Annotated in this window: 110 protein-coding genes and 1 tRNA gene (2 of these 111 running past the window's edge); 56 read left to right on the top strand and 55 right to left on the bottom strand. The window is 68.8% G+C overall.

Annotated features, from left to right (window positions below; translation table 11 throughout):
• The 13 genes from puhE to bchF all read right to left on the bottom strand — a co-directional run.
• A protein-coding gene (gene puhE, locus FG154_RS01040) for a putative photosynthetic complex assembly protein PuhE (protein ID WP_145103495.1) crosses the window boundary here: on the bottom strand, positions 1–71 show its beginning. The gene continues 820 nt to the left of window position 1, outside the view; the window shows 71 of its 891 coding nt (coding positions 1–71); its start codon is at positions 69–71; the stop codon falls past the left edge of the window.
• A gap of 61 nt (positions 72–132) precedes the next feature.
• Positions 133–1,224 carry a magnesium-protoporphyrin IX monomethyl ester (oxidative) cyclase gene (acsF, locus tag FG154_RS01035; protein ID WP_145103493.1) on the bottom strand — a complete coding sequence of 364 codons (1,092 nt, stop codon included), beginning with the start codon at positions 1,222–1,224 and terminating at the stop codon, positions 133–135.
• Positions 1,221–1,517 carry a hypothetical protein gene (locus FG154_RS01030; RefSeq protein WP_011908040.1) on the bottom strand — a complete coding sequence of 99 codons (297 nt, stop codon included), beginning with the start codon at positions 1,515–1,517 and terminating at the stop codon, positions 1,221–1,223. Before FG154_RS01030 ends, acsF begins: the two co-directional genes overlap by 4 nt.
• A gap of 21 nt (positions 1,518–1,538) precedes the next feature.
• On the bottom strand, positions 1,539–2,000 hold the full coding sequence (gene puhC, locus FG154_RS01025) for a photosynthetic complex assembly protein PuhC (RefSeq protein WP_246100100.1): 462 nt from the start codon (positions 1,998–2,000) through the stop codon (positions 1,539–1,541).
• A 67-nt stretch (positions 2,001–2,067) separates the two neighbouring features.
• The gene (gene puhB / locus FG154_RS01020) at positions 2,068–2,706 is read right to left on the bottom strand and encodes a photosynthetic complex putative assembly protein PuhB (RefSeq protein WP_145103487.1); all 639 of its coding nucleotides are present in this window, start codon (positions 2,704–2,706) and stop codon (positions 2,068–2,070) included.
• Between the two features lie 118 nt (positions 2,707–2,824).
• Positions 2,825–3,607 carry a photosynthetic reaction center subunit H gene (puhA, locus tag FG154_RS01015; RefSeq protein ID WP_145103484.1) on the bottom strand — a complete coding sequence of 261 codons (783 nt, stop codon included), beginning with the start codon at positions 3,605–3,607 and terminating at the stop codon, positions 2,825–2,827.
• Between the two features lie 18 nt (positions 3,608–3,625).
• Entirely contained in the window at positions 3,626–5,065 is a 1,440-nt protein-coding gene (locus FG154_RS01010) for a PucC family protein (RefSeq protein WP_145103482.1), read from the bottom strand.
• Complete coding sequence (gene bchM / locus FG154_RS01005) at positions 5,062–5,730, bottom strand: magnesium protoporphyrin IX methyltransferase (protein WP_145103479.1); 669 nt, start codon at positions 5,728–5,730, stop codon at positions 5,062–5,064. Before bchM ends, FG154_RS01010 begins: the two co-directional genes overlap by 4 nt.
• Before the next feature lie 43 nt (positions 5,731–5,773).
• A complete protein-coding gene (gene bchL, locus FG154_RS01000) occupies positions 5,774–6,667 on the bottom strand; it encodes a ferredoxin:protochlorophyllide reductase (ATP-dependent) iron-sulfur ATP-binding protein (RefSeq protein WP_145103477.1) in 894 nt (297 codons plus the stop codon).
• A gap of 64 nt (positions 6,668–6,731) precedes the next feature.
• Entirely contained in the window at positions 6,732–10,313 is a 3,582-nt protein-coding gene (locus FG154_RS00995) for a magnesium chelatase subunit H (RefSeq protein WP_145103475.1), read from the bottom strand.
• Positions 10,303–11,871: a ferredoxin:protochlorophyllide reductase (ATP-dependent) subunit B gene (bchB, locus tag FG154_RS00990; protein WP_145103472.1), complete on the bottom strand. Its 1,569-nt coding sequence runs from the start codon at positions 11,869–11,871 to the stop codon at positions 10,303–10,305. The genes FG154_RS00995 and bchB overlap by 11 nt, the downstream gene beginning before the upstream one ends.
• Before the next feature lie 70 nt (positions 11,872–11,941).
• On the bottom strand, positions 11,942–13,228 hold the full coding sequence (locus FG154_RS00985) for a ferredoxin:protochlorophyllide reductase (ATP-dependent) subunit N (RefSeq protein WP_145103469.1): 1,287 nt from the start codon (positions 13,226–13,228) through the stop codon (positions 11,942–11,944).
• Entirely contained in the window at positions 13,225–13,707 is a 483-nt protein-coding gene (gene bchF / locus FG154_RS00980) for a 2-vinyl bacteriochlorophyllide hydratase (protein WP_145103466.1), read from the bottom strand. The genes FG154_RS00985 and bchF overlap by 4 nt, the downstream gene beginning before the upstream one ends.
• A 425-nt stretch (positions 13,708–14,132) precedes the next feature.
• On the opposite strand from bchF, the gene FG154_RS00975 reads away from it, so the two are divergent.
• From FG154_RS00975 to idi, 8 genes are all read left to right on the top strand, one after another.
• Positions 14,133–14,876 carry a cobalamin B12-binding domain-containing protein gene (locus FG154_RS00975; RefSeq protein ID WP_281282018.1) on the top strand — a complete coding sequence of 248 codons (744 nt, stop codon included), beginning with the start codon at positions 14,133–14,135 and terminating at the stop codon, positions 14,874–14,876.
• Positions 14,877–14,933: 57 nt separating this feature from the next.
• Positions 14,934–16,328, top strand: coding sequence for a transcriptional regulator PpsR (gene ppsR / locus FG154_RS00970; RefSeq protein WP_145103459.1), 1,395 nt, complete (start codon positions 14,934–14,936; stop codon positions 16,326–16,328).
• Positions 16,329–16,474: 146 nt separating this feature from the next.
• Entirely contained in the window at positions 16,475–18,277 is a 1,803-nt protein-coding gene (gene bchE, locus FG154_RS00965; RefSeq protein WP_108221399.1) for a magnesium-protoporphyrin IX monomethyl ester anaerobic oxidative cyclase, read from the top strand.
• A gap of 6 nt (positions 18,278–18,283) precedes the next feature.
• Complete coding sequence (gene bchJ, locus FG154_RS00960) at positions 18,284–18,904, top strand: bacteriochlorophyll 4-vinyl reductase (RefSeq protein WP_145103457.1); 621 nt, start codon at positions 18,284–18,286, stop codon at positions 18,902–18,904.
• Between the two features lie 73 nt (positions 18,905–18,977).
• A complete protein-coding gene (chlG, locus tag FG154_RS00955) occupies positions 18,978–19,886 on the top strand; it encodes a chlorophyll synthase ChlG (protein ID WP_145103454.1) in 909 nt (302 codons plus the stop codon).
• Positions 19,883–21,166: a BCD family MFS transporter gene (locus tag FG154_RS00950; RefSeq protein WP_145103451.1), complete on the top strand. Its 1,284-nt coding sequence runs from the start codon at positions 19,883–19,885 to the stop codon at positions 21,164–21,166. The genes chlG and FG154_RS00950 overlap by 4 nt, the downstream gene beginning before the upstream one ends.
• Positions 21,167–21,168: 2 nt before the next feature.
• Entirely contained in the window at positions 21,169–22,353 is a 1,185-nt protein-coding gene (locus FG154_RS00945; RefSeq protein ID WP_145103448.1) for a geranylgeranyl diphosphate reductase, read from the top strand.
• Between the two features lie 2 nt (positions 22,354–22,355).
• Complete coding sequence (gene idi / locus FG154_RS00940) at positions 22,356–22,889, top strand: isopentenyl-diphosphate Delta-isomerase (protein ID WP_145103445.1); 534 nt, start codon at positions 22,356–22,358, stop codon at positions 22,887–22,889.
• 78 nt (positions 22,890–22,967) lie between these two features.
• Here idi and bchO read toward each other — a convergent pair whose 3' ends face one another.
• From bchO to crtA, 4 genes are read right to left on the bottom strand one after another with little or no spacing between them, the layout of a single operon-like run.
• Positions 22,968–23,840: an alpha/beta fold hydrolase BchO gene (gene bchO, locus FG154_RS00935; protein ID WP_145103441.1), complete on the bottom strand. Its 873-nt coding sequence runs from the start codon at positions 23,838–23,840 to the stop codon at positions 22,968–22,970.
• 2 nt (positions 23,841–23,842) lie between these two features.
• Positions 23,843–25,546 carry a magnesium chelatase subunit D gene (locus FG154_RS00930; protein ID WP_145103641.1) on the bottom strand — a complete coding sequence of 568 codons (1,704 nt, stop codon included), beginning with the start codon at positions 25,544–25,546 and terminating at the stop codon, positions 23,843–23,845.
• Entirely contained in the window at positions 25,543–26,547 is a 1,005-nt protein-coding gene (gene bchI, locus FG154_RS00925; protein ID WP_145103437.1) for a magnesium chelatase ATPase subunit I, read from the bottom strand. Before bchI ends, FG154_RS00930 begins: the two co-directional genes overlap by 4 nt.
• Positions 26,548–26,551: 4 nt before the next feature.
• Positions 26,552–27,556, bottom strand: coding sequence for a spheroidene monooxygenase (gene crtA / locus FG154_RS00920; protein WP_145103434.1), 1,005 nt, complete (start codon positions 27,554–27,556; stop codon positions 26,552–26,554).
• A gap of 157 nt (positions 27,557–27,713) precedes the next feature.
• Here crtA and FG154_RS00915 point away from each other — a divergent pair, with 157 nt between their 5' ends.
• The 3 genes from FG154_RS00915 to tspO are packed head-to-tail and all read left to right on the top strand — an operon-like array spanning position 27,714 to position 30,840.
• The gene (locus FG154_RS00915; RefSeq protein WP_145103431.1) at positions 27,714–29,270 is read left to right on the top strand and encodes a phytoene desaturase; all 1,557 of its coding nucleotides are present in this window, start codon (positions 27,714–27,716) and stop codon (positions 29,268–29,270) included.
• Positions 29,267–30,331 carry a 15-cis-phytoene synthase gene (gene crtB, locus FG154_RS00910; RefSeq protein ID WP_145103428.1) on the top strand — a complete coding sequence of 355 codons (1,065 nt, stop codon included), beginning with the start codon at positions 29,267–29,269 and terminating at the stop codon, positions 30,329–30,331. Before FG154_RS00915 ends, crtB begins: the two co-directional genes overlap by 4 nt.
• Positions 30,332–30,360: 29 nt before the next feature.
• Complete coding sequence (gene tspO, locus FG154_RS00905; protein ID WP_145103425.1) at positions 30,361–30,840, top strand: tryptophan-rich sensory protein TspO; 480 nt, start codon at positions 30,361–30,363, stop codon at positions 30,838–30,840.
• 54 nt (positions 30,841–30,894) lie between these two features.
• On the opposite strand, the gene FG154_RS00900 is transcribed toward tspO, so the two are convergent.
• The 4 genes from FG154_RS00900 to FG154_RS00885 all read right to left on the bottom strand — a co-directional run bounded on the left by FG154_RS00900 (position 30,895) and on the right by FG154_RS00885 (position 35,248).
• On the bottom strand, positions 30,895–32,916 hold the full coding sequence (locus FG154_RS00900) for an ASKHA domain-containing protein (RefSeq protein ID WP_145103422.1): 2,022 nt from the start codon (positions 32,914–32,916) through the stop codon (positions 30,895–30,897).
• 109 nt (positions 32,917–33,025) lie between these two features.
• The gene (locus FG154_RS00895) at positions 33,026–34,000 is read right to left on the bottom strand and encodes a methyltetrahydrofolate cobalamin methyltransferase (protein WP_145103420.1); all 975 of its coding nucleotides are present in this window, start codon (positions 33,998–34,000) and stop codon (positions 33,026–33,028) included.
• Positions 33,997–34,926 (bottom strand): methylenetetrahydrofolate reductase, encoded by a 930-nt coding sequence (locus FG154_RS00890; RefSeq protein WP_145103417.1) that lies wholly within the window; start codon positions 34,924–34,926, stop codon positions 33,997–33,999. The genes FG154_RS00895 and FG154_RS00890 overlap by 4 nt, the downstream gene beginning before the upstream one ends.
• 28 nt (positions 34,927–34,954) lie before the next feature.
• Positions 34,955–35,248 (bottom strand): virulence factor, encoded by a 294-nt coding sequence (locus FG154_RS00885; RefSeq protein WP_145103414.1) that lies wholly within the window; start codon positions 35,246–35,248, stop codon positions 34,955–34,957.
• Positions 35,249–35,519: 271 nt separating this feature from the next.
• On the opposite strand from FG154_RS00885, the gene FG154_RS00880 reads away from it, so the two are divergent.
• Both FG154_RS00880 and FG154_RS00875 read left to right on the top strand, forming a co-directional pair.
• Positions 35,520–36,656 (top strand): Ppx/GppA phosphatase family protein, encoded by a 1,137-nt coding sequence (locus FG154_RS00880; RefSeq protein WP_145103411.1) that lies wholly within the window; start codon positions 35,520–35,522, stop codon positions 36,654–36,656.
• Positions 36,653–37,384, top strand: a complete 732-nt coding sequence (locus FG154_RS00875) for an RlmE family RNA methyltransferase (RefSeq protein WP_145103408.1) — start codon at positions 36,653–36,655, stop codon at positions 37,382–37,384. The genes FG154_RS00880 and FG154_RS00875 overlap by 4 nt, the downstream gene beginning before the upstream one ends.
• A gap of 131 nt (positions 37,385–37,515) precedes the next feature.
• On the opposite strand, the gene mepK is transcribed toward FG154_RS00875, so the two are convergent.
• Positions 37,516–38,082: a peptidoglycan L,D-endopeptidase MepK gene (gene mepK, locus FG154_RS00870; protein ID WP_145103405.1), complete on the bottom strand. Its 567-nt coding sequence runs from the start codon at positions 38,080–38,082 to the stop codon at positions 37,516–37,518.
• Between the two features lie 317 nt (positions 38,083–38,399).
• Between mepK and FG154_RS00865 the strand changes: the two genes are divergently transcribed.
• The 4 genes from FG154_RS00865 to FG154_RS00850 are packed head-to-tail and all read left to right on the top strand — an operon-like array spanning position 38,400 to position 42,676.
• Positions 38,400–40,010, top strand: coding sequence for a L,D-transpeptidase family protein (locus tag FG154_RS00865; RefSeq protein ID WP_145103402.1), 1,611 nt, complete (start codon positions 38,400–38,402; stop codon positions 40,008–40,010).
• Positions 40,011–40,058: 48 nt separating this feature from the next.
• Entirely contained in the window at positions 40,059–41,150 is a 1,092-nt protein-coding gene (locus FG154_RS00860; RefSeq protein WP_145103399.1) for a UDP-3-O-(3-hydroxymyristoyl)glucosamine N-acyltransferase, read from the top strand.
• A 33-nt stretch (positions 41,151–41,183) separates the two neighbouring features.
• Positions 41,184–41,450: an acyl carrier protein gene (locus tag FG154_RS00855; protein ID WP_145103395.1), complete on the top strand. Its 267-nt coding sequence runs from the start codon at positions 41,184–41,186 to the stop codon at positions 41,448–41,450.
• A gap of 17 nt (positions 41,451–41,467) precedes the next feature.
• Positions 41,468–42,676: a beta-ketoacyl-[acyl-carrier-protein] synthase family protein gene (locus FG154_RS00850; RefSeq protein ID WP_145103392.1), complete on the top strand. Its 1,209-nt coding sequence runs from the start codon at positions 41,468–41,470 to the stop codon at positions 42,674–42,676.
• Positions 42,677–42,764: 88 nt separating this feature from the next.
• On the opposite strand, the gene FG154_RS00845 is transcribed toward FG154_RS00850, so the two are convergent.
• Both FG154_RS00845 and FG154_RS00840 read right to left on the bottom strand, forming a co-directional pair.
• On the bottom strand, positions 42,765–43,433 hold the full coding sequence (locus FG154_RS00845; RefSeq protein ID WP_145103389.1) for an invasion associated locus B family protein: 669 nt from the start codon (positions 43,431–43,433) through the stop codon (positions 42,765–42,767).
• Between the two features lie 595 nt (positions 43,434–44,028).
• A complete protein-coding gene (locus tag FG154_RS00840; RefSeq protein ID WP_145103386.1) occupies positions 44,029–44,760 on the bottom strand; it encodes an MIP family channel protein in 732 nt (243 codons plus the stop codon).
• Positions 44,761–44,922: 162 nt separating this feature from the next.
• Here FG154_RS00840 and lipA point away from each other — a divergent pair, with 162 nt between their 5' ends.
• A complete protein-coding gene (gene lipA / locus FG154_RS00835) occupies positions 44,923–45,885 on the top strand; it encodes a lipoyl synthase (RefSeq protein WP_145103383.1) in 963 nt (320 codons plus the stop codon).
• 34 nt (positions 45,886–45,919) lie between these two features.
• Here lipA and FG154_RS00830 read toward each other — a convergent pair whose 3' ends face one another.
• The 4 genes from FG154_RS00830 to hpt all read right to left on the bottom strand — a co-directional run bounded on the left by FG154_RS00830 (position 45,920) and on the right by hpt (position 48,151).
• Positions 45,920–46,810, bottom strand: coding sequence for a cytochrome c (locus FG154_RS00830; RefSeq protein WP_145103380.1), 891 nt, complete (start codon positions 46,808–46,810; stop codon positions 45,920–45,922).
• 3 nt (positions 46,811–46,813) lie between these two features.
• Entirely contained in the window at positions 46,814–47,275 is a 462-nt protein-coding gene (locus FG154_RS00825; RefSeq protein ID WP_145103377.1) for a c-type cytochrome, read from the bottom strand.
• Positions 47,276–47,429: 154 nt separating this feature from the next.
• Positions 47,430–47,609 carry a hypothetical protein gene (locus FG154_RS00820; protein ID WP_145103375.1) on the bottom strand — a complete coding sequence of 60 codons (180 nt, stop codon included), beginning with the start codon at positions 47,607–47,609 and terminating at the stop codon, positions 47,430–47,432.
• Positions 47,606–48,151: a hypoxanthine phosphoribosyltransferase gene (gene hpt / locus FG154_RS00815; RefSeq protein WP_145103372.1), complete on the bottom strand. Its 546-nt coding sequence runs from the start codon at positions 48,149–48,151 to the stop codon at positions 47,606–47,608. The genes FG154_RS00820 and hpt overlap by 4 nt, the downstream gene beginning before the upstream one ends.
• Positions 48,152–48,242: 91 nt before the next feature.
• Here hpt and FG154_RS00810 point away from each other — a divergent pair, with 91 nt between their 5' ends.
• Together FG154_RS00810 and FG154_RS00805 are read left to right on the top strand one after the other, a co-directional pair.
• Positions 48,243–48,695 (top strand): type II toxin-antitoxin system RatA family toxin, encoded by a 453-nt coding sequence (locus FG154_RS00810; protein WP_145103369.1) that lies wholly within the window; start codon positions 48,243–48,245, stop codon positions 48,693–48,695.
• Positions 48,696–49,383: 688 nt separating this feature from the next.
• Entirely contained in the window at positions 49,384–51,039 is a 1,656-nt protein-coding gene (locus tag FG154_RS00805) for a methyl-accepting chemotaxis protein (protein WP_145103366.1), read from the top strand.
• A 99-nt stretch (positions 51,040–51,138) separates the two neighbouring features.
• Here FG154_RS00805 and rimO read toward each other — a convergent pair whose 3' ends face one another.
• From rimO to fabI, 5 genes are all read right to left on the bottom strand, one after another.
• Positions 51,139–52,512 (bottom strand): 30S ribosomal protein S12 methylthiotransferase RimO, encoded by a 1,374-nt coding sequence (rimO, locus tag FG154_RS00800; protein ID WP_145103363.1) that lies wholly within the window; start codon positions 52,510–52,512, stop codon positions 51,139–51,141.
• Between the two features lie 103 nt (positions 52,513–52,615).
• Positions 52,616–53,794 (bottom strand): aminotransferase, encoded by a 1,179-nt coding sequence (locus FG154_RS00795; protein ID WP_145103360.1) that lies wholly within the window; start codon positions 53,792–53,794, stop codon positions 52,616–52,618.
• 27 nt (positions 53,795–53,821) lie between these two features.
• Positions 53,822–54,325: a xanthine phosphoribosyltransferase gene (gene gpt / locus FG154_RS00790; RefSeq protein WP_145103357.1), complete on the bottom strand. Its 504-nt coding sequence runs from the start codon at positions 54,323–54,325 to the stop codon at positions 53,822–53,824.
• A 9-nt stretch (positions 54,326–54,334) separates the two neighbouring features.
• Entirely contained in the window at positions 54,335–54,949 is a 615-nt protein-coding gene (locus FG154_RS00785) for a LysE family translocator (RefSeq protein WP_145103354.1), read from the bottom strand.
• A gap of 1 nt (position 54,950) precedes the next feature.
• Entirely contained in the window at positions 54,951–55,775 is an 825-nt protein-coding gene (gene fabI / locus FG154_RS00780; protein ID WP_011908090.1) for an enoyl-ACP reductase FabI, read from the bottom strand.
• Between the two features lie 141 nt (positions 55,776–55,916).
• Here fabI and pdxH point away from each other — a divergent pair, with 141 nt between their 5' ends.
• From pdxH to FG154_RS00765, 3 genes are all read left to right on the top strand, one after another.
• Positions 55,917–56,519 carry a pyridoxamine 5'-phosphate oxidase gene (gene pdxH / locus FG154_RS00775; protein WP_145103351.1) on the top strand — a complete coding sequence of 201 codons (603 nt, stop codon included), beginning with the start codon at positions 55,917–55,919 and terminating at the stop codon, positions 56,517–56,519.
• 115 nt (positions 56,520–56,634) lie between these two features.
• Positions 56,635–57,177 carry a cold-shock protein gene (locus tag FG154_RS00770; RefSeq protein WP_145103348.1) on the top strand — a complete coding sequence of 181 codons (543 nt, stop codon included), beginning with the start codon at positions 56,635–56,637 and terminating at the stop codon, positions 57,175–57,177.
• On the top strand, positions 57,138–57,635 hold the full coding sequence (locus FG154_RS00765) for a DUF192 domain-containing protein (RefSeq protein ID WP_425456815.1): 498 nt from the start codon (positions 57,138–57,140) through the stop codon (positions 57,633–57,635). The genes FG154_RS00770 and FG154_RS00765 overlap by 40 nt, the downstream gene beginning before the upstream one ends.
• Before the next feature lie 25 nt (positions 57,636–57,660).
• Here FG154_RS00765 and cobS read toward each other — a convergent pair whose 3' ends face one another.
• Entirely contained in the window at positions 57,661–58,410 is a 750-nt protein-coding gene (gene cobS / locus FG154_RS00760) for an adenosylcobinamide-GDP ribazoletransferase (RefSeq protein WP_145103346.1), read from the bottom strand.
• An 81-nt stretch (positions 58,411–58,491) separates the two neighbouring features.
• Between cobS and cobT the strand changes: the two genes are divergently transcribed.
• Positions 58,492–59,508: a nicotinate-nucleotide--dimethylbenzimidazole phosphoribosyltransferase gene (gene cobT / locus FG154_RS00755; protein WP_145103343.1), complete on the top strand. Its 1,017-nt coding sequence runs from the start codon at positions 58,492–58,494 to the stop codon at positions 59,506–59,508.
• 9 nt (positions 59,509–59,517) lie between these two features.
• Here cobT and FG154_RS00750 read toward each other — a convergent pair whose 3' ends face one another.
• On the bottom strand, positions 59,518–61,383 hold the full coding sequence (locus tag FG154_RS00750; protein WP_145103340.1) for a cation:proton antiporter domain-containing protein: 1,866 nt from the start codon (positions 61,381–61,383) through the stop codon (positions 59,518–59,520).
• 123 nt (positions 61,384–61,506) lie between these two features.
• Positions 61,507–64,380, bottom strand: a complete 2,874-nt coding sequence (locus FG154_RS00745) for a translation initiation factor 2 (protein ID WP_246100096.1) — start codon at positions 64,378–64,380, stop codon at positions 61,507–61,509.
• A 219-nt stretch (positions 64,381–64,599) separates the two neighbouring features.
• Between FG154_RS00745 and FG154_RS00740 the strand changes: the two genes are divergently transcribed.
• Entirely contained in the window at positions 64,600–65,304 is a 705-nt protein-coding gene (locus tag FG154_RS00740; RefSeq protein ID WP_145103334.1) for an SIMPL domain-containing protein, read from the top strand.
• Positions 65,305–65,352: 48 nt separating this feature from the next.
• Here the strand turns inward: FG154_RS00740 and FG154_RS00735 are convergent, their stop codons facing one another.
• Entirely contained in the window at positions 65,353–66,645 is a 1,293-nt protein-coding gene (locus FG154_RS00735; RefSeq protein ID WP_145103332.1) for an O-acetylhomoserine aminocarboxypropyltransferase/cysteine synthase family protein, read from the bottom strand.
• 273 nt (positions 66,646–66,918) lie between these two features.
• On the opposite strand from FG154_RS00735, the gene FG154_RS00730 reads away from it, so the two are divergent.
• Positions 66,919–66,993: transfer RNA gene (locus FG154_RS00730), tRNA-Val, on the top strand.
• A gap of 130 nt (positions 66,994–67,123) precedes the next feature.
• Here the strand turns inward: FG154_RS00730 and FG154_RS00725 are convergent.
• From FG154_RS00725 to alr, 8 genes are all read right to left on the bottom strand, one after another.
• Entirely contained in the window at positions 67,124–67,789 is a 666-nt protein-coding gene (locus tag FG154_RS00725; protein WP_145103330.1) for an SDR family oxidoreductase, read from the bottom strand.
• A 132-nt stretch (positions 67,790–67,921) separates the two neighbouring features.
• Positions 67,922–69,382 carry an amidophosphoribosyltransferase gene (gene purF / locus FG154_RS00720; protein WP_145103327.1) on the bottom strand — a complete coding sequence of 487 codons (1,461 nt, stop codon included), beginning with the start codon at positions 69,380–69,382 and terminating at the stop codon, positions 67,922–67,924.
• Positions 69,383–69,466: 84 nt separating this feature from the next.
• Positions 69,467–70,057, bottom strand: coding sequence for a CvpA family protein (locus FG154_RS00715; RefSeq protein ID WP_145103324.1), 591 nt, complete (start codon positions 70,055–70,057; stop codon positions 69,467–69,469).
• 18 nt (positions 70,058–70,075) lie between these two features.
• Positions 70,076–71,434: a DNA repair protein RadA gene (gene radA / locus FG154_RS00710; protein ID WP_145103321.1), complete on the bottom strand. Its 1,359-nt coding sequence runs from the start codon at positions 71,432–71,434 to the stop codon at positions 70,076–70,078.
• Positions 71,435–71,500: 66 nt separating this feature from the next.
• Entirely contained in the window at positions 71,501–71,926 is a 426-nt protein-coding gene (locus FG154_RS00705) for a paraquat-inducible protein A (RefSeq protein WP_145103318.1), read from the bottom strand.
• A gap of 1 nt (position 71,927) precedes the next feature.
• Positions 71,928–72,674 carry an ABC transporter ATP-binding protein gene (locus FG154_RS00700; protein ID WP_101340366.1) on the bottom strand — a complete coding sequence of 249 codons (747 nt, stop codon included), beginning with the start codon at positions 72,672–72,674 and terminating at the stop codon, positions 71,928–71,930.
• Entirely contained in the window at positions 72,671–73,453 is a 783-nt protein-coding gene (locus tag FG154_RS00695) for an MlaE family ABC transporter permease (protein ID WP_145103315.1), read from the bottom strand. Before FG154_RS00695 ends, FG154_RS00700 begins: the two co-directional genes overlap by 4 nt.
• A complete protein-coding gene (gene alr / locus FG154_RS00690) occupies positions 73,450–74,499 on the bottom strand; it encodes an alanine racemase (RefSeq protein ID WP_145103312.1) in 1,050 nt (349 codons plus the stop codon). The genes FG154_RS00695 and alr overlap by 4 nt, the downstream gene beginning before the upstream one ends.
• 260 nt (positions 74,500–74,759) lie before the next feature.
• Here alr and fabG point away from each other — a divergent pair, with 260 nt between their 5' ends.
• The 23 genes from fabG (at position 74,760) to cysE (ending at position 94,023) form a co-directional block, all read left to right on the top strand.
• Complete coding sequence (gene fabG / locus FG154_RS00685) at positions 74,760–75,497, top strand: 3-oxoacyl-[acyl-carrier-protein] reductase (RefSeq protein WP_145103309.1); 738 nt, start codon at positions 74,760–74,762, stop codon at positions 75,495–75,497.
• A 177-nt stretch (positions 75,498–75,674) separates the two neighbouring features.
• Positions 75,675–75,908: an acyl carrier protein gene (locus FG154_RS00680; protein ID WP_002719616.1), complete on the top strand. Its 234-nt coding sequence runs from the start codon at positions 75,675–75,677 to the stop codon at positions 75,906–75,908.
• Between the two features lie 442 nt (positions 75,909–76,350).
• The gene (gene fabF / locus FG154_RS00675) at positions 76,351–77,613 is read left to right on the top strand and encodes a beta-ketoacyl-ACP synthase II (protein WP_145103306.1); all 1,263 of its coding nucleotides are present in this window, start codon (positions 76,351–76,353) and stop codon (positions 77,611–77,613) included.
• The gene (gene mltG / locus FG154_RS00670) at positions 77,613–78,791 is read left to right on the top strand and encodes an endolytic transglycosylase MltG (protein WP_145103303.1); all 1,179 of its coding nucleotides are present in this window, start codon (positions 77,613–77,615) and stop codon (positions 78,789–78,791) included. The genes fabF and mltG overlap by 1 nt, the downstream gene beginning before the upstream one ends.
• 200 nt (positions 78,792–78,991) lie before the next feature.
• Positions 78,992–79,309 (top strand): hypothetical protein, encoded by a 318-nt coding sequence (locus FG154_RS00665; protein ID WP_235841392.1) that lies wholly within the window; start codon positions 78,992–78,994, stop codon positions 79,307–79,309.
• Positions 79,230–80,600: a DNA-packaging protein gene (locus tag FG154_RS00660; RefSeq protein ID WP_484051826.1), complete on the top strand. Its 1,371-nt coding sequence runs from the start codon at positions 79,230–79,232 to the stop codon at positions 80,598–80,600. Before FG154_RS00665 ends, FG154_RS00660 begins: the two co-directional genes overlap by 80 nt.
• 88 nt (positions 80,601–80,688) lie before the next feature.
• Positions 80,689–81,855, top strand: coding sequence for a phage portal protein (locus FG154_RS00655; protein ID WP_145103300.1), 1,167 nt, complete (start codon positions 80,689–80,691; stop codon positions 81,853–81,855).
• A gap of 1 nt (position 81,856) precedes the next feature.
• A complete protein-coding gene (locus FG154_RS00650) occupies positions 81,857–82,090 on the top strand; it encodes a GTA head formation protein, RCAP_rcc01685 family (RefSeq protein ID WP_011908114.1) in 234 nt (77 codons plus the stop codon).
• A 4-nt stretch (positions 82,091–82,094) separates the two neighbouring features.
• Positions 82,095–82,658 (top strand): HK97 family phage prohead protease, encoded by a 564-nt coding sequence (locus FG154_RS00645; protein WP_145103298.1) that lies wholly within the window; start codon positions 82,095–82,097, stop codon positions 82,656–82,658.
• A gap of 32 nt (positions 82,659–82,690) precedes the next feature.
• On the top strand, positions 82,691–83,887 hold the full coding sequence (locus FG154_RS00640; RefSeq protein ID WP_145103296.1) for a phage major capsid protein: 1,197 nt from the start codon (positions 82,691–82,693) through the stop codon (positions 83,885–83,887).
• An 89-nt stretch (positions 83,888–83,976) separates the two neighbouring features.
• Positions 83,977–84,576 (top strand): head-tail connector protein, encoded by a 600-nt coding sequence (locus FG154_RS00635; RefSeq protein WP_145103293.1) that lies wholly within the window; start codon positions 83,977–83,979, stop codon positions 84,574–84,576.
• The gene (locus FG154_RS00630) at positions 84,576–84,911 is read left to right on the top strand and encodes a head-tail adaptor protein (protein WP_145103290.1); all 336 of its coding nucleotides are present in this window, start codon (positions 84,576–84,578) and stop codon (positions 84,909–84,911) included. The genes FG154_RS00635 and FG154_RS00630 overlap by 1 nt, the downstream gene beginning before the upstream one ends.
• The gene (locus FG154_RS00625) at positions 84,908–85,306 is read left to right on the top strand and encodes a DUF3168 domain-containing protein (RefSeq protein ID WP_145103287.1); all 399 of its coding nucleotides are present in this window, start codon (positions 84,908–84,910) and stop codon (positions 85,304–85,306) included. Before FG154_RS00630 ends, FG154_RS00625 begins: the two co-directional genes overlap by 4 nt.
• Before the next feature lie 33 nt (positions 85,307–85,339).
• Complete coding sequence (locus FG154_RS00620; protein ID WP_145103284.1) at positions 85,340–85,753, top strand: phage major tail protein, TP901-1 family; 414 nt, start codon at positions 85,340–85,342, stop codon at positions 85,751–85,753.
• Complete coding sequence (locus FG154_RS00615; protein ID WP_145103281.1) at positions 85,753–86,070, top strand: gene transfer agent family protein; 318 nt, start codon at positions 85,753–85,755, stop codon at positions 86,068–86,070. Before FG154_RS00620 ends, FG154_RS00615 begins: the two co-directional genes overlap by 1 nt.
• Position 86,071: 1 nt before the next feature.
• Positions 86,072–86,272, top strand: a complete 201-nt coding sequence (locus tag FG154_RS00610; RefSeq protein ID WP_011908122.1) for a rcc01693 family protein — start codon at positions 86,072–86,074, stop codon at positions 86,270–86,272.
• Positions 86,265–86,915 (top strand): phage tail tape measure protein, encoded by a 651-nt coding sequence (locus FG154_RS00605; protein WP_145103277.1) that lies wholly within the window; start codon positions 86,265–86,267, stop codon positions 86,913–86,915. The genes FG154_RS00610 and FG154_RS00605 overlap by 8 nt, the downstream gene beginning before the upstream one ends.
• 9 nt (positions 86,916–86,924) lie before the next feature.
• Positions 86,925–87,557, top strand: coding sequence for a DUF2460 domain-containing protein (locus tag FG154_RS00600; RefSeq protein WP_145103274.1), 633 nt, complete (start codon positions 86,925–86,927; stop codon positions 87,555–87,557).
• Entirely contained in the window at positions 87,557–88,441 is an 885-nt protein-coding gene (locus FG154_RS00595; protein ID WP_145103271.1) for a DUF2163 domain-containing protein, read from the top strand. Before FG154_RS00600 ends, FG154_RS00595 begins: the two co-directional genes overlap by 1 nt.
• Positions 88,438–88,878, top strand: coding sequence for a C40 family peptidase (locus FG154_RS00590; RefSeq protein ID WP_145103268.1), 441 nt, complete (start codon positions 88,438–88,440; stop codon positions 88,876–88,878). Before FG154_RS00595 ends, FG154_RS00590 begins: the two co-directional genes overlap by 4 nt.
• Positions 88,878–92,771: a baseplate multidomain protein megatron gene (locus tag FG154_RS00585; RefSeq protein ID WP_145103265.1), complete on the top strand. Its 3,894-nt coding sequence runs from the start codon at positions 88,878–88,880 to the stop codon at positions 92,769–92,771. Before FG154_RS00590 ends, FG154_RS00585 begins: the two co-directional genes overlap by 1 nt.
• 3 nt (positions 92,772–92,774) lie before the next feature.
• Complete coding sequence (locus FG154_RS22085; protein WP_145103262.1) at positions 92,775–93,224, top strand: DUF7742 family protein; 450 nt, start codon at positions 92,775–92,777, stop codon at positions 93,222–93,224.
• Complete coding sequence (gene cysE, locus FG154_RS00575; protein ID WP_145103259.1) at positions 93,217–94,023, top strand: serine O-acetyltransferase; 807 nt, start codon at positions 93,217–93,219, stop codon at positions 94,021–94,023. Before FG154_RS22085 ends, cysE begins: the two co-directional genes overlap by 8 nt.
• A gap of 82 nt (positions 94,024–94,105) precedes the next feature.
• Here the strand turns inward: cysE and FG154_RS00570 are convergent, their stop codons facing one another.
• The 6 genes from FG154_RS00570 to FG154_RS00545 all read right to left on the bottom strand — a co-directional run bounded on the left by FG154_RS00570 (position 94,106) and on the right by FG154_RS00545 (position 100,715).
• Positions 94,106–95,413 carry a pyruvate dehydrogenase complex dihydrolipoamide acetyltransferase gene (locus tag FG154_RS00570; RefSeq protein ID WP_145103256.1) on the bottom strand — a complete coding sequence of 436 codons (1,308 nt, stop codon included), beginning with the start codon at positions 95,411–95,413 and terminating at the stop codon, positions 94,106–94,108.
• A gap of 10 nt (positions 95,414–95,423) precedes the next feature.
• A complete protein-coding gene (locus tag FG154_RS00565) occupies positions 95,424–96,815 on the bottom strand; it encodes a pyruvate dehydrogenase complex E1 component subunit beta (RefSeq protein WP_145103253.1) in 1,392 nt (463 codons plus the stop codon).
• A gap of 12 nt (positions 96,816–96,827) precedes the next feature.
• Positions 96,828–97,817 (bottom strand): pyruvate dehydrogenase (acetyl-transferring) E1 component subunit alpha, encoded by a 990-nt coding sequence (pdhA, locus tag FG154_RS00560; protein ID WP_145103250.1) that lies wholly within the window; start codon positions 97,815–97,817, stop codon positions 96,828–96,830.
• A gap of 210 nt (positions 97,818–98,027) precedes the next feature.
• A complete protein-coding gene (locus tag FG154_RS00555) occupies positions 98,028–98,330 on the bottom strand; it encodes an FtsB family cell division protein (protein ID WP_145103247.1) in 303 nt (100 codons plus the stop codon).
• 160 nt (positions 98,331–98,490) lie between these two features.
• Complete coding sequence (locus FG154_RS00550; protein WP_011908134.1) at positions 98,491–99,420, bottom strand: class I fructose-bisphosphate aldolase; 930 nt, start codon at positions 99,418–99,420, stop codon at positions 98,491–98,493.
• Positions 99,421–99,521: 101 nt separating this feature from the next.
• Positions 99,522–100,715 carry a phosphoglycerate kinase gene (locus FG154_RS00545; protein ID WP_145103244.1) on the bottom strand — a complete coding sequence of 398 codons (1,194 nt, stop codon included), beginning with the start codon at positions 100,713–100,715 and terminating at the stop codon, positions 99,522–99,524.
• A gap of 148 nt (positions 100,716–100,863) precedes the next feature.
• Between FG154_RS00545 and FG154_RS00540 the strand changes: the two genes are divergently transcribed.
• Positions 100,864–101,373: a peptidylprolyl isomerase gene (locus tag FG154_RS00540; RefSeq protein WP_011908136.1), complete on the top strand. Its 510-nt coding sequence runs from the start codon at positions 100,864–100,866 to the stop codon at positions 101,371–101,373.
• Positions 101,363–101,956, top strand: a complete 594-nt coding sequence (locus FG154_RS00535; RefSeq protein ID WP_145103242.1) for a peptidylprolyl isomerase — start codon at positions 101,363–101,365, stop codon at positions 101,954–101,956. Before FG154_RS00540 ends, FG154_RS00535 begins: the two co-directional genes overlap by 11 nt.
• A gap of 52 nt (positions 101,957–102,008) precedes the next feature.
• Here the strand turns inward: FG154_RS00535 and FG154_RS00530 are convergent, their stop codons facing one another.
• Positions 102,009–103,013, bottom strand: a complete 1,005-nt coding sequence (locus FG154_RS00530) for a GlxA family transcriptional regulator (RefSeq protein ID WP_145103239.1) — start codon at positions 103,011–103,013, stop codon at positions 102,009–102,011.
• 142 nt (positions 103,014–103,155) lie between these two features.
• Here FG154_RS00530 and FG154_RS00525 point away from each other — a divergent pair, with 142 nt between their 5' ends.
• Positions 103,156–104,526, top strand: coding sequence for a class II 3-deoxy-7-phosphoheptulonate synthase (locus FG154_RS00525; protein ID WP_145103236.1), 1,371 nt, complete (start codon positions 103,156–103,158; stop codon positions 104,524–104,526).
• A 57-nt stretch (positions 104,527–104,583) separates the two neighbouring features.
• Here FG154_RS00525 and FG154_RS00520 read toward each other — a convergent pair whose 3' ends face one another.
• Positions 104,584–105,261 (bottom strand): PAS domain-containing protein, encoded by a 678-nt coding sequence (locus tag FG154_RS00520; protein ID WP_145103233.1) that lies wholly within the window; start codon positions 105,259–105,261, stop codon positions 104,584–104,586.
• A gap of 190 nt (positions 105,262–105,451) precedes the next feature.
• Between FG154_RS00520 and FG154_RS00515 the strand changes: the two genes are divergently transcribed.
• The 4 genes from FG154_RS00515 to FG154_RS00500 all read left to right on the top strand — a co-directional run bounded on the left by FG154_RS00515 (position 105,452) and on the right by FG154_RS00500 (position 108,693).
• Positions 105,452–106,342 (top strand): YicC/YloC family endoribonuclease, encoded by an 891-nt coding sequence (locus tag FG154_RS00515; protein ID WP_145103231.1) that lies wholly within the window; start codon positions 105,452–105,454, stop codon positions 106,340–106,342.
• 2 nt (positions 106,343–106,344) lie between these two features.
• Positions 106,345–106,980: a guanylate kinase gene (gmk, locus tag FG154_RS00510; RefSeq protein WP_145103228.1), complete on the top strand. Its 636-nt coding sequence runs from the start codon at positions 106,345–106,347 to the stop codon at positions 106,978–106,980.
• Positions 106,977–107,495, top strand: a complete 519-nt coding sequence (locus tag FG154_RS00505; RefSeq protein ID WP_145103225.1) for a gamma carbonic anhydrase family protein — start codon at positions 106,977–106,979, stop codon at positions 107,493–107,495. The genes gmk and FG154_RS00505 overlap by 4 nt, the downstream gene beginning before the upstream one ends.
• 157 nt (positions 107,496–107,652) lie before the next feature.
• A complete protein-coding gene (locus FG154_RS00500; protein WP_145103222.1) occupies positions 107,653–108,693 on the top strand; it encodes a sensor histidine kinase in 1,041 nt (346 codons plus the stop codon).
• 36 nt (positions 108,694–108,729) lie between these two features.
• On the opposite strand, the gene FG154_RS00495 is transcribed toward FG154_RS00500, so the two are convergent.
• Both FG154_RS00495 and FG154_RS00490 read right to left on the bottom strand, forming a co-directional pair.
• Entirely contained in the window at positions 108,730–109,671 is a 942-nt protein-coding gene (locus FG154_RS00495; protein ID WP_145103219.1) for a nucleoside hydrolase, read from the bottom strand.
• A gap of 92 nt (positions 109,672–109,763) precedes the next feature.
• Positions 109,764–110,218: the final stretch of a Fe(3+) ABC transporter substrate-binding protein gene (locus tag FG154_RS00490; protein WP_145103216.1), read on the bottom strand. 556 nt of this gene lie beyond the right edge of the window; only the last 455 of its 1,011 coding nucleotides appear in the window; its start codon lies off the right edge, out of view; the stop codon is at positions 109,764–109,766.

Here is a 110,218-nt window from a genome sequence, read left to right as displayed (position 1 = left end):
AGCAGGATGCCGGTGGAGAACCACCAGACGAAGATGGCCGACAGGGCAACGACCCAGGGACTCGTAAGCATCAGCGGCCACCCAGCCGGCAGGAGGAAGCGGGCAGGGCCCGCTCCCGGAGATCGTCAACAGTCAATAGCTCGGCTCCAGTCGCACATTCTCGGGCAGGGCGTTGGTCCTGACCGGAATCGTGTAGAGGGCGGTGAAGGCGGCCAGCGCCTGCGCGCCGCCCAGCACCTTGTCGATCCGCCCCGCAAGGCCGCCCCTGCGGGTGCCGCGGTCCATCCGAAGGAAGGCGGCGTTCATGCGGTTCAGCGCCGGCTTCCAGCGCGGATGGTCGATGTCCAGCTCGACCGGGAAGATTTGCCGCGCGATCTCGGATGTCTTGCGGAACACCTCCTGGTCATACCAGTCGATGTCCACCCCCAGCGCCTTGTGGAACTCGGGCCGGGCATGGTCGCGCACCCACATGGTCGAATAGACCGCCGTCAGGAAGAAGCGGATCCAGAGCCGGTTGACCGTCGAGTCGGTCAGCTTCGGATCGGTCTTCATCAAGAGCGCGAAGGCCTCGCCGTGGCGGAACTCGTCGTTGCACCACTCCTTGAACCATTTGAAGATCGGGTGGAACCGATGCTCGGGGTTGGCCTCGAGGTGGCGGTAGATCGTGATGTAGCGTGCGTAGCCGATCTTTTCCGACAGGTAGGTGGCGTAGTAGATGAACTTGGGCCGGAAGTAGGTGTATTTCTTGGCCTTGGTCAGGAAGCCGAGGTTGACCGCCACGCCCGCCTCGCGCAGCGCGTCGTTGATGAAGCCCGCGTGCCGCGCCTCGTCGCGCGCCATGTAGCTGAACAGCTCGCAGATGTCTGGGTTCGAGCCCCGGCGCTTCATCTCCTTGTAGAGCACGCAGCCCGAAAACTCGGCCGTGCAGGAGGACACGAGGAAGTCGATGAACTCGACCCGCAGGGCCGGGTCCATCGCCTCCCAGTCGATCCGGTCCCACGCGTCGGTCTTCTTGAAGTGGCCCTTGTTCGGGTCCGCCTTCATCTCGGCGATCAGCTCGTCCCACTGGGCGCGGACGGGGGTCACGTCCACGCGGTCAAGTTCGTCGAAATCGGTCGTGTAGAAGCGCGGATTGAGGATGTGGGTCTCCGTCGCCATGGCGGTCGTGTCGGCGACGGCTTCGGGATCGAGGGCGGGGGACAGGTCTCCGGGCGACGCGTTCACAGCGTCACCTGCTCGGAGAAGGAGAACTCGCACAGTTCCATCGCGCCGAGGTCGCCCGTCAGCCGCGTCCACAGCCGCTCGAGCGCCGAGGCGCGGGTGATCGTGGCGGTGCGTTCCTCGACCACCACCTCGCCGAAGGCGGCCGTGACCGGCCCGCCGTGAACCAGAACCTCATCGCCCGGATGGACGATGGCACCATTGTCAAAGCGCACATGCGCGTGGAGAGACTCGAACCTGTGACTCACTTCAACGGTGCAGGGCACCTCTTCCGCTTGTTTCGTGAACAGACCCATGGGGGTTCCCTTCTCTTGGCGTCATTCGGACAGCATCCGCGCGAAGACCGCTTGGTTGTCGGGTCCGAAGGCCTGGAGCTCGGCGCTCCAGCCGGTTGCGTCATCCTGCAGGGAAAGTCTGCCGTTCTCGTACTTCACCAACCGCACGGGGGGATTGTCCTCAACCCGATGCACGGTGCGGGCGCGCCTCAGGCCGATCTGGATCACGGTGACGAAGCCGCCGTTGTCGGCTTCGAACAGGGTCTCGCCCTCGGGGGTGCGGACCGCGACGGCCTGTTCGCCCAGCCCCACCAGCACGAGCTGCCGCTCGGCCACTACGGGGGCGGCGGGCGGCTGGCCGGTCGGCTCGCGGCCGGTCCAGACGGCCCAGGCCACCATCAGGACCGAGCCGAGGGCGAGCGCGAACATCGCCTTGAGCAGGAAGGGCGGGATCAGCTCCTTCTCCTTGTCGCTCTGGGGACGGCGGGAGTTCGGTGCGGTCATCATGGTCTTCCTGCGGGCTGTTGCCGGAGGCATCCTCCGGCCGTGGATCTTGCCGTTCGGGGCGGTCTCAGGCGGCGGGCACGGCCTGCGCCGGCATGGCCGCGTCGGCCCGGGCGATGGAGGGAACCGACAGCCGCGCCTCGGCCGCCTCGGTCAGGAGGCGCGCCACCCGCTCGGCCTCGGGGATGCAGCGCATGGCCGGCTCGCCCCGCCACTTCCACGGGCGGATGTGCGGCCAGCAGACCAGCTTCGAAATCCGGTTGGGCTGCTTCATCTTCAGCGCGATGGTGCCCGAGCCGGACTTGCGCAGGTCAAGCGCCGCGCTTTCCAGCTGCTTGAAGGGCAGGTTGAGCGTGACCGACAGGGCCGCGCCGATCCGCAGGATCACGCGGGCGGTGGTGATCGTATAGATCGTGGCGCGCGCCTGCCAGAAGGCCCCGAGCAGCAGCAGCAGATAGGTCAGCACGCCCATCCCCACATAGGGCAGGCCGTAGGCGAGGGCCATCGGCAGGCCGCCATCGGCCCAGCCCATCGAGCCGCGCCAGAGCACGATCAGCGCAAAGTAGCCGGCAATCCAGTTGACCTTGTAGGCCTCGCGCGCCAGCGCGAAGGCCGCGGGGCGGCCCTGCCACAGCAGCGTCTCGCCCTGCGGCGGACGCTCGGGGAGGCCAGGGATCGGTTCGAACTTGAAATCGTCATGGTCCATGGTCGTCTCCTCGGGTTCGTCGGCGGCGGATCGGATGCGGATCGGGCCTCGGGGGCCCCATTCGGATCGGGTCCGGCAGGTGCGGCGCGGCCCCGGAGAGGGCCGCGCCGTGGTCGGATCAGGCGTATTCGGCCAGCATCGCGCTGATGACCGACTTGCGCTTCGGCGCGGCGTACATCAGGCCGCCCGCGACATAGGCGCAGATCTTGTCCTCTTCGAGGAGCGTGACCTCGGAGGGGTTCTTGATCGTCGGGATGCCGGCGAAGAGGTCCGACGAGAGCGCGTTCACATGGACGCGGTTCGCCTGCACCTTCACCATCTGCATCGGCACGAGGCGGGTGGAGCCGTCCTTGAGCTCGACCTCGAGGAAGCGGGCCATCTGCTCGGGGATGTCCACCCAGATGTCCACGACCTTGCCCGCGATCTCGAGATCGCAGCCGCGGACGGGCAGGCCGATCGGGTTCTTGCCGGCCGAGACGTAGAAGCCGGCAGCGGCCTTCATCGGCTTGATCTTGTTGTGGCCGTGGCCGTCGAGTTCGGGCAGGTCACGGCGGGCAACCCACGAGGCCGGGCCAACGCCGTCCTTCATCGGATCGCCCGTGGGCGCATGCGGGAAGCCTTCCGACACGGCCGTACGGGCCAGCGGGATCGGACGGTCTTCGCTTTCCGGGCCGGGAACGGTCAGGGTGCCGCGGCCGTGGGGCAGGATGAAGGTCTTCGGCTTCGGCAGCGGGAACGGGCCCTGGTTCGCGGCCGGGGTGCCGTCCTCGTTCTCCAGCGGATAGCCCTCGCGCATGTTCTCGGTCTGGAGGTAGTAGATCAGGCCCGCGAGGAAGATCCAGAAGCTATAGATCGCCAGCGACGCCAGATCGAAGTTTCCAAAAGCAGTCACACCAACCATTTAAGGGGTCCTCCGGTGTCAGGTGGGGAAGTCGGCGAGTCCCACGCGGGTCCCGCCGGCCGGTCGTTCGGATGAGAGGATCGTGGTCCGGACCAGAGGCCCCAGCACGATCAGTGTGGCGAACAGCAGCCCGATCTCGAGGAGATACACGGAGCTGTAGCCGATGGCCGCGTCCTGCAGCGCGGCACCGAGATGCCCCGCCTCGGCCCAGTGGCCGATCAGGTCGCGCAGGGCGCCACCCATGAAGATGGCGGTGCCCGCCGCCGTGGCCTGCGCAGCCCCCCACGCGCCGAGCGCGAGCCCGCGGCCGGCCAGGCCAGAGACGGGCATCGCCATGGCCATCGTGAGGGTGGCGACGGAGAACAGCCCGCCGCCCATCCCGATCAATGCCGCGCCGGCGAAGAACATCGCCCGCGACTCCGCCGGCCAGGCGAAGAGCACGAGCAGGAAGGCCGCCAGCCCGATCAGGATACCGCGCCCCGCCATGCGGGCCGGGTCGAGACCGCGCGCAAGCCAGCGCGCAGCCAGTCCGAAGCCGATGAGCGCGCCCAGCGACCACATGGCGGTCAGAAGGGTGGTCGCCGCCACCGGCAGATTGAGGATCTCGCCGCCATAGGGCTCGAGCAGCACGTCCTGCATGTTGAAGGCGAGCGTGCCGCAGGCCACCGCCGCCAGCAGGCGGAAGGCGGTGCCGTCCACGTTCAGTTCGGCCCAGGCGTCGCGCAGGCGCGGCCGCGGGGCGGCGCGCTCTTCCTTCGACATCGGGCGGACATGCTCCTGCTTCCACAGCGCGATCAGGTTCAGCACCATCGTCAGGAAGGCGCAGCCCTGCACCACGCGGATCAGCCGGATCTCGGAGAAATCGGCCAGAAGCCAGCCCACGATCAGCGACGAGATGCCCATGCCCACGAGGAACATCACATAGAGCAGCGCCACCACACGCGGCCGGGTTTCGTCGCTCGCCCGGTCCGACGCGAGGGCGAGGCCCGCGGTCTGGGTCATGTGCATGCCCAGCCCCGCCATCAGGAAGGCCAGCGCCGCCAGCGCCTCGCCCGCCCAGGTGGGCCCGTGGATCTGGTCGCCCGACAGAACGATCAGCGCAAACGGCATGATCGCAAGCCCGCCCATCTGCCAGAGCGAGCCGAACCAGAGATAGGGGATCCGCTTCCAGCCGAGCGACGAGCGGTAATTGTCGCTCCGGTGGCCGAGCAGCGCCCGGAACGGCGCCGACAGGACCGGCAGCGCGATCATCAGCGCGACAACCGTCGCCGGCACCGCCAGTTCGACGATCATCACCCGGTTCAGCGTGCCCAGCAGCAGCACCGAACACATGCCGACCGAGACCTGGAACAGCGACAGCCTCAGCAATTGCCCCAGCGGCAGCCCTTCAGAGGCCGCATCCGCGAAGGGAAGCGCGCCGATCGTCAGTCTCTTCAGCTGTTTCCGCCCCAGGATCACGGCCGGAACTCCAGACACTCGGAGATGTAGAAGCCGCGCGATACGCGCCCGATCTTCACCAGCCGACCCCCCGTGGCCTCGTTCAGAGGCTTGAACGGATGCGGGATCATCACAGGTGAGCGGTCGGAACGCGGGAACAGCTTTCCCATCCACCAGAACGCCATCAGGAAAGGCGTTCGCGGCGCCACGGTAAAGACGACCGAATGCCGCGTTCTCGCCCCCAGCTTGTCCAGCGCCTTCGCGATGTCCTCGTCGGTGTAGTAGATCAGGCTGTCCATCGCGACGACATAGTCGAACGGACCCAGATCATCGGACAGCATGTCGCCGCTGGCGAAGGTCACGCGGTCGAGATGCTCGGGCGGCAGGCGCTTCCTCGCGATCTCGACCAGCTGCGGCGAGATGTCCACCGCCGTCACCTGCGCCCCGCGGGCCGCAAGCTCGGCCGTCATCTGGCCCGCGCCGCAGCCGGCATCCAGCACGCGCAGGCCGGTCAGATCCTTCGGCAGCCGCCAGAGCATCTTCGCCCGCATCGTGTCGCGGCCCTCGCGGACCGTCTGGCGGACCCGGCTCACCGGCGCGGACGAGGTCAGCCGCTCCCAGGTATGGGTGGCGGTGCGGTCGAAGTAATGTTCGACACGGTCGCGGGTGGTCGAATAGTCGGTCATGGGGTCTTCCTTGAACGCCGGATCGACTCCGGCAGGGGGCGGCTCAATCGAAACCCAGCAACTCGAAAATCTCGCGGTCCGGCAGCGAATGCGGATCGAGCGGCGGCAGCCCGTCCCAGAGGCTCTGGGCCAGCCGCAGGTATTCGGCCCGCGCGACCATCACATCCGGGTCCTCGTCCATCGCGAAGAGGGTCTTCTTCTTCAGGCGCGAGCGGCGGATCGCATCGAGATCCGGCATGTGGGCGAGGCGGCGGAAGTCCGAGGCCTCGCAGAAGCGGTCCACCTCGTCCGTCGCGCGCGAGCGGTTGGCCACGCAGCCGGCAAGCCGGACCTTGTAGTTCTTCGACTTGGCCTGCACCGCGGCAATGATGCGGTTCATGGCGTAGATCGAGTCGAAGTCGTTCGCCGTCACCACCACCGCCTGGTCGGCATGTTGCAGCGGCGCCGCAAAGCCGCCGCAGACCACGTCGCCCAGCACGTCGAAGATCACCACGTCGGTGTCATCGAGCAGGTGGTGCTGCTTCAGCAGTTTCACCGTCTGGCCCACGACATAGCCGCCGCAGCCGGTCCCGGCCGGCGGACCGCCCGCCTCGACGCACATCACGCCGTTGAAGCCCTCGAAGACGAAATCCTCGGGGCGCAGCTCCTCGGGGTGGAAGTCCACGTCCTTCAGCACGTCGATCACGGTGGGCACGAGGCTACCCGTGAGCGTGAAGGTCGAGTCATGCTTCGGATCGCAGCCGATCTGCAGCACGCGCTTGCCAAGGATCGAGAAGGCGGCCGACAGGTTCGACGAGGTCGTCGACTTGCCGATCCCGCCCTTGCCGTAGACGGCAAAGACCTTGGCGCCGGTGATCTTGTCGCTCTCGTCGAGATGGACCTGAACGGAGCCTTCTCCATCCTCTCCGTTCGGGATCGTCAAGTCTTTCGGGCTCATCGGAGGCCCCCCATTTGTTAAAGCCATCCCCGCAGCCTGCGGGGCTCGCCGTCCCGGGACCGCCTTACTCGGCGGCGATCCCCTCGAGCCGGTCTTCCAACTCATCCGCAGCCCCCTGAAGCGCGGCAAGCGTTTCCGCGTCGGGCTGCCAATAGTTACGGGCACTCGCTTCCAGAAGACGCTCGGCCATGCGGACGCTCGCCTCGGGGTTCAGTTCGGCCAGACGGCGGCGCATCGCCTCGTCCAGAACGAAGGTCTCGGACAGGCGCTGGTAGACCCAGGGCTCCACCTGCTGGGTCGTGGCCGACCAGCCGAGCGTGTTGGTCACCTGCGCCTCGATCTGCCGGACGCCTTCCGCGCCGTGGCGCAGCAGACCCTCGTAGTACTTCGGGTTCAGGCTGCGGGCGCGGGTTTCCAGCGCGATCTGGTCCTTCAGCGTGCGGACGGTGCCGCCGCCGCGGGTCTGGTCGCCGATATAGACCGCCGCCTCCTCGCCCTTGGCGCGCTTCACCGCGCGGGCGATGCCGCCCAGCGTGTCGAAGTAGTGGTCAACGGTGGTGACGCCCAGTTCCACGGATTCGAGGTTCTGGTAGGCGACATCCACGGTTTTCAGCGACTTCTGCAGCAACGCCGCGTTCTGCACCGGCTTGCCCGAACGGCCATAGGCAAAGGACTTGCGCGCCTCATAGGCGTCGGCCAGTTCGTCCTCTTCCCCGAAGGCCGACGACCCCACCAGCACGTTCACGTTCGAGCCATAGGCGCCTTCCGCGTTCGAGAAGACGCGGAGCGAGGCGGTCTCCATGTCCACGCCCATCTCCTGCGCATAGGCCAGCGCATGGGCACGGATGAAGTTCTGCGCCAGCGGCTCACCTTCCGCATTGGCGCATTTCCACGCGGCCTCGGCCAGCATCCGGGTCTGAAGTGGCAGCAGGTCGCGGAAGATGCCCGAGAGGGTCATGATCACGTCGATCCGCGGACGGCCCAGCTCCGACAGCGGGATGAGATCGGCGCCCGCAAGGCGGCCGTAATGGTCGAAGCGCGGCCGCGCACCCATCAGCGCCAGCGCCTGCGCAATCGGCCCGCCGTCCGACTTGATGTTGTCCGAGCCCCAGAGCACCAGCGCCACCGTCTCGGGCAGCTTCGGATGGGCGTCGAGCAGCCGCTGCGCCTGCGCCGCGCCGTCCTGCAGCGCATAGGCGGTGGGCATGCGGAACGGGTCGAAGGCATGGATGTTGCGGCCCGTGGGCAGGATCTCGGGCGCGCGGATCAGGTCGCCGCCCGGCACCGGCTCCATGAAGTGACCGCCGAGCGCACGCAGCACGCCGGGGATCTCGGTTTCCTGCCGCAGCAGGGTCTCGATCTCGGCACGGCGTTCGGCGTCCATCTCGGGCATCAGCGCGATGTTGGCCGCGATCTGCTCCTCGGTCATGGGCGTGCCCACGACATGCAGGCCGTCGGTGATCAGCGAGCCCTCGGTTTCCAGAAGCTTCAGCCACATCGTCTCGACCGGGTGCATGTCGAGGTTGACGGCCTTGGCCTGCTCCTGGATCAGCAGAGAAAGCTCTTCACGTTCAGGGGCTTCCGGGGCAAGCTGACGATAGCGCGTCAGGCTGTCCTTCAGATCCTGCAACCCGCGATAAAGGCCCGCCTGGGTCAGCGGCGGCGTCAGGTGCGAGACGGTGATCGCGTTGGTCCGGCGCTTGGCGAGCGAGGCCTCGGACGGGTTGTTCGCGGCGTAGAGATAGACGTTCGGCAGCGCGCCGATCAGCCGGTCCGGCCAGCAGGCGCCCGACATGCCGGCCTGCTTGCCGGGCATGAATTCCAGCGCGCCGTGCATCCCGAAATGCAGCAGAACGTCGGCGTGGAAATCCTCGCGCAGCCAGCGGTAGAAGACGCTGAAGGCGTGGGTGGGCGCGAAGCCCTTCTCGAAGAGCAACCGCATCGGGTCGCCCTCGTAGCCGAAGACCGGCTGGATGCCGACGAAGACATTGCCGAAGTTCTGGCCGAGGATGTAGACGCCGCGGCCGTCCGACTGGATGCGGCCGGGGGCGGCGCCCCAGGCCTTCTCGATGTCGGCAAGCCAGGGGGTGCCCGAGACGATCTTCTCGGCCGGGACATGGGCTGCGATGTTCGCCGGCTGGCCATACTGGCTCGAGGTGCCGCCAAGGACCGCGTCGCGCAGCGCCTGCACGCTTTCGGGCACCTCGAGCTGGTAGCCCTCGCGCTTCATCGCGTTCAGCACGTTGAAAAGGCTCTCGAACACGCCGAGATAGGCGGCCGTGCCGACCGCGCCCGCGTTCGGCGGGAAGCCGTAGAGGACGACGCCCACCCGGCGCTCGGCCACCTTCGAGCGGCGGAGAAGGGCGAGGCGCAGGGTCTTTTCCGCGAGCGTCTGGATACGCTCGTGGCAGGGGGCCATGGCGCGGGTCTCGGCGCCCTGCGCGGTGGCGCGGCAGCCGCCGGGGCAGCCGTCGCAGCCGGCAAGGTCATGGCGGCCGGCAAAGACGGTGGGGTTGGTCGCGCCGTCGATCTCGGGCAGCGCCACGAGCATCGTGGTCTCGACCGGGCCGAGGCCGCCGCCGGCCTGAGCCCATTGGCCGAGCGTCTGGAACTCCAGCGGGTGGGCGGCGACATACGGCACGTCGAGCGCCTTCAGCGACTCGATCGCGGCGTGGCTGTCGTTGTAGGCCGGGCCGCCGACGAGGCTGAAGCCGGTCAGCGACACCATCGCATCGATGGTGGGGCCAAGCTTGTCGTGGAAATAGGCGTCGATCGCCGGGCGTCCGTCGAGCCCGCCCGCGAAGGCCGGCAGGACCGCGATGCCCTTCTGCTCGAAGGCCTCGATCACCGCGTCATAATGGGCGGTGTCGGAGGCCAGGATGTAGGAGCGCAGCATCAGCAGGCCGACCGTGACCTTCGCGCCCGCGGGGCGGGGCAGGTCGTTCGGGTCGGTGGTGATGCGGTCGGGCAGGCGGGGGTGGTAAAGGCCGACCTCGGGATATTCGATCGGAGCCTTGGCGCTGACCTTGTGCCATTCGCGCACGCGCGAATAGCGCGAGACGAGGTAGCGCATCATCTGCTCGAGGTTGTCGTCCGAGCCACCGAGCCAGTATTGCATGGCCAGGAACCAGGCCCGCAGGTCCTGCGCCTTCCCGGGGATGAACTTCAGCATCTTCGGGATGGTGCGGAGCATCCGCATCTGGCTTTCGCCGGTGTTGCCCGACTCCTTGCTGGAACCGCGCAGCTTCTTCAGAAGCGCCATCGGCCCCGAGGCCGGCTTCTGCATGTCGAGATCGCCCATCTTCGTGAGCTTCACGATGGCCGGATCGGCGATCATGCCGACGAAGGCATCGACGCGCTCGCGCGCGGCCTGAAGCTCGGGCAGGACGGCGTTGATATGTTCCTCGATGAAGAGGAGGTTGGCGATCACCAGATCGGCGCTGTTGATCGCCTCTTTCGCGCGCACCAGCGTCTCGGGCTTTTCGGCCCATTCCGCGGCGGCATGGATCGAGACCGTGAGGCCCGGAAAGTCCTGCCGCAGCCGCGGCGCGATCCGCGCGGCTGGCCCCGCCGCATGGGCGTCGAGGGTGACGATGACGATGTTGTAGCCGGTCACGCCGGCCGAACCTGAGACTTCACCGCGCATAATGAGCCTTCGCCTCGTAAAGGGTCTCGATGCTGATACGGGTCAGGCCCTTTTCAGCCGCGAATTTCTCGGTGTTCCGCCGTGCCTTGCCGCGAACGAAGAACGGGATCTTCTTCAGTTCCTTTTCAGCGTCCGACAGCCAGACGATCTCGCCCGGAGTCGCCTCGGCGGCGACGGGGGGGACGGCTTCCTCGGGGATTGACCCCTCGTCGGCCGTGGCCTCGGCGCGGGGCGCCGATGCCGGCACCGCCTTTCCGCCGTGGTGCGAGGGGCCGGCCTCGTCGTGGAACTCGAAATCCTCGCGGAACATGGTGAGGAGATGTTCCTCCAGCCCCATGGTCAGCGGGTGGATCCAGGTGTCGAAGATGACGTTCGCGCCCTCGTAGCCCATCTGCGGCGAGTAGCGGGCGGGGAAGTCCTGCACATGGACCGGGGCCGAGATCACCGCGCAGGGGATGCCGAGGCGCTTCGCGATGTGGCGTTCCATCTGCGTGCCGAGGATCAGTTCGGGCGCGAGGTTCTGGATCGCCTCCTCGACCTCGAGGTAATCGTCGGTGATCAGCGCCTCGAGGCCATACTCCTTCGCGGCGGCACGCAGGGGCCGTGCGTATTCGCGGTTGTAGCAGCCCATGCCGACGACCTCGAAGCCGACCTCGTCGCGGGCGATACGGGCCGCGGCGATCACATGGGTCGCGTCGCCGAACAGGAACACCCGCTTGCCGGTGAGGTAGGTCGAGTCGACCGAGGCCGACCACCAGGGCTGGCGCAGGCGGCTCTCGTCGGCCTTCGGCTCCACGCCCGCCAGTTTCGCCACCTCGGCGATGAAGTCGCGGGTGGCGCCGACGCCGATGGGGACGACCTTGGTGTAGGGCTGCTTCAGTGTCTTCTCGGCCCAGCGGGCGGCGGATTCGGCCGTCTCGGGGTAGAGGAGGACGTTGAAATGCGCAGCCCCCAGCCGGGCGATGTCGGCGGGGCTCGACCCCATCGGCGCCACCACGTTCACCGCGATCCCCATGCCTTCCAGAAGCCGGGTGATCTCGGTCACGTCGTCGCGGTGGCGGAAGCCGAGCGCGGTGGGGCCGAGGATGTTGCACGAGACCTGCGCGGTGCGGTCAATCGGCTTCGCGAGCTTGCGGCAGATTTGCAGGAAGCTCTCGTCGGCGCCGAAGTTTTCCTTGCGCTGGTAGGAGGGCAGTTCCAGATGCACGACCGGCACCGGCAGGCTCAGCGCATCCGCCAGGCCGCCGGTGTCGTCCTGGATCAGCTCGGCCGTGCAGGAGGAACCCACCATGATCGCCTGCGGCTGGAACCGCTCATAGGCGTCGCGGCAGGCCTGCTGGAACACCTCGGCGGTGTCCGAGCCGAGGTCGCGGGCCTGGAAGGTGGTGTAGCTGACCGGCGGGCGCTTGCCGCGCCGCTCGATCATGGTGAAGAGCAGGTCCGCATAGGTGTCCCCCTGCGGAGCGTGCAGCACGTAATGCAGGCCGGTCATGCCGGTTGCCACGCGCATCGCGCCCACATGGGGCGGGCCTTCATATGTCCAGAGCGTCAGTTTCATGTCCGGTTCCCGGGGCCGTGAGCCGCCCCTTGGGCTTGGGATAGCCGAGAATTGGGGTTCTGGGGATGCGTCATTCCGCGGCCTCGCGCCGCAGGATCGCCCGCCTGCGCAGCGGGCGGGCGAAAAGCCCCGCCAGATCGCCGGCTTGCTCGTAGAAATGGACCGGCGTGAAGACGAGTTCGATCGCCCATTTCGTGGTGAAGCCCTCAGCCTCGAGCGGGTTGGCAAGGCCAAGGCCGCAGACCGTCAGGTCGGGATTCGTCGCGCGCACGCGCTCGATCTGGCGCTCGACGTCCTGGCCTTCCGAGATCACCGGCCCCTCGGCCAGCAGGTCGAGATCGGGGCCGAGGATGCCGCGGTGCAGGAAGGGCGTGCCGACCTCGATCGCGCTCATCCCGCATTCGCGGGTCAGGAAACGGGCGAGCGAGGGTTCCAGCTGGCTGTCGGGGAAGAAGAAGAGCGACTTGCCCTTCAGCGTCTCGGCCGCGGCGGCCACGGCCTTGCGGGCGCGGGCGCGGGGGGCGGCGGTCACTTCCTCGAACTTCGCGGCGCTCACGCCGAACTCGTCGGCGATGGCCTTCAGCCATAGTGTCGTGCCCTCCTCGCCGAAGGGGAAGGGGGCCGGGATGTGGCGCGCGCCGCGGCGGGTCAGCGCGCCGTGGGTCTCGCCGAGGAAGGGCTGGACGAGAGCGAAGACGGTGTTCGGCCCGACGCCGGGGGCTTCCGCCGCGTGATGGGCGGGCAGGACGCGGATCGGCCCGATGCCGAGCGCCGTCAGCAGCGAGATGGCCTGATCCTCGACCACGTCGGGCAGGGCGCCGACCAGCAGCAGCTCGCGCGCGGTCGTCGCGGGCAGGGTGGGGACGATCGAGGCAAGGCAGGCGTCCTCGCCCTGCGTGAAGGTGGTCTCGATCCCCGAGCCGGTGAAGTTGTAGACCCGGACGCTGGGCCCATGCTGCGCCGAGAGCCGCTCGGCCGCGCGGTGCAGGTCGAGCTTGATGACCTCGGACGGGCAGGAGCCGACAAGGAACAGCTGCTTGATGTCGGGCCGGCGCGAGAGCAGCCGGTCGACCTCGCGGTCCAGCTCGGCATTGGCGTCGGCGAGGCCCGCCAGATCCTTTTCCTCGAGGATCGCGGTGCCGAAGCGCGGCTCGGCGAAGATCATCACCCCGGCCGCCGATTGCAGCAGGTGCGCGCAGGTGCGCGAGCCGACGACGAGGAAGAAGGCGTCCTGCATCTTGCGGTGCAGCCAGATGATCCCGGTCAGGCCGCAGAAGACCTCGCGCTGGCCGCGCTCCTTCAGGACGTCGCTGTTGCGGCAGCCGCGGGCGGGCGGGGGCGGAAGATCGAGGCTCATTGCGCGGCCTTCATGTCGAGGCGGGCCATCCGCAGCTTCCACAGGAACTGGCCGGCGTTGATGACGTAGGTGGCGTAGGCCGCAAGCGCGATGAACATCTGCGTCTCGTGCGGCTGGCCGGTGAAGAGCGCCCAGAGATAGGCGGTGTGCAGCGCGATCACCGCCATCGAGAAGACGTCTTCCCAGAAGAAGGCGGGCGCGAAGAGATACTTGCCGAAGACCACCTTCTCCCAGATCGCGCCGGTGACCATGATCGTGTAGAGAAGCAGCGTCTTGACCAGGATCGAGATGGTCGCGGCCAGGTAGCCCTCGCCGGTGGCGAGATACCACAGCACCAGACCCAGCGAGACGGCAAAGACCGCGAACTGCAACGGCGCGAGGATCGCCTGCACCAGCGTCCAGCGCGTGGCGTCGCGGCGGGCGCGCTGTTCCTCGGTGTAGAGCCGCCGACGCGGCGTTGCGGGGGAGTTGGGCTGCATCTTGAGGTTCGCCTTCCGAGGAGGGCCCGCAAAAGGGGCTGCCTTTAGGGGGAGATTATCGTTCCGATTCCGAAAGTGTCAATTCTGACTTACATCTTTTGCGGCGACGAAACAGTGCGGCAAAGGTGCAGATCGTCGCGCCCGCCTGCGACAATCCGCCGTAATAGTCGCCGAAAATCAATCTTGTAGGCGAAGCTGCGCCATATGCCTCCTCCCAAGGTGTCAATTTGCTTTGACATGCACTCCTCCTTGGGGAACAGTCGCTTCACGAGCGTCCGGCCCTTGCGCCCGCGCCCGTCCGGGCTCCGTTTTCCCTTTTTCGGAGGCCCGCCCGGCGCCGCGCAGGATGGCCGGCCCGCCCGGCGGAGCTGGCGATGCATGATGGGTTGGAAAGAGAAGGGCGCAGCCCGGCCGGGGATGGCCCGGTGGCCGTGTCGCGTTTCGCGGCCGAGATCGTCGCGCGCCTGTCGGCCCGCGACGGCGCGACCCTCGCCCCGATCCGCGAGGATCTGGTGCGCCGCCTTCTGCTGGCGGTACGCTCGGTGGATCGCGCGCCGTTCGAGGCCCTCAAGCCCGACCTGCGCCGCGCGCGGGTGAGCCGCGTGGCGCTGGCCGAACTCTACATTCCCGAGGTCGCCCGCAGGCTGGGCCAGGGCTGGCACGAGGACAGCTGCACCTTTGCCGAGGTCACGATCGGCACGGCGCGGCTGCAGGCGATCCTGCGCGACATCGCCATGTCCTGGTCGGCCGACGAGCACGGGCTGCGCGACGGCCCCACCGTCCTCGTGCTGCTTCCGCCGGGCGAGCAGCACACGCTCGGCGGCATGGTCGCGGTGGCGAAACTTCGCAGAATGGGAGTTTCCGTCTGCCTCCGCATTGGCTCGGGCCCCGCCGAACTGAGGGAACTGTTTGTAAAAAGGGCATTCGATGCGATAATGATCTCTATTGCCCATGCGGAGATGCTTGAAGTCTGTCGCAAGTTGGTAAAGACGCTGAAGGACATGACCGGCGGCAGGGTGCCGGTCGCCGTCGGCGGGGCGCTGTTCCTCGAGGGTGTGGTTGCGGCGGCGGTGCCGGAGGCGGATATAGTGACGAACGACATAGAGACGGCGCTGCAGGCCTTCGGGCTGGGTGGAAGCCGGCTGCGGGCTCAGCCGGGGCGCGCGTGAGGCGGGCGGCCGGAAGGCCGGGAGATCGGTGAGACATTGACTTCAGAAGGCAGAGATATGCTGGCCGGCGGGAGCCTCCCGCCTCTCGCTCCCGACATGGTGCGCGACGTGGTGGCCACGGCGGCCGACATTTCGCTCCTGATCTCGCCGGAGGGGCTGATCCGGTCGGTGATGGTCAATCCGCACCATCCGAGTTTCGGGCAGCTGTCGGCCTGGGAAGGCCAGCGTCTCGACGAGGTGCTCACGCCCGAGAGCGTCCGCAAGTTCCGCCTGCGCAGCGAGGGGCTGGAGCCGGGCCGCGGCTCGATCGCGGTCGAGCTGAACCACGCCGATCCGCGCAGCTTCGAGTTTCCCGTCCGCTACATCCTGCATCGCCTGCCGGAGGATCGCTCGATCCTGATGCTCGGGCGCGACCTGCGCCCCATCGCCGAGGTGCAGCAGCAGCTGGTCGCCGCCCAGCTTGCGATGGAACGGGACTACGAGACCCAGCGCGAGATGGAGACGCGCTACCGCGTGATCCTCGATGTCTCGCGCGATCCGATGGTGCTGGTCTCGATGTCCACCGGGCGGATCGTGGATCTGAACGGGGCGGCCGGGATGCTGCTCGGCGGCGTGCGGCAGGATCTGCTCGGCGCCGCCATCGCGCAGGAGTTCGAGGGCCGGCGCCGCGGCGAGTTCATGGAGGCGATGGCGAATCTCGCCGCCACCGAAAGCGCGGCCCCGCTGGAGCTGGTGGCCCGCCGGTCGCAGAAGCGGCTTATGGTGGTGCCAAGGGTCTTCCGCGCGGCGGGCGAGCGGCTTCTGCTCTGCCAGCTCGATCCGGCCGAGGTGGCGCAGCCCGTCAGCGACGAGCTGCTGAACAATCTGGCGCGCCTCTATCACGAAGGGGTGGACGGCATCGTCTTTACCGACGCCGACGGCACGATCCGCGGCGCGAACGAGGCGTTCCTCAATCTGACCGACTCGTCGAGCCTGGCGGCGATCCGCGGCCGCTCTCTGGCCGATTTCCTCGCGCGGGGGACCGTGGACCTGCGCGTGCTGATCGACAGTGTCAGGCGCACTGGACAGCTGCGGCTCTATGCCACCCGACTCACGACCGACTTCGCGGGGCAGATTGCCGCAGAGCTGTCGGCCACCTGGCTCGACGACCGCGAGCATCCGCTGCTCGTGCTGGTGGTGCGCGACACGAGCCGGGCCGACACGCTGCGACGTCCCATTCCGGCGACCGGCGTCGTGGACGAGCCCTTGCGCAACGTCATGGAGCTTGTGGGCAACTCCACCCTCAAGGATATCGTGGCGGAAACCACGGATGTCGTTGAGAAAATGTGCATCGAGACGGCGCTGGAGCTAACGCGGAACAACCGCGTCGCGGCGGCCGAGATGCTGTCGCTCTCGCGCCAGTCCCTCTATGTCAAGCTGCGCAAGTTCGGGCTGCTCAACAAGGACGAGTAGCCCCTGCGCCCTGCTGCCGCAGGGCATTTCCCTCGCCTTTGCGAAAGTGTGTGCCCATCCGCGCGGGGCGAATGGTCGCTTTGACATGCATCAATTTACCCGCGACAGAACTATGTCAACTGAAATGGACACAGCGGGAGTCCACCATGCGTATCGTATTCGTTCACCCGAACTACCACTCCGGGGGCGCCGAGATCGCCGGCAGCTGGCCGCCGGCGTGGGTCGCCTATCTTTGCGGCGCGCTGAAGAAGGCCGGCTACACCGATTACCATTTCATTGACGCGATGACGGACTACGTCTCGCACGAGAAGCTTGCCGAGCAGCTGAAGGAGCTTCAGCCCGACATCGTCGCCACGACCGCGATCACCCCCTCGATCTATGTTGCCGAAGAGACGCTGAAGATCGCGATGGAGGTGGTTCCGAACGCCCTGCGCGTGCTCGGCGGCATCCACGCCACCTTCATGTTCCGTCAGGTGCTGGAAGAAGCGCCCTGGATCGACGTGATCGTCCGCGGCGAGGGCGAGGAGGTTCTGGTGAACCTCGTGAAGGCCTACGAGGAGGGCAACTTCGGCGAGACCCGCCGTCAGGTGAAGGGCCTCGCCTTCCTCGACGGGGACGAGATCGTCTCGACTCCCGCGGCGCCGACCATCCGGGACGTCGATTCGATCGATCCCGACTGGGGCATCATCAACTGGAAGAACTACATCTACGAGCCGCTGGGCGTGCGTGTGGCCATCCCGAACATGGCGCGCGGCTGCCCCTTCACCTGCTCGTTCTGCTCACAGTGGAAGTTCTGGCGCGACTACCGCGTGCGCGACCCCAAGAAGGTCGTGGACGAGATCGAAAAGCTCGTGAACGAGCACAATGTGGGCTTCTTCATCCTCGCCGACGAGGAGCCGACGATCAACCGCAAGAAATTCATCGAATTCTGCGAGGAGATGATCGCCCGCGGCCTGCCCGACAAGGTCAAGTGGGGCATCAACACCCGCGTGACCGACATCAAGCGCGACAAGGAACTGCTCAAGTTCTACCGCAAGGCCGGCCTTGTGCACATCTCGCTCGGCACCGAGGCCGCGGCGCAGCTGAAGCTGGACGTCTTCAACAAGGAAACCACCGTCGCCGAGAACAAGGAGGCCATCCGTCTCCTGCGCGAGGCCGACATCTTCACCGAGGCCCAGTTCATCGTCGGCCTCGAGAACGAGACCAAGGAGACGCTGGAAGAGACCTTCCAGATGGTCTGGGACTGGCAGCCCGACCTTGCCAACTGGGCGATGTACACGCCCTGGCCCTTCACGCCGCTCTTCCAGGAGCTGCGCGACCAGGTCGAGGTCTTTGACTATTCGAAATACAACTTCGTGACGCCGATCATGAAGCCCAAGGCGCTGACCCGCGGCGAGCTGCTCGACGGCGTGATGCACAACTACCGCCGCTTCTACATGCGCAAGGCGCTGTTCCACTATCCGTGGCGCGGCACCGGCTTCCGCCGTCGCTACCTCCTCGGCTGCCTCAAGGCCTTCCTCAAGGCCGGGGTGGGGCGAACCTTCTACGACCTCGGCAAGGCCGGCTACTGGGGCCCGCAGTCCAAGGACAAGGTGGACTTCCACTTCGACGAGACCCGCAAGATCGGCAACGCCCAGCTCGCGGACTGGGAGGCTTCGGCCGACCGCGCCGCCAAGGCCGCCGAACGGCGCGAGGCGCTGCGTGCGCAGGGCAAGGCCCGCGCCGAAGAGCGCAGCGCCGCCAAGGCCGAGGGCGTGCCGATGCTGAACCCGGTGGGCGGCTGCGGCGGCGCCGCGCAGGCGATGGTGGACGAGTTCCATGTGCCCATGGCCTGTGGCGGCGGCCAGCAGCAGATGCCGCAGGACGAGTTCGCGATGCCGATGGCCTGCGGTGGCGGCAAGCAGCAGATGGAAGAGACCGAGGAGCGTCTCGTCCGTCCGGCGGAGTGACCGCCGATGAGCGCGCATGACCAGCGGCTGACGGCGGCTTCGGAGGTGGTCCCCCGGATCGGCCCGAACGCGATCCTCCAGCTCATCCCGGTGCTGGAGGGCGCCTTCGGACCGGGGGCGGCCGACCGGGCGCTCGCCGCGGCGGGCGTGCCGCGGCCGGGGCCGGACTCGGGCATGTTGCCCGAGACCCAGGTCTCGACGCTGCACCGCTGGCTGCGCGACACCCATCCGCAGGAGGCCCCGCGCCTCCTGCGGGAGGCGGGGCTGGCGACGGGGGACTACATCCTCGCGAACCGGATCCCGCCGCTGGCGCAACGGCTCATCCGCGCATTGCCCGCCTTTCTGGGCGCGCGTGTGCTGGCCACGGCCATCGCCAAACATTCCTGGACCTTCGCCGGCTCCGGCAAGTTCCGCGTCGTCTCGGGACGCCCGCTGTCATTCGAGATTGCCCGGAACCCCGTGGTCGCCGGAGAAAGCTCGAACACCCCGTTGTGCCACTGGCACGCGGCGGTGTTCGAGCGCCTCTTCTCACGCCTCGTCTGGCCGCATGTGGCCGTGCGCGAGACCGCCTGCTGCGCCACGGGCGCACCCGCCTGCCGGTTCGAGCTCCTGCCCAAGGGGCGCTGATGTTCAATCTGTCACTGGGACCCGCGGGCTATTTCCTTGCCCGACTCCCCGTCGTCATGTTTAGGTGACACACATGAGTGTCAATCTATCCTTACACCCCCGCTCCACGCCCGAGCCGCGCGCGCTGCTCGAGCTGATCCAGCCCATCACCTGGTTCCCGCCGATCTGGGCCTATCTCTGCGGCACGATCTCGGTCGGCATCTGGCCGGGCGAGAAGTGGCCGCTGGTCCTGCTGGGCATGGTCCTCGCGGGCCCGCTCGTCTGCGGCATGAGCCAGGCGGCGAACAACTGGTGCGACCGCCATGTCGACGCGGTGAACGAGCCTGACCGGCCGATCCCCTCGGGGCGCATCCCCGGCCGCTGGGGCCTTTACATCGCCATCATCATGTCGCTGGCCTCGCTCGCCGTGGGCTGGATGCTGGGCCCCTGGGGCTTTGGCGCCACGGTCTTCGGCGTGCTGGCGGCCTGGGCATATTCGGTCGAGCCGATCCGCCTCAAGCGGTCGGGCTGGTGGGGGCCGGGGCTGGTCGCCCTCTGCTACGAGGGGCTGCCCTGGTTCACGGGCGCGGCCGTTCTCTCGGCCGGGGCGCCCAACTTCTTCATCGTCTCGGTGGCGCTGCTCTATGCGTTCGGCGCGCACGGGATCATGACCCTCAACGATTTCAAGGCGCTCGAGGGTGACCGTCAGCATGGCGTCCGCTCGCTGCCGGTGATGCTCGGGCCCGAGGTCGCCGCCAAGCTGGCCTGCACCGTCATGGCGCTGGCGCAGATGCTGGTGATCGCGCTGCTCTTCATCTGGGGCAAGCCGATCCATGCGGGCATCATCAGCGCGCTGCTGATCGCCCAGTTCTTCGCGATGCGCGTGCTGTTGCGCGACCCGGCCGGCAAGTGCCCGTGGTACAACGGCACCGGCGTCACGCTCTATGTCTCGGGCATGATGGTGGCGGCCTTCGCCATCCGCGGGCTGGAGGTGCTGCCGTGACGCTGGGCTGGCTCGGCATCGTCCGGCTCGGCCTCGTGCAGATGAGCCTGGGCGGCATGGTGGTGCTGACCACCTCGACGCTCAACCGGCTGATGGTGGTCGAGCTGGCCCTGCCGGCGGTGCTGTCGGGGCTGCTGGTGGCGCTGCATTACGCGGTGCAGGTGACGCGGCCCTCCTGGGGCTACCGCTCGGACACCTGCGGCAACCGCACCCGCTGGATCGTGGGGGGCATGGCGACGCTGGCCCTCGGCGCCTTCTCGGCCGCGCTTGGCGTGGTCTGGATGCACACCGCCTTCTGGCCGGGGCTGGCCCTCTCGGTTCTCGCCTATCTGATGATCGGCCTCGGCGCGGGCATGGGCGGCACCTCGCTTCTGGCGCTGATGGCCACCTGCACCCGGCCCGAGCGGCGCGCGGCGGCGGCCACGATCACCTGGCTGATGATGATCTTCGGCATCGCCGCCACCGCGGGCATCGTGGGCGCGCTGCTCGATCCCTACACGCCCGAGCGGCTGCTGCGGCTGGTGGGCGCGGTCTGTGCGGGCGGCTTCGTTGTCACCGTCCTCGCCACCTGGCGGATCGAGCGCGGCCTGATCTCCGAGCCCGAGCCCGAACCCGCGCCGCTTCTGGTGGGGCTGCGCGAGGTCTGGGCCGAGCCGCGGGCGCGCATCTTCACCTTCTTCGTCCTGCTGTCCATGACCGCCTACTTCATGCAGGAGCTGATCCTCGAACCTTACGCGGGCCTCGTCTTCGGCCTGACGCCGGGGCAGACCACCTCGCTCTCGGGGGCGCAGAATGCGGGCGTCTTCGTCGGGATGCTGGCGGTCGGCATCGGGCAGACCGGCCTCAGGATCGGCTCGCTCCGCTCCTGGGTGGTGGCGGGCTGCCTCGGCTCGGCGCTGGCGCTGACGGGGATCGCCCTGATCGGGCAGATGCACCTGCCGCTGATCGTGCCCGCCGTCGTGCTGATGGGCCTCTTCAACGGCATGTTCGCCGTGGCGGCCATCGGCTCGATGATGCAGCTTGCCGGAGAGGGCCGTCACGCGCGCGAGGGCACCCGGATGGGGCTCTGGGGCGCGGCCCAGGCGGTCGCCGCCGGCTTTGGCGGGCTGGTGGGCGCGGCCGCGGCCGACACGCTCACGCAGTTCGCGAGCAATTCCACCGCCTATGGTCTCGTCTTCCTGTTCGAGGCCGTCCTGTTCGTCATATCGGCGCTGATGGCGCTGCGTATCCTGGAAGGCGGGCGCACTGCGCCGGCCGGCCGGCTTGTGCCTGGAGAGTGATCATGGCCTATGATGTCTTCGTAGTGGGTGGCGGCCCGTCGGGCGCCACGGCAGCCGATGAGCTGGCCCGTGCCGGCAAGCGCGTGGCGCTTCTGGACCGCGCCGGGCGGATCAAGCCCTGCGGCGGGGCCATCCCGCCCCGGCTGATCGAGGATTTCGACATCCCCGACAGCCAGATCGTGGCGCGCATCCGCACCGCGCGGATGATCTCGCCCACCGGCCGCAAGGTCGACATCCCGATCGAGGGCGGGTTCGTCGGCATGGTGGACCGTGAGCATTTCGACGAATGGCTCCGCTGCCGGGCCGCCAAGGCCGGGGCCGAGCGGCTGACCGGCACCTTCGTGCGGATCGAGCGGGACAGCTTCCACACCTGGGTCGTCTGGCGCGAGAAGGCGACGGGTGAGGAAAAGCGGTCCGAGGCCAGGTTCGTGATCGGCGCCGACGGCGCGAAGTCCGACGTGGCCCGCGCCGAGGTGCCCGGCGGCGACAAGATCCCGATGGTGATCGCCTACCATGAGATCATCAAGCCGCCGAGCAGCCCGGCCATCGACTACGACCCGACACGCTGCGACGTGATCTACGACGGCCGCGTCAGCCCCGATTTCTACGGCTGGATCTTCCCGCATGGTCAGACCGCCTCCGTCGGGATGGGGACGGGCATCCACGGGTTCGACCTCAAGGAGGCGACCGCGCTGCTGCGCAGGCAGGCCGGGCTCGACCAGTGCGAGACGATCCGCAAGGAGGGCGCGCCGATCCCGCTGCAGCCGCTCGACAAGTGGGACAATGGCAAGGACGTGGTGCTGGCGGGCGATGCGGCCGGGGTCGTCGCGCCCTCGTCGGGCGAGGGGATCTACTACGCCTTCGTCGGCGGCCAGGTTGCGGCCAAGGCCTGCCTCGCCGCGCTGAAATCGGGCCGGGCGACCGACCTGCAACTGGCGCGCAAGCTGTTCATGGCCGACCACAAGACCGTGTTCAAGGTTCTCCGCTCGATGCAGGATGCCTATTATCGCGATGACGAGCGGCGCGAGCGGTTCGTCTCGCTCTGCCACGATGTCGATGTCCAGCGCCTGACCTTCGAGTCCTACATGAACAAGAAGCTGACCAGCAAACAGCCCTGGGCCCATATCAAGATCGGGTTCAAGAACGTGATGCACCTGACGCGACTGGTGTCGCCGCAATGGACGTGAGCATGCAGGAGATGGTTCCCGCCTGGGTCGATGGCCGGCTGATGCCGGTCGAGAAGCTCGAGGCGCATCAGCGTGGCCTGCGCCACAAGGCGATCTCGGTCTTTGTCATGGCGGGCGAGTCGGTGCTGATCCAGCGCCGGGCCGCCGGCAAGTATCACACGCCGGGCCTGTGGGCGAACACCTGTTGCACCCATCCCCGCTGGGGCGAGGAGGCGGCCGATTGCGCCGTCCGCCGCCTGCGCGAAGAGCTGGGGATCACCGGCCTCGTCACGGTCTTCGCCGATCAGGTGGAATATCGCGCCGACGTCGGCTCGGGCCTGATCGAGCATGAGGTGGTGGACATCTTCGTGGCCGAGGCGCCGCAGGATCTGCCGGTGGCGCCGGACCCCGAGGAAGTGTGGGAAACCCGCTGGGTGGACCTGCACGATCTTGCCCGCGAGGTCGAGGAGCATCCCGAGCGGTTCACGCCCTGGCTGCGCATCTACCTTGCCGACCATATGGAGCGGATCTTCGGCAAGCTGCGCGTGGTGCAGTAGGCCGTTCGTGACAGGAGAGGGCGGCCGCCGCAGGGCTGGCCGCCTTTTCCATGCGCGCTTCGTGACGTGAGTGCGGCCTCAGCCCGGCGGATGCAGCCGCTCGGCGATCCAGGGCAGAAGAATCGCGGCCACGGCCGCCGCATCCTCTTCATGCGCGAGATGGCCGAGGCGCGGGATCTCGACATAGCGGCCGAAGGGCATCCGGCCGGCCGCCTCGCGCGAGATGCGGGCAGGCACCGTGCCATCCCCGGCCGCCGCGATCAGCAGTGTCGGCACGTCAATCGCCGGCAGGTGGCGCTGCAACTTGTCCAGCCGCCACTGCGCCATCATCGACAGCGTGCCGTCCACATGCACATGGTCGCCGATCAGCGTCACATACTGGCGCAGGCCCGCCTCATCGAGATCCGAGCCTGTCGCGCCGATCAGCTTGCGCACCCGGTCCTCGACCCCGAACAGCCGGGCGGCGATCGGCGGGATGAAGGGATTGAGCGCGAGGATCTTGGCGATCAACGGAAAGAGCCAGCCCGCCGTCCCCTCGAAATTGCCAAGCGCCGCGTTGATCCCCACCACGGCACGGGGCGGCGTGGGCAGGATCTCGGCCAGCCGCAGCGCGAGCGCCGCCCCGGCGGAATGGCCGATGATGACGGCGGGCCACCATTCCTCGGCCGCCGAGAGCCGCGCCATGTCCTCGGCCATCGCGTCGAGCGAGAAGCGCCGCTGTCCGGCCCTGGTGAACCCTTGGCCCGGCAGGTCCGGCGCGACGATCCGGTAGTGCGGCACCATGAGCGGCACGAGGTTGCGCCAGGAGTGGCTTGCCCCGCCCGCGCCGTGCAAGAGCAGCACGGTCGGGCCGGCGCCCTTGTCCAGCACGCACCACTGGTGCGGCGGGCAGTCGATGCGCCGCATGGACTCTCGGCCGGGCCAGTCGAGGGGCATCCGGTCGAGATCCATGATCAGTCTCCCATCGCCGCACCGATCACCGACGAGAGCCGGTGGGCGTCGGCCCTCGGCAGCGCGATGTAAGGCGCGTCGAGGGCACGGGCGAGGTTGGCCAGCGCGAGCTGCGGCCGGTTGGCCGTGTCGATCACGATGGCCGGCAGGCCTGAGGCGCGCAGCGACGCGGCGAGCTTCAGCGCATCCTCTTCGGCCTGCGCCCGGTTGGCCGAGCCGTCGAGCGCGATGTTCCCGCGCCCGTCGGTCAGAAGCGCCACCGTGGGGGTCATCCCCCGCGCGCGGGCCTGCATCCCCACCGCCAGCGCCAGCCGCAGCCCGTGCGCGAGTGGCGTGCCGCCCCCGCCGGGCAGCCCCGCCAGCCGGCGCTTGGTCTGCACGAGGCTGCGGGTCGGCGGCAGGATCAGCTCGGCGTCGCGGCCGCGGAAGGCCAGCAGCGAGACATGGTCGCGCCGCGCATAGGCCTGGCCCAGCAGCAGTTCGACCGCGCCCTTGGCCTCCGACAGGCGCGCCATTGCCGACGAGCCCGAGGCGTCCACGGCAAAGATCAGGACCCGGTCCGAGGTCTCGCGGAACCGCTTGATGCGGATATCCGAGGGGCGCACCAGAAGGATGGCATCCGATTGCTGCTGGCGGCGGCGCAGCGGCTGCCAGGGGGCTGCGGCCCGCAGCGTGCCGACCAGATCGATCCGCGCGCCGGTGCCGAGGCGGCCCATGCGCGAGGGCAGGGGGCGACCGCGGCGGTTGCCCGACTTGGCCGAGCCGGTCCCAGTGGCGCCGCGCGCCACGCGGGCCGCGCGGCCGGCGGCCAACTGCTCGAGCAGGTCCGAGGGCAGGGCGGCGCGCACCGCCTCGACCAGCATCTCCTCGGGGAAAAGCTCCTCCCCCTGCTGCTGCTCCTGCTCGGGCGGCGGCGGGGTGTCGTCGGGTTCATCCTCGGGCGGTTCCGGCTCGGGCTCGGGCGGGGCCTCTTCCGAGGCGGGCAGCGCGCGATGGGCCAGCACCAGATCGGCGGCGCGGCGCAGGTCGTCCTCTGTGATCGCCTCATGGCCTTCCCAGGCGGCCTGTGCGCGGGCCGCGGCCAGCGCCAGCGTCGGGGCCCGAAGGCTCGCGATGCCGCATTGCGCGGCGACACGGGCCAGCGTCTCGCCCGCGCGGGCCGGGGTCTTCACGCTTGCCAGACGGGCGCGGGCCGCGGCCAGACGGTCGGGGTCGATCGCGATGTCGCGCGTGTCGCCCCACTGCAGGCCGTCGATGTCGATGAACAGCCCCAGCCGGTCCACGAGGCCCAGGGGCAGAAGCTCGTCCCGCTCGGCGCCCTCGTCGAGCGCGATCAGGCAATGGCGCGGCTCGTCGAGCGCGGTGCCGATCCGGGCCGCAAGACCCGGCGTTGCGCGTTCCGCCATCGCCAGAACCAGCGCCGCGGGCTCGTCGAGGATGCCCTTTTGAACCACCGGCGCGCCGGTCGAAAGCGTCGCGGCCAGATCGAGCCCGCCGAACAGGGCATCGTCGCCGATGGTGGGATGGATGCGGCGGAGGGGCAGCGGCAGCGCGGACAGCGCCGCCGTCACCCGGTCCCGCAGCGGACAGGCCCGCGCGCGAAGCCAGAGGCCCTTGAGGCCGACCGGATCGACCGCGAGCAACGTCAGAGCCGCCTCGGCCCGTTCCCAAGGCGAAAGCGGCTCGGGGGCGGCGGGATGTGTCAGGGCAGAACCTCCGCCACGCAGCGCTCGACGCGGGTCACCGACCCTGCCTCGTCCAGCGGATCGCGCCGCAGCCGGTGCGACAGCGCCATCGTCGCGACCGAGCGCAGATGGCTGCGGCCGACCGCTTCGGCGCCTTCGAAGGCCGCCTGCGCCCGTGCCGCGCGCAGAAGCGTCAGTTCGCCCCGCAGACCGTCCGATCCCAGCGCAATGCAGAGCGCCGCGCAGTCGTGCAGCACGGTGTTCGGCGTCTTGAGCGTGGGCAGGGCCGCCCGCGCGCCAAGGATGCGGCCGCGCAGCTGCATGTCCTCGGCGCCCCATTTCGCCATGAAATTCTCATGGTCGGCGTCATAGGCGTCGCGGCGGGTGATGACCTCGACGCGGGTCTCCACGTCGCGGGGGCTGCGGACCTCGACCGACAGGCCGAAGCGGTCCAGAAGCTGCGGACGCAGCTCGCCTTCTTCGGGGTTGCCCGAGCCCACCAGCACGAAGCGGGCGGGGTGGCGGATCGAGAGTCCCTCGCGCTCGACCACGTTCTCGCCGGACTGCGCCACGTCAAGCAGCAGGTCCACGATGTGGTCCTCGAGCAGGTTGACCTCGTCGATATAGAGATAGCCGCGGTTGGCGCGGGCGAGCAGGCCGGGTTCAAAGGCCTTTTCGCCGCGGGTGAGGGCGCGCTCGATGTCCAGCGCGCCCACCACACGGTCTTCCGTCACCCCGAGCGGCAGGTCGACGACGGGCGTCGGCCGCTCGATCAGCGTGGTGGAGGAGACTTGCGCCCATCCCGGGCAATCTTCGGGCCGGGCAGAGTTCACGGGGCAGCCTTCGACCGCCTTGATCAGCGGCAGAAGCGCCGCGAGAGCACGGACGGCGGTGGACTTGCCGGTGCCGCGATCGCCGAACACCAGCACGCCGCCGATGCCCGGGTCGATCGCAGTGAGCACCATGGCCTGCTTCATCTGCTCCTGACCGACGATGGCCGAGAAGGGGAAGGGATTTTTCATTGCGTCAGGCGTTCTCTTTGCGGCCGCCCTTGCCGGGCTTGCCCTTGAAGTTCGGCTTGCCGCCCTGCGGTCTGGAAGCCACCGGGGCGGGCGCGGGTTTCGGGGCCTCGACAACCGGCGCGGGCTTGGGCGCCGCGGCGGCAGGGGCGGGTTTCGGCATCTCGACGGCGAGGGCGGTCTTTTCCGCAACCGGCGCCGGGGCAGGTTTCGGCGCTTCGACGGCCGGAGCGGGCTTTTCCACAACCGGTGCCGGAGCGGGTTTCGGGGCCTCGACGGCCGGCTTCGGAGCCACGGCCGGACGCGCGTTCAGCGCCTCGCCCACCGGGTCCTTGCCTTCCCACTTACCAATCGATCCGAGAATCTGGAAGCGGGCATAGAGCTCTTCCTTGAACCAGTTCTCGGCGCGCACCGCCTTGATGGCCTCGCCATGCGGACCGCCGGCGCCGCGGGCGAACTCTTCCATCGACGTCGAGTCGGGCCAGACCGAGAAGGTCACCTGCTGGAGGAACGGCACCTCGCCCACGCCGATCTTGAAGACCACGTCCTTGTTCTTGCCGATCATGTGCGAGATGGCGGGCTCGCGCGCCCAGAACCGCTCGGCCTTCCAGAACTTGACGGTCGCACGGGTGAGAGCGGCGATAGGCCGCACGTCCGACGAGGGCCTGACCGGCGCGAAGGGCTCCTGGCCGTCCCACTTGCCCCAGGCGCTGGTGGGCGACAGGAGCACCGTGTAGCTCTCGTCCGCCATCTTGCCCCACCGCTGGTAGAGCGGCGATTCGGCCACTTGCGCCCGCGCGGTCTCCTCGTCGGGCCAGACGGCCAGGATGCTCCAGACGTGCCAGTTCGGCTTCGGCGTGAAGCCCTGACCCGTCCCCGAGCCGAACATCTTCCAGAAACTGGCCTTCGGCAGGTAGTGCATGCCCAGTTTGTTCGCGGTCATCTGACCGAGCACCCAGAGCCGCTTTTCGAACTCGTTGAACCGGAAGATACTGAGAGTGACGGTCTGCATGTCATTCCTCCTGCAGATGGGGTGGGCGCGATCAAACACCGTTCCTTAGCGGCCCGACATTAGTCGCGAAGTCGCACCGCCCTCAAGCCGCATTGTAAACCTGACTAGACAGTCTATTGTAGGCGGCATGTTGACAGGCCCTGCAGGAGACAGACCCATGCCCTCGACCACGCATGTATCCGATGCCGACCATGCCATTGTGATCGGCTCGGGGCTCGGGGGATTGTCCGCGGCCATGCGGCTCGGGGCCAAGGGCTGGCGCGTCACCGTGGTCGACAAGCTGGACGTGCCCGGCGGGCGCGGCTCCTCGATCACGCAGGAGGGGCACCGCTTCGACCTCGGTCCGACCATCGTCACCGTCCCCCAGTCGCTGCGCGACCTGTGGGCCACCTGCGGGCGCGACTTCGATGCCGATGTCGCTCTCAAGCCGATAGATCCCTTCTACGAGGTGCGCTGGCCCGACGGGTCGAACTTCACCGTCCGGCAATCGACCGAGGCGATGAAGGCCGAGATCGCGCGCCTGTCGCCCGGCGATGTCGCGGGCTACGAGAAATTCCTCAAGGACAGCGAGAAACGCTACTGGTTCGGCTACGAGAACCTTGGCCGCCGCCCGATGCATGAGCTGTGGGAACTGATCAAGGTGTTGCCGACCTTCGCCTGGCTCAGGGCCGACAAGTCTGTCTACCAGCACGCCGCCAAGCGCGTGCAGGACGAGCGGCTGCGCATGGCGCTGTCGTTCCACCCGCTGTTCATCGGCGGCGACCCCTTCAACGTCACCTCGATGTACATCCTCGTCAGCCAGCTCGAGAAGGAATATGGCGTGCATTACGCCATCGGCGGGGTGGCCGCGATCGCGCAGGCGATGGCCAATGTGATCGAGGGGCAGGGCGGCGCCTTCCGCATGAACACCGAGGTCGATGAGATCGTCGTCGAGAACGGCGAGGCGAAGGGCGTGCGGCTCGCCTCGGGCGAGGTGCTGCGCGCGGGCCTCGTGGTCTCGAACGCCGACGCCGGGCACACCTACATGCGGCTCCTGCGCAACCACAAGCGCAAGCGGTGGACCGACGCCCATGTGAAAAGCCGCCGCTGGTCCATGGGTCTCTTCGTCTGGTATTTCGGCACCAAGGGCACGAAGGGCATGTGGTCCGACGTCGGCCACCACACGATCATCAACGCGCCGCGCTACAAGGGGCTGGTCGAGGACATCTTCATCAAGGGCAAGCTGGCCAAGGACATGAGCCTTTACATCCACCGGCCCTCGATCACCGACCCGACCGTGGCGCCCGAGGGCGACGACACCTTCTACGCCCTCTCGCCGGTGCCGCACCTGAAGCACGCCAACCCGGTGGACTGGCAGGCGATGGAAGAGCCCTACCGGCAAAGCGTGCTCGAGGTGCTGGAACAGTCGATGCCCGGCATCGGGGAACGGATCGGGCCGTCGCTGGTCTTTACGCCCGAAACCTTCCGCGACCGCTACCTCAGCCCCTGGGGCGCCGGCTTCTCGATCGAGCCGCGCATCCTGCAGTCGGCCTGGTTCCGGCCGCACAACATCTCGGAGGAGGTCAGGAACCTCTTCCTCGTCGGCGCCGGCACCCATCCAGGCGCGGGCGTGCCCGGTGTGATCGGTTCGGCCGAAGTGATGGCCAAGCTCGCCCCCGACGCGCCGCGCCTGCGTCGTGAGGCCGAACCCGCTGAAAGGCTTGCCGCAGAATGATCGCCCCCGCCGACCTCGAAGCCTGCCGCGAACTGATCCGCACCGGCTCCTACTCCTTCCACGCGGCCTCGCGCCTCTTGCCCGAGAAGGTGCGGGCGCCGTCGCTGGCCCTCTATGCCTTCTGCCGCGTCGCGGACGATGCGGTGGACGAGGCGGTGAACGAGGGCCAGCAGGAGGATGCCGAGGCCAAGCGCCGCGCCGTCCTCAGCCTGCGCGACCGGCTGGACCTGGTCTATGCCGGTCGGCCGCGCAACGCGCCGGCCGACCGTGCCTTCGCCGCCGTGGTCGAAGAGTTCGAGATGCCGCGCACCCTGCCCGAGGCGCTGCTCGAGGGGCTGGCCTGGGATGCGGTGGGCAAGTCCTACGACACCTTCTCGGGCGTGCTGGACTATTCGGCGCGGGTCGCGGCGGCGGTGGGGGCCATGATGTGCGTCCTCATGCGCGTGCGCGATCCCGATGTGCTGGCGCGGGCCTGCGATCTCGGGCTGGCGATGCAGCTGACGAACATCGCGCGCGACGTCGGCACCGACGCGCGCTCGGGGCGGATCTACCTGCCGCGCGACTGGATGGAGGAGGCGGGCCTTCCGGTCGAGGAGTTCCTCGCCAACCCCGTCGCCTGCGACCGCATCCGCGCCGTGACGCGCCGCCTGCTGCGGGCGGCGGACCGGCTCTACTACCGGTCGGAGTCGGGTGTCTGCGGCCTGCCGCTGGCCTGCCGCCCCGGCATCTACGCCGCCCGCCACATCTATGCGGCGATCGGGCGCGAGGTCGCGCGCAACGGCTATGACAGCGTGACCCGCCGCGCCTTTACCAACAAGCGGCAGAAACTGGTGTGGCTGGCCGTCTCGGCCACGCGCGCCGCTCTTACCCCGATCGGGCCCGGCTGCGCGACGCTTCATGCGGCGCCGGAGCCGGAGGTTGCCTTCCTCGTCAACGCCGCCGCCCGGGCGAAGCCGCAGCGCGGCCGGTCCGAGGCGCTGATCGCGGTCCTCGCCCAGCTCGAGGCGCAGGACAGGCAGATTGCCCGGCAGAGGATGGGGAACCGGGTCAACCCGATCTAGGTTCTCGTGCAGGTAGATCCGGAGTAACGATGATGAACATGGACTGGGCTCTTTTCCTCACCTTCCTCGCCGCCTGCGGGGCGCCCGCGACGACGGGGGCGCTGATGAAGCCCGACGAATGGTACGACAATCTGAACAAGCCCTGGTGGAACCCGCCGCGATGGGTGTTCCCGCTGGCCTGGACCTCGCTCTATTTCCTCATGAGCCTTGCGGCGATGCGGGTGGCGCAGATTGACGGCTCGGGCCAGGCGCTGGCCTTCTACGCCGCCCAGCTTGCCTTCAACACGCTCTGGACGCCGGTCTTCTTCGGGCTGAAGCGCATGTCGTCGGCGCTTGGCGTCGTGGTGGTGATGTGGTTCTTCGTGGCCGCAACCATGTGGAGCTTCTTCCAGCTCGACACCTGGGCGGGCGTGCTGTTCGTGCCCTACCTGATCTGGGCCACGGCCGCGACCGGCCTGAACCTCGAGGCGGTGCGCCTGAACTGGAGCCGCCCCGAAGCCCGGGCCTGAGGCCCGCCAGCCATCCCTTATGGGCGGCGCCTTCGGGCGCCGCCTTTTCCGTGTCTATCCCCTGCGGCGCCGGCGGTCGGCGCCCCCGCCGGTGTTGAAGATGACCTCGGGCAGCGTCACCAGCCCGCGCAGGCAGGGGAAGGGATCGACCGCATGGGGGATCGCATTCGCGTTGACGAAATGCTCCTGAAACCGCGGCTCGATCGCGGTTTCGACCTTGTGGATGCCGTGGACGAGGTCTTCGATGGCAGCCCGCGCCGCGACCGAGGCGAGCGCGATCCGTGCGCCGGTGCCCGCCGCATTGCCGGCCGAGACGACCTTGTCCAGCGGCACGTCCGGGATCATGCCCAGCACCATCGCATGTTTGGGGCTGATATGGGCGCCGAAGGCCCCGGCCAGCACCACGCGGTCCACCCGCTCGATGCCCAGCTCATCCATCAGAAGCCGCGCGCCCGCGTAAAGCGCCGACTTCGCCAGCTGGATCGCCCGGATGTCGCCCTGTGTGACCAGGATGCGGGGGCCACCCGCGGCGCTGGCGTCGTGCAGCAGCCAGGAATGGGTGCGCCCGTCGGGTTCGCAGCGCGGGCTGCCGGTCTGCTCGGCCGAGCCGATCAGGCCGCGCGCGTCCAGAAGCCCCGCCATCCGCATCTCGGCCACCGCCTCGATGATGCCCGAGCCGCAGATGCCGGTGATCGGCCCGGCCGCCTCGGCAAAGCCCGGCTCGTCCGACCAGAGGTCGCAGCCGATCACCCGGAAGCGCGGCTCCTTGGTGGCCGGGTCGATCTCGACCCGCTCGATGGCGCCCGGCGCCGCGCGCTGGCCCGAGGAAATCTGCGCCCCCTCGAAGGCGGGGCCGGTGGGCGAGGAGCAGGCCAACACGCGCGCCTCGCTGCCCAGCAGGATCTCGGCGTTGGTGCCGACATCGACGATCAGGACCATGTCGCGCGATTTCTGCGGCTCTTCCGACAGGGCGACGGCGGCGCAGTCGGCGCCGACATGGCCCGCGATGCAGGGCAGCACATAAACTCGCGCCGCGCGGTTGACAGATGACAACTCCAGATCGCGCGCATCCAGCGACAGGCTGCCGCCGGTCGCCAGCGCAAAGGGCGCCTGTCCCAGCTCCACCGGGTCGATCCCCAGCAGCAGGTGGTGCATCACCGGGTTGCAGACGAAGACCAGTTCGTAGATCGAGGCGGGCTCCACCCCCGCCTCGGCCGCGATCTCGACCGCGAGGCGGTCGATGGCCTGACGCACGGCGGCCGTCATCTCGATGTCGCCGCCGGGGTTCATCATCGCATAGCTGACGCGGCTCATCAGATCCTCGCCGAAGCGGATCTGCGGGTTCATCACCCCGGCCGAGGCCAGCACCCGCCCGTCGCCCAGATCGCACAGATGCGCGGCGATCGTGGTCGAGCCGAGGTCGATGGCCAGTCCGTAAAGCCCGCCCTCGTGGAAGCCGGGCCAGAGGTCGAGGATGCGGGGGCGCGCGTCGTGGTTGCCCTTGTGCAGCGCCACCGTCACCTTCCAGCCGCCCTTGCGCAGCGCGGGCTGCAGCCGGCGCAGGATCGCAAGGTCGGCCTCGACGCCCTCGACCCCCCACTGTTCACGAAGCGCGGATTGCAGGCGCTCGAAATCGCCCGAAGGCTCGTGCATGTCGGGCTCGGCCACCTCGACGTAGAGGGCGCGGGTGGCCGGGTCCATCGCGATCACGCGCTCGGTTGCGGACTTGCGGATGACCTGCTTGTGCACCTGGCTTTCGGGCGGCACGTCGATCACCACGTCGCCCAGGATCTGCGCCTGACAGCCGAGGCGGCGGCCGTCGATCATGCCGCGCTTGGAGCGATAGCGTTCCTCGACCGCATTCCAGGGCGAGAGCGCATCCGCCGCCACCGTCACGCCATGCTTGGCGAACTCGCCCGTGCCCGGCTGCACCTGGCATTTCGAGCAGATGCCGCGGCCGCCGCAGACCGAATCGAGGTCCACGCCCAGTTGGCGCGCCGCGGTGAGGACGGGCGTGCCGACCGGGAAGCGGCCGCGCTTGCCGGACGGCGTGAAGATGACCAGCGGATCGGACATGGAACGGGCTCCGGCGTCAGGGCGGAAGGATGGATGGGATATGGCACCGGCACGGGAACATGCGAAGGGAGCCGCGCGCACGCGGCCCCCGTTTTCGGTGGCGTAGGCCTCAGGCGCGGGCGCGCCGGCGGCCGCGACCGCCGGCGGCGGCCTGCGCGGCGCAGGCCTCGGGGAAGCTCGCCCCTTCCTTCACCGCGTCGAGGATGCGCGAGAAGCGGATCCATTCGCCGCCGTTCGCGTCGTGGTTCATCAAGAGGTTGGCGGCGCGGATCGCCTCCATCTCGACCGAGCGCACCGGGTTCATGATCGCCGAGGTCATGCCGGCGCCGATCGCCATCGGCAGGAAGGCCGCGTTCACGCCATGCCGGTTCGGCAGGCCGAACGAGACGTTCGAGGCGCCGCAGGTCGTGTTCACGCCGAGCTCATCCCGCAGGCGCCGCACCAGCGCGAAGACCTGCTGGCCCGCCGTCGCCATCGCACCCACCGGCATCACCAGCGGATCGACCACGATGTCATGGGCCGGGATCCCGAAATCGGCCGCGCGCTCGACGATCTTCTTCGCCACCGCGAAGCGCACGTCGGGATCGGGCGAGATGCCGGTATCGTCGTTCGAGATCGCCACCACCGGCACATTGTATTTTTTCACCAGCGGCAGGACCAGTTCCAGCCGCTCCTCCTCGCCGGTGACCGAGTTCAAGAGCGGGCGGCCCTCGCAGGTGGAAAGCCCCGCCTCGAGCGCGCCGGGGACCGAGCTGTCGATGCAGAGCGGCACGTCGGTGATCGCCTGGATGCGGGCCACCAGCTCCTTCATCAGCGGCGGCTCGACGAAGTTGTTGTCGGCATAGCGCGGATCCTCGGCCATCTTGTTGGTGAAGACCGCACCCGAGTTCACGTCCAGCACCATCGCCCCGCAGGCCACCTGCTCCAGCGCGTCCTTCTCGACGGTCGAGAAATCGCCGGCCTCAAGCTCGGCCGCCAGCTTCTTGCGGCCCGTGGGGTTGATCCGCTCGCCGATCACGCAGAAGGGTTCGTCGAAGCCGATGACGACGGTTTTCGTTTTGGATTCAAGAACGGTACGGGTCATGCTTCAACCTTTTCCATGTTGGCCGGGATGCCGGAGCGGCCGCCGTTCGCGGTCACCCACTCGGCGTTGGTCTTTATCCCCCCAAGCGGGAAGAAATGCACGGACTCGATGCCGAACAGGTGGTTCTTCGCCTTGTGCGCGGCGATGCCGTTCACGAAATCGGTGGGCTCGTAGGGCAGCAGGAGCTTGGTCACATCCATCGCGCGCTTCTGCAGCACCTTCATCGAGGGGCCGACGCCGCAGGCGACCGCAAACTTGATCATGGTCTGAAGCTTGGCGGGGCCGGCGATGCCGATATGGATGGGCAGGGCGATGCCTTCGGCCGCGAGGCGCTCGGCCCAGGCAATCACCGGGTCGGGCTCGAAGCAGAACTGGGTGGCGATGGCCATCTTCGCGTCGGTGCGCTCTGAAAACGCCTGCTTCCAGCGCAGCGCCTCCATCACCATCCGGTCCGAGCCGTCGGGGTCGATGTCCTTCGAGCCCTCGGGGTGGCCGGCGACATTCAGACGCTCGAACCCGTCGAAGAGGCCGGTTTCGAGGAGTTGCATCGAGGAGTGGAAGTCGCCCTGCGGCGCGCGCAGGCCACCCGCCAGGATCAGCCCCTGCGCCACGCCGGCCTCGCCGCGGTAGCGGGCGATCCAGTCCGCGAGCGTCGCGCGGTCCTTGATGATGCGCGCGGGGAAATGCGGCATCACCGGGAAGCCCTCGGCGGTCAGGCGCTTCGCCGTCGCCACCATGTCCTCGATCGGCGTGCCGTCGATATGGGCGATGTAGACGCGGGTGCCGCGGGGCAGCAGGTCGCGGAAGTCCGAGATCTTCTCGGCGGTGCGCGGCATCACCTCGATCGAATAGCCCTTGAGCAGCGCCTCGACCGGCGCGGGGGCGGAAGGGGCGGTCGCCTCGCGGCGGAGTTTGAATAGCGCCATGGCGGCCTCCTTCAGGCGGCGGGGCAGGTCAGGCCCGGCCATCGTTGTCGATCAGCGCCCGGAGGCGCGCGGAGTCGTAATCGGCTTCGAGACGTTCGGCCGTTGCGCGGGCGAGGGCCTCGGGTTCCCCCTCGGCTACGTGCGAGGCCTTGCGCCATTCGGCCATGTAGGCGTCGCTGTCCCGTGCGCCGATCTTCATGGCGCAGCGGTCGATCGCCTGCTCGAAACGCTCGGGAAGGGGCATCTTGGTACCCTTGCGGCCCCGGCCCACGATCACCTGGGCCGGAATGTCTCGCCAATAGACGATGGTCACTTCGGGCATCGACGATTCCTCTTCCTCAGCCCCGTCATACGGGGCGGAACGCCGCACCCGGCGTCGGATTTCGACATGGTGCGAGCGCGGAGCGACGCGGCCCCCTGCGCAGGCGCAGGCCGTTTCCCCAACGTCGCATTCGCGGGCGCTGGTCGCGGCGGAATGCCGTTTCCCGGACAGTCTGCGGATGTGGCCCCGCGGGGTGCCCCTGCGACGATCCGACCTTGCGGCGAGGCCCCGGCGCGCATACTCTTGACGTAACCATGAATGGAGGGCGACGATGACGCCCGAGCGTCCCAGGGGTGCGGACGCGATCCCGGCGCGCGGCGATCTGGCCGTCGGCGCAGCGGTGGAACCTTCCGTCACCCCGCCAAGCGACCGGGGGCAGCTCTATGCGGCGCTGGACCTCGGCACGAACAGTTGCCGCATGCTGATTGCCCAGCCGAAGGGCAGTCAGTTTCAGGTCGTGGATTCCTTTTCCAAGACCGTGCAGCTCGGCGTTGGGCTGGAAGCCTCCGGCCGGCTTTCGCGTGCCTCGATGGGCCGCACGATCCAGGCGCTGAGGATCTGCCAGAAGAAGATCGAGAAGCACCAGGTGCGCCGGATGCGGCTGGTGGCGACCGAGGCCTGCCGTCGGGCGCGGAACGCGCGCGACTTCATCCGCCAGATCCGGCGCGAGACGGGCCTCGCGCTCGAGATCATCGCCCCCGAGGAGGAGGCGCGCTTGGCCGTCATCTCCTGCGCGCCGCTGGTGTCGCGGCGCACCGAGCAGTTGCTGGTGGTCGATATCGGCGGCGGCTCGACCGAGCTTGTCTGGATCGACCTTTCGGCCGTCCCGCGCGAGGAGCGGCCGCGGGCGATCATGCGGCTTCATTCCAGCTTCACGCCCAAGGGCATCGGCCCCGAGGCGCGGGTGGTGGACTGGATCTCGGTGCCGCTGGGGGTGGCGACACTCAAGGACCAGTTCGGGGATGTCGAGGACGATGCCGCGCGCTTTGCCCTGATGAGCTGGTATTTCGAGGAGAATCTCGCGAGCTTCTCGCCCTACAATGCCGAGAATCCGCGCGAGGGGTTCCAGATCATCGGCACCTCCGGCACGATCACGACCGTGGCGGCCTCGTTCCTCGGACTGCGCCGCTACGACCGGACCAAGGTGGACGGGCTGCACATGACCTCGGACCAGATCGACACGGTGATCCGGGACTATCTCACCCTCGGCCCCGAGGGGCGGCGCACGGATCCCCGCATCGGGCGCGAGCGGCATTCGCTGATCATGTCGGGCGCGGCGATCCTGCAGGCCCTGATGCGGATCTGGCCCACGGACCGGCTGTCCGTGGCCGACCGCGGCCTGCGCGAGGGCCTTTTGTATGCACAGATGAGCGCCGACGGCGTTCTGGAAGACGGACCCTACAAATGACAACCAAGAACACATCGGGCCGGGGACAGCGCGAGCTGCGCGTGCGGGTGAAGACGGCGAAGGGGCGCAAGCTGTCCTCGACGCTCTGGCTCGAACGACAGCTGAACGATCCCTATGTCGTGCGCGCCAGGAAGGAGGGGTTCCGGGGGCGGGCGGCCTACAAGATCCTCGAGCTGGACGACAAGTTCGGCTTCCTCAAGCCCGGCTGCCGCGTGGTGGACCTTGGCTGCGCGCCGGGCGGCTGGTGCCAGGTTGCCGTCGAGCGGGTGAACGCGCTGGGCCAGAAGAAGAGCAAGGCGCAGGGCACGGTTCTGGGCGTCGATCTTCAGGAGGTGGAGCCGATCGCCGGGGCCGAGATCCACCAGCTCGATTTCCTGTCCGACGATGCGGACGAGAAGGTGAAGGGCTGGCTCGGCGGCCGGGCCGATGTGGTGATGAGCGACATGGCTGCGGCCGCCTCGGGCCACAAGGGCACGGACCACCTGCGCATCATCGCGCTCTGCGAGGCGGCGGCGGCCTTTGCCTTCGATGTGCTGGAAGAGGGCGGCACCTTTGTGGCCAAGGTGCTGGCCGGCGGGGCCGAGAACGAGTTGCAGGCCTTGCTGAAGAAAAATTTTACCAAGGTGGCGAACGTGAAGCCTCCGGCCAGCCGCGCGGACAGTTCGGAAAAGTTTGTCGTGGCGATGGGCTTCCGTGGCCGGTCGCGCGACGGCGCGGAGGAGGGTTGAGGCGCAGGGCACGGGACCGGGCGGCGCTGTCGGAATCTTGACGCCTGCAACGCCGGCCCCTGTTCGGGCAGTTTCAGAACGAAGAAGGGCGCCGCAAGAGGGCGCCCGGCTTCAAGGGTGGTCCGGTTGTCTCAGCGGCCCCAGTGACGCACCGGGCCACAATCCATGTGAACGAAATCCGACCGCGAGTAGCGGCCGACACCGCCCGAGGCGCAGGCCTCCGCCGCCTTGGCCATCTGGCCCACCGAGCGCGACTTGAGCCGCAGATCGGCCGCCTGTCCGCGCAGGTGCAGCGAGTTGCGGGCCACGCCGCTCGACTGCGAGCGGAGCATCGCGTTGGTCTTGGGCGAACGGTAGCCCGAGAGCAGCATGTAAGGCTCGGACACATCCATCAGCCGGTGCGAGGCGGCCATGATATCCACCGCCCGCGGATCGATGCGCGTGACGTCATTCGTCCGCCAGTCGCGCATGAAGTGGTTGATTTCCTTGAGAGCCTCGGGGATGTACTCCCCCTCGATCCAGTAGATCGTATCCATCGACTCGCCGGTGCGTCCCGAATACATGCGGATCCGCCGCACGTCGCCCGCACCGCGCAGGAAGCCGAAGGCATGCGAATAGGTGGGGGCTGCAACCACAGCAGAGGCGGCAAACGCACCAAGAAGGCCTCGCCGCGTGATGAGCGTGTTCGTCAGTGTCATGTGAGCGCCTGTCCCGTCGCCTGGTCTTTTGACCGCCTGTTCCGGCAGCTTTGTTTGCTACTCGTCCCCAAGTGCTTACCTCCTATGCCATATGGTTCCCTGCAACAGAAGTGCCGGATTGGCCGCACCGGCGCAGTTGACCGCCAATAGGCAAAAAATTGCTGAACGGAAGCGCGCCCATCGGCGGGTTGGGGAAAGTTCGGCGGCGTGACGAAAAAGCGACAATGTCGCAGGGGTGCGCGGCCGTGGATTTACGAAGGCCCGCAAATAGCCGAAGTTGGTAGGAAATGCGCCGACCTTCCCCGCTCGAGGTGTCCATGTCGTCTCCCTATCGTCAAAAGGCCGGATTCGGGCTTGCCCTCTGCCTCGCCGCGTTCCTCGGGACGGGCGTGCTGGCGAATCCATCCGGGGCGGCGCCGGGGCTGAGCCCCTTCACCCGGTCGGTGGCCGAGGCCGCGGGGCGGAGCGACGTGATCTCGGCCTTCTACGTCGGGCGGTCCTATCGCCCGCTCTGGACCGGGCCCGAGGATGCGGAGCGCCGTCAGGCGTTCCTGTCGGCCATGGCGCAGGCCTCGGCCCACGGCCTGCCAGTGCAGCGATACGATGCGGCGGAGCTGGCCGCCCGCTTCCGCGCCGCCCGGACCGAGGCAGACCGGGGCCGCATCGAGGTGGCGATGACGCGGGCGCTTCTGGCCTGGGCCCACGACCTGCGCGGCGGCGCGCTCGCGCCCGGCAAGGTCGATCCGGGCATCAAGCGCGAGGTGCAGCGCCTCGATCCGCGTTCGGTGCTGACGGCCTTCGAGGCGGACCCCCGGCAGTTCCTGAACGGCCTTGCGCCGCGCACGCCCGAGTATGCGCGTCTGATGCGGGCCCGCATGGAGCTGGAGGCCAGGATCGCGGCGGGCGGATGGGGGCCGCAGGTGCCGGCCGAAAAGCTGCGCCCGGGCGCCACGGGTGAGGGCGTTCTGGCGCTGCGCAACCGGCTGATGGCCATGGGCTACCTCGGCCGCAGCACGGTGGCGAGCTATGACGCCTCGATCGAGGCGGCGGTGCGGGCCTTCCAGATCGACCACGGGCTCACGCCCGACGGGGTCGCGGGTGAGGGCACGCTGGCCGCGCTGAACGTGTCGCCCGAAACGCGGCTGCAATCGGTCCTCGTGGCGCTGGAGCGTGAACGCTGGCTGAACATCGACCGGGGCGAGCGGCACATCTGGGTGAACCTCACCGACTTCAGCGCCCGCATCGTCGAGGGCGGCAAGGTGACGTTCGAGACCCGCTCGGTCATCGGCAAGGACAGCCCCGACCAGCGCAGCCCCGAGTTTTCGGACGAGATGGAATATATGGTGATCAACCCCTCGTGGCATGTGCCGCGTTCGATCACCACCAAGGAATATCTGCCGCTGCTGCAGCGCAATCCGAACGCCGCCGCCCATCTGAAGCTGATCGACAGTCGCGGGCAGGTGGTCAACCGCGGCTCGGTCAACTTCAACGCCTACAACGCGCGCAACTTTCCCTATTCGATGCGGCAGCCGCCCTCGGACGGGAACGCGCTGGGGCTGGTCAAGTTCATGTTCCCGAACCCGTGGAACATCTACCTGCACGACACGCCCTCGAAGTCGCTGTTCGACCGCGAGGTGCGGGCCTTTTCGCACGGCTGCATCCGCCTCGCCCGACCCTTCGATTTCGCCTATGCGCTGCTGGCCCCGCAATCCGACGATCCCGAGGGGCTGTTCCAGTCCCATCTGAAGACCGGCAAGGAGACGGTGGTGCGGCTGGAAGAGCCGGTGCCGGTGCATCTGGTCTATTTCACCGCCTGGGCAGGGCCGACCGGACGGATGAGCTATCGGCAGGACATCTACGGTCGCGATGGCGTGATCTTCGAGGCGCTGCGCGCCGCCGGGGTGGTGCCGGGCGCGGTTCAGGGCTAGATCTGGACCGGGGCGGCAGGGGGCCGCCGAAGCCTTCGGAGCCGCGACATGGGCCACACAATCCGCGAGATCGCCGCGGCGCTCGGCGCCGAGGCCGATGGCAACCTCGAGCTTGTCGTGACGCACGCGGCCGAGCCCGCGGCGGCCGGTGGCGATGCGCTCGCGCTGGCGATGGAACCGCGCTACGCCGAGGGTCTGGCGCGGGGCGGGGCGCGGGCGGCGATGCTCTGGCCGGGGGCGGACTGGCGCGAGCTGGGACTGGAGGCGGCCATCTTCGTGCCGCGCGGGCGGCTGGCAATGGCGGGCCTTTCGCGGATCTTCGATCCGGGGCCGCAGATCGCGCCCGGCGTGCATCCGATGGCGCTGGTCGATCCCTCGGCCGAGCTGGGCGAGGGCGCGGCGGTGGGCCCCTTCGTCACCATCGGTGCGGGCGTGCGCATCGGGCCCGGGGCGCGGATCGCAAGCCACGTCTCGATTGCCGAAGGGGCCGAGATCGGGGCGGATGCGCTGATCCTGCAGGGCGCGCGGATCGGCGCGCGCGTGCGGATCGGCGACCGGTTCATCTGCCAGCCGGGCGCGGTGATCGGCGCGGACGGCTTTTCCTTCGTCACGCCCGAGAAATCCGGCGTCGAGGAGATCCGCGAGACGCTGGGCGAGCGCGAGGAGATCCGGCAGCAATCCTGGGTCCGCATCCACTCGCTCGGCTCGGTGCGGATCGGGGACGATGTCGAGGTGGGGGCGAATTCGACCATCGACCGGGGCACGATCCGCGACACGGTGGTGGGCAACGGCACCAAGATCGACAATCTCGTGCAGGTGGGCCACAATGTTCAGGTGGGGCAGGACTGCCTGCTCTGCGGGCAGGTGGGGATCGCGGGCTCGTCCCGGATCGGCAACCGCGTCGTGCTGGGTGGACAGGTCGGCGTCTCGGACAACATCTTCGTGGGTGACGACGTGATCGCCGGCGGCTCGACCAAGATCCGCACCAACGCGCCGGCGGGGCGGGTGATCCTCGGGGATCCGGCCGTGAAGATGGAGACGCAGATCGAGATCCAGAAGGCGATGCGTCGTCTGCCGCGGCTGGCGGCGACGGTGGCAGAGCTTCAGAAAGCTGTTTCAAAGACGGGGCAGAGTGGCTAGATCGCCGTCAGCAGACGGTGCAGGGGGAAGACCATGGCACAGAGCGTTCAGGAAAAGGTCATTGCGATCATCGCGGAGCAGGCGGTTCTCGAACCGTCGGATGTGAAGATGGATGCGACGCTCGAAGAGCTTGGCATCGACAGCCTGGGCCTCGTGGAATCGATCTTCGCCATCGAGGAAGCCTTCGACATCTCGGTGCCCTTCAACGCCAACGACCCGCAGGCCAGCAGCTTCGACATCTCGTCGGTGGCGGCCATCGTGGCGGCGGTCGAAGGGCTGGTGGCCCAGCAGGCCGCCTGACGGACGACGGACGCCGCATGAAACGAGTGGTCATTACGGGCGCCGGCACGATCAACGCGCTGGCGCACGATGTTGCAGGCACGATCGCAGCCTTCCGCGAGGGCCGGTGCGGGATCACCGATCTCGACATCCGCGACAAGGAGCGGCTCTCGATCCAGATCGGCGGGCAGGTCCACAACTGGGACCCCGAGACGCATTTCAACCGCCAGCAGATCGTCCTCTACGACAAGTTCACCCAGTTCACGCTGCTGGCGGCCCGCGAGGCGGTGGCGCAGTCGGGGCTGACCTTTGCCGGCAGCCTGGGGCTCGAGGCCGGGGTGATCCTGGGGACCGCGGGCGGCGGGGTGAACACCTGGGACGAGAATTACCGCGTGGTCTATGAAGAGGGGAAGAACCGCGTCCATCCGTTCGTCGTGCCCAAGCTGATGAACAACGCGGCCGCCTCGCATGTCTCTATGGAGTTTCAGCTCCGCGGGCCGTCCTTCACCGTGGCAACCGCCTGCGCCAGTTCGAACCACGCGATGGGGCAGGCCTTCAACATGGTGCGCTCGGGCATGAGCCGGGTGATGCTGACCGGCGGATCCGAGGCCATGCTCTGCTTCGGCGGGATCAAGGCGTGGGAGGGGCTGCGCGTCATGTCGAAGGACGCCTGCCGGCCCTTCTCGCTGAACCGCAACGGGATGGTGCAGGGCGAGGGCGCGGCGATCTTCGTCTTCGAGGAATACGAGCATGCGCGTGCGCGCGGCGCGGATATCCTGGCCGAGGTGATCGGCTTCGCCATGACCTCGGACGCGTCCGACATCGTGATGCCCTCGAAGCTGGGGGCGGCGCGCGCCATCGAGGGGGCGCTGCGCGATGCGAAGCTCAATCCCGAGGCGGTGGGCTACATCAACGCCCACGGCACCGGCACCGCGGCCAACGACAAGACCGAATGCGCGGCGGTGGCGGATGTGTTCGGCCATCACGCCGACCGGCTGATGATCTCCTCCACCAAGTCGATGCACGGCCATCTGATCGGCGGAACGGGCGCGGTGGAACTGCTGGCCTGCATCCTTGCGCTGCGCGAGGGGGTGATCGCGCCGACGATCGGCTATGAGGAGCCCGACCCGGAATGTGCGCTGGATGTCGTGCCGAACGTGGCGCGCGAGGCGCGGGTGGAAGTGGTGCTCTCGAACGCCTTTGCCTTTGGCGGGCTGAACGCGGTCCTCGCGCTGCGCCGCGTCTGACCTCGGGCCGGGGGCTCGGCAGAGGCGTCGCCCGATGCAAGGCGCCGCTCCCTTGCGGAAGCGGCGCCGGCCGTCAGTCTTGACCGGATCAGTTGCCCGCGGGCGTCTGCGTCGCGTCGGCCTTTTCGTTCGCGCTCTTCACCGCCTCATAGGCGGCGGTGAAGCCCTTGAGCGAGATGCTCAGCGCGACCTTCTGGTCGGGGGCGACGGCTGGGACGATGGTCACCACGCCCTTGTTGCCCTTCTTGAAGGCCTCCACCTCGGCCTGGGTGAAGCCCACGCGCGCAAAGCAGCCCACGCGGTTGCACCAGGAGAAGGGATAGACCTTGGGCTTGGCCGCATCGACGCCCAGGGCCAGGTTCGCCGTGAGCAGCGTCTCGAGCGGCGCCACGATGGTCGCGCCAGCCGCGGCCTGCTGGCCCGCCGGCAGGGCGAACATGCTGACCTCGGCGACCGAGTTGCCCTCGGCATCCTTCAGAAGCTGATACATCTGGCAGGGATCGGCCCCGTCCTCGGTGCGGACGCAGCGCTGCTGCCAGTCGCCGTGCGTTTCGGCGACATAGGTGGAGCCGATCCCGTCGGACGGCTCTTCCTCTCCCATCGACAGAGCCTGCGGAGCGGCGGCCCCCTCGGCCGGAGCTTGCGCGGCCGGGGCTTCGGCGGCCGGAGCCGCGGGCGTCTCCTGCGCCCAGGCCGCCGGGGCGAGGGCGAGGCCGAGGGCCATGACGCAAAGGGTTTTCAGTTGATTGCTCGACATGCGCGATCCTGTCCTCACATGATGTCGGGCGGGCTGTAGCATGCCGACCCGCCGAAGTCAGGTGCCAAATGCGCGATCCGCCGCAGGCGGCGGCCGGTCGCACATGGCCGGGGATGGGTCCGTGACGCCCGACGCGCCGGATGGCCGATCGGGCTGCGGCGCAAGGAGCGAAAGCGAAAAGGGCCGGCAGTCCGGCCCTTCCCTACGTCAATTTTGCTCCCTGTCGGACTGGCCGACTTCAACTGAAGGGGACGCTAAGGGCTAAATCAAGGCCCGTCAACAGCGAATCGCCCGCGCCCCGGCTGCCGAAAAGTCAGGAAAAACCGCGCCTTCGGATGAAGGCGCGGCCAGTCCAGTTCCGGGAGGAAGGCACACCGGCGGCGAGGATCACCCCCGGCACCACCCAGACTCGCACGGATGGTTTAAGGATGTATTGTCTCGGCGGGCGCCTCCGGCGGATCCGGGGGCGGGCGCGGCGCGGTTCCCGCACCCGTCCGCCGACGCTCATCGCCCGGGCTGCGGCGAAGATCCCGGCGCACCGTGGTCAGGGCCGGGACCGGCAGGCGGCACGGCGGTAGGGGGCCGTGCCAAGGGTCTAGAGGACGGGCGCTCCGGTGGCGGGTGCGGGTTGCAGGCCGCCGGGCCGGAAGAAGCCCGAGGCATGGGCCAGGCCCGCCGCAGCACCTCCGGCAAGCGGGGCCGCGATGAAGACCCAGAGGTCGGCGAGTGCCTTGCCGCCCACGAAGACTGCCGGCCCGATCGAGCGGGCGGGGTTGACCGAGACGCCGGTGACGTTGATCCCGACCAGATGGATCCCGGCCAGGGTCAGGCCGATAGCCAGGCCCGCAAGCGCCGTGGAGGCCGCCGAGACATGCGAGGCCGTGGCCGCCAGGATCACGCAGACGAAGATGAAGGTGGCCACCAGCTCGAAGATCAGGGCAGCCCCCAGCGAATATTCCCCCAGGTAGCCCGCCCCGTAGCCGTTCTGGCCGAGCCCGTTCGTGGCCAGCGAATAATCCGCCTTGCCGGAGGCCACGAGGAAGACGACGAGCGCGCCGAGGGTGGCGCCCGCCACCTGCGCCACGACATAGCCGCCGAACTCGGCCATCGGCATCCGGCCGGCCATCAGGAAGCCGAGCGAGACGGCGGGGTTGAGATGGGCGCCCGAGATCGCGCCGAGCGAATAGGCGGCCGCCACGATGGCGAGACCGAAGGCGAACGAAATGCCGAGCATTCCGATCTGATCTCCCATCAGCACGGCCGCTCCGCAGCCGAAGAAGACAAGAATGAATGTGCCGAGCATCTCAGCGAGGAGTTTCTTGGTCATGGATCATCCCTGTATCTGTGAATGAATGGGCAGTGTCGGGTCTTGGATTGAAAAGGCAGTGTCGGGTCTACGACCCGGAATGACGGCGCGGGCGTTCCTGGGGGCCGTATGGGCTGGCTCCGCCGCTCGCGACGGCCTATATGAACATGGAACGTCGCTTTCATGATCGGAAAACTTGTGCGCGACCTGAAGATTCCCGACCAGCGCCACCCGGAAAAGGCGCACCGCCCGGACAATGACCAGCCCAGGAAGCCCTCCTGGATCCGCGTCAAGGCTCCGACGTCCGAGGGCTACAAGGAAACGCGGGACATCATCCGCGGCCAGAAGCTCGCGACCGTCTGCGAAGAGGCGGGCTGCCCCAATGTCGGCGAATGCTGGGGGCAGGGTCACGCGACCATGATGATCATGGGCGAGATCTGCACGCGCGGCTGCACCTTCTGCAACGTGGCCACCGGCAAGCCGCAGGCGCTCGACGCGTTCGAGCCGGGCCGCGTCGCCCATGCCGTCAGCCAGCTCGGCCTCAAGCATGTCGTGGTCACGAGCGTGGATCGCGACGATCTGGAGGACGGCGGGGCCGAGCATTTCGCCCAGACGATCCGCGCGATCCGTCACCGGGCGCAGGGCACCACGATCGAGGTGCTGGTGCCGGATTTCCTGAAATGCGGGCCCGAGGCGCTCGAGACCGTGGTGGCGGCGCGTCCCGACGTGTTCAACCACAATCTCGAGACGGTGCCGGGCCTCTATCCCGAGGTGCGGCCGGGCGCGCGCTACTTCCACTCGCTGCGGCTGCTTCAGCGGGCCAAGGAGCTGGATCCGCAGATCTTCACCAAGTCGGGGATCATGGTGGGCCTTGGCGAGGATCGGCAGGGCGTGATGCAGGTGATGGACGACATGCGCGCCGCCGGCGTCGATTTCCTGACCATCGGCCAGTATCTGCAGCCCACGCCCAAGCACCACCGGGTTGACCGCTTCGTGACGCCCGAGGAATTCGCGAGCTACGAAAAGGCCGCCTACGGCAAGGGCTTCCTGATGGTGTCGGCCACGCCGCTCACCCGGTCGTCCTACCATGCCGGCGAGGATTTCGCCCGCTTGCGCGCCGCAAGGCTGGAGCGTCTGGGCGCCTGACCGCGATCGGGAGGCGGCGTCGGCCGCCTCCTTCTCACTCGATCCCCGGCACCTTCTTCAGATAGGCCGCGATGGCGCGGCGGTCCTCGTCGGGCAGCTGGCCCGTGTTGCGCACCACATCCGCCATCTGCCCACCCGCGGAATCATACTCCGGGGTGAAGCCCGAACTCAGATACTCCGCGATGTCGCCCTCGGACCAGTCGAGCTTGGCGGGGGTGATGTTCGGGATCGTCCCGCGCCCCTCGGGGTTCGGCCCGCCCGCCAGCCAGCGGCCGGTGTCGCGCAGGCCGAGCGCGTTGCGCGCCGTATGACACTCGCCGCAGTGGCCGAGACCCTCGACCAGATACCGCCCGCGCTCTTCCGCCGGCGAGAGATCGCCCTCGACGATCCATGACGGGCCGCCCGCCAGCAGCTTCCAGCCGCCGAGGAGCATGCGCTGGTTGTAGGGAAAGCCCAGCTCGTGCGGCTCGTTCGGGCGATCCGATGGGGGCAGGGTGTCGAGAAAGGCCTTGAGGTCGGCCACGTCCTGGGGAGCCGCATGGGCGTAGGAGGTGTAGGGGAAGGAGGGGTAGTAGTGCTGCCCCTCGGGCGAGGTGCCGTGGCGCAGGGCCGAGTCCAGATCCTCGACCGACCAGGCGCCGATCCCGTGGGTGGGATCGGGAGAGATGTTGGGCGCGACGAAGGTGCCGAAGTCCGTGGTCAGCCGCAGGCCGCCCGACAGCACGAGGCGCGCCTCGCCGCGGGCGTCGCGCGCGGCATGGCACGAGGCGCATCCCCCGGCCCAGAAGACCCGCTCGCCCCGGTCGGCATCGCCGATCAGGCCCGCAAGCGTCCGGGGGTCGCTCTTGACCGGCCGGGTGAACCACAGGCCGGCCGCCCCCGCGATCAGGACGAGCGCGAGGCCGACCGTCAGGATGCGCCGCATGCCTCAGTCCTTCTGGCGGTAGGTCTCGTGGCAGCTTCCGCAGCCCGCGCCCACATCCCGCATGGCGGCCTGAAGCGCCGCAAGATCGGTGCCCGCTGCGGCCTGCATCGTGGCGGCGGCCTCCTGCATCCCGTTGAGCTTGGTCACGAAGTCGTCCGGCTGTTCCCAGATGGCCGGAAGGGCCTCGCTGCCCTCCGCCTCGCCCGCGCCGGAGCCCTGCGGGAAAAGCTCGGGCGAGATCACCGAGGCCAGCGCGGCAAGGTTCGCCGCGGCCTTGCCCGCAACCGCCTCGTCATAGGGCACCTCTTCCTTGGCCATGCCGCCCAGCTTTCCAAGCTCGTGGGCCATCAGCGTCATGAGCCCTTGCCGCCCTTCCATCATCCGCTCGATCTGGCGGGCATCCTGGGCGACGGCGGGAAAGGCTGCGAGAGAGAAGGTCAGGGCGAAAGCTGGCATGGGTCGCATCGAACGGCCTCCTGGCTATGTACTGAGGAAGAAGAGGCTAGCTCGCGTCCGCGGATTGGCCTACGGGGATTTTCAACTTTTCCGTGAGGTGGCGGGTTTTTCGCCGGCGGATCGGGCCGGTCGGCATGACGTGGAGCCAGCGCCAGTGCCCGGATCAGGGCCGGCCGGCGCGGCCGAAGCCGTCCACCGTCAGCGCCTCGGGCCATCCCGCCACGCGCTCGACCGCCACCAGCGCAAGCGAGGCGCCAACCACCGCAAGCACCAGCAGCACCCGCCGCCGCGACGGCGGATGCCGGGCCCACCGCGCCATCCGCAGCAGCCAGAGCGGACTCATGCCTCTTCCAGAAACCGGACCTTGCCGATGAAGGGCAGGTTGCGGTTGCGCTGGGCGTAGTCGATCCCGTAGCCCACCACGAACTCGTCGGGGATCTCGAACCCGGTCCAGGTGGCGCGGATGTCCACCTCGCGCCGCGAGGGCTTGTCGAGCAGGGCGCAGACCTCGAGCCGCTTGGGCTCGCGCGAGCGCAGCAGCCGCACCACATGGCTGAGGGTAAAGCCCGTGTCCACGATGTCCTCGACCACCAGAACGTCCCGTCCCGCGATCTCGCCGCGCAGATCCTTGAGGATGCGCACCTCGCGGCTCGAGGTCATCGCGTCGCCGTAGGAGGAGGCCTCGAGGAAATCCACTTCGACCGGCAGATGGATCTCGCGCACCAGATCGGCGATGAAGACGAACGACCCGCGCAGAAGGCCCACGACCACGAGCTTCTCGGTATCGGCAAAATGCTCGGTGATCTGGCGCGCCAGAACCTCGACCCGTGCCGCGATCTGTTTGGGAGAGATCATCTGGTCTATGACATAAGGTCTCGTCGGCATGGCGCCCTCTTGCATCCTGCCGCCCCTTTATCCAGAAACGACGCCCAAGTCACGCCCGACCGGGGCCGTTGCCCGAGGACCGAACGCCGCGATGCCGACCCACTCCGAGAGCCGCCCGCTTCCCTGGACCGCCGGGGAAATGTATGACCTCGTCGCGGACGTGGAGCGTTATCCGCAGTTCCTGCCGTGGAATTCCGCGGCCCGCATCCGCTCGCGCAAGCCCATCCAGGGCGGTGAGCTGATGGAGGCGGATCTGGTGATCTCGTTCAAGGTGTTCCGCGAACGGTTCGGCAGCCGCGTGAAGCTGTTCCCCGAGGCCAGGCGCATCGAGACCGAGTATCTCGATGGGCCCTTCAAGTACATGCGCTCCTCCTGGAACTTCCGCGACCGCCCCGAAGGCGGCTGCGAGGTCGATTTCTTCGTCGATTTCGAGTTCCGCAACGCGATCCTTCAGGGGATCATCGGCGTCGTCTTCAACGAGGCGATGCACCGCATCGTCCGGGCCTTCGAAAAGCGCGCCCAGACGCTCTACGGCCCGCGCTGACCCTGCGGGCCGGTGACGATGGGCACGGGTGGGGTCCGCGCCCGCAAGATCGGTCGAGTTTGCCGCAAATCCGCGAGTGCGGCCGTCAGGCGGGCCCACGTCCCGCGGTGCCCGGATGGTGCGGGATCACCGGCCCCTGACCTTCGGAATGTCGTGACTCGGCAGCGGGTTGATGCCTTGGACCTGTCGCCGGCCGGACCGCCACCCCCGGATGTCCCGCGCGCCACCGCCTGCCCCTTGCGCGTGTATCGGCGGTGGCGGGCCCCCTCCGAATGCTTCTTCAGGAACAAACCTGAGGAGCGTTAGCTCCACGCTAAGGTTTGTGCGGCATTCCAAGGGACAGGTTCCGATGGCTGGGCACATCCGGCAAGACGGACCTGCTCGCCGTACGCCGCCGGTTCATGCCACTCCGACGAAACAGGCGCGAGCGTCGGATAGAATGCACTGCCGTGGCGCACCCGATGCCTCGCTCATGCAGGCATCTTATTCGATTGGCTGATGTCATGAAAGCATGGTTGCCAGAACCAGACGCCGCCGGGGCCGGGCGGAAGGTTCTGACGTGGGTGGCGCCCGAGCCGTCGGGCCGCACGCAGGCGCCCACACCCTGCTTCTTCGCTGTCAGCCCCACCGTCTTTCGGCGCAGATGCCGAAACCGGCGCCGCGGCCTGAACAGACAGGACCCTTTTCGATGAGATTCACTATCAAACTCAGGCTCATCATTGCCTTCAGCCTCGTCCTCACCCTGAGCGGCGTGGCGACGGGCATTGCCATCACGAGCCTCGACAAGCTGAACGATCGGCTGACCTCGCTGATCGACATCGACGTGAACAAGGTGCTGCTGGCCCAGCAGCTGAACGAGGAGCAACTGGCCGTCAAGGGCTACAACAGTGACCTCATCCTCGCTGGTTCCGCGGCCGAGCGAAAGGATTTCGTCGAGAGGATGGAAGCAGCCCGTCAGGATCAGCAACGCGCGTTCGAGGCTCTTTCGGCTCTCGTTCAGTCAAGCGAACGCGGATCCATCCTGACCGAGTACCGGACCCTCTGGGACGAGGTGAATGTCGTGAACGCCAGGGTCGTGGAGCTGGCCTTGGCCGGCGACACGCAAGGCGCGCAGCGGCTCATTTCGGACAAGGAGCAGATGGCCCGCCAGCAGCGGCGCATCGATCTGATCGACGACCTGCGCGCCCGGCTGATGACCGACCTCGACCAGGCCAAAAGCGATACGGACGTGCTCTATTCCTCTTCCGCGCGCAACCTGATGATCATCGTGGTGGTCTCGGGCCTTGTCGGCATTGCAGCCGCGGGCTGGATCGTGCTCACCATCACCCGCGGCCTCGCCAAGGCGATCGGCGCCACGCGGAGGGTTGCAGAGGGCGATCTGTCCACCACGGTGGAAGCAAGCGGGCGGGATGAACTGACCGACCTGCTGAGCGCCTCGAACACCATGGTGCTGAAGCTGCGCGAGATCGTAGGCAATGTCAGCGGCGCCACGCGCGAGGTCGCCTCGGGAAGTGCCGAAATGGCGGCAACGTCCGAACAACTCAGCCAGAGCGCCAACGAACAGGCCTCGGCCACGACAGAGGCGTCGGCCTCGGTCGAGCAGATGACCGCCAACATCAAGCAGACCGCGGACAATGCCGCCCAGACCGAGGTGCTTGCGGACAAGTCGGCCGCTGACGCCCGCGAAAGCGGCCGGGCCGTGGCCGAGGCCGTCGAGGCCATGCAGACCATCGCCGAGAAGATCATGGTCGTGCAGGAGATCGCGCGCCAGACCGACCTGCTGGCCCTGAACGCGGCCGTCGAGGCGGCCCGGGCGGGTGAGCACGGCCGCGGCTTTGCCGTTGTCGCCTCCGAGGTGCGCAAGCTGGCCGAGCGCAGCCAGACCGCGGCTTCGGAGATCTCGACCCTCTCGACCGGCACGATGCGGACGGCCAATGTCGCCGGTGAGATGCTGGAGCGTCTGGTGCCCGACATCGAGCGGACGGCGCGTCTCGTCAGCGACATTTCCGTGGCCTCGCGCGAACTCTCTACGGGCGCGCAACAGGTGGCCGCGGCGATCGAGCAACTCGACAAGGTCACCCAGCAGAACACGTCGGCGGCCGAGCAGCTCTCGACCAGCGCCGTGGAGCTTTCGGGCCAGGCGGAACATCTCGACGGGTCGATCTCCTACTTCCGCATGGACGGAACCGCAGCCGCGCCGAAAAGAGCCCCGAGGCCACAGGTGATCGCACCCCGGGCAAAGCCGACCGCTGCGGCGCCCCGCAAATCCGGTGGATTCGAACTCGACATGTCGATGGGCGAAGATTCGCTCGACGCGGGCTTCTCGCGGCACAATGCGGCCTGACGCCCGGCACCTTCCCCGGCTGTGTCCGGGGAAGGTCCGCCCCAGCCCGGCATGTGGCGCCGCTAATGCGTGTCCGGCAGGGACGCAGGCATCCGCATCTTACGCCGCGACGGGACGTCCCCACAGGTCGTACTCGCCCGCTTCCTCGACCTCCACCGTCAGCAGATCACCCGGAGCCAGCGCCTCGAACCCCTCGTCGATGAAGAGATTGCCATCGATCTCCGGCGCATCGGCTTTGGTGCGGCAGGTCGCGCCCTCGCCATCCACCTCGTCCACAATCACCTCAAGCCGTTGTCCGACCCTGGCTGCAAGCTTCGCCTCCGAGATGGCTTGGGCCTTCTGCATGAACCGATCCCAGCGTTCCTGCTTGAGTTCGGGCGCGACATGATCGGGCAGGGCATTGGAACGCGCCCCCGCGACATTCTCATATTGAAAGCAACCCACGCGATCGAGCTGCGCCTCGTCGAGCCAGTCGAGCAGCGTCTGGAACTCCTCCTCGGTCTCGCCCGGATAGCCCACGATGAAGGTCGAGCGCAGCGTGATGTCCGGACAATCGCGCCGCCAGGCCGCGATCTCGTCGAGCGTCCGCGCTGCGGCGGCCGGACGGGCCATGCGCTTGAGCACCTCCGGGTGCGCGTGCTGGAAGGGAATGTCGAGATAGGGCAGGATCAAGCCCTCGGCCATCAGCGGGATCAGCTCTCGCACATGGGGGTAGGGATAAACATAGTGAAGCCGCACCCAGGCGCCGAGCTGCCCCAGCTCGCGCGCGAGCGGCAGGATCGGAAAACGCACCGGGCCCTTCCAGTCGGTGCCATAGGCGCTCGTGTCCTGGCTGATCACCAGAAGCTCGCGCACCCCGGCCTCCACCAGCTTTTCGGCCTCGCGCAGCACCGCCCGCTCGGGCCGGCTCACAAGCTTGCCGCGCATGTCGGGAATGATGCAGAAGCGGCAGCTGTGATTGCAGCCCTCCGAAATCTTCAGATAGCTGAAATGGCGGGGCGTCAGCCGCACGCCCGTCGCCGGCAGGAGATCCACGAACGGGTCCGGCGAGGGGGGCACCGCGCCATGCACCGCATCCAGAACCTGCTCATATTGATGCGGACCGGTCACAGCCAGAACCTTGGGATGCGCGCCCGTGATGTAATCGGGCTCGGCGCCGAGGCAGCCGGTGACGATCACCCGACCATTCTCGCGCAACGCCTCGCCAATCGCCTCGAGACTTTCCGCCTTGGCGCTGTCGAGAAAGCCGCAGGTATTCACGATCACCGCATCCGCCCCCGCATAATCGGGCGAGATCGCGTAGCCTTCCGCGCGCAGCCGCGTCAGGATCCGCTCGCTGTCCACCAGCGCCTTGGGGCAGCCGAGCGAGACCATGCCAATGGTCGGCTGTCCCTCGCGGCGGGGGCTGTCGATCACCAGACGGGGCGCGAGGTCGGGGCGGAGGTTGGGCGGGTTCTGGGCCATCGCGCCCATATAGCGTGGGGTCTGCGTGCGCGGAAGGCCCCGCCTTCTTCATTCTCGTCCAAATATCCTCGGGGGGTGCGGGGGGCAGACAGCCCCCCGCGGCGCTGGCCCGTCAGTCCGCGACCTGCGCCAGCCGCGCGAAGAGATCGGCGATCCCGGCCATGTCCACATTGGCAAAGGCGATGCGAAGCTCGCGTCCTCCCTCTTCGGCGCCCTCGGGCCGGAACATCGTTCCGGGCAGCATGAGCACGCCCGCCTCGCGCACCAGCCGCTGGGCAAGCCGATCGGACGCCTCGGCGAAGGGATGCGTCACATAGGCGAAATAGGCGCCACACCCGAGAAGGGTCCAGCCCGGCAGCGCCGCAAAGCCGCCCACCATCGACGTCCGTCGTGCGAGGATCTCGTCCCGCTCGCCCGCGACCCAGTGCGCCAGGTTGCGCATCCCCCAGAGCGCGCCGATCTGGCCGAGCTGGCTCGGACAGATCGCCACCGTATCGAGGAACTTTTCGACCTGTGCGAGACGCGCGGCCGAGGCCACCACGGCGCCGACACGATGCCCTGTCAGCCGATAGGCCTTGGAGAAGGAATAGAGATGCACCAGCACGCCCTCCCATTCGGGATCGGCAAAGAGCGGGTGTGGCGCGCCGGTGCGGCTGTCGAAGTCGCGGTAGGTCTCGTCGAGGATCAGGGCCAGGCCGCGTGTGCGCGCCAGATCCCGGAAGGCCGCAAGCGTTGCGGCCGGATATTCCACGCCGCCGGGGTTGTTGGGCGTGACGAGCACGATGGCGCGGGTCCGCGGTGTGACAAGCGTCGCCGCGCGCTCGGCGTCGGGCAGCAGCGTCGGCCCGGTCGGCAGCGGCACCGCCGTCACGCCCTGCATGTCGAGCCACATCTTGTGATTGAAATACCACGGCGTCGGCAGGATCACCTCGTCACCGGCCGCCGCCAGCGTCGCCATGATCGCGCAGAAGGCCTGGTTGCAGCCCTGCGTGATGGCCACCTGGGCCGCCTCGATCCGCCCGCCGTAGGCACGCGACCACTGCGACGCGACCTCCTCGCGCAGGGCCGGCATCCCGAGCACCGGACCATAGAGATGGGCCTGCGGATCGCTCAGCGCCGCATGGGCCAGCGCCTCGCGCAGGCCGAGCGGCGGAGGCTCGACCGGCGCGGCTTGGCTCAGATTGAGAAGCGGGCGATTCGCCGGAAAGCTCAGCCCCTGGATCCAGCGCCGCGCCTCCATCACCGGGGGCGGGAAGGTCGCGGCCATCGCGGGATTGAGCGGCAGGGTCATCGGAGCCTCCGGCGGCAGGTGAGGGCGTCAGTCGCGCCCGCGGTAGGGCTCCACATATTGAAGCGCCATGTCCCAGGGGAAGAAGATCCAGGTGTCCTGGCTCACCTCGGTGATGTAGGTGTCCACCATCGGCCGGCCCGAGGGCTTGGCATAGACCGTGGCGAAATGGGCGCGGGGGTAGAGCGTGCGCACCAGTTCGAGCGTCTTTCCCGAATCGACAAGGTCATCGACGATCAGGATGCCGTGGCCATCGCCCATCAGCTCGGCCTGCGGGGCCTTGATGACCTTGGGCGGCTGCTGTTCCTGCCAGTTGTAACTTTTCACGCTGATCGTATCGACGGTGCGGATGTCGAGTTCGCGGCTGACGATCATGGCAGGTACGAGGCCGCCGCGGGTGATGCCCACGACGGCGCGCCAGGCGCCATTGTCGGGCCCCTGGCCGTCGAGCCGCCAGGCCAGCGCCCGGCCATCGCGGTGGATCTGGTCCCAGCTGACGTGGAATCCCTTCTCGTGGGGAAGGCGCTCTTTCATACGGATCTCCTAGAACGCGGCGAGCTTCACGCCAAGCAGAGCCAGCAGGCCGCCGAAGCTGCGGTCGATGACGGATTTGAGGCTGATATATCCGCTGCGCGCCCGTTCAAAGGAGAAAACGCGCGCCACGAACAGGTTCCACAGGAACTCGTTCAGGAACACCGCGACAAGCAGCAGCCCCACCGCCCAGAGCGCGGCATCCGGTGGAACCGTGCCGATGAAGATGGCCGAGAAGAAGACCGCCGGCTTGGGATTGGACAGCTGGGTGAACAGGCCCAGCCGGAAGGCCGAGGCCATGCTTCGGGGCGGTCGGCCGCCGAGGTCGGTATCGAACGGCCGGTCCGCCTCGCGCCACATGATGCAGGCCATGCGGATCAGGTAGATGGCGCCCGCGATCTTCAGCCCCCAGAGGATCGAGGGCGCGATCTGGAACAGCAGGGCCAGCCCGAAGAGCGCCGCCGACGCCCAGGTGACGGCCCCGGCCGCCAGCCCGAGCGAGAGGACCGCGCCCGTGCGCAGCCCCTCGGTCATGCCGGTGCGCGCGGACATGAGGACTGCCGGGCCGGGACTGATCGCCGCCATCAGATGCAGCAGCCAGGCTGCCACGAAGGCGGCGAGGGTCACCTCAGTGGTCCTTGCGGCCGGTCACGGCGTCGATGTCGGGCGCGTCCACGGCCTTCATGCCGACGACATGGTAGCCGGCATCCACATGCAGCACCTCGCCCGTGGTGCCCGAGCCGAGGTCGGACAGCAGGTAGAGCGCGGCCTTGCCCACCTCTTCCTGCGTCACGTTCCGGCGCAGCGGCGAGTTCAGCTCGTTCCACTTCATGATGTAGCGGAAGTCGCCGATCCCGCTTGCAGCGAGCGTCTTGATCGGGCCGGCCGAGATCGCGTTGACGCGGATGCCGTCCTTGCCCAGATCCTCGGCGATATATTGCACCGAGGTCTCGAGCGCGGCCTTGGCGATGCCCATGACGTTGTAGTGCGGCATCACCTTCTCGGCGCCGTAGTAGGTCAGGGTGAGCAGGCTGCCCCCGTTGGGCATCATGGCGCAGGCGCGCTGGCAGACGGCGGTGAAGGAATAGACCGAGATGTCCATCGTCATGCGGAAGTTCGCCGGCGACGTGTCCACATAGCGGCCGCGCAGCTCGGTCTTGTCCGAGAAGCCGATGGCGTGGACGACGAAGTCCAGCGTGCCCCAGATCTCTTTCAGATGGGCAAAGAGCCGGTCGAGCGAGCCTTCGTCCGACACGTCGCATTCCACCAGTTCGGTCGCGCCGATCGAGGCGGCGAGGGGCTCGACCCGCTTCTTCAGCGCGTCGCCCTGATAGGAAAAGGCCATCTCGGCGCCCTGCTCGGCGCAGCATTTCGCGATGCCCCAGGCAATGGACTTGTCGTTTGCGAGCCCCATGATGAGACCGCGCTTGCCAGCCAGCAGTCCGTTCGCCATCGGCTTTCCCTCGTCATGTTCTGAGTGGTTTGCGCGAGGTGTAGGCCATCGCAGGGAATCCATCAAGTGCGGCAGGATGAGGCGGATATTGCCGGAGGCGGTCTGCCGCACTAGGGTCGTCCGGCTCAGAAGGGGAAGATCATGGACAGGACGGGCATCTTCGCGGGGGAGGATCCCTTCGCCATCGCCAGAAGCTGGCTGGCCGAGGCCGAGCCGCAGGAGCCGAACGACCCTAACGCCATCGCGCTGGCCACCGTGGATGCGTCGGGCCTGCCGAACGTGCGCATGGTGCTGCTGAAGGAGATCGAGCCCGCGGCCTTCGTCTTCTACACCAACTACGGCTCGCAGAAGGCGATCGAGATCGAGGCCACGGGCAAGGCGGCCTTCGTGCTGCACTGGAAGTCGCTGCGCCGGCAGGTGAGGGTCCGCGGGCTCGTCGAACGCGAGGAGGGGCCGCAGGCGGATGCCTACTACCAGTCGCGCTCGCTCAAGAGCCGACTCGGTGCCTGGGCCTCGCAGCAGAGCCAGCCGCTGGCCTCGCGCGCGAGCCTCATGGCCGAGGTCGCCCGCGTCACGGCGCGCCACGGAACAAACCCGCCGCGGCCGGCGTTCTGGGGTGGTTTCAGGATCAAGCCACTGGAGATCGAGTTCTGGGCCGACGGGTCCTTCCGCCTGCACGACCGGTTTCGCTGGCGCCGCGAGCACGTTTCGGACAGCTGGACGATCGAGCGTCTGCACCCTTGAATTTCACGCTTCGTGAATGAAAGGTTCGGCTGCGAGTGATGATTTGCTCTTGAATCCGCCGGAGGATTGACGGCACAAGTTTCAATCTACGGGCTCATCTGGGGACAGCTCTGGAATGGTGGAAGACGAAAAGGCCCTGCAGCTTGTGCATGGCCGTGTGAAATGGTTCGATCCGGCAAAAGGCTTCGGGTTCATCGTGACCGAGGAGAACGGAGCCGATATCCTGCTCCACGCCAATGTCCTTCGGAACTATGGCCAGAGCTCGGTGGCGGACGGGGCGGGCATCACGGTCAAGGTCCAGAGCACCCAACGGGGCGTTCAGGCGGTGGAGGTGGTCGAGATCGAGCCGCCGGCCGGGACGACGTTCCACCTGAGCGAGGATAGCGAGGCCACGACACCCGAGGAGATCGCTTCGCGTCCGCTCGAGCCGGGCCGGGTGAAGTGGTTCGACAAGGGCAAGGGCTTCGGCTTTGCCAATGTCTTCGGCCGGTCCGAGGATGTCTTCATCCATGTCGAGGTCCTGCGGATGTCGGGCTTTGCCGACCTTGCCGCGGGCGAGGCGGTGGCGCTGCGCATCATCGAGGGGCGGCGCGGGCGCATGGCGGTGCAGGTGGTCTCGTGGGAAGCGGCAGCGCGTCAGCATCAGCAACCGGTCTGAGGGCGCTGGCCCTCGCGCTGGTGTTCGTTCCCGGCGCGGTCTGGGCCGACTGCCGGCCGGACACTGTCGAACTGCGCACCCAGACCGGCGAGACCGTGCGCTTTTCGGTGGAAATTGCGGATGCGCCCGAGGAGCGGTCGCGGGGCCTCATGCATCGCAAGAGCCTGCCGCGGTCGTCGGGGATGCTGTTCCTGTTCGACGAGCCGCACCGGGCGAGCTTCTGGATGCGCAACACGCTGATCCCGCTCGACATGATCTTCGCAGGGCCCGACGGGACGGTGAAAAGCGTTCATGCCGAGGCGGTGCCGGGCGATCTGACCCCCATCACCGGCGGCGACGGCATCCAGAGCGTGCTCGAGATCAACGGGGGACTTGCCCGCTCGCTGGGGATCGGTCCGGGGACCGTTCTGCGCCATCCGGGCATCGCACAGGCGACGGCCGCCTGGCCCTGCGACTAGACGCTGCTCGCCTCTCGGCGTGAGGTCAGGCCAGTGCCGCGGCCGCCACGAAGACCGCGGCTTCGGAAAGCTGCTGGGACGCGCCGAGGATGTCTCCGGTCTGGCCGCCGATCTTGGCGCGGGCCACCAGGCCGAGCGCCAGGGCCGCAGATGCCGCGGCAAGGCCAAGGATCAGCGCGGCAGGGCCCGAGACCAGCAGCGCCACCGCCAGTGCCACCAGTACCGCGAGCCGGGCCTGACGCCGGTCGGGCCGGCCGAGCGACTGCGAGAGCCCCGCGCCGCGCGCGTTCGGAAGCCAAGCCATCAGCACCACCATCGGCACGCGCGAGAGCACGGCGGCCGCGACCAGCACCGCGCTGCCGCTCTCAAGCGCCGCCGCCAGAGCCGACCAGCGCACGAGGCCCACGAGCATGAGGGCGGCCACGCCATAGCTGCCGGTGCGGCTGTCCTTCATGATCTCGAGCCGCCGCTCGCGCGTCCAGCCGCCCCAGAGGCCGTCGGCGGTATCGGCAAGCCCGTCCTCGTGCATCGCGCCGGTCACCAGCGCCTGCGCAGCCAGCGCCAGCGCCGCGGCGACCGTGGCGGGCAGCCCGGCGGCGAGGCTCAATGCCGCCACCAGCGCCGACAGCCCGCCCACCGCCACGCCGGCCAGGGGCCAGGCCCAGGCGGCCGAGGCGCCGCGATCGGGCAGGGACCGCGCGCGCAGGGGCAGCCGCGTCAGCAGCGCCAGCGCCAGCAGCACATCCGCCCACCGCTGCGACAGCCTGTCTTTCACCTTGCCTCTCCCGTGCACTGGTCTCCACTGAGAGTTCCCGATACCGAAGCCGCATCAGCCAAGCAACCAGAAGGACCCGCCATGAAGGCTCCGTTCACCTCCCTCGCAGGCTTCCGTGCCGTCTTCGACGCCCTGCCGCAGCCGGATGCGGCCGCGCTTGAGGCGGCCACCGTGCGCAACGGGCAGCTCACGAAGCCGAAGGGCGCGCTGGGCCGGCTGGAGGGGCTGGCCATCTGGTATGCCGGCTGGGTGGGCGACGGGCGCCCCGCGCTCGAGCGGCCGCAGGTGGCGATCTTCGCGGGCAATCACGGCATTGCCGCGCGCGGCGTCTCGGCCTTTCCGCCCGAGGTCACGGTTCAGATGGTGGCGAATTACCGGGCCGGCGGGGCCGCGGTGAACCAGCTCTGCAAGGCGGCGGGTGCAAGCATGACCGTCACGGAACTCGATCTCGACCGGCCGACGCTCGACTTCACCCAAGGCCCGGCCATGACCGAGGACGAGCTGGTTGCGGCGCTTGCGGCGGGCTGGGAGGCGGTCGAGGACGAGGCCGATCTTCTCGTCGTGGGCGAGATGGGGATCGGCAACACCACGGCGGCCGCCGCGATCGCGGCGGCGCTCTTCGGCGGATCGGCGGGAGACTGGACCGGCCGGGGTAGCGGCGTCGAGGGGGCGGCGCTGGAGGGCAAGACGCTCGTCGTGGCCCAGGGGCTGGAACGGCACGCCGAGGCGCTCTCGGACCCGGTCGAGGTTCTGCGCCGGCTGGGCGGACGCGAGCTTGCGGCCATGGCGGGCGCGATCGCGCGGGCGCGCGTCGGGCGCATCCCGGTGATCCTCGACGGCTTCATCTGTTCGGCCGCCGCGGCGGTGCTGCATGCGATCCGGCCCGGCGCGCTCGATCATGCGGTGGCGGGCCATGTCAGCGCCGAAGGGGCCCATCCGGCGGTTCTGGCGCGGCTGGACAAGGAGCCGATCCTGAACCTCGGGATGCGGCTCGGAGAGGGGACCGGCGCCATCGTGGCCATCAACATCCTGCGCAGCGCGGTGGCCTGCCTGTCGGGCATGGCGACCTTTGCCGAAGCCGGTGTGGCCGAGGGCTGAGCCGCAGCCCTATTCCGCAGCCTCGGGATCGGGCCGCGCCTGGCTCTCTTCCTCAAGGAGCGCCGTCTCGAGGTCGGCATCGAGTTGCCGGGCGCGGGTCACATAGGCTTCGTTGAGATGGGCGGGCTGGCCGGGCACCCAAAGCTCGGCCAGATCGCGCATCGCGGCCCGGTCCACGCGGTAGTAGGTGCGCGACCGCTGCGCCGCCTCATACTCGCTGAAGCCCATGTTCTCGAGCACATAGCGCCCGGCCCGGATCGAGCTGTCGAAGGTCTCGCGCACGATGTCGTCGGCGCCGGCCTGATAGAGTTCATAGACATGCACCCGGTCGCGGGCGCGGGCCACGATATGCAGGTCGGGGCGGACCTGTCGGGCGTAGCGGACGATTTTGATCGCATTCTCGCGGTCGTCCACCGCCACCACCAGCACCGCCGCCTCGTCCAGACCGGCCGCCTGCAGCAGATCGGGGCGCGTCGGGTCTCCGAAGAAGCCCTTGACGCCGAAGCGGCGCATGATCTGCACGGCCATCATGTCATGGTCGAGAACGACCGTCTGGATGCCGCTCATCCGCACGAGGCGGTTCACCACCTGCCCGAAACGGCCGATGCCCGCGATGATGACGCGGCCCTTCTCGTCGATCGGGTCGGGCCGGACGGCCGGCTGCTCCTCGCCCAGGCCCGAGAGCCAGCCGGCGATGAGGAAGAGGACGGGCGTCACCAGCATCGAGAGGCTGATCACGATCAGCGTCTTCTGCGCGACGAGCGAGGCAAGGATGGCCTCCTGTGCCGCAAAGCCCACCAGCACGAAACCGAACTCGCCCGCCTGCGCGAGGCCGAGTGTCAGGAGCCAGCGGTCGCGCCCCCGGAGCCCGAAGGTCTCGGCCAGCGCAGCCAGCACCAGCACCTTGACGAGGACCAGCGCCAGCGTGAGCGCGATGAGCGGCCAGGGATCGGCCGCGAGCAGGCGGAAGTCGATCCCGATCCCGACGGCCATGAAGAAGAGGCCGAGCAGGATGCCCTTGTAGGGCCGGATGTCGGCCTCGAGCTGGTGGCGGAACTCGGAGTTGGCCAGCACGACGCCCGCAAGGAACGTGCCGAGCGCGGGCGACAGGCCCACGATCATGGTCAGGAAGGACGTGCCCGCGACGGTGAAGAGCGCGATGAAGCTGCCCATTTCGGGCAGGCGCGAGGCATGGACATAGCGGAACACCGGCCGGGTGAGGTAGTGCCCGCCGAGCACGATGAAGCCCACAACGCCCAGCATCACCAGCGTGTCGGCCCAGCCCGGCAGCGATTGGAGAAAGCCGATGATCGGCCGCGCGGGGCCTTCGGCGGCGTCGTGCAGGTGGGCGCTGGCCGAGGGACGCAGCGCCAGCAGCGGCACCAGCGCCAGCATCGGCACCACGGCGATGTCCTGCGCCAGCAGCACGGCAAAGGAGCTGCGGCCCCCGGCGGTGCGCAGCATGCGCCGCTCGGTCATGGTCTGGAGCACGATGGCCGTCGAGGAGAGCGCCGCAACCATCCCCAGCACGGCCGCTTCCTGCCAGTTGAACCCGAGCCAGGCGAGGCCGAGCGCCGAGACGAAGCTCGTGAGACCGATCTGCAGCCCGCCGAGCCCCACGAGCGACTGGCGCATCCCCCAGAGCGTGGCCGGGTCAAGTTCCAGCCCCACGAGGAACAGCATCAGCACGACGCCGAACTCGGCATAGTGGCGAAGGTCTCCGGTCTCGGCCCCGGCAAGTCCCAGCACCGGCCCCATGACGATCCCGGCCGCCAGATAGCCCAGAACCGAGCCAAAGCCCGCGCGCACGGCGAGCGGCACGATCAGCAGCGCCGCGCCGAGGTAGATGCTTGCCTGCAGAAGGAGGCTTTCCATGTCGCGCTGCCCGCCGTGCCCAAGGTGGTCAGGCTATCGCCCGGCCTTGCGCCCTGTCCATCCTGTCGCTGTGCCCGAACTGTCGCGGCTGCGGCCGATGATCCGGCGCGTTGGCCCCGGAGCTCACCCCTTCGGCATGCTCAGGGCGAACATCCGGCTGCCCTTCTTGTAGCGCAGTTCGGAGGCGGTGATGGCGGCCACGACCCCGCCGTCAAGCCGGTCGCCCACGCGAAGCTTGACGTAGCGCCCGTTGGACTGGCGAACGAGGGCATAGCGGTTCGAGGACGTCCCATAGACGCCGATCAGATTGGTCTTCGACAGGTTGATGGCCTTGGTGAAGGTCGCATTCTGCGCCACGTTGGCGCGGGTCGGGATCCGGGGGGCGGCGACGACCTCGGGTTCGTCATCGTCCTCGGGCAGGGGGGCCGCGACGGCCGGCGCCACCTGCCGCGGGGCCGGCGCCGCGGCAACGACGGGGGCCGGGGCGGGGGCGGGCGTGTGCGGAGCCTGAACGGCGGCGGCAACGGCGGCCTCGATCGCGTCCGAGAAATCGTTTGGCCGGGCCTCGGGCTTGCGCGAGACGGCGAGGGCGAGCGGGCTGATCGCGCCGCTCGAGGTGGCCACCGCTTCGGGAGCGCCATCGGGTCGCGGCGCGGGCGTCAGCGCCATGGCAAGCGTCGCCCCCTGCGCCTCGGGCTGGCCGGGTTCGGGATCGACCGGGCGCAGGCGCGGACGAAGGCTGCTCATCCGCGGGGTGGCGGCTTCGGTTGCGGCCTCGGGTTCGGCGGCCGCCTCTTCGGCTTCGGGGCGTGCGGGGCGCTCTTTCGGCCGCCGGCCCGAGAGCGCGGGGTCGGCGACGGCCGGGGTCGGGGCCTCCGCGGATGCGGCACTGGCCGGGCCGGGGAAGATCGAGCCCGGGCTGGCCGCGGCGCGGGGCGCGGCTTCGGCGGCGGGCGCTGCCGCCTCGGGCTCGGCCACGGACGGGCGGCGCGGGGGCAGGATCGGCGGCTTGCCCTGGATCAGCAGGAACTCGCCGGGGGCCAGCACGCCTTCCGGGCTTGGCCGGATCAGGCCGCGCTCGTCGAGTTCGTAGCTTGCGCCGAAGGGGGGCGGCGGCAGGGGCATCCCCGGCGCGGCATCGAGTTCGACCGGCGGCGGCGGCAGCGCCACCGCGTCGAGCGACGGCAGCGGCGAGTCCATCGTCGTGAGGAAGATCTCGTCCTGCGGCGTCTCGGCGGGCTTGGCCCGTCCGCCCTCGTCAGAGACCACGCGCGGCGCCTCGGCGGCCGGGGCGGGCGCCTCGGCGGCCTCGGTCGCAGCGGGTGTCTCGGCCTCGGCCGGGGCGCCTGCATTTGCGGCCTCGACAGGCTCTTCGGGCTGCGGTTGCGCGGAAACGGCCTCTTCGGGTGGCGGTTCCTGATCCGATGCCAGAAGCTCCGGCGTCGCCTCGGAGATGGCGAGCGCGGTCCTCGGCCCATCCTCGTTGGCGGCAACAAGGTAGGACGAGAGCGCCGCGACCGCCGCCAGCAGGACGAGCAGCGCGACCGTCAGTATCAGGCCGAGAAAGCGCGGCTTGCCCCGCGTCGGCGCGGGCTTGCCGCCAAAGACGCCGAACGGCTTGTCCGGGCGTTCCTCGGTCTTCGGCTGTTGCCGTGCCGGCCCCGTCTGCGCCTTCGGCCGCGCGGCCGCAAGCCCCGGCGCCGTCACGGCGGCCGGAGGTGCGGCGCGGCCGGTCTGGGGCGCCGGGCCGCGCGGAGGCAGCGCCGAGCGGCCGCCAGGGGCGCGCAGGACGGGTTCGGCCGGGCGCGCGGGCTTCGGCTCTGACGTGACACGCGCTGCGGGGCGGGTGTGGATGGCCTCGGCCGCGACCCGGCGGCTTGCGAAGGTGCCGGGCGGCATCTCCGGCACATCGTCGCCCTCAAGCTCGACATACGGCGCTTCGGGCACCTCGGGGCTTGTCACCGCAGGCTTGGGCGGCGGGGGCGGCGTGAAGGGCGGAAGCTCGCGCGCGTTCGGGATCGGCCGTTCCGGCGCCCGGACGAGCGGCGGCGGCATGAAGAACTCGTCCTCCGGGGTGGGAGGCTCTTCCTGCGGCACCGCTTGGGCCGCGGGTTCGGCCTCGGTCAGGAAAGCCTCTGGCTCGACGGGCTCTTCGACCTCGGGTTCGGGCAGGGCAAGGGCGCTCTCGTCCGGCGTGAGCGAGGCCAGTGCGGCGAGATCGGGCGCGGGCTCCCACGGCTCGTCCTCGGCCGGCCCGAAGGCTTCCGGCAGTTCCGGGGACGAGGTCTCCTCGGGCTCGGCAGGCGCAGGAACGACCGCCACCGGCTCATCCGTCCCGGGCGTGGGCGGGTCTGCCTCGGGTTCGGCGGGCGCCGTATCTTCGGGCAGCTCGGGCACGGGCGGGGCGGGCGGCGGCGCCACGGCATCCGGCGCGGCCTCGTCGAGGACCGGCCCGGCGTCGGCCGGACCCTCCTCTTCGGCGGGCTCAGGATCCTCGGCGATGTCGAGCGGCAGGATCCGAATCGGCTCGGCGTCGCGCTCCACCCTCGTGCCGTTCGGCAGGCGGCGCTGCGCGGCGGAAAGGATGCCGAACGAGGGCTCGCGCGGGAAGCTGCCGTTGACGGGGATGGCAACGAACGCCACCGGGTTGAAGCCATGCTGCTCGGCGAAACCCTCGGCCTCGTCAAGCGTCTCGCGTGCAACCACGGCCACGCGCACTTCATCGCCCTGAGGCTCGAAGTCGTAGACCAGATCCTTGACCTCGTAGGGCGTCAGCCCCTCGAGACCCGCGCGGATCTGCGCCCCCCGGCTGGCCCGGTCCGGCCCCGGCGCGGCCAGCGTGGTATAGAGGACCTGCGAGTTCGGGATCACGATCTTGGCGGTGACCCCCGCCTCTCCGGCGTCGGCCTGAGCCGCCTGGCGCAGGGCCGCCAGCGCCTCATCGAGGTCGGGTGCATCAAAGGGCACCCGCCCCAGTTCTTCCCATCCGTCGGGCATCCGCCGAAGCAGACTCGCGGCCTCAGGCGTAAGGTTGAGGGCAAATCTCGGTTTCATTTCGCGGGTCTAGCACATCTGGCGGCACACCGGGGAGTCCGGGCCTCGGCCTTTCCGGTGTTACAGCAGCTTTTTGCCGAATGGAAGGAAAACACCCAAGGATCGCCTTGCCCGATGCGTCACAGAGGTGAACGCTGCCATCTCCAAGGAGGAACATTCCAGATGAACATTGCGAAAGTCCTGATGCTCTGCACCGCTGTCGCGCTGCCCGCCGGCGCCCTCGCCGGGTCCGCGCTGGCCGAAACCGCGCGCCTGACGGTGACGGGCGAGGGAATGGTGGCGGGCCGACCCGATCTGGCGACGATCACGCTGGGCGTGACCAGCGAGGGGGCGACCGCGGCCGAGGCCATGTCGGGCAACAGCGCGAACCTGGCGCGGGTGCTCGAGCGGCTGAAGGGGGCCGGCATCGAGGACCGGGACCTGCACACCTCGGGCCTCTCGCTCAACCCGAACTGGACGCAGGGGCCCGACGGGGCGGCGCCGCGGATCGAGGGCTATGTCGCCTCGAACATGCTGACGGTGCGCGTGCGGGATCTTGCCCGGCTCGGATCGGTGCTGGACGAGGCGGTGCAGGACGGGGTGAACACCCTGCACGGGGTCAGCTTCGCCCTGGCCGATCCCGAGCCCGCGATGGACGAGGCGCGCAGGAAGGCCGTGGCCAAGGCCCGGTCGCGGGCGGAGCTGCTGACCGATGCGGCCGGCGTGACGCTGGGGCCCATCCTCGAGATCCGCGAAGGGGGCGACGACTATCGCCCGCCGATGCCGATGTACCGCGAGGCCGCGATGGGTGCGCCCGTGCCGGTGGCCGAGGGAGAGATCGAGACCACCGCGCGAGTGACGCTGGTCTATGAGATCGTTCAGCCCTGATAACAGGGGATTCAGGGGCGATCTTCATGTCGCCCCTGAAGTTTGGCCTCAGGCCGTGGCCTTCGCGAGCGCCTGATCGAGGTCGGCGATCAGGTCGTCGGCATCCTCGATCCCGATCGACAGGCGCACGACGTTCGGCGCGGCCCCCGCCGCCTCCTGCTGCTCGGGCGAGAGCTGGCGGTGCGTGGTCGAGGCCGAGTGGATCACCAGCGAGCGCGTGTCGCCAAGGTTCGCCACATGGCTGAACAGCTCAAGCGCGTCCACGAGCTTGACGCAGGCGTCGTAGCCGCCCTTCACGGCGAAGGTGAAGAGCGCGCCGGCCCCTTTCGGGCAGATCCGCGCCACGCGATCGTGCCACTTCGAGGAGGGAAGCCCCGCGTAGGTGACATATTCGACGCGCGGATCGGCCTCGAGCCACTCGGCGATCCGGCGGGCGTTCTCGACATGGCGGGCCATGCGCAGGCTGAGGGTCTCGATCCCCATCAGCGTGTAATGCGCCCCCTGCGGGTTCATGGTCATGCCCAGGTCGCGCAGCCCCACGGCGATCGAGTGGAACGTGTAGGCCATCGGCCCCAGCGCCTTGTGGAAGACGAGGCCGTGATAGGCGGGCTCGGGTTCCGAGAGGCTCGGGAACTTGCCCGAGGCCGACCAGTCGAACTTGCCGGAATCGACGATCACGCCGCCGGTGACGGTGCCGTTGCCGGTCAGATACTTGGTCGCGGAATGGACCACCAGCGTCGCGCCATGCTCGATCGGGCGGCAGAGCCAGGGGGTCGCGGTCGTGTTGTCCACGATCAGCGGCAGGCCCACCTTGTCGGCCACGGCCGCCACCGCGTCGAGATCGGTGATGACACCGCCCGGGTTGGCGATCGTCTCGCAGAAGATGGCGCGGGTATCCTCGTCCACCGCGGCCTCGAGGGCGGCGAGGTCGTCGAAATCCACGAACTTGGCTGACCAGCCGAAGCGCCGGATCGTCTGCGAGAACTGGGTGATCGTGCCGCCATAGAGGCGGGTCGAGGCCACGATGTTGCGCCCCGGCCCCATCAGCGGGAAGAGCGCCATGATCTGCGCCGCATGCCCCGACGAGCAGCAGACCGCGCCCGCGCCGCCCTCGAGCGCGGCCACACGCTCGGCCAGCGCCTGAACGGTCGGGTTGGTCAGGCGCGAGTAGATGTAGCCGACCTCCTCGAGGTTGAAGAGGCGCGCCGCATGGTCCGCATCCCGAAAGACATAGGCGGTCGTCTGGTAGATCGGCACCTGCCGCGCGCCCGTCGCCGGATCGGGTCTGGCCCCGGCGTGGATCTGCAGCGTGTCGAAGCCGAGCTTGCGGTCTGAGCTCATCGGTCTCCCCCCTCTGGTCTGGTTCGGGCGACCCTAGGGGAAAGCCTTCCGCCGCACAACGGGCGCCGCGCCAGCCGAAACGACCCTCGGTCGTGTGTCCGGCCATGAGCCGCAGAGCAAGCTGGACTGGCGGGAGCACGGGACCGGAAGGGGGCGCGTCGGGCGTTGCCGGTGCCTTTCCGGGTGCCCGCACAGGAAGTCGGAGCGGGGGGCAGAAATTTTCGTCGAGGGCTCTTGCGGAAGCCGGAAAGTGGCGGTAGTACCCGCCTCACAGGGCGATTAGCTCAGCGGTAGAGCGCTTCGTTCACATCGAAGATGTCAGCGGTTCAAATCCGTTATCGCCCACCATCATACCGCACCATCCCGGCACAGACGGCATGCAGACGCCCGCGCAAGAGCGCGGGCCTTCGGCGTTGCGTAGCTTCCGTGCCGGAGGCGGCAGCCGCGCGGAAGGCACGGCTGCGCGTGGGCTCAGGGATCAGAGCAGCGCCAGAATCCGCTGCGCCTCGGTGTGGATGTCGGCGAGTTTCGCGCGATCCTCGCCGGGGTAGAAGCGGCCGCGGGTGGCGGTCGGCATCGGATTCGGGGTCTCGATCAGGACGCGCGGGCCGATCTTGCGGGTCTCGGCCTGCCAGCTCCGCACGAGGGCCATCTGCGCGGCCTTGGTCGCGCCATAGGAGCCGAAGAAGGGCTCGCCGCCGCGCGGATCGTCGAAGAAGAGGGCGGTGCCCTGACCGGCGCGAAGCAGCGGCTCGACCATGGGGATCAGGATGCCGGTCGCCCGCACGTTGGTCGCGATCGACTTGTCCCAGTCCTTGGGCTCGACATGGCCCGTCGGGCAGAGCGGTGCCGCATGGATGGCCGCATGGACCCAGAGATGCACCGCCCCCCAGCGGTCATAGATCGAGCGGCAGAGGTGGCGCATCGCATCGTCGTTGGTCACGTCCATCGGCGCGAGCGTGGCGGGCTCGGCGCCCGGCCTGCGGCCGCGGATGCGGTCGTCCATGTCCTCGAGCCCGCCGGTGGTGCGAGCGACCGCGACCACATGCCAGCCCGCAACGCCGAGTTCCTCGGCGATCGCGGTGCCGAGCCCGCGGGAGGCTCCGGTTACAAGGGCGATGCGGGGCGAGGGCAGGGTGCTCATCGGGGCGGCCTTCTGACTGGAAAAACGCCGCGACTCCGGGTCTGCGGCGCTTCAGCCTATGGCCAAAAACACGGGTGGGCGCAAGCGGGGGGGGCGGCGCGGGCAGCCGGTGCGCGCCGCGGGGCGGGCGGCCTACTGGGCCGCCTTCATCTCGAACCCCTGGTCGATCTTGTCCGACGGAGCCACGGGATAATCGCCCGAGAAGCAGGCGTCGCAGTAGCGCGGGGCCTTGGGGTCGCGGCCCGCGGCCTCACCCACGGCCCGGTAGAGGCCGTCTAGCGAGATGAAGCGCAGCGAATCCACGCCGATCCAGTCGCGCATCTCGTCCTCGGACATGTTGGCGGCCAGAAGTTTGGCGCGTTCCGGCGTGTCCACCCCGTAGAAGCAGGGCCAGGCGGTGGGCGGGGAGGCGATGCGGAAATGTACCTCGGCCGCGCCGGCATCGAGGATCATGTCCTTGATCTTGCGCGACGTCGTGCCGCGGACAACCGAATCGTCCACCAGGATCACCCGCTTGCCCTTGATCAGGGCGCGGTTGACGTTGAGCTTCAGCCGCACGCCCATGTTGCGGATCTGCTCGGTCGGCTCGATGAAGGTCCGCCCCATATACTGGTTGCGGATGATGCCCATCGCATAGGGGATGCCCGATTGCTGGCTGAAGCCGATGGCGGCCGGTGTGCCGGAATCGGGCACCGGGCAGACCAGATCGGCGTCCACGGGCGCTTCCTTGGCGAGTTCCACGCCGATCTGGCGGCGGGTCTCATAGACCGAGCGGCCGCCGAGGATCGAGTCGGGCCGCGAGAAATAGACGTGCTCGAAGATGCAGAAGCGGGCCGGGCGGCGGTCGAACGGGTGAAAGCTCTCGATGCCCTTCTCGTCGATCACCACCATCTCGCCCGGCTCGACCTCGCGGACGAAATCGGCGCCGATGATGTCGAGGCCGCAGGTCTCCGACGACAGCGCCCAGCCCTCGCCGATCCGGCCGATCACCAGCGGGCGCACGCCCAAGGGATCGCGCACGCCGATCAGCTTGGTGCGCGTCATGGCCACGACCGAGAAGGCCCCCTCGACGCGGCGCAGCGCGTCCTTCATCCGCTCGGGGATGTTCTTCTGGATCGAGCGCGCCATCAGGTGGATGATGCATTCGCTGTCGGACGAGGACTGGAAGATCGAGCCGCGCTCGATCAGTTCGCGGCGCAGGGCCGCGGCATTGGTCAGGTTGCCGTTGTGGGCGATCGCCGCACCGCCCATCGCGAACTCGCCAAAGAAGGGCTGCACGTCGCGGATCGCGGTCGCGCCCTTGGAGCCGGCGGTGGAATAGCGGACATGGCCGATGGCAAGCGCCCCCGGCAGGGTGGACATGGTCGCGGGATCGGTGAAGTTGTCGCGGACGTAGCCGAAGCGCCGGGCCGAGTTGAAGCCGTGCTCGGGATCGTAGGAGACGATGCCGCCCGCTTCCTGCCCACGATGCTGCAGGGCATGCATGCCGAGGGCCACGAAATTGGCTGCGTCACACACGCCGATGACACCGAAAACGCCGCACTCTTCCTTCAACTTGTCATCGTCGAAGGGGTGGCTCAGGAAGGGGCGCATGGGAGGGCTCCGAATCCGAGGGGAGATTGGCCCCTCATGTAGTGGCTTGTCATGCCTCTGTCACCCTCACAAAGCCGTGCTCCGTCAGTTGGCGGGTGCGGGGGCCGGGGTGGCGGGTGCGGGAGCGGTGCAGCTGCTTACGAGCTGCTCATAGCGGGCGACGATCCAGCCGGGCGCGTCCGTCGGTATCGACTGGTCGATGTTCTCCTGGAAGGAGGCAAAGACACGCGCCGAGCGGGAATTGTCCACCATCGGGATCGTGTTCGAGGCCACGGCCCGGTCATAGACGATCAGCGCCACCGCCACGAGCACCACGCCGCGCAGGACGCCGAAGAGGAAGCCCAGGCTCTGGTCGAGGCCGCCCAGAGCGGAATTGCGGATGGCCGAGGAGAAGAGCGGCGTGAACAGCGACAGGAGCACGAGGGCGAGGGCGAAGACCGCGGCGAAGGCCGCGATGATCGACAGCTCGCAACTGTCTCCGAGGAAGTCGCCGAGGACCGGCACCTCCTTGATCAGGGGCTGGGCCTGCGCCGCGAAGACGAAGGCGAGGACCGCCGCCGCCACCCAGCCGGCAATCGCCATGACCTCGCGGACGAGGCCGCGCGAATAGGCGAGGATCGCCGACAGCACGATGACAGCCGCAACCACGGCGTCGATGATGGTGAAGCCTTCCATGTGCCCGCTCCTTCGGCGTTACCCTGCCCCGAACATCTCACCCACGAATGCCGCGAGGTCGGGCATCTGGCGCACCCGCATCCCCGCGTCCTGGCCCACTTTCGAGCGGGTCGGCGCAACTGCCTGCGAGAAACCAAGTTTCGAGGCCTCTTTCAAGCGGCTTTCCGTCTGGGTCACGGGGCGAAGGGCGCCCGAGAGGGAGATCTCGCCGAAAAGCACCATGTCGGGCGGAATTGCCACATCCTCACGCGCCGAGACGAGGGCCGCGGCCACGGCGAGGTCGGCGGCGGGTTCCGAAACCCGCATGCCCCCGGCCACATTCAGAAAAACGTCGAGGCCCGCGAAGGGGATGCCGCAGCGCGCCTCGAGGACGGCGAGGATGGTCGAGAGCCGGCCGCTGTCGAGGCCCACCACCGTCCGGCGCGGCGTGCCGAGCGGCGAGGGAGAGACGAGGGCCTGGATCTCGGTGAGGACCGGGCGCGTGCCCTCGATGCCCGCGAAGACGGCCGAGCCGGGGGCGGGCTGGTCGCGGTCCGACAGGAAGAGCGCCGAGGGGTTCGAGACCTGTGCCAGCCCGCCGCCGGTCATCTCGAAGACGCCGATCTCGTCGGCGGGGCCGAAGCGGTTCTTGACTGCGCGCAGGATGCGGAACTGGTGGCCGCGCTCGCCCTCGAAATAGAGGACGGTGTCGACCATGTGCTCGACGACGCGGGGGCCGGCGATCTGGCCCTCTTTCGTCACATGCCCCACGATGACGATGGCCACGCCCCGCCGCTTGGCGAAGGTCACAAGCTCGTGCGCCGAGGCGCGGACCTGGGCCACCGAGCCGGGGGCCGACTCGACATTGTCGAGCCACATGGTCTGGATCGAGTCGATGATGGCGAGCGCCGGGCGCTCGGCGTCGAGCGTGGTCAGGATGTCGCGCAGGTTCGTCTCGGCGCCTAGCGCCACGGGCGCCTGCCCGAGGCCGAGCCGCTGGGCGCGCATCCGTACCTGCGCCGCGGCCTCCTCGCCCGAGATGTAGAGGCACTTGACCCCGCCGTTGGCGAAGCTTGCGGCCGCTTGCAGCAGGAGCGTGGATTTGCCGATGCCCGGATCGCCGCCCACAAGGATCGCCGAGGCGGGCACGAGGCCGCCGCCGAGCACGCGGTCCAGCTCGTCGATGCCCGAGGAGGTACGCGGCGGGGGCGCCTCTTCGGTTGCGAGGTCGGTCAGCGCGATGGTGCGGCCCTTGGCGCCGAGCGCCTTCGGGCCGCTCGAGAGCGGCGTCTCCTCGGCGATCGAGTTCCAGGCGCCGCAGGCGTCGCAGCGGCCGGCCCACTTGCGGTGGACGGCGCCGCAGGTCTGGCAGGTGAAGACGGGGGAGGACTTGGCCATGGCGCCTTTTGCCCGCTCGCGCAGGGGGGCGCAAGCCGGCAGGCGGAGGCCCGCCGCGGCGCCTGTTCAGCGCGAGGGCGTCAGGAACGAGATGGCGAGCGAGGCGAGGATGCAGCCGGTAAAGAACCAGAGGCCCCAAGCGGTCTCGACCGTGGCGAGGCCCACGCCCTTGATGAGCACGATATAGAGCGCGATCAGGAAGATGTCGGCCATGGCAAGCCGGCCCAGCAGATGCAGCGCCGGCAGGACGCGGGGCGAGAGAAGCCCCGCATGGAGGAGCGCGAGACCGATGGTCTTCAGGTAGGGCGCGAAGATCGCGAAGAAGGTCACGAGCAGCGCAAGGCCGACGTCGGTGCCCCAGAGCGACTGCAGGCCCGAGATGACGGATATTTCGGACAGGCCAAAGAGCGGCAGCATCCCCGCCCGCATCAGGGGCGCGAACCAAGCGACGGGGAACAGGACGAGCAGCGCGAGGTTCGCCGCACGCAGCATCCTAGCGCAGCGCCTCGATCGGGCCCTCGGCGCGGCCGTGGATGAACTGCTGGACGTAAGGATCGGGCGTGGTGTCGAGTTCGGACACGGGGCCGGTCCAGCGGATCTTGCCACGGTGGAGCATCGCCACGTTGTCGGCGATGGCGCGGACCGAGGTCATGTCGTGGGTGATGGTCATGGCGGTCGCGCCCATCTCGGTCACGATCTCGCGGATCAGGTCGTTGATGACGCCGGCCATGATCGGGTCGAGCCCGGTGGTGGGTTCGTCGAAGAAGATGATCTCGGGCTCGGCCGCGATGGCGCGGGCGAGACCCACGCGCTTCTGCATCCCGCCCGACAGCTCGGCCGGATAGAGGTCGGCCACCTGAGGGCCGAGCCCCACGCGGCGCAGCTTTTCGATGGCGATCTCGCGCGCCTCGGCCTTGGGCCGCTTCTGCGCGCCGCGGAGCAGCCGGAAGGCCACGTTCTCCCAGACATGGAGCGAGTCGAAGAGCGCCGCGCCCTGGAACAGCATCCCGAAGCGGGCCAGGAAGGCGTCGCGCTCGGCGCGGGTCACATCCTCGCCGTTCAGCAGGATCCGGCCGCCATCGGGCGCGACAAGGCCCAGGATGCACTTGAGCAGCACCGACTTGCCCGTGCCCGAGCCGCCGATGATGACCATCGAGCTGTTGCTCTCGATGCGCAGGTCGATGCCGCGCAGGACCTGGTTCGAGCCGAAGCTCTTGGTGACGCCGGAAAGCTCGATCATGAGGTGAAGAACACCTCCGTCAGCAGGTAGTTCGCGGCAAGGATCAGGACCGACGCCGCGACGACGGCCGATTTGGTGGCCCGGCCGACGCCTTGCGCGCCGCGGCCCGAGTTCATGCCGTGATAGCAGCCCATCAGGGCCACGATGAAGCCGAAGGCCGCGCCCTTCACGAGGCCCGAGCCCACGTCCCAGACCTCGAGGAAGTCCACGGTGTTCTTGATGTAGGTGGCCGAGTTGAAGTCGAGCCGGTTCACGCCCACGAGCCAGCCGCCGGCGATGCCGATGGAATCGCCCACGGCCACCAGGACCGGCACGGCGAGCGTGGCGGCCAGCACGCGCGGCACGGCAAGATACTTCAGCGGGTTGGTCGAGAGGGTCACGAGCGCGTCGATCTGCTCGGTCACCTTCATGGTGCCGATCTCGGCCGCGATCGAGGAGGCCACGCGGGCCGCGACCATCAGCCCGCCGAGGACGGGGCCAAGCTCGCGCGTCATGCCGATGGCCACGATCGAGGGCACGACCGCCTCGGCCGAGAAGCGCGCGCCGCCCGCGTAGATCTGGAGCGCGAGGGCGCCCCCGGTGAAGATCGCGGTGAGACCGACGACCGGCAGCGAGAGCCAGCCGATCTGAATCAGCGCGTTGAAGAACTCCCGCGGGTAGAAGGGCGGCCGGAAGAGGTGGCTGATGACTGCGGCCGCAAAGAGGGCGATCCGGCCGATGGCCGCCAGCCCGCCGAGCGTCGCCCGCCCGAGCGCCGCGATGGGAGCGGCCGGGCTCACGCCGCGAGCGCCCCGTAGCGGCGCTGGTAGCGGCGCCCGAGACTGGTGAGGATCTCGTAGCCGATGGTTCCCGCCGTGTCGGCCAGATCGTCGGGCGTCTGGTGGCGGCACAGGATGTCGAGCGCGTCCGGCACCTCGGGAAGGTGGCTCACGTCCACGGTGATGAGGTCCATCGAGACGCGGCCGACCAGCGGGCAGGGCACGCGGCCGGCAAAGAGCGAAGCCTTCGAGGACAGCGTGCGCGGCAGGCCATCGGCATAGCCCGCGGCGACCGTGGCGATGGTCGAGGTGTGTTCGGCCGTCCAGCTGTTGGAATAGCCCACGGGCTCGCCGATCTCGACCTCGCGCACCTGGATCACGGGAAGCGAGAGATGCACCACCGGGCGGGCTTCCTCGAACGGGCGGCCGCCGTAGAGGCCGATGCCGGGGCGTGTCAGCTCGAAATGCCAGGAGGGGCCGAGCAGGATGCCGCCGGTGGCCGAGAGCGAGCGGGGAACGCCGGTCCCGTCCGTCATGGCGCGGAAGGCGCGCAACTGCTCGGTGTTCATCGGATGGTCGGGCTCGTCGGCGCAGGCGAGATGACTCATCAGCAGTTCCGGGCCCGCCTCGAGGGCGGTGGCGGCCACGGCCTCCCACTCGCCGGGCTCGAGCCCGAGCCGGTTCATGCCGCTGTCGAGTTGCAGCCCGAAGGGCTGGCCGCCGAGCGTCTCGAAATGCCGGGTGAGCTGCTCGATCGAGTTCAGCATCGGCGTGAGGTCGAAGTCGCGGATGAGGGCGGTGTCGCCCTCCATATGGCCCGAGAAGACGCAGATCTGCGGGCCGGAGCCGAGCGCGCGGCGCACCTCGGCCCCTTCCTCGCAGGCGGCGACAAAGAAGCGCCGGGCGCCGGCCCGGGCGAGGGCATGGGCGACCTTGGCCGCGCCGAGCCCGTAGGCGTCAGCCTTCACGACGGCGCCGGTCTGGCAGTCGGAGGCGGTCATCTGGTCGAGCGCGCGCCAGTTGGCGGCGATGGCGTCCAGGTCGATGGTGAGGGTCGCGGTGGCCATGGCGGTGTTTTCACCGCTGCGAGTGCGACGTCAAGGGGAGAAAGCCCGCGCCGGGCGGTCGGCCGCCGGGCGGGCGGTCACGAAAACCGGAAGCCTTTGCGGCCGGTTCGCCGAAGGCGCCCGGGGCGAGGCTCGGCCGGGCAGGCGGAGGCGGCGGAAGATCGCGTGCATCCTGTCGCGGCGCTGCGGCGGCGAAGTCGGGTGGCGCGCCTGTCCTGCCGCTGGTAAAGGGCGGCAAAGCCAATGCGAGGAGACGGACCATGTTCGATCTGACAGGGAAATCGGCGCTGATCACGGGCGCTTCGGGCGGTATCGGCGGCGGCATCGCGCGCGCGCTCCATGCGGCGGGGGCGACGGTCGCGCTGTCGGGCACACGGACGGGGCCGCTTGAGGAGCTGGCGGCGGAGCTGGGCGGGCGGGCTCATATGCTGGCCTGCAACCTCTCGGACGCCGCGGCGGTCGAGGCGCTGCCGAAACAGGCGGCGGATGTCATGGGCGCGGTGGACATCCTGGTCAACAACGCGGGCATCACGCGCGACCAGCTGGCCATGCGGATGTCGGACGAGGACTGGGCGCAGGTGATCGAGGTCAACCTGACCTCGACCTTCCGGCTGTGCCGGGGCGTGCTGCGCGGCATGATGAAGGCGCGCTGGGGGCGGATCGTCAACATCACCTCGATCGTGGGGGCGACGGGCAATCCGGGGCAGGCCAACTATGCCGCCTCGAAGGCGGGGGTGGTCGCCATGTCGAAGAGCCTGGCCGCCGAGGTCGCGAGCCGGGGCATCACGGTCAATGCCGTGGCGCCGGGCTTCATCGCCACGGCCATGACGGAAAAGCTGAACGATGAGCAGAAGGGGCGCATCCTGGGCCAGGTTCCCATGGGGCGGATGGGCGAGGCGCAGGACATCGCGGCGGCCGTTCTCTATCTTTCCAGCCCCGAGGCGGGCTACGTCACGGGGGCCACGCTGCATGTGAACGGCGGCATGGCCATGCTCTGAAAAAGCGCCGGCGGCATGCGGCACTTTCGGCGCGGGAAAGCGTTTGCCTTGGCGAAGGAGCCTTGCTATAGGCCCGTCAGAGTTGCCGGGGCTGACGCCGCCGGCTTAACTGCACCAGTTGCCGCAGGGCAAGGGACAACGAGCCGGGAACCCTCCCGCAACGAATGAGGAAGTGACATGAGCGACATCGCTGATCGCGTGAAGAAGATCGTCGTCGAGCATCTGGGCGTCGAAGAGGAAAAGGTGACCGAGAATGCCTCGTTCATCGATGACCTCGGCGCGGACAGCCTCGACACGGTCGAGCTCGTGATGGCCTTCGAGGAAGAGTTCGGCATCGAGATCCCGGACGATGCGGCCGAAACCATCCAGACCTTCGGCGATGCGGTGAAGTTCATCTCGGAAGCCGCCTGAGCTTCCACCGGACCTCGGGTCCGAGACATTGGCCCCCGTCGAGCGTGCTCGGCGGGGGTTTTCGTTGCGTGAGGCACAGGCTCGGGCCCGTGCACCCCGGTCGGTTGTGAGCGGCCGGACGGGGAGGTGCCGGTTGCGGGGGCATCGAACCCCCGCAACCGGCCCTGCCGGGGACGGGACCATCGACCGGCCCCGGATCGGCCATCAGCGCGCAGCTGCCGCGGCGGGACGCGCGGCAGCTCCCCCATCGCTTTTCGAAGGGCCGCGGGTTCCCTGTCCGTGGCAACGCCGCGGGAGGGGGTTCGATGCCCCCTCTCGCGGCACCCCCGGAGGGCGGCGGACAGGCGCATGGCCGCGGCCGCGCTTGTTGCGAAGGACGGTGGCCGCGTGTAAGACCGCAACCCACAAGGGCCCGGGCACGGGCTGGCAGAGGAGTCATGGCATGCGTCGAGTGGTTGTCACGGGGCTGGGCATGGTCACGCCGCTGGCGTGCGGCGTCGAGGAGACGTGGAAACGGCTGCTGGCCGGGAAGTCCGGCGCGGGGCCCATCACGCGCTTCGACCCGTCCAGCGTGACCACCCAGTACGCCTGCGAGATCCCGCTGGGCGACGGCACGGACGGCACCTTCAACGCCGACGACTGGATGGAGCCGAAGGACCGCCGCAAGGTCGACGACTTCATCCTCTATGCCATGGCCGCGGCCGAGCAGGCTGTGAAGGACTCGGGCTGGGCGCCCGGGACCGAGGAGCAGCGTTGCCGCACGGGCGTGATGATCGGCTCGGGCATCGGCGGGCTTTCGGCCATCGCCGACACGGCCGTCCTGATCAAGGAGAAGGGGCCCAAGCGCGTCTCGCCCTTCTTCATTCCCTCGGCGCTCATCAACCTGGCCTCGGGGCAGGTCTCGATCCGCTTCGGCTACAAGGGGCCAAACCATGCGGTCGTCACCGCCTGCTCGACGGGCGCCCACGCGATCGGCGACGCGGCGCGGCTGATCCAGCTGGGGGATGCCGACGTCATGCTGGCGGGCGGTGCGGAGAGCCCGATCTCGGAGATCGGGATCGCCGGCTTCAACGCCTGCAAGGCGCTCTCGACCAAGCGGAGCAACGATCCCGAGGCCGCCTCGCGCCCGTGGGACGCCGACCGCGACGGATTCGTCATGGGCGAGGGTGCGGGCGTCGTGGTGCTCGAGGAGTATGAGCATGCCGTGGCGCGGGGCGCGAAGATCTATGCCGAGGTGCTGGGTTACGGTCTGTCGGGCGATGCCTACCACATCACCGCCCCGTCCGAGGATGGCGACGGTGGCTTCCGCTCGATGACCATGGCGCTGAAGCGCGCCGGTCTCGAGGCCTCGGCCATCGACTACATCAACGCCCACGGCACCTCGACCATGGCCGACGTCATCGAGCTGGGCGCGGTCGAGCGGCTTCTGGGTGATGCCGCGGCTGCGGCCACCATGTCCTCGACCAAGTCGAGCATCGGTCATCTTCTGGGCGCGGCCGGTGCGGTCGAGGCGATCTTCTGCGTGCTGGCGATCCGCGATCAGGTGGCGCCGCCGACGCTGAACCTCGAGACCCCGGCGGTCGAGGCGAAGATCGACCTCGCGCCGAAGGTGGCGCGGCCGCGCAAGATCGACGTGGCGCTGTCGAACTCGTTCGGGTTCGGTGGCACCAACGCGTCGCTCATCCTCGGGCGGGTCACTTCGTGATGTGGCGCTCTGTCGCCTCCAACGCGCTCACCCTGTTCATCGTGGTGCTGGTGGCGGCGGCAGGGTTGCTGGCGTGGGGGCGGCAGGAATACACCGGCCCCGGGCCGCTGAGCGAGGCCGTCTGCCTGCGGGTCGAGCGGGGAGACTCGCTGTCGGTCGTAAGCCGGCGGCTCGAGTCGCAGGGCGCGGTGAGCGATGCGCGCATCTTCCGCATCGGCGCGGACTATTCCGACAAGGCCGCGGGGCTGAAGTTCGGCAGCTATCTGCTGCCGCCGGGCGCCTCGATGGCCCAGATCCTCGACATCCTGACGGCGGGCGGGCAATCCACCTGCGGGCGCGAGGTGAACTACCGGATCGGCGTTGTGGCGGCCGAGATCATCCTGCGCGAGTTCGACGCGGGCGAGGGCCGCTACGTCGAGGTGGCGAAGTTCGTGCCGGGGGAGGGTGAGGCGCCCGAAGCCTACCGGGAGGCGGCCGGGGAAGGCGACCTGCGCTGGCGCGTGACGCTGGCGGAGGGCGTGACGAGCTGGCAGGTGGTCGAGAGCCTGCGCAAGGCCGAGTTCCTCGAGGGAGAGATCAAGGAGGTCCCGCCGGAGGGTTCGCTGGCCCCGGACAGTTACGAGGTCGCGCGGGGGGATGACCGGGCGGCGCTTCTGGCGCAGATGCAGGAGCGGCAGGCGCGCATCATTGCCGAGCTTTGGGCCGCGCGGTCCCCGAGCGTGCCCTACGGATCGCCGGAAGAGGCAATGATCATGGCGAGCATCGTCGAGAAGGAGACCGGCATTTCCTCGGAGCGGCCGCAGGTGGCGAGCGTCTTCGTCAACAGGCTGGCGCAGGGGATGCGGCTGCAGACGGACCCGACGGTGATCTATGGCATCACCGAGGGCAAGGGCGTCCTCGGCCGCGGTCTGCGGCAGAGCGAGCTGCGCCGCCGGACCGACTACAACACCTATGTGATCGACGGGCTGCCGCCTACGCCCATCGCCAATCCCGGCCGGCTCTCGATCGAGGCGGCGCTGAACCCGGCCGAGACGGATTACCTTTATTTCGTGGCCGATGGCAGCGGGGGCCATGCCTTCGCGCGGACCCTGGCCGAGCACAACCGCAACGTCGCCGCCTGGCGGCGGATCGAGGCCGAGCGCGGGATGCCGCCCCCGGTGGGGATCCAGGGCGAGTGACCGGGCGTGGCGCGATCCTTGCCGAAAGGTTAAGGGATCGCGCGATAAGCCTTTGACGGGGAACGGTTTTCCGCTTGACTTGGCGGGCGGTCCAATGTATCCCTTGTGACATGCTGGAAGAGGTGGGCAAGCGGCACGGGGCAACCCGGGGCCGCTTTTCCTTTGGCCGGCCGAGCCTCGGGAGGCGGAAGCAGCTGCACATGACGATCGTGAAGAAACCCCCGCCAGTCGATCTGCTGGCGGAGACGGAAGAGCTTTACCGCGAGGCGGCCGAGGATCTCGTCCGCGCCCGCAGGAAGCTGTCGGAGGGCCGGGCCGAGGAGGTTCGCGCCGCCGTGCAGGCGGTGAAGGATCTCAAGGCCGCGCTTCAACTGGTGATGGACGAAAGGGCGAGGGTTGAACGGCTACGCAGGACCGCGGGCGGGATCGTCCATGACTATGCCCTCGACCTCGAGGCCGCACGGGCTGAGATTGGGCGCCGCCTGGCTCGCCTCCGCGACGCCGGAGCGGGCGGATGAGTTCCTGGGCCGGCTGGGCGGGGATGCGCTGCTGGCGCTGCCCTGGATGTTCGAGTTCTGGGCGCTGCCGCACCAGCTTGCGCCCGAGGGCGGGTGGAAGAGCTGGGTGGTGATGGGCGGCCGGGGCGCGGGCAAGACCCGGGCGGGGGCGGAGTGGGTCCGCTCGGAGGTGGAGGGCCCGAGGCCCGGGGATCCGGGCCGGTCGCGCCATGTGGCGCTGGTGGGCGAGACGGTCGATCAGACCCGCGAAGTGATGGTGTTCGGCGAGAGCGGCCTGCTGGCGTGCTCGCCGCCCGATCGGCGGCCCGAATGGGAGGCGGGGCGCAAGCGCCTCGTGTGGCCGAACGGGGCGGTGGCGCAGGTGTTCTCGGCCCATGATCCCGAGAGCCTTCGCGGGCCTCAGTTCGACGCCGCCTGGGCCGACGAACTGGCCAAGTGGGCCCGCGCCGAAGAGGCGTGGGACATGCTGCAATTCTCGCTGCGGCTGGGCGATCAGCCGCGGCAGGTGGTGACGACGACGCCACGCAACGTGCCCGTGCTGCGCCAGATCCTCGACAACCCCTCGACGGTGGTCACGCATGCGCCGACCGAGGCGAACCGGGCCTATCTGGCGAAGTCCTTCCTCGACGAGGTTCATGCCCGGTACGACGGCACGCGCCTCGGGCGGCAGGAGCTGGAGGGGCTGTTGCTGGAGGATGTCGAGGGCGCGCTCTGGACCACGGCGCGGATCGAGGCGCTGCGGGCCGAGGAGGCGGGTCCACTGGACCGGATCGTGGTGGCGGTCGATCCGCCCGTGACCGGGCACGAAGCCTCGGACGAATGCGGCATCGTGGTGGTGGGCGCGCGGACCGAAGGTGCGCCGCAGGATTGGCGGGCAGTCGTGCTCGAGGATGCCTCGGTCGGGGCTGCGAGCCCGGATCGCTGGGCGCGGGCGGCGCTCGATGCGCTGCATCGGCATGGGGCGGATCGGCTGGTGGCCGAGGTGAACCAGGGGGGCGATCTGGTGGAAACGGTGATCCGGCAGATCGACCCGCTCGTGCCGTTCCGGGCTGTCCATGCCTCGCGCGGGAAGGCGGCGCGGGCGGAACCCGTTGCCGCGCTCTACGAGCAGGGGCGGGTCCGGCATCTGCGGGGTCTGGGCGATCTCGAGGATCAGATGTGCCGGATGACGGTGCGCGGCTACGACGGCCGCGGCTCACCGGACCGGCTGGATGCGCTGGTCTGGGCGCTGACCGACCTGATGATCGAGCCGGCGCGGGCCTGGGTGAACCCGCGGATGCGCCTGCTGTAACGGCTGACCCCGAAGAGCGGGGGGATCCGCGGCCTGCAAGGGCCGCGGCGCGGCGGCGCATGTCCGCGCGACAGAGGAGTTCTTGCCGATGCTGTTCGACTTCCTGAGGAAAAAGGCCGCGCCGCCCGAGCGGAAGGCCTCGGCCACCGGCCCGCTGGTGGGCTGGAGCACGGGGCGCGTGGCCTGGAGCCCGCGGGATACCGTGTCGCTGACCCGCAACGGGTTTCTCGGCAACCCGATCGCCTTCCGTTCGGTCAAGCTGATCTCGGAGGCGGCGGCGGCGCTTCCGCTGCTGCTGCAGGATCACGAGCGGCGCTATGACAGCCATCCGATCCTGGAGTTGATCGCCCGTCCGAACCCGCTTCAGGGCCGGGCGGAACTGCTGGAGGCGGTCTATGGGCAACTGCTGCTGACGGGGAACGCCTATCTCGAGGCGGTGGCGGGCCTGTCGAGGCTGCCCGGCGAGTTGCATCTGTTGCGGTCGGACCGGATGAGCCTTGTGCCGGGGCCGGATGGATGGCCGGTGGCCTATGATTATGCGGTGGGGGGGCGGCGCATCCGGTTCGACATGACCGAGACGATGCCGATCTGCCATATCCGCACCTTTCATCCACAGGATGACCACTACGGCTTTTCGCCGCTTCAGGCGGCGGCAGTGGCGCTGGATGTGCATGTCTCGGCCTCGGCCTGGTCGAAGGCGCTGCTGGACAATGCCGCGCGCCCCTCGGGCGCCATCATCTACAGGGGCGTGGACGGACAGGGCGCGCTTTCGGCCGAGCAATACGACCGGCTGGTGAGCGAGATCGAGGTGAACCATCAGGGCGCGCGCAACGCCGGCCGCCCCATGTTGCTGGAAGGGGGGCTCGACTGGAAGCCGATGGGCTTCTCGCCTTCGGACATGGAGTTTCACACCACCAAGGAGGCGGCCGCGCGCGAGATCGCCATCGCCTTCGGCGTGCCGCCGATGCTGCTCGGGATACCGGGCGAGGCGACCTACGCGAATTATCAGGAGGCCCACCGCGCCTTCTACCGGCTGACGGTGCTGCCTCTGGCGGCACGGGTGACGGCGGCGATCTCGCACTGGCTGGCCGGCTTCACCGGAGAGGCGGTGGAGCTTCGCCCGGATCTCGATCAGGTGCCGGCGCTTGCGGCCGAGCGGGACCAGCAATGGGCGCGGGTTTCGGACGCGGATTTCCTGACCGAGGCGGAGAAGCGGATGCTGCTGGGTCTGCCAAGGATCGCGGAGGAGGAATGAGATGGACCAGAGCGGCTCGCGCTACCTGTTTCAGAGCTTTGACGCGGCGCACGCGCGGATCGATGCCAACGAGCGCGTTGCGGGTGAACGCCTGACGGCGATCGATTTCCGGCTGGGGCGGATCGAGAACGGGCTGGAGCGGGTGGAGCAGCGCATGTGGCTCTGGCTCTACGGTGTCGCAGCCTTCCTGCTGATGCAGGGGGCGGAGGCTGTGGCGCGGGCCCTTTTGGAGTGAGCGGATGCGAATGAGAGACGAATTCGGTGCGCCCGAGCGCAAGTTCCACCGGCCCGAGACGGGCCTAGTCCTGTCGGAGGGTTCGATGATCGAGGGATATGCCTCGATCTTCGGCCGCCCCGACCATGGCGGCGACGTGGTGGCGCGCAATGCCTATGCCGCCTCGCTCGAGGCGATGAGGTTGCAGGGCCGGCGGGTGAAGATGCTCTGGCAGCACGACCCGGCCGAGGTGATCGGCGTCTGGGACGAGGTGCATGAGGATGAGACCGGCCTGTGGGTCAAGGGCCGCATCCTGACCGAGATCGGCCGGGGGCGCGAAGCGGCGGCGCTCATTGCGGCAGGGGCCATCGACGGTCTGTCGATCGGCTATCGCACCGTCCGGTCCGAACGGGACGCGAAGGGGCATCGTGTGCTGACCGAGATCGAACTCTGGGAGGTGTCCCTTGTCACCTTCCCGATGCTGCCCGAGGCGCGCGTCGCCTCGAAGGGCGAGGACCACGACGAGCTGGACTGGCACGACATCGCCGAACTCTTCGAGGACGCGCGGCAGAGCCTGTCCGGCGTCTGACCCGAACCACCACAAGCCAGAGGAAGACGAGGATGACCGAGACCTGGGCTCGGGCCGGGACAGGCATGTCCGCAGGCCCAGACCCGGCTGGAGAGGCGAAAGCCGCAATGGCCGGTTTTCTGAGGGAGATCAAGCTCTTTCAGGATGAGGTGAAGACCGTGTTGCAACAACAGGAAGAGCGTTTGACCATGCTGGACCGCAAAACCATGATCTACGGGCGCCCGGCGCTTTCGGCCGCGGCCGACCAGGAGGCGCCGCATCGCAAGGCCTTCGGAGCCTATCTCCGCTCGGGCGACGACGACGGGCTGCGCGGGCTTGTCCTGGAGGGTAAGGCGATGACGACCGCGGTGGCGGCGGACGGCGGCTATCTGGTGGATACCCAGACCTCGGACACGATCCGCTCGATGCTGCTCTCGACGGCCTCGATCCGGCAGATCGCCGGGGTGGTCAATGTGGAGGCCACGAGCTTCGAGGTCCTTATCGACCGCACCGAAGTGGGCTCGGGCTGGGCGACCGAGGCGAGCGCCATCAGCGAGAGCGCGACACCTGCGATCGAACGCATCTCGATCAAGCTGCACGAACTGTCGGCCATGCCGAAGGCGAGCCAGCGGCTTCTGGACGATGCGGCCTTCGACGTGGAGGGGTGGCTTGCGGGTAAGATTGCCACCCGCTTCATGCGGGCCGAGAGCGCGGCCTTCGTGAGCGGCGACGGCGCCGACAAGCCGCGCGGGTTCCTCGTGCCTGCGAAGGTGCCGAACGCGTCCTGGACCTGGGGCAACATCGGATACATCCCCACGGGGGCGACGAACGACTTTCTCGGGACGAACCCGGCCGACTGCATCATCAGCCTGATCTATGCGCTGGGCGCCGATTACCGCGCCAACGCGACCTTCGTGATGAACTCGAAGACCGCGGGTGCCGTGCGCAAGATGAAGGACTCGGACGGCCGCTTCCTGTGGTCGGACGGGTTGGCCGCGGCCGAGCCCGCGCGGCTGATGGGCTATCCGGTGCTGCTGTGCGAGGACATGCCGGACATCGCCGCCAACGCCTTCGCCATCGCCTTCGGGGATTTCGCAGCGGGTTACACGATCGCCGAACGGCCCGAGGTTCGGGTGCTGCGCGATCCGTTCTCGGCCAAGCCGCACGTCCTGTTCTACGCCACGAAGCGGGTCGGCGGTGACGTGACCGATTACGCGGCGATCAAGCTGCTGAAGTTCGCGGTGTCCTGACGGATGCGGCGCGAAGCCGCCCCCGCGACGGGCGGCGGGCGTGCGCCGGGGCCCCGGCGCGCGCTTCCCCGGAGATCGGAGTTCTTCCCATGATGTTGATCGAGCAGACGGCGGTGCCGGACGGCGCGTTGCCGGTGGCCCGGCTGAAGGAGCATCTGCGCCTCGGTTCGGGTTTTGGCGAGGAGGGGCTGCAGGACGGGCTGCTGGCCTCGTTCCTTCGCGCGGCCATGACGACAATCGAAGGCCGCACCGGCAAGGTGCTGCTCGCCCGTCGGTATCTGCTGGTGCTCGATGACTGGCGGACGGACGAGGCGCAGGCCCTGCCGGTTGCGCCGGTGAGCGAGGTGATCTCGGTCGTGCGGGTGGACGGGCAGGACCGCGCGATGCCTGTCTCTCCAAGCCTCTGGCGGCTGGTGCGCGACCAGCACCGGCCGAAGCTGATGCCGAGGGTGGGGCTGCTGCCGTCCGTGCCGGAGGGCGGGCGGGTCGAGATCCTGTTCGACGCGGGTTTCGGCGAGAGCTGGGCCGAGGTTCCTCCGGATCTGGCGCAGGCGGTGATGCTGCTTGCGGCGGATTACTACGAGAACCGATACGAGCCGGGCCTGAGTGCTGCGGGGCTGCCCCGGCAGGTCGCCACCCTGATCGAACGCTGGCGGACGGTCCGGCTGCTGGGCGGGGGAGTGGCGTGATGCGTGAGATGCTCAACCGGCGGCTCGTGCTCGAGGCACCGCTGTCGGAGGAGGATGGGGCCGGGGGCCGCGCGCTGAGCTGGGCGGGTCTCGGAACGCTCTGGGCGAAGATCGAGCCGGGCACCGGGCGCGAGGTGGCGATTGCGGAGGTGCCGGTGGGTTCGGTGCCGCTGAAGATTACGGTTCGCGCGTCGCCAATGGGCTCGATGGCGCGGCCCGAGCCGGGGCAACGCTTCCGCGAAGGCGGGCGGATCTACCCCATCCTGGCGGTGAGCGAGAAGGATGCGGGCGGGCGTTACCTCACCTGCTTTGCCCGCGAGGAGGTGCCGGCATGAGCTACGGGGCTGCGGCCGCATTGCAGGCGGCGCTCTTCCAGCGGCTGGCCGCGTGGCCGGACCTTGCGGACGTGCCGGTGCATGACGCCCTGCCGAAGGGCGGGGGGCGGGGCACCTGGGTTCTGATCGGACCCGAGGAGGTGCGCGACCTCTCGGACGGCACCGGCGGAGGTGCCGAGCACCGCTTCACGATCAGCGTGATCTCGGATGCGGCGGGTTTCCTTGAGGCGAAGCGGGTGGCGGCGTCCGTCTCGGACGCGCTCGAGGATGCGTCGCTTGCGCTGGACCGGGGGCGGCTGGTGGGTCTGCGCTTCCTGAAGGGCACGGCGCGCCGGCTTGCCTCGGGCGGGGCACGGCGCATCGACCTCACCTTCCGCGCGCGGGTCGAGGACTGACACCGGCCTGGCCGGACATCAAGGAGAAGAGTCATGGGCGTGCAGAACGGCAGGGACCTGCTGGTCAAGGTGGATCTGACGGGGAGCGGCGTCTTTCAGACGATGGCCGGGCTTCGCGCCACGAGGATCAGTTTCAACGCGGAGACGGTGGATGTGACCTCGCTCGAGAGCCAAGGGGGATGGAGGGAGCTGCTTGCGGGGGCGGGTGTGAAATCGGCCTCGATCTCGGGCTCGGGCGTGTTCCGGGACGAAGCAACGGACGAGCGGGCCCGGGCGCTGTTCTTTGCCGGAGAGGCCCCGCGCTTTCAGGTGGTGATCCCGAGCTTTGGTGTGGTCGAGGGGCCGTTCCTGATCTCTTCCATCGAATATGCCGGGAGTCATGACGGCGAGGCGACCTACGAGATGACGCTTGCCTCGGCGGGCAAGCTCGGCTTTGCGGCGCTGTGATGGCCAATCCCTGGGCAGGAGAGGTGGCGATCTGGCTGGATGGCCAGCGCCACACGGGCAAGCTCACCTTGGGCGCGTTGGCGGAGCTGGAGGCGAACCTCGGGGCCGACAGTCTGATCGCGCTTGCGGAGAGGTTCGAGGAGCGGCGGTTCTCGGCGCGGGACGTGCTGGCGGTGCTGGTGGCGGGATTGCGCGGCGGGGGCTGGCAGGGCTCGGCGGAGGACCTGCGGCGCGCGGATCTGGCCGGTGGGCCCGTGGGGGCCGCGCGCGCCGCGGCCGAACTGCTGGCCCGCGCCTTCGCCCTGCCGGAGGAGTGACATGGCCGGGCTGGACTGGGCCGGGCTGCTGCGGGTGGGGCTCGAGGGGCTTCGGCTGTCGCCGGACGCCTTCTGGCGGCTCACGCCCGCCGAGTTGAGGATCATGCTGGGGGCGTCCGCGGTGTCGCCCCTGTCGCGCGCACGGCTGGACGAGTTGCTGCGCGCCTATCCTGACATGCGAAAGGATGAGGATGATGGCTGACATCGAGGCTCTCGAAGAGCAGGTGGCGGCACTCGAGGCGACGCTGGGCAATGCGGCCGGCATGACGGCCACCTTCGAGGCGGAACTGGCGCGGATGCGGGAGTCCATGGTGTTCACGGGCCGCGAGGTAGACCGGCTGTCGAGCGGCGTGGGAACGGGCCTTCGCCGCGCCTTTGACGGCGTGCTCTTCGACGGGATGAAGCTCTCGGACGCGATGGAGGGCCTCGCGCAGTCGATCTCGCGCACGGTCTATTCGATCGCCATGAAGCCGGTGCAGGACGCCGTTTCGGGCTTCGTGGCGAACGGGCTGAACTCGGTGCTGGGCGGGCTCTTGCCTTTCGCCAGGGGGGCGGCCTTTGCGCAGGGGCGGGTGATGCCCTTCGCGCGGGGCGGGGTGGTGGCCGGCGCCACGCCCTTCGCGATGCGCGGCGGAACCGGAATCATGGGCGAGGCGGGGCCTGAGGCGATCCTGCCGCTGGCGCGCGGGACGGACGGGCGGCTGGGCGTGCAGGCCGGCGGCGGCCGGGCCGTTCAGGTGGTGATGAACGTGGCCACGCCCGACGTGCAGGGCTTTGAGCGCAGCCGGGGCCAGATCGCGGCGCAGGTGAGCCGCATGCTCTCGCGCGGGCAACGCAATGGATAGGGGAACGGCATGAGCTTTCACGAGGTCCGGTTTCCGACGAACCTCAGCTTCGGCTCGGTCGGCGGCCCCGAGCGGCGGACCGAAATCGTCACGCTCGTCAACGGGTTCGAGGAGCGCAACAGCCTCTGGGCGCACTCCCGCCGACGCTTTGACGCGGGGGTGGCGCTGCGCTCGCTGCGCGACGTGGAGGCGGTGCTTGCCTTCTTCGAGGCCCGCCGCGGGCAGCTGTTCGGATTTCGCTGGAAGGACTGGGCCGACTTCCGCTCCTGCGCGCCGGATGAGGTGCCGCAAGCCCATGATCAGTTCATCGGCACGGGCGACGGCACGGCGCGCACCTTTGCACTGCAGAAGACCTACAGTTCGGGGGCCGAAAGCTATGTCCGGCCTGTGACCAAGCCGGTCGCGGGGACAGTGGCCGTGGCCGTGGCCGGCGCCGTCCTGGCACCGGGTGCGGGATTTTCGGTCGATGCGACGACGGGGCTGGTGACACTTGCCGCAGCACCCGCCGCAGGGGCGGAGGTCACGGCGGGGTTCGAGTTCGACGTCCCGGTCCGGTTCGACACGGACCGGATCCAGATCTCGATGGCCTCGTTCCAGGCGGGCGAGGTGCCGAGCGTTCCCGTGATGGAGGTGCGGGTCTGATGGGCGCACAGGAGCTTCATGCGCATCTGAAGAACGGTGCGACGACGGTGTGCCGCTGCTGGGCCGTCACGCGGCGCGACGGGCGGGTGTTCGGCTTTACCGATCACGATCGGGATCTCGGCTTTGAGGGGATCCTGTTCCGGGCCGAGACCGGCCTGACGTCGACGGCGTTGCAGCAGACGACCGGCCTTTCGGTGGACAATGCCGAGACGGTGGGCGCGCTCTCGCATGCCTCGGTGACCGAGGGGGATCTGCTGGCCGGGCGCTTCGACGGGGCGGGGGTTCTCGCCTGGCTGGTGAACTGGATGGATCCGGGCGAGCGGCTGTTGCAGTTTCGGGGCACACTGGGCGAGATCACCCACGCGGGCGGGCGTTTCCGCGCCGAGTTGCGCGGCCTGACCGAGGCGTTGAACCAGCCGCAGGGACGGGTCTATCAGCGCGACTGCCAGTCGGTCCTGGGGGACGGCAAGTGCGGTCTTGATCTGAGCAATGGCGCATTCTCGGTCGAGCGGTCCGTGGGGTCGGTCAAGGGCCGGCAGGTCTTCGGGTTTGCGGGGCTCGCGGCCTATGCCGACCGCTGGTTCGAGCAGGGGCGTCTTGTCGTCCTGAGCGGGACGGCCAAGGGGTCGATCGGCGTGGTGAAGAACGACCGGCGGTCCGGGGACGCACGGACAATCGAGCTGTGGGAGGCGCTTGGGCCGGAGATCGCCGCAGGAGACCTTGTGCGGCTCGAGGCCGGCTGCGACCGGCGGGCCGAGACCTGCCGGCTCAAGTTCGGCAATCTGCGCAACTTTCGCGGCTTTCCGCATCTTCCGGGAGAGGATTGGCTGAGTGCCTATCCGGCTTCGGCCAAGGCCAATGACGGCGGGAGCCTGTGGGAATGAGCGGCGCGGACGTGGTGGCGGAGGCGCGGCGCTGGATCGGCACGCCCTATGTGCATCAGGCCTCGACACGCGGCGCTGGCACGGATTGCCTGGGCCTGCTGCGAGGGATCTGGCGGGCGCTTGTCGGGCCCGAGCCGGGCCTCGTGCCGCCCTACACCCCCGACTGGTCCGAGCCGTCGGGTGAAGAGCGGCTGATGGACGCCTGCGATCGGTGGCTGCTCAGAAAGCCGCTGGAGGCGGTGTCGGAGGGAGACGTTCTTCTGTTCCGGATGCGTCCCGAGGCTGTGGCCAAGCATCTCGGCATCCTGGTGTGCAGCGGCCCCGAGATGTCTTTCGTTCATGCCTATTGCGGGCATGGCGTGCTGGAAAATCCGCTCTCGGAGCCTTGGGCGCGGCGGCTTGCGGCGCGCTATTCCTTCCCTGAAAGGACTGACTGATGGCAACGCTATTGCTTGCGGCGGCGGGCTCGGCGGTCGGGGCTGGCTTTGGCGGCACGGTGCTGGGGCTGACCGGCGCGGTGATCGGCCGCGCCATCGGGGCGACGGTCGGGCAGATGATCGATCAGCGCCTGATGGGGGCCGGATCGCAGACCGTGCGCACCGGCCGGATCGAACGTTTCCGCCTGATGGGTGCGGGCGAGGGCGCCGCGGTGGCGCAGATCTTCGGCCGGAACCGGGTTGCGGGGCAGGTCATCTGGGCCTCGCGTTTTCTCGAGAGCCAGTCCGAGAGTTCGAGCGGTGGGAAAGGCGGCGGTCCAAGGACCACCGTCGTCAGTTATTCCTACTCGGTCAGCCTCGCCGTCGGGCTGTGCGAGGGGGAGATCCTGCGCGTGGGGCGGATCTGGGCGGACGGGGCCGAGATCGCGCCAAACACGCTCAACCTTCGCCTCTATCGCGGGACGGAGGATCAGCTTCCCGATCCGAAGATCGAAGCGGTGGAGGGCGCCGGTCTGGCCCCGGCCTACCGCGGCATCGCCTATGTGGTCATCGAGGATCTGCAACTCGAACCCTTCGGGAACCGGGTTCCGCAGTTCTCCTTCGAGGTCATGCGCGCCGCGCAGGGCACTCTGGCGGACCGGGTGACGAACCTGCAGCGCGCGGTGAAGGGCGTGGCGATGATCCCCGGCTCTGGCGAATATGCGCTGGCCACGAGCCGTCTCGCCTACGACTACGGGCCGGGCGAAAGCGAAACCGCCAATGTGCACTCGGCCTCCGGGCAGAGCGACTTTCTCACCTCGCTCGATCAGTTGAGGGGCGAACTGCCCGCCTGCCGCTCGGTCTCGCTGGTGGTGTCGTGGTTCGGAAGCGACCTGCGCTGCGGGGAGTGCGAGATCAGGCCGAAGGTCGAGCAGGGCAGTTTTGACGCCTCGAAGATGGCGTGGCGCGCGGGCGGGATTGATCGGGGCGGTGCGCAGCTGGTGGGCCGTCTGGAGGACCGCCCCGTCTATGGCGGGACGCCTGCGGATGCGGCCGTGATCGAGGCCATCCGGGCCCTGCGTGCGGCGGGCCGGTCGGTGGTCTATTATCCCTTCATCCTGATGGAGCAGTTGCCCGGAAATGCGCTGCCGAACCCCTGGACGGGAGAGGCGGGGCAGCCGGTGCTTCCCTGGCGCGGCCGCATCACCTTGTCGGCGGCCCCTGGCCGAGCTGGAAGCCCGGACCGCATCGCGGCCGCCGGGGCCGAGGTGGCGGCCTTCTTCGGCACCGCCGAGCCGGATCAGTTCCGCATCGAGGGGGACCGCATCCTCTACGACGGGCCGGACGAGTGGCGCTATCGGCGGTTCATCCTGCATGCGGCCTGGCTCTGCCGGCTGGCGGGGGGCGTCGGTGCCTTTTGCATCGGGTCGGAGATGCGCGGACTGACCCAGATCCGTGCAAGCGGCGACAGCTTTCCGGCCGTGGCCGAACTGCGCAGGCTCGCCGCGGACGTGCGTTCGATCCTGGGGCCGTCGGTGAAGATCGGCTATGCCGCCGACTGGTCGGAATGGTTCGGCTACCACCCGGAGGGGGACGTTCATTTTCATCTCGACCCGCTCTGGGCGGACGAGAACATCGATTTCATCGGCATCGACAACTACATGCCGCTGTCGGACTGGCGGGCGGGCGAGGATCATGCGGATGCGCATTGGGGCTCGGTCCATGAGCTCGGCTATCTGAAGGCCAATGTCGCCGGGGGCGAGGGCCATGACTGGTATTACCGCGATGAAGCCGGAGCGGCTGCGCAGGATCGGGTGCCCATCACGGACGGCGCCTTCGGAGAGCCGTGGGTCTATCGCTGCAAGGATCTGAAAAGCTGGTGGTCGCTGCCGCATCACGACAGGATCGCGGGCGCCCGGAAGGCACAGCCCACGGCCTGGGTGCCGCGCTCGAAGCCGATCTGGTTCACGGAATACGGCTGCCCGGCCCTCGATCTGGGCACGAACCAGCCCAACCTGTTCCTCGACCCCAAAAGCTCGGAATCGTCGCTTTCCCGGGGGTCTTCGGGGCGGCGCGATGACGCCATCGGCATGGATTACCTGCGGGCCATGGCCGAATACTGGGCCGACGAGGCGAACAATCCCGTCTCACCGCTGTACGGCGGGCGGATGGTGGACATGGGTCGTGCCCATGTCTGGGCCTGGGACGCGCGCCCGTTTCCCGCCTTCCCGGCACGTGCCGATGTCTGGAGCGACGGGGACAATTACGCCCGCGGGCACTGGTTGAACGGGCGCGCCGCCTCGCAACCTCTCGCGGCGGTGGTGGCCGAGATCTGCGAGCGGTCGGGTGTGACGGCGATCGACGTCTCCGGCCTTCATGGTGTCGTGCGGGGGTACGGGCTGACCGACGTGGATACGGCGCGCGCCGCCCTCCAGCCGCTGATGCTGGCCTACGGGTTCGAGGCGCTGGAGCGGGACGGGATGCTGGTCTTCCGCATGCGGGACGGACGCAGGAGCGTCGAGATCGCGCGTGAGGCTCTGGTGCAGTCCGACGAGCTGGACGGCGCGGTGGAGCTGATCCGCGCGGCGGAGGTGGAGACGGCCGGGCGGGTCCGTCTGGGTTTCCTCGAGGCCGAAGGCGACTATGAGGCGCGGCAGGTCGAGGCCGCCTTCCCGGACGAGGCGACCTTCGCGGTCTCGCAGTCCGAGGTTCCGCTGGTCCTGACGTCGGCCGAGGCGCGGGGGACGGTCGAGCGGTGGCTGGCCGAGTCCCGGGTGGCGCGGGACAGTCTGCGCCTTGCGCTGCCGCGGTCGGCACTGGCGCTCGGGGCCGGGGATGTGCTCGAACTGGAGGGGCGGCGCTATCGCATCGACCGGCTGGAGCAGGCTGAGGCGCAGCTTGCCGAAGCGGTCCGGGTGGAGCCGGGGATCTACATACCCGCCGACATCGCAGAGCAGCGGCCGCCTGCACGAAAGGTCGCTGCGCAGATGCCGGTGCACGCCGTCATCCTCGATCTGCCGCTGATGACGGGGGCCGAGGTCGCGCATGAGCCGCATCTGGCCGTCGCGGCTGCGCCCTGGCCGGGGCGCGTCGCCGTCTGGAGCGCGATTCAGGACGCGGGATACCGGCTGAACGGCGTTGTCACCGGAGCGGCGACGCTTGGCGTGACGCAGACGCCGCTTCGGGCCGCGCCGGCCGGTCGATGGGACATGGGGGTGGCCTTGCGGGTGAAGCTGCAGGGTCCGCCGCTTGCGTCGGCCTCGGATCTCGAGGTGCTGAACGGCGCCAATGTAATGGCCATCGGCGACGGCTCGGTGGATGGGTGGGAGCTGTTCCAGTTCGCTGAGGCGCGTCTCGCCGGTCCCAGGACGTGGGAGCTTGCGCGAAGGCTACGGGGGCAGGCCGGGACGGATGCGACGATGCCGGAGGTCTGGCCCCCGGGAAGCGCGGTGGTGCTGATCACCCCGGCCCTGGTGCAACTCGGGGTGCCGCTCGCCGAGCGCAACCTCGCCCGGCACTACCGGATCGGCGCCGCGGCGCGTGGCTATGATGATGCGGATGTGATCCATCGCGTTGACGCCTGTGCCGGGGTGGGCCTGCGTCCGCTCGCCCCTGTGCATCTCGCGGCCGAGCGGCGCGACGGCGGTCTGCTCGTCCGCTGGATCAGGCGCACGCGGATCGACGGGGACAGCTGGGAAGGGCGCGACGTGCCTCTGGGGGAGGGGAGCGAGCTCTATCTTGTCCGGGTCCGCATGAACGGGCTGGTGCGACGGCAGGAGGAAGTCACGGCGCCTCGCTGGACCTATACGGCCGAGGCGCAGGCGGCGGATGGTGCCGAGGGCACCTTTGCGGTCGAGGTCGCGCAAGTCTCGGACAGCTTCGGGCCCGGCCCGTTCCGGCGCCTGATGGTCTGATCCATGCGGCGTGTGCTGCTGGCGGATCTGGTGGCGGTGGCCAGTCGGCTTGCCCTCTTGCCCCGTGAGGATCGCCCTGCGGTGCTTGCGTGCCTGATCGAGCAGGCCCACCGCGCGCACAAGATCTCGAGGCGGCTGGGCCATCCGCATCCGCTGTGGGGCAATGGCTGCCTTGCCTCGGCCGCGGCCCGCTTGCCGCACGGGGCGGAGGGGGCCGGGCCGGACCCGGATCAGCTCGAGGCGCTGGCTCTTGTGGCGGGGGTCGTCGCGTGGCGCATCCGGCAGGGGCGGCACCGGCGACGGCCGGGCCCGCCTTCGTCGGCCGTGCCCATCGTTGCCGTGCGGCCGCCTGATCCTTTGGTGCGGGACGAGCCACGGGCACCTTCCACTGTCGGGCGGAATGACTATGTGCTACACTTGCCCGTGACGAGGAAAGGACACTGCGATGGCTGAGGCAAGACCCCGTGTGGCAACCGTGGATCCGGTCTGGCAGCGCATTGTCGAGGAAGGCCATGCCGCCATCCTGACCGAGCCTCTGCTCGGTGGGCTCGTGCATTCGAGCCTCTTGCACCACCCCTCGATGGAGCGGGCGCTGGCCTACCGCTTTTCGCTGAAGCTGGCCTCGGGCGAGATGAGCGAGCAGATCCTGCGCGAGATCGCCGACGAGGCCTATGCGTCGGACCCCGAACTCGGGCAGATGGCGCGCGCCGACATGGTCGCGGTCTATGAACGGGACCCCGCCTGCCATCGCTTCATCCAGCCGATCCTGTTCTTCAAGGGCTATCAGGCCGTGCAGGCCTATCGGGTGGGACACTGGCTCTGGACGACCGGACGGCAGGATCTGGCCTACTTCGTCCAGATGCGTGTGTCCGAGGCCTTCGGCGTCGATATCCATCCGGCCGCGCGGGTGGGGCGCGGGATCATGATCGATCACGCCCATTCCATCGTGATCGGCGAGACGGCCGTGGTGGGTGACAATGTCTCGATGCTTCATTCCGTGACGCTGGGCGGGACCGGCAAGGAGGATGGGGACCGCCATCCCAAGATCGGCAATGGCGTGCTGATCGGGGCAGGCGCCAAGGTGCTGGGCAACATCCATGTCGGCCATTGCAGCCGGATCGCCGCGGGCTCGGTCGTGCTGCATGACGTGCCGCCCTGCACCACCGTGGCGGGCGTCCCGGCCCGCGTGGTGGGCGAGGCCGGATGCGCGCAGCCGGCGGTCACGATGGACCATCTGCTCAACGACGGTTGAAGCGTCGGAGACACGGGAAAGGGGCCGATCCGCAAGGATCGGCCCCTTTCTCATGTTCGACATCAGCGCCGCTGCGCCGCGATCAGGCGAGCATCGCGATGGGGTTCTCGAGGTTCTCGACGATCGCCTTGAGGAACTCGGCCCCCAGCGCGCCGTCGATCACCCGGTGATCCACCGACAGCGTCATCGACATCATCGTGGCGGTCGTGATCGCGCCGTCCTTGCCCACGACGGGCTTGCGGATGCCTGCACCGACCGCGAGGATCGAGCCGTGCGGTGGGTTGATGACCGCGTCGAAATTCTCGATCCCGAACATCCCCAGGTTCGAGATCGCGAAGCTGCCGCCCTGATATTCGTGCGGGGCGAGCTTCTTCGTGCGGGCACGGGCGGCCAGATCCTTCATCTCGGCCGAGAGGGCGGACAGGCTCTTCTGGTGGGCATCGCGCAGGACCGGCGTGAAGAGGCCGCCCTCGATGGCCACCGCCACCGCCACGTCCGACGGCTTGAGCCGCAGGATGCGGTCGCCCGCCCAGACGGCATTCGCGTTCGGCACCTGCTGGAGGGCCACCGCACAGGCCTTGATGATGAAGTCATTGACCGAGAGCTTCACGCCCCGGCTCTCGAGCCTGGCGTTGAGATCGGTCCGGAAGGCCATCAGCGCATCCAGCGCCACCTCGCGGCGGAGGTAGAAGTGCGGGATGGTCTGCTTGGCCTCGGACAGGCGCGCGGCAATGGTCTTGCGCATGCCGTCGAGGGTGATCTCCTCGAACTCTCGGTCGGCAAAGAGCTTTGCGACCGAAGCCGCCGAGGCGGCCGGCGAGGTCATGGGGGCCGCAGCGGCCGCCGGAGCATCCGCCTGGGGCGCCGCGGCTTCGGTTTTCGCCGCCGGTTTCTGCGCCCCCTCGACATCGGCCTTCACGATCCGGCCGCGCGGGCCCGATCCCTTGACCGTGGCGAGGTCGAGCCCCTTCTCCTTGGCGATCCGCCGCGCGAGCGGCGAGGCGAAGATGCGATCGCCCTCGGGCTTCGCAGCCGGCGCCGGCGAGGCGGCGGGGCTGTCCTTCGGCGCCTCCTGCGCGGGCGCGGCCTCGTCCTTCGGCTCTTCGGGCGCCGGCACCTTGCCCGACGAGACCGCATCCGCGCTCTCGCCCTCTTCGACCAGCACGGCGATGGGTGTGTTCACCTTCACGCCCGCGGTGCCCTCGGCGATCAGGATCTTGCCGAGGATCCCCTCGTCCACCGCCTCGAACTCCATCGTCGCCTTGTCGGTCTCGATCTCGGCGAGGATGTCGCCCGAACGGACCTCATCCCCCTCCTTCTTCAGCCATTTCGCAAGTGTCCCCTCCTCCATCGTCGGAGACAGCGCGGGCATCAGGATCTCGGTTGCCATCTGGGTCTCCTCAGCGGTAGCAGACGGATTTCGCGGCCTCGACGACCTCGGCGGTGGTCACCAGCGCGTGCTTTTCCAGGTTGGCCGCGTAGGGCATCGGTACGTCCTTGCCGGTCAGGTTCAGGACCGGCGCGTCGAGCCAGTCGAAGGCCTGCTGCATGATCGTGGCGGCGATGTGGTTGCCGATCGAGCCCACGGGCCAGCCTTCCTCGACCGTGATGCAGCGGTTGGTCTTCTTCACCGAGGCGATCACCGTCTCGTAGTCGATCGGGCGCAGGGTGCGCAGGTCGATCACCTCGGCCGAGATGCCCTCGGCGGCGAGCTTGTCGGCGGCCTCGAGTGCATAGGTCATGCCGATGCCGAAGGAGACGATGGTGAGGTCGGTCCCCTCGTGCCAGATCCGCGCCTTGCCGAAGGGGATCGTGAAATCCTCCAGCACCGGCACCTCGAACGAGCGGCCGTAGAGGATCTCGTTTTCCAGGAAGATCACCGGGTTCGGGTCACGGATCGCGGTCTTCAGAAGCCCCTTCGCGTCGGCCGCGGAATAGGGCATCACTACCTTGAGGCCCGGGATCTGGGCATACCAGGCGGCGTAATCCTGGCTGTGCTGGGCGCCGACTCGGGCGGCGGCACCGTTCGGGCCGCGGAAGACGATCGGGCAGCCCATCTGCCCGCCGGACATGTAGAGCGTCTTGGCGGCCGAGTTGATGATCTGGTCGATCGCCTGCATGGCGAAGTTGAAGGTCATGAACTCGACGATGGGGCGCAGGCCGCCGAAGGCCGCGCCCACCGCCATGCCGGCAAAGCCGTGCTCGGTGATCGGCGTGTCGACCACGCGCTTGGCGCCGAACTCGTCCAGCAGACCCTGGCTGATCTTGTAGGCGCCCTGATATTCGCCCACTTCCTCGCCCATCAGGAAGACGGTCTTGTCGGCGCGCATCTCCTCGGCCATCGCCTCGCGCAGCGCCTCGCGCACCGTCATGGTCTTCATCTGGGTGCCCTCGGGCCAGTCGGGCGAGCGGTCGCGCTTGCCCGGAACCGGCGCACCCGGCGAGGAGACGAGCGGCTCATCCACGGCCTTGCCCTCGCTGCCCTCGGGGGGCTGCGGCTTCTTCTCGCCCTGCGGCTGGGCGGGGGCGGGCGTGGCCTCGGCGCTTTCGCCCTCTTCGACCAGCACGGCGATGGGCGTGTTCACCTTCACCCCTGCGGTGCCCTCGGCGATCAGCAGCTTGCCGATCGTGCCCTCATCGACGGCCTCGAACTCCATCGTGGCCTTGTCGGTCTCGATCTCGGCGATGATCTGGCCGGACTTGACCGCATCGCCCTCCTTCACCAGCCACTTCGCGAGCGTGCCTTCCTCCATCGTGGGCGACAGGGCGGGCATCAGAACTTCGGTTGCCATGGTCTTGTCCCCTCAGGCGTAGATGTCGGTCCAGAGTTCCTCGAGCGCAAGCTCGGGGCTCTCCTTGGCAAAGTCGGCGGCCTCGTTCACGACGGCCTTGATGTCCTTGTCGATCGCCTTCAGGTCGTCGTCGGTGGCGAGGTTGCCCTGGATCAGCAGGTCGCGGACGTGCTCGATCGCGTCCTTCTCGTCGCGCATCCGCTGCACCTCTTCGCGGGTGCGGTACTTCGCGGGATCGGACATGGAGTGGCCGCGGTAGCGATAGGTCATCATCTCGAGGATATAGGGCCCCTGGCCCGCGCGGCAGGCGGCGACCGCCTTCTCGCCCGCGGCCTTGACGGCCAGCACATCCATCCCGTCCACCGCCTCGCCCTTGATGCCGTAGGCGGCGCCGCGCTCCCACAGCGAGGGCGACTTGGTCGAACGCTTCACGCTCGTGCCCATCGCATACTGGTTGTTCTCGATCACGAAGATGACCGGCAGGCTCCAGAGCTTGGCCATGTTGTAGGCCTCGTAGACCTGGCCCTGGTTCGCGGCACCGTCGCCGAAATAGGCGAAGGTCACGTTGTCATTGCCGAGATAGCGGTCGGCGAAGGCCAGCCCGGCGCCGAGCGGCACCTGCGCGCCGACGATGCCGTGGCCGCCGTAGAAATGCTTCTCTTTCGAGAACATGTGCATCGAGCCGCCCTTGCCCTTGGAATAGCCGCCCTCGCGGCCCGTGAGCTCGGCCATCACGCCCTTGGCATCCATCCCGCAGGCCAGCATGTGGCCGTGATCGCGGTAGGAGGTGATGCGCTTGTCGCCTTCCTTGGCGGCGGCTTCGAGGCCGACCACGACGGCCTCCTGCCCGATGTAGAGGTGGCAGAAGCCGCCGATCAGGCCCATGCCGTAGAGCTGGCCGGCCTTCTCCTCGAAGCGGCGGATGAGCAGCATCTCGCGGTAATAGTGGAGAAGCTCCTCCCTGGATGCGTTGGATTGTTCCGGCGATTTTCTGGTGGCCATGGCGGCGCCTCCCGTCGCGACAAGTAGTTCAAGGCTAAACTACCTTTAACCCATAGGTCGGGCGGGAGCGAGAGCAATATTGCGGACGGCGGTGGCGCGCTCTTCGGGCCCCTCCGGGGCCGTCATCGCGCGCCGCTGCCGCGGGCAAGCGGCACCGGACGGCGCTCAGGCGGATGCTGGCGCCGGGGTTGTGGAGCGGTTGGTCTCAGGTCAGCGGATGACGATCTCGTCCGCCCGGACGTAGCCGAGGGTAGAGCGCGCCTGTTCATCGAGCAGGTCGAGGTCGAGGTAGCCGTCCGACAGGCGGCGGGTCTTGTTGCGCATCTCGGCCAGTTCGGTCGCGATCTGGTCGCGCTCGGCCCGCAGGGCTTCGGCCTCGGACTTGATCTGCACCTGCCGGAAGACGCCATAGTCCCCTTGCACGGCCGCGAAGGTGAAATAGGCCGAGAGCGAGAAGGCCAGCGCGAAATAGAGGCTGGCGCCGATGGCGGGGCGGGAGGTCGGGATGTTCATGCTCTGCCTCTGGTCGCGCCCCTCGTTCGGCGGGGGCGGTGGCCGGCATCATGCCAGAGCGCAGGCGGGTTGGGAATCGAAAAGAACCTGTGCGGCAGGGGCCGGAGGGACGGGGCCCCGGCAGGGGGTGGCCCTTCCCGAGAGGGAAGGGCCCGCGGGATCAGGCGCGACCCTTGTAGATGTCCACGAGCTTGCCCAGCATCGCCAGCGCGTCCTCGCGGCTCCGCTGGAAGCTGTTGCGGCCGATGATCGAGCCGTTGCCGCCGCCGTCGCGGATCGCGCGGGCGTCGTCATAGACCGAGTCCTCGCCCTTCTTGGCGCCGCCCGAGAAGACCACGACGCGACGGCCGGCAAAGGCCGCATCCATGCAGTGCTTCACCCGCGCCGCCTGGCTGGCCACGTCGATCTTCTGCTCTTCATAGACCTTCTTCGCCTCGGGCAGCATCAGGTGATCGGTCGAGAGCTTGATCTTGATGACATGCGCGCCGATCAGCGCCGCGATCTGCGCTGCATAGGCCGCCACGTCGATCGCCGTCTCGCCATCCTTGGTGATGGCCTCGCCGCGCGGATAGGACCAGATCACGGTGGCGACGCCCTTGGCGGCGGCCTCCTTCCGCATCTCGACGATCTCTTCATACATGTCGAGCTGCGAGTCCGAGCCCGGATAGATCGTGAAGCCGATCGCCGCGCAGCCCAGCCGCAGCGCATCATCGACCGACGCCGTCACCGCCTGGTTCTTTCCCGCCGTGTCGCTCATCAGCGAGTTGGCCGAGTTCGCCTTGAGGATCGTGGGGATCTGGCCGGCGAACGTATCCGCACCGGCCTCGAGCATGCCCAGCGGGGCCGCATAGGCGCTCAGCCCCGCGTCGATCGCCAGCTGGTAGTGATAGTGGGGGTCATAGCCCGCCGGATTCGGCGCAAAGGTGCGCGCCGGTCCATGTTCGAAGCCCTGGTCCACCGGCAGAATGATCATCTTGCCCGTGCCGCCCAGCTTCCCCTCCATCAGCATCCGGCACAGGTTGGCCTTCACGCCGGGCGTTTCGCCCTCATAATTGGCGAGGATCTTCTGAACTGCTCTGCTAGCGCGCATTCCGCTGGTCCTTTCAGTTGCGTCGAGACGGACTTAGTCCGGCGGAATGCGCATATCAATCTTGTTGGCGCTAACGTAGCGCCGCGGCGCGGAAAATCGTCTCAGACGTTCAGCGCGGCGACGCCCGGCAGCTCCTTGCCCTCCATCCATTCGAGGAAGGCGCCGCCCGCCGTCGAGATGTAGGAGAAGCCCTCGGCCGCGCCGGCCTTGTTCAGCGCGGCCACCGTGTCGCCGCCGCCCGCCACCGAGATCAGCTGCCCGGCCTTGGTCAGCTGCGCCACCTGAAGCGCCGCGGCATTGGTCGCGGCATCGAAGGGCTCGATCTCGAAGGCGCCGAGCGGGCCGTTCCAGATCAGCGTCTTGGCCGAGGCAAAGACCTCGGACAGCGCGGCCACCGTCCGGGGGCCTGCGTCGAGGATCATCGCGTCGGCCGGGCAGGCCGAAGCGTCCACGGTCTCGTTCGCGGCCCCGGCCTTGAACTCGCGCGCCACCACCACGTCGAGCGGCAGATGGATCGTGCAGCCCGCGGCTTTGGCCTTGGCGACGATCTCGCGGGCGGTCTCGGCCATGTCGCGCTCGGCCAGCGACTTGCCGACCTCGGTGCCCTGCGCCACGAGGAAGGTGTTCGCCATCCCGCCGCCGATCACCAGATGATCGACGCGGCCCACGAGGTTGCCCAGCAGGTCGAGCTTGGTCGAGACCTTGGCCCCGCCCACCACCGCCACCACCGGCCGCTCGGGCTGACCCAGCGCCGCGTCAAGCGCCTTGAGTTCCGCCTCCATCAGCCGGCCGGCGGCCGAGGGCAGCAGCCGCGCGATGCCCTCGGTCGAGGAATGCGCCCGGTGCGCGGCCGAGAAGGCGTCGTTGACGTAGACATCGCCCAGCTTCGCCATTGCGGCGGCAAGCTCGGGGTCGTTCTTCTCCTCGCCGGCATGGAAGCGGGTGTTCTCGAGCAGCAGTACCTCACCCGCAAGCATGGCGGCCACGGCCGTCTCGGCCTCCTCGCCCACGCAGTCGGCTGCAAAGCTGACCTTGGTGCCGGGGAGCGCCTTCTGCAGCGCCGGCAGCACGAGGCGCAGGCTCATCTCATCCACCACCTTGCCCTTCGGGCGGCCGAAATGGGCGAGCAGGACGGGCTTGCCGCCCTTCTTCAGGATGTCCTCGACGGTGGGCACGATCTTCTCGATCCGGGTGGCGTCGGTGACCTCGCCGTTTTCCATCGGCACGTTCACATCCACGCGCACCAGCACGACCTTGCCAGCAAGATCCATGTCGTCGAGTGTCTTCCAGCCCATTCCGGTTCCTCCTGAGGCGACGTTTCCCGCTTCCAAGCCGATCGATGCCCGCCCGTCAACCGGCGTTCGGCCGCAGGCCGGGTAAATCAGACCTTTTCCTGACGGCGCCCCGCCACTAGTTTGGCCCCGATTGAAAGAGGAGGGCCCCATGGCCGAGATCAAGGACCCCGAGAACACCATCATCATGACGCTGAAGGACGGCGAGGTGGTGATCGAGCTTCTCCCGGACGTCGCGCCGAAGCACAGCGAGCGGATGAAGGCGCTGGCCCGCGCCAAGGCCTACGACAATGTCGTGTTCCATCGCGTGATCGAAGGCTTCATGGCCCAGACGGGCGATGTGGCCAACGGCAACACCGAGAACAACTTCAGCATCCGTCGCGCCGGAACCGGCGGGTCGGACATGCCCGACCTTCCGGCGGAATTCTCGAAACTGCCCCATGCGCGCGGCACGCTCGGCGCCGCCCGGTCGCAGAACCCGAACTCGGCCAACTCGCAGTTCTTCATCAACTTCCGCGACAACGATTTCCTGAACGGCCAATACACTGTCTATGGCCGCGTGATCTCGGGGATGGAGCATGTGGACAAGATCGTCCGCGGCGAGCCGCCGGCGAACCCGGACAAGATGCTGACGGTGCGGGTGGCCGCCGATGTCGTCTGAGCGGTTCCTCTTTGCGGGGCTGATGTCGGCGGGCCTTGCGGTGCTCGGCGGCTACGGCCTTTCGCAGTCGGCCGTCTTCGCGCAGGACGCCGAGGACGGCCCCGGCCCGAACCTCGTGATCGAGGTCTCGGGGCAGGCGCAGGGCGAGGTGGTCATCGACCTCCTGCCCGAGGTGGCGCCGCAGCATGTCGAGCGCATGGTTACGCTGGCGAAGGAGGGCGCCTACGACGGCGTCGTCTTCCATCGCGTGATCGAGGGCTTCATGGCGCAGACGGGCGATGTCGAGTTCGGCAAGGGTGACTCGCTGCGCCGCGCGGGAACGGGCGGGTCGAGCTATCCCGACCTGCCGGCCGAGTTCTCGGACGTGCCCTTTGCGCGCGGCGTGGTGGGGATGGCGCGTTCGGCCAATCCGAATTCGGCCAACTCGCAGTTCTTCATCATGTTCGCCCCCGGCGACTTCCTGAACGGCCAGTACACGGTCGTGGGGCGGGTCGTTCAGGGCATGGATGTGGTGGACGCGATCACCCGCGGCGAGCCTCCGCGCGCGCCCGACGTGATGACGAAGGTCTCGGTGGCCGAGTAGGGCCCATCGGGCGGGAGGTGCCAGCCTCCCGCCCTTTCGCAGGGGGGGCGCCTCAGGACGCGCCCGGCGCCGCGGTTGCGCCGTGCGTGCCGCGCTCGCGGTAGGGCGTGGTCGCGTAATGGGCGCGGTAGCATTTCGAGAAGTGCGAGGGGCTGGCAAAGCCGCAGGCCAGCGCCACGTTGATCACGCTCATGTCGGTCTGCATCAGCAGGTTGCGTGCCTTCTGCAGCCTCAGCTCCATGTAGTAGCGTTTGGGCGAGCGGTTGAGGTAGCGCCGGAACAGCCGCTCGAGCTGGCGGGTGGACATGCCGACCTCCTCGGCCAGATCGGCCGGGCTGATCGGATCCTCGGTGTTGGCCTCCATCTTGCGGATCACTTCGGACAGTTTGGGATGCCGGACGCCGATCCGCGTCGGGATCGACAGGCGCTGCGTGTCCTGATCGGTGCGGATCGAGGAATAGATCAGCTGGTCGGCGACGGTGTTGGCCACGTCATCGCCCTGATCGCGCGCAATGATCTTCAGCATCATGTCGATCGAGGCCGTGCCGCCCGCCGTGGTCAGCCGGTTCCCGTCCATCACGAAGACCGACTTGGTCAGCCGCACCTCGGGGAACTCCTCGGTGAAGCCGTCCTGATTCTCCCAGTGGATCGTGGCCTTGCGCCCGTCGAGGAGCCCCGCCCGCGCAAGCGCATAGGCCCCGGTGCAGAGCCCGCCGATCGTCACCCCGCGCCGCGCCTCGCGCCGGAGCCAGTTGACGACGGCCCGCGTCGTGGCCTTCTGCACGTCGATGCCGCCGCAGACGAGCAGCACATCCTCGCGCTCGATCTCGGCCAGGCCCATGTCGAGCCGGAAGGCCGCACCGTTCGAGCAGACGGCCTCGGCCCCGTTCTCGCCCGCAAGTGCCCAGGAGTATATGGTCCGGCCCGAGACCCGGTTCGCGATCCTGAGCGGCTCGATGGCTCCGGCAAAGGAGATCATGGTGAAGCGGTCGAGCAGCAGGAAGACGAACCGGCGCGGCTTGTCGGATCTGGCGGACCTTGCGGGGGAAATGGTCATGTTGCGACCTTGTGCGTCGTTTACAGCCCTGTGAAACAGGAAACGGCGCACCCTTCAAGGTGCTCCTTGAGCCAATTCCGCTTCCCAAGGCCCCGGCCTTTCCGTATATCGCGCGCAGATCAAAGCTGCCGGAGGACCCGTCATGAGCAGGGGCTGGACCAAGACCGACTGGCGCGCCAAGCCGCGCATCCAGATGCCCGACTACCCGGAGGCCGCCGCCGTCGAGGCGGTCGAGGCGCAGCTTGCGAAATACCCGCCCCTCGTCTTCGCGGGCGAGGCCCGCAAGCTGAAGGCGACGCTGGCCGAGGCGGCCGAAGGCCGCGCCTTCCTGCTGCAGGGCGGCGACTGCGCCGAGAGCTTCTCGGAATTCTCGGCCGACAACATCCGCGACACGTTCCGCGTGCTGCTGCAGATGGCGGTCGTGCTCACCTATGGGGCCAAGGTGCCGGTGGTGAAGATCGGCCGCATGGCGGGCCAGTTCGCCAAGCCGCGCTCGGCGCCGACCGAGGTCATCAACGGGATGGAACTGCCCTCCTACCGGGGCGACATCATCAACGGCTTCGACCCGAGCCCCGAGGCGCGCATCCCCGATCCCCGGCGGATGCTGCAGGCCTACACGCAGGCCGCGGCCTCGCTCAACCTGCTGCGCGCCTTCTCGACCGGCGGCTTCGCCGACATCCACCGCGTCCATTCCTGGACGCTGGGTTTCTGCGAGCAGGACAAGGCGGAGCGCTACCGCGACATCTCGAACCGGATCTCGGACGCGCTCGACTTCATGTCGGCCGCGGGTGTGAACGGATCGACCTCGCACAATCTGGCGACGGTGGACTTCTACACCTCGCACGAGGCGCTGCTGCTGGAATATGAAGAGGCGCTCTGCCGGATCGATTCGATCACCGGCCAGCCCGTCGCGGGCTCGGGTCACATGATCTGGATCGGCGACCGCACGCGCCAGGTCGATGGCGCGCATGTCGAGTTCTGCCGCGGCGTGCTGAACCCGATCGGGCTGAAATGCGGCCCCTCGACCACGGTCGAGGATCTCAAGGTGTTGATGGCCAAGCTCAACCCGCAGAACGAGGCGGGGAGGCTCACGCTGATCGCGCGCTTTGGCGCGGGCAAGGTGGGCGAGCATCTGCCGCGGCTGATCAAGGCCGTGCGCGAGGAGGGCGCCAAGGTCGTCTGGTGCTGCGATCCGATGCACGGCAACACGATCAAGGCGGCCTCGGGCTACAAGACCCGCCCGTTCGACTCGGTCCTGCGCGAGGTGCGCGAGTTCTTCGCGATCCACAAGGCCGAGGGCACGATCCCCGGCGGCGTGCATTTCGAGATGACCGGGCAGGACGTGACCGAATGCACCGGCGGCCTGCGTGCGGTGACGGACGAGGATCTCTCGAACCGCTACCACACGGCCTGCGATCCCCGTCTCAACGCCTCGCAGTCGCTGGAGCTGGCCTTCCTCGTGGCCGAGGAACTGACCACCATGCGCGAAGCGGGCCGGCGCGTGGCGCTGTAACCTCGCACGACCTCCGCACTCCGAAAGCCGCCCATAGGGGCGGCTTTTTCATCCGGCTCAGTCCGACTTGACCAGCCGCAGGTGCGCGCGGCCCGGCTTGGCGCGGGGCGGCGGCGGGGCTGCTTCGAACCCGGCCTCGGAGAACTCGGGCAGGCGAAGGCGCGGCAGGTGCCGCTCGGGCGGCATCGCCTCGATCATCTCCACCGCCGAGCGCGTGATCGTCAGCTTGCGCGGCGCCCGGCCGATCTCCCCTTCGGTCACGAGGCAGCCGAAGACCATCGGCGGCTCGCCCTCCGATCGCAGGGGCAGCAGCAGGAGCCGCCCCGCAAGAGCCTGCCGCCCGAGCGAAGCCGGCGATTCGATCCAGACCTCGCCAACGCCGGGGCCGGTGAAGACGCGCCCCAGAACCTCGGCCAGACGGTCCCGCGAATCGAAGCCGAACATGGTCGAGATCGGGATGCCCCGCACGTCGATGCCCAGAAGATCGGCCAGATGCATGCCGGCGAGGCGGAAGCGCGCCATGCCCGGCGCGATGCGCTCGGCGAGGAAGGCGCATCCCAGCGCGCCCTCGATGCGCCGGGGGTCGATGTCAGCGCGACCGGGCAGCTCGCCGCCCGCGCGGCGGCGCAGCTCGTGCCAGTAGCTCCGCACGGCCAGCAGCGCGGCGGGATCGACGCCCGCGCGTCCCCCTCCGCCCGGATGGCCGATGCCGGTGCCGCCGATCCTCATGCCCATGACTTCTCTCCCGTTTCCCGTGGCTGCGCGCGGGTTGCCGCGCATCCGCCGCTCTGTTATGCGCCGCTGCGGGCGAAGCCGGGCTCCGGCCGCAATGGTTATCCAAACGTTAATCTACCCCTCCTTTCGTATCTCCGGGTGAAAATTCTGAGACGATGGTAAACGAACGGCGGGGGTCGGGGAGGACTGCATGATCAGCTCGATGACCGGCTTCGCGACGCGGAAGGGCCAGGGGCACGGCCATTCGTGGCTGTGGGAACTGCGCGCGGTGAATGGCAAGGGGCTGGACCTGCGCCTCAGGGTGCCGGACTGGATCGAGGGGCTCGAACCCGCGATCCGGGCCGAACTCGGCCGGGCGCTCAACCGGGGCAGCGTGAGCCTGTCGCTCAAGGTGGCGGCCGAGGGTGGCTCCGAAGGGCTGCGGGTCAATCCGGCGACGCTCGATGCGGTGCTGCGGGCGATGAGCGAAGTGGCGGCCGCCGCGCGCGGGACGGGGCTTGACCTCCGCCCGGCCAGCGCGACCGAGGTCCTGGGGCTGCGGGGCGTGCTGGAACAGGCCTCGGGGGTCGAGGATACGGGCCCGCTGCGTGCGGCGCTCCTGGCCGAACTGCCCGAGCTGCTGGCGGACTTCTCGGCCATGCGGCGCACCGAGGGCGAGGCACTGGCGCGGCTGATCGCGGCCCAGCTCGACCGGATCGAGGCCCTGACCGCCGCCGCCGCCACCGAGGCCGAGGCCCGGCGCGCGGCCGCACCCTTCGCGCTTCGCGAAAACATGGCGCGACTGCTCGCCGCGGGCGACGGCCTCGACGAGACCCGCGTCGCGCAGGAACTGGCGCTTCTGGCCGTCAAGCAGGACGTGACCGAGGAACTCGACCGCCTCGCCGCGCATGTGACCGCGGCCCGGGGCCTCTTGGGCGAGAGCGGCCCGGTCGGCCGCCGGCTCGATTTCCTCGTGCAGGAATTCATGCGCGAGGCGAACACGCTCTGCTCCAAGGCTCAGTCGCTGGCGCTGACGCAGGTCGGCCTCGACCTCAAGACCGTCATTGACCAGATGCGCGAGCAGATCCAGAACGTGGAGTGACCATGGCGCGGCGCGGACTTCTCCTCATCCTTTCCTCGCCCTCGGGCGCCGGGAAATCGACCCTGTCCAAGCGGCTGATGGCCTGGGACCCGACGATCCGATTCTCGGTCTCGGCTACGACCCGCCCGCCGCGGCCCGGCGAGGTGGACGGCCGGGACTACTACTTCCTGTCGCGGGAGGCCTTCGCCGACCATGTCCAGCGTGGCGAGATGCTGGAATATGCCGAGGTCTTCGGCAACTGCTACGGCTCGCCCAAGGCACCGGTGATCGAGGCGCTCGAGGCCGGACGCGACGTGCTCTTCGACGTGGACTGGCAGGGCGCGCAGCAGATCCGCAACTCGTCGCTCGGACGGGACGTGCTGTCGATCTTCATTCTCCCGCCCTCGATCGAGGAACTCGAGCGACGGCTGCGCTTCCGCGGGCAGGACAGCGACGAGGTGATCCGTGACCGGATGCGCAAGAGCCGGGACGAGATCAGCCACTGGGCCGAATACGATTATGTGCTAGTCAACGAGGACCTGCAGGAGACCGAGGAAAAGCTGAAGCGGATCGTGTCCGCCACGCGCCTTCGCCGCGAGACGCAGCCGGCGCTGGTGGATCACGTCCGCGAACTGAACAAGGAGTTTGACGCCCGATGATCTATGCACTGAACGGCGTGGCGCCGCGCATCGACGCCGAAGCCTGGGTCGCACCCGATGCCAACGTGATCGGCAAGGTGGTGCTCGAGGCCGGCAGCTCGGTCTGGTTCGGCTCGACCCTGCGCGGCGACAACGAAGAGATCGTGATCGGCGCCGGCTCGAACGTGCAGGAAAACTCGGTTCTGCACACCGACTGGGGCTTTCCGCTGACAATCGGGGCGAACTGCACCATCGGCCACAAGGCGATGCTGCACGGCTGCACCATCGGCGAGGGCTCGCTGATCGGCATGGGCGCCACGGTGCTGAACGGGGCGAAGATCGGCCGCTTCTGCCTGATCGGCGCCTGCGCTCTGATCACCGAAGGCAAGGAGATCCCCGACTTCTCGCTGGTCAAGGGCGCTCCGGGCAAGGTGGTGCGCGAACTGACCGAGGAGGAGCGTGCCCGCCTCATGGCCTCGGCCGAGGGCTATGCCGCCAATGCCCGCCGCTTTCGTGCGGAGCTGACGGCCCTCTGATCCAACCCTCGGGGGCCCCGGCTCGCAGCCGCCGGGGGCCGCCTTCTGCGGGTGCGAGGCAACACCTCGCCCCGCGCGGTGCGACCCCTCGCGGGCCCGTCTGGCGCCGGGCCGCATCGCATGGCAGGAAGGACGCGCAGCCATGCGGGAGACGAGGATGCAGAAGCAGGACGCAGCCCAGCTTCTTGAGGGAGTGCCGCTGCCGCTCGTCCTGATCGGACCCGACGAGCGGATCAGGTCGGCCAACGCGCCCGCCCAGCGTCTCTTCGGGGCGACGAGCGTGGCCCGGCATTATGTCATGGCGATGCGCCAGCCGGCGTTGCTGGACGCGATCGAGGGGGCGCTCCGGCTCGATCGGCCGGGACGGGCGCGCCACATCATCACCGGCCCCTCGCGCGAGGTGACCTACCGGGTGACGGTGACGCCGGTGCCGGTGGCGGGCGAACGGTGCGCGCTCTGCGCCTTCGAGGACATCACCGAGCAGGAACAGATGGGCGCAATCCGCCGCGACTTCGTGGCGAACGTGAGCCACGAGTTGCGCACGCCGCTGACCGCGCTGCTCGGCTTCATCGAGACGCTGCAGGGCGCCGCGCGCGAGGATCCGGCGGCCCGCGCGCGGTTTCTTGCGATCATGGCGCGCGAGGCGGGCCGCATGAACCGTCTGGTGCAGGATCTCCTCTCGCTCAGCCGGGTGGAGGCCGAAGAGCGGGTGCGGCCGGTCACGCAGGTCGATGTCTCGGCCGTGATCGGTCAGGCGGTGGCCGCACTGCGGCCGATGGCCGAGGCGGCGGGCGTCGCGATCGAGCGCACCGGCGAGACCGGGCACCTCCCCCTGCCGGGCGACGCCGACCAGCTGACGCAGGTCTTCCACAACCTGATCGAGAATGCGGTGAAATACGGCGCCTCGGGCAAGCTCGTGACCGTCGAGGTGGCCCGCGACCCCGACGGGCTGGCGCGGCTTGGGCCGGCCGTGCGGATCGAGGTGGTGGACCGCGGCGAGGGGATCGACGCGATTCACCTTCCGCGTCTCACCGAACGGTTCTACCGCGTGGACAACCACCGCTCGCGCGAGAAGGGCGGGACGGGGCTCGGCCTCGCCATCGTCAAGCATATCGTGAACCGCCACCGCGGCCGCTTTCGGATCGAGAGCGAACTGGGCAAGGGCAGCCGGTTCATCGTGACGCTGCCCGCCTCCTGAAGTCGAGGGGCGCGGCCGGCTATCCACCGGGCAGGGTCAGAGCCGCGCGATCCGCTCGGTAAGGAGGTCGAAGAACCCGTCGGTGTCGAGGTCGCGCATGAAGAGCGCGTTCGGCGCCCGGTCGCTGACCCGCCACCAGTCGGCCACCGTCATGCCGGTCGTGAAGCGGCCCTCGGTCTCGATCTCGACATTGATGTGCCGCCCGAGGAAGAGGTCGGGGTTCAGCAGCCATGCGATCACGCAGGGATCGTGCAGCGGCGCGCCCTCCGCCCCGTATTTCTCGCGGTCGAACCGCTCGAAGAAGTCGGTCCACTCGGCCACCATCCGCCCCGGCCGGGTGCCCATCTCGCGGAAGCGGCGCACGCGCGCGGGGCTGGTCAGGGCCTTGTGGGTGACGTCGAGTGGCATGACGACCAGAGGCACCCCCGCCCCGAAGACGATCGCGGCGGCCTCGGGATCGACATAGATGTTGAACTCGGCCGAGGGGGTGATGTTGCCGACCTCGAAATAGGCGCCTCCCATCAGGACGATCTCGCGGATGCGCGGCGCGATGTCGGGCGCGCGCTGCAGGGCGGTGGCGATGTTGGTGAGCGGGCCCAGCGGGCAGAGGGTGACGCTGCCCTCGGGCTCGGTGCGCAGCGTCTCGATCAGGAAATCGACGGCGTGCCGGTCCTGAAGCGGCATGGTCGGATCGGGCAGGGCGGGGCCGTCGAGGCCGGTCTTGCCATGCACATGCTCGGCCGTCACCAGCTTGCGCACGAGCGGCGCGTCGCAGCCGGCAAAGACCGGAATGTCGGTCCGCCCGGCGATCTCGCAGATGATCCGGGCGTTCTTCTGCGTGAGCGGCAGCGGCACGTTCCCCGCAACCGCCGTGATGCCCAGCACCTCAAGCTCGGGGCTTGCCAGCGCCAGCAGGATCGCCACGGCGTCGTCCTGTCCGGGGTCGGTGTCGATGATGATCCGGCGGGGCGTGGTCATGGGCTCTCCTTGCGGTCGGTCCCCGGTCGGGGAAACGTGAAAATGGCGGCCGATCCGTCGGCCGCCATCCGGTTCATTGGGTGGGTGCAGCCTCAGCCGTCGAAGTTCACCGATTCGATCAGCTTGAGCGCCTCGGCCCGCTGCGCCGCCACTTCGGCGAGGCCGATCTCGTCCGGCGTGAACTCGCCCCAGCTCTGCACCAGCTCCGAGCGGGCGACGCCTTCCTTGACCGGGAATTCGTGGTTGGTCTCGGCGTAGATCCGCTGCGCCTCGTCCGAGGTCAGCCATTCCATCAGCTTCAGCGCCGCCTCGCGGTTCGGAGCGGCCCTGGTCATGGCCACGCCCGAGATGTTCATGTGCGTGCCGCCACCCTCGAAGGTCGGGAAGGTGATACGGACCGAGTCGGCCCATTCCTTCTGTTCGGGATCATTGGCCATCTGGCCCATGTAGTAGGTGTTTCCGAGGCTGATGTCGCACTCGCCCGCCCAGATCGACTTCACCTGATCGCGGTCGCCGCCCTCGGGCTTCTTGGCGAGGTTGGCCTTCA

This window comes from Cereibacter sediminicola (genome assembly GCF_007668225.1).
GTDB classification, from domain to species: Bacteria; Pseudomonadota; Alphaproteobacteria; order Rhodobacterales; family Rhodobacteraceae; genus Cereibacter_A; species Cereibacter_A azotoformans.
The sequence above is the reverse complement of the archived record's forward strand: the minus strand, read 5'-3'. Positions and strand labels throughout refer to the sequence as shown.

What these genes read in the sequence shown, in the direction of transcription:
- FG154_RS01030 (WP_011908040.1), bottom strand. Translation starts at nt 1,517, where the DNA reads ATGGGTCTGTTCACGAAACAAGCGGAAGAGGTGCCCTGCACCGTTGAA.
- puhC (WP_246100100.1), bottom strand. Translation starts at nt 2,000, where the DNA reads ATGACCGCACCGAACTCCCGCCGTCCCCAGAGCGACAAGGAGAAGGAG.
- puhB (WP_145103487.1), bottom strand. Translation starts at nt 2,706, where the DNA reads ATGGACCATGACGATTTCAAGTTCGAACCGATCCCTGGCCTCCCCGAG.
- puhA (WP_145103484.1), bottom strand. Translation starts at nt 3,607, where the DNA reads ATGGTTGGTGTGACTGCTTTTGGAAACTTCGATCTGGCGTCGCTGGCG.
- bchM (WP_145103479.1), bottom strand. Translation starts at nt 5,730, where the DNA reads ATGACCGACTATTCGACCACCCGCGACCGTGTCGAACATTACTTCGAC.
- bchL (WP_145103477.1), bottom strand. Translation starts at nt 6,667, where the DNA reads ATGAGCCCGAAAGACTTGACGATCCCGAACGGAGAGGATGGAGAAGGC.
- FG154_RS00995 (WP_145103475.1), bottom strand. Translation starts at nt 10,313, where the DNA reads ATGCGCGGTGAAGTCTCAGGTTCGGCCGGCGTGACCGGCTACAACATC.
- bchB (WP_145103472.1), bottom strand. Translation starts at nt 11,871, where the DNA reads ATGAAACTGACGCTCTGGACATATGAAGGCCCGCCCCATGTGGGCGCG.
- FG154_RS00985 (WP_145103469.1), bottom strand. Translation starts at nt 13,228, where the DNA reads ATGAGCCTCGATCTTCCGCCCCCGCCCGCCCGCGGCTGCCGCAACAGC.
- bchF (WP_145103466.1), bottom strand. Translation starts at nt 13,707, where the DNA reads ATGCAGCCCAACTCCCCCGCAACGCCGCGTCGGCGGCTCTACACCGAG.
- ppsR (WP_145103459.1), top strand. Translation starts at nt 14,934, where the DNA reads ATGCTGGCCGGCGGGAGCCTCCCGCCTCTCGCTCCCGACATGGTGCGC.
- bchE (WP_108221399.1), top strand. Translation starts at nt 16,475, where the DNA reads ATGCGTATCGTATTCGTTCACCCGAACTACCACTCCGGGGGCGCCGAG.
- bchJ (WP_145103457.1), top strand. Translation starts at nt 18,284, where the DNA reads ATGAGCGCGCATGACCAGCGGCTGACGGCGGCTTCGGAGGTGGTCCCC.
- chlG (WP_145103454.1), top strand. Translation starts at nt 18,978, where the DNA reads ATGAGTGTCAATCTATCCTTACACCCCCGCTCCACGCCCGAGCCGCGC.
- FG154_RS00945 (WP_145103448.1), top strand. Translation starts at nt 21,169, where the DNA reads ATGGCCTATGATGTCTTCGTAGTGGGTGGCGGCCCGTCGGGCGCCACG.
- idi (WP_145103445.1), top strand. Translation starts at nt 22,356, where the DNA reads ATGCAGGAGATGGTTCCCGCCTGGGTCGATGGCCGGCTGATGCCGGTC.
- bchO (WP_145103441.1), bottom strand. Translation starts at nt 23,840, where the DNA reads ATGGATCTCGACCGGATGCCCCTCGACTGGCCCGGCCGAGAGTCCATG.
- bchI (WP_145103437.1), bottom strand. Translation starts at nt 26,547, where the DNA reads ATGAAAAATCCCTTCCCCTTCTCGGCCATCGTCGGTCAGGAGCAGATG.
- crtA (WP_145103434.1), bottom strand. Translation starts at nt 27,556, where the DNA reads ATGCAGACCGTCACTCTCAGTATCTTCCGGTTCAACGAGTTCGAAAAG.
- FG154_RS00915 (WP_145103431.1), top strand. Translation starts at nt 27,714, where the DNA reads ATGCCCTCGACCACGCATGTATCCGATGCCGACCATGCCATTGTGATC.
- crtB (WP_145103428.1), top strand. Translation starts at nt 29,267, where the DNA reads ATGATCGCCCCCGCCGACCTCGAAGCCTGCCGCGAACTGATCCGCACC.
- tspO (WP_145103425.1), top strand. Translation starts at nt 30,361, where the DNA reads ATGATGAACATGGACTGGGCTCTTTTCCTCACCTTCCTCGCCGCCTGC.
- FG154_RS00900 (WP_145103422.1), bottom strand. Translation starts at nt 32,916, where the DNA reads ATGTCCGATCCGCTGGTCATCTTCACGCCGTCCGGCAAGCGCGGCCGC.
- FG154_RS00895 (WP_145103420.1), bottom strand. Translation starts at nt 34,000, where the DNA reads ATGACCCGTACCGTTCTTGAATCCAAAACGAAAACCGTCGTCATCGGC.
- FG154_RS00890 (WP_145103417.1), bottom strand. Translation starts at nt 34,926, where the DNA reads ATGGCGCTATTCAAACTCCGCCGCGAGGCGACCGCCCCTTCCGCCCCC.
- FG154_RS00885 (WP_145103414.1), bottom strand. Translation starts at nt 35,248, where the DNA reads ATGCCCGAAGTGACCATCGTCTATTGGCGAGACATTCCGGCCCAGGTG.
- FG154_RS00880 (WP_145103411.1), top strand. Translation starts at nt 35,520, where the DNA reads ATGACGCCCGAGCGTCCCAGGGGTGCGGACGCGATCCCGGCGCGCGGC.
- FG154_RS00875 (WP_145103408.1), top strand. Translation starts at nt 36,653, where the DNA reads ATGACAACCAAGAACACATCGGGCCGGGGACAGCGCGAGCTGCGCGTG.
- mepK (WP_145103405.1), bottom strand. Translation starts at nt 38,082, where the DNA reads ATGACACTGACGAACACGCTCATCACGCGGCGAGGCCTTCTTGGTGCG.
- FG154_RS00865 (WP_145103402.1), top strand. Translation starts at nt 38,400, where the DNA reads ATGTCGTCTCCCTATCGTCAAAAGGCCGGATTCGGGCTTGCCCTCTGC.
- FG154_RS00860 (WP_145103399.1), top strand. Translation starts at nt 40,059, where the DNA reads ATGGGCCACACAATCCGCGAGATCGCCGCGGCGCTCGGCGCCGAGGCC.
- FG154_RS00855 (WP_145103395.1), top strand. Translation starts at nt 41,184, where the DNA reads ATGGCACAGAGCGTTCAGGAAAAGGTCATTGCGATCATCGCGGAGCAG.
- FG154_RS00850 (WP_145103392.1), top strand. Translation starts at nt 41,468, where the DNA reads ATGAAACGAGTGGTCATTACGGGCGCCGGCACGATCAACGCGCTGGCG.
- FG154_RS00845 (WP_145103389.1), bottom strand. Translation starts at nt 43,433, where the DNA reads ATGTCGAGCAATCAACTGAAAACCCTTTGCGTCATGGCCCTCGGCCTC.
- FG154_RS00840 (WP_145103386.1), bottom strand. Translation starts at nt 44,760, where the DNA reads ATGACCAAGAAACTCCTCGCTGAGATGCTCGGCACATTCATTCTTGTC.
- lipA (WP_145103383.1), top strand. Translation starts at nt 44,923, where the DNA reads ATGATCGGAAAACTTGTGCGCGACCTGAAGATTCCCGACCAGCGCCAC.
- FG154_RS00830 (WP_145103380.1), bottom strand. Translation starts at nt 46,810, where the DNA reads ATGCGGCGCATCCTGACGGTCGGCCTCGCGCTCGTCCTGATCGCGGGG.
- FG154_RS00825 (WP_145103377.1), bottom strand. Translation starts at nt 47,275, where the DNA reads ATGCGACCCATGCCAGCTTTCGCCCTGACCTTCTCTCTCGCAGCCTTT.
- FG154_RS00820 (WP_145103375.1), bottom strand. Translation starts at nt 47,609, where the DNA reads ATGAGTCCGCTCTGGCTGCTGCGGATGGCGCGGTGGGCCCGGCATCCG.
- hpt (WP_145103372.1), bottom strand. Translation starts at nt 48,151, where the DNA reads ATGCCGACGAGACCTTATGTCATAGACCAGATGATCTCTCCCAAACAG.
- FG154_RS00810 (WP_145103369.1), top strand. Translation starts at nt 48,243, where the DNA reads ATGCCGACCCACTCCGAGAGCCGCCCGCTTCCCTGGACCGCCGGGGAA.
- FG154_RS00805 (WP_145103366.1), top strand. Translation starts at nt 49,384, where the DNA reads ATGAGATTCACTATCAAACTCAGGCTCATCATTGCCTTCAGCCTCGTC.
- rimO (WP_145103363.1), bottom strand. Translation starts at nt 52,512, where the DNA reads ATGGGCGCGATGGCCCAGAACCCGCCCAACCTCCGCCCCGACCTCGCG.
- FG154_RS00795 (WP_145103360.1), bottom strand. Translation starts at nt 53,794, where the DNA reads ATGACCCTGCCGCTCAATCCCGCGATGGCCGCGACCTTCCCGCCCCCG.
- gpt (WP_145103357.1), bottom strand. Translation starts at nt 54,325, where the DNA reads ATGAAAGAGCGCCTTCCCCACGAGAAGGGATTCCACGTCAGCTGGGAC.
- fabI (WP_011908090.1), bottom strand. Translation starts at nt 55,775, where the DNA reads ATGGCGAACGGACTGCTGGCTGGCAAGCGCGGTCTCATCATGGGGCTC.
- pdxH (WP_145103351.1), top strand. Translation starts at nt 55,917, where the DNA reads ATGGACAGGACGGGCATCTTCGCGGGGGAGGATCCCTTCGCCATCGCC.
- FG154_RS00770 (WP_145103348.1), top strand. Translation starts at nt 56,635, where the DNA reads ATGGTGGAAGACGAAAAGGCCCTGCAGCTTGTGCATGGCCGTGTGAAA.
- cobT (WP_145103343.1), top strand. Translation starts at nt 58,492, where the DNA reads ATGAAGGCTCCGTTCACCTCCCTCGCAGGCTTCCGTGCCGTCTTCGAC.
- FG154_RS00750 (WP_145103340.1), bottom strand. Translation starts at nt 61,383, where the DNA reads ATGGAAAGCCTCCTTCTGCAGGCAAGCATCTACCTCGGCGCGGCGCTG.
- FG154_RS00745 (WP_246100096.1), bottom strand. Translation starts at nt 64,380, where the DNA reads ATGCCCGACGGATGGGAAGAACTGGGGCGGGTGCCCTTTGATGCACCC.
- FG154_RS00740 (WP_145103334.1), top strand. Translation starts at nt 64,600, where the DNA reads ATGAACATTGCGAAAGTCCTGATGCTCTGCACCGCTGTCGCGCTGCCC.
- FG154_RS00735 (WP_145103332.1), bottom strand. Translation starts at nt 66,645, where the DNA reads ATGAGCTCAGACCGCAAGCTCGGCTTCGACACGCTGCAGATCCACGCC.
- FG154_RS00725 (WP_145103330.1), bottom strand. Translation starts at nt 67,789, where the DNA reads ATGAGCACCCTGCCCTCGCCCCGCATCGCCCTTGTAACCGGAGCCTCC.
- purF (WP_145103327.1), bottom strand. Translation starts at nt 69,382, where the DNA reads ATGCGCCCCTTCCTGAGCCACCCCTTCGACGATGACAAGTTGAAGGAA.
- FG154_RS00715 (WP_145103324.1), bottom strand. Translation starts at nt 70,057, where the DNA reads ATGGAAGGCTTCACCATCATCGACGCCGTGGTTGCGGCTGTCATCGTG.
- radA (WP_145103321.1), bottom strand. Translation starts at nt 71,434, where the DNA reads ATGGCCAAGTCCTCCCCCGTCTTCACCTGCCAGACCTGCGGCGCCGTC.
- FG154_RS00705 (WP_145103318.1), bottom strand. Translation starts at nt 71,926, where the DNA reads ATGCTGCGTGCGGCGAACCTCGCGCTGCTCGTCCTGTTCCCCGTCGCT.
- FG154_RS00700 (WP_101340366.1), bottom strand. Translation starts at nt 72,674, where the DNA reads ATGATCGAGCTTTCCGGCGTCACCAAGAGCTTCGGCTCGAACCAGGTC.
- alr (WP_145103312.1), bottom strand. Translation starts at nt 74,499, where the DNA reads ATGGCCACCGCGACCCTCACCATCGACCTGGACGCCATCGCCGCCAAC.
- fabG (WP_145103309.1), top strand. Translation starts at nt 74,760, where the DNA reads ATGTTCGATCTGACAGGGAAATCGGCGCTGATCACGGGCGCTTCGGGC.
- FG154_RS00680 (WP_002719616.1), top strand. Translation starts at nt 75,675, where the DNA reads ATGAGCGACATCGCTGATCGCGTGAAGAAGATCGTCGTCGAGCATCTG.
- fabF (WP_145103306.1), top strand. Translation starts at nt 76,351, where the DNA reads ATGCGTCGAGTGGTTGTCACGGGGCTGGGCATGGTCACGCCGCTGGCG.
- mltG (WP_145103303.1), top strand. Translation starts at nt 77,613, where the DNA reads ATGTGGCGCTCTGTCGCCTCCAACGCGCTCACCCTGTTCATCGTGGTG.
- FG154_RS00665 (WP_235841392.1), top strand. Translation starts at nt 78,992, where the DNA reads ATGACGATCGTGAAGAAACCCCCGCCAGTCGATCTGCTGGCGGAGACG.
- FG154_RS00660 (WP_484051826.1), top strand. Translation starts at nt 79,230, where the DNA reads ATGCCCTCGACCTCGAGGCCGCACGGGCTGAGATTGGGCGCCGCCTGG.
- FG154_RS00655 (WP_145103300.1), top strand. Translation starts at nt 80,689, where the DNA reads ATGCTGTTCGACTTCCTGAGGAAAAAGGCCGCGCCGCCCGAGCGGAAG.
- FG154_RS00650 (WP_011908114.1), top strand. Translation starts at nt 81,857, where the DNA reads ATGGACCAGAGCGGCTCGCGCTACCTGTTTCAGAGCTTTGACGCGGCG.
- FG154_RS00645 (WP_145103298.1), top strand. Translation starts at nt 82,095, where the DNA reads ATGCGAATGAGAGACGAATTCGGTGCGCCCGAGCGCAAGTTCCACCGG.
- FG154_RS00640 (WP_145103296.1), top strand. Translation starts at nt 82,691, where the DNA reads ATGACCGAGACCTGGGCTCGGGCCGGGACAGGCATGTCCGCAGGCCCA.
- FG154_RS00635 (WP_145103293.1), top strand. Translation starts at nt 83,977, where the DNA reads ATGATGTTGATCGAGCAGACGGCGGTGCCGGACGGCGCGTTGCCGGTG.
- FG154_RS00630 (WP_145103290.1), top strand. Translation starts at nt 84,576, where the DNA reads ATGCGTGAGATGCTCAACCGGCGGCTCGTGCTCGAGGCACCGCTGTCG.
- FG154_RS00625 (WP_145103287.1), top strand. Translation starts at nt 84,908, where the DNA reads ATGAGCTACGGGGCTGCGGCCGCATTGCAGGCGGCGCTCTTCCAGCGG.
- FG154_RS00620 (WP_145103284.1), top strand. Translation starts at nt 85,340, where the DNA reads ATGGGCGTGCAGAACGGCAGGGACCTGCTGGTCAAGGTGGATCTGACG.
- FG154_RS00615 (WP_145103281.1), top strand. Translation starts at nt 85,753, where the DNA reads ATGGCCAATCCCTGGGCAGGAGAGGTGGCGATCTGGCTGGATGGCCAG.
- FG154_RS00610 (WP_011908122.1), top strand. Translation starts at nt 86,072, where the DNA reads ATGGCCGGGCTGGACTGGGCCGGGCTGCTGCGGGTGGGGCTCGAGGGG.
- FG154_RS00605 (WP_145103277.1), top strand. Translation starts at nt 86,265, where the DNA reads ATGGCTGACATCGAGGCTCTCGAAGAGCAGGTGGCGGCACTCGAGGCG.
- FG154_RS00600 (WP_145103274.1), top strand. Translation starts at nt 86,925, where the DNA reads ATGAGCTTTCACGAGGTCCGGTTTCCGACGAACCTCAGCTTCGGCTCG.
- FG154_RS00595 (WP_145103271.1), top strand. Translation starts at nt 87,557, where the DNA reads ATGGGCGCACAGGAGCTTCATGCGCATCTGAAGAACGGTGCGACGACG.
- FG154_RS00590 (WP_145103268.1), top strand. Translation starts at nt 88,438, where the DNA reads ATGAGCGGCGCGGACGTGGTGGCGGAGGCGCGGCGCTGGATCGGCACG.
- FG154_RS00585 (WP_145103265.1), top strand. Translation starts at nt 88,878, where the DNA reads ATGGCAACGCTATTGCTTGCGGCGGCGGGCTCGGCGGTCGGGGCTGGC.
- FG154_RS22085 (WP_145103262.1), top strand. Translation starts at nt 92,775, where the DNA reads ATGCGGCGTGTGCTGCTGGCGGATCTGGTGGCGGTGGCCAGTCGGCTT.
- cysE (WP_145103259.1), top strand. Translation starts at nt 93,217, where the DNA reads ATGGCTGAGGCAAGACCCCGTGTGGCAACCGTGGATCCGGTCTGGCAG.
- FG154_RS00570 (WP_145103256.1), bottom strand. Translation starts at nt 95,413, where the DNA reads ATGGCAACCGAGATCCTGATGCCCGCGCTGTCTCCGACGATGGAGGAG.
- FG154_RS00565 (WP_145103253.1), bottom strand. Translation starts at nt 96,815, where the DNA reads ATGGCAACCGAAGTTCTGATGCCCGCCCTGTCGCCCACGATGGAGGAA.
- pdhA (WP_145103250.1), bottom strand. Translation starts at nt 97,817, where the DNA reads ATGGCCACCAGAAAATCGCCGGAACAATCCAACGCATCCAGGGAGGAG.
- FG154_RS00555 (WP_145103247.1), bottom strand. Translation starts at nt 98,330, where the DNA reads ATGAACATCCCGACCTCCCGCCCCGCCATCGGCGCCAGCCTCTATTTC.
- FG154_RS00550 (WP_011908134.1), bottom strand. Translation starts at nt 99,420, where the DNA reads ATGCGCGCTAGCAGAGCAGTTCAGAAGATCCTCGCCAATTATGAGGGC.
- FG154_RS00545 (WP_145103244.1), bottom strand. Translation starts at nt 100,715, where the DNA reads ATGGGCTGGAAGACACTCGACGACATGGATCTTGCTGGCAAGGTCGTG.
- FG154_RS00540 (WP_011908136.1), top strand. Translation starts at nt 100,864, where the DNA reads ATGGCCGAGATCAAGGACCCCGAGAACACCATCATCATGACGCTGAAG.
- FG154_RS00535 (WP_145103242.1), top strand. Translation starts at nt 101,363, where the DNA reads ATGTCGTCTGAGCGGTTCCTCTTTGCGGGGCTGATGTCGGCGGGCCTT.
- FG154_RS00530 (WP_145103239.1), bottom strand. Translation starts at nt 103,013, where the DNA reads ATGACCATTTCCCCCGCAAGGTCCGCCAGATCCGACAAGCCGCGCCGG.
- FG154_RS00525 (WP_145103236.1), top strand. Translation starts at nt 103,156, where the DNA reads ATGAGCAGGGGCTGGACCAAGACCGACTGGCGCGCCAAGCCGCGCATC.
- FG154_RS00520 (WP_145103233.1), bottom strand. Translation starts at nt 105,261, where the DNA reads ATGGGCATGAGGATCGGCGGCACCGGCATCGGCCATCCGGGCGGAGGG.
- FG154_RS00515 (WP_145103231.1), top strand. Translation starts at nt 105,452, where the DNA reads ATGATCAGCTCGATGACCGGCTTCGCGACGCGGAAGGGCCAGGGGCAC.
- gmk (WP_145103228.1), top strand. Translation starts at nt 106,345, where the DNA reads ATGGCGCGGCGCGGACTTCTCCTCATCCTTTCCTCGCCCTCGGGCGCC.
- FG154_RS00505 (WP_145103225.1), top strand. Translation starts at nt 106,977, where the DNA reads ATGATCTATGCACTGAACGGCGTGGCGCCGCGCATCGACGCCGAAGCC.
- FG154_RS00500 (WP_145103222.1), top strand. Translation starts at nt 107,653, where the DNA reads ATGCAGAAGCAGGACGCAGCCCAGCTTCTTGAGGGAGTGCCGCTGCCG.
- FG154_RS00495 (WP_145103219.1), bottom strand. Translation starts at nt 109,671, where the DNA reads ATGACCACGCCCCGCCGGATCATCATCGACACCGACCCCGGACAGGAC.